The following is a 115343-nucleotide window of genomic DNA, read 5'->3' as shown; positions in this document are numbered from 1 at the left end:
TTCTCGGCGCTCTGCTTGTGGCGTGCATGCATGCGATGATTGAATTTTTTCTGACCGCCTATTCCATCCGCCCGGCGCTCCGGCATTCGCACGATCTTGCCCGGCGCCTGCACGGCGCGGAGGTGTCTCTGGACGGCAGAGTGTTGTTTTCGATCCGGAAAAAGTTCCAGTGGAGCGCGTTTCTGATCGGTGCCTTCCCGCTTTTTCTGTATTATTTGACCGTTCAGCTTCGTCTGGTCCGGGAGGATACGTCTTTGCTGAAGGATTACTGGAATTGGGATGCCGCGATTATTCTGCTCGGCATTCTGTTCGCTTCGCTGGGCGCCTGGCTGCTTTCCCGGGATATCGAGCATCCCATCGGCCAAATCCACAAAGTCATGGGAGAAGTCCGGGCCGGAAATCTGGCTATCTATGCGCCGGATCTTTATCCCGACGAGTTTTCGCGCCTGGTGGCGGGCTTTAATCACATGGTGGAAGGACTCCGGGAGCGGGACCGGATCAACCACGAGTTGATTTCGGGCTATTTTGCCGCGCTGGCCGCCGCGCTGGATGCCAGAGACGCGTACACGGCCGGACACTCCGAAAGGGTCGCGGGCTATTCCGTCCGGATCGGCAGCCTAGCCGGGTTCTCCGAGCACGACCTGGAGGAACTGCGCAAAACGGCGCTGCTGCATGACATCGGCAAAATCGGAATCAGCGACACCGTGCTGTTAAAAGAGGGGAGGCTCACGGACGACGAGTTTGCCCAAATTCAGATGCACCCCGCGCTGGGAGAACGAATCCTGCGGCAGATCGAGCCGCAGAGCGTGATGGCTCCGTTCCTGCCGGGAGTCCGTTCCCATCACGAGCGGTTTGACGGCCGGGGTTATCCGGACGGTCTCAAAGGCCTGGATATTCCGCTTTTCGGCCGAGTAATTGCCATTGCCGACGCTTATGACGCAATGACCTCGGACCGCCCCTACCGCAAAGGCATGTCCGCGGAGAAGGCGCTGTCCATTTTGAAAGAAGGAAGGGGCGCGCAGTGGGACCCGCACTTCGCCACCTTGTTTATCGGCTGGCTGGAAGAAGGCGGGCCGGATAAATCCGCCGGAGCCGAAAGAACGCGCGAACATGCAGGCTGATTTGCGGGAAAGCGGAAGCCGGAAGGCAGAAAGCGGAAAACGGAAAACGGAAAACGAGGCTTCCGCACGGATGCCGAAAGAACGAAAAGACACATGCACTTTCCGCCCGGCGGATGGGATGTGTCTTTTTGATACACGAGTACCTGCCGGACACGACAGATTGTTGTTTCTAATGAAAGAGATGCCCAGAATTTGGTCCCCGCGGCCGTTTCGCTTTTTATTTGAATTCAACCCGCCGTTGTATTAGGCTGTACATAACTTGTATGAATAAGGAGGAAATGTCCATGTGCGGACGGTATACGATCACGGTAACGGTGGAGGAGCTTATGGCCCGCTTCGGCCTTTTCGATGCGCCGGGCATTCCTTATCATAGACCGAAATATAACGTAGCTCCCGGCCAGATGGTGCTTGCCGTCGTGAACGACGGCCGGAATAACCGGATCGGCGAGCTGAAATGGGGATTGGTTCCCGAGTGGGCCAAGGAAGAAAGCGTCGGCGCTAAAATGCTGAACGCCCGCGCGGAAACGGCGGCCGACAAACCCGCTTACCGCATCCCGCTGCGCCGCAAGCGGTGCCTTATCCCGGCTGACGGTTTTTACGAATGGAAGCGGGAGGGGGGACTTAAGCAGCCGATGCGAATCCGGTTGAAAGACGGCGGTTTGTTTGCGATGGCCGGCCTCTACGACACCTGGCTTTCGCCAGACGGCCGGCGCGTCAGCACCTGCACGGTGCTGACGACGGCGCCTAACCCGCTCGTGGCGGATATTCATGACCGGATGCCGGTCATTCTGCGGCGGGAAGACGAGCCTTTCTGGCTGGACCGGCAAGTTCAGGACCCCGCCGATCTGCTGTCATTGCTCCAGGCCTATCCAGCCTCAGAGATGGAGGCGTACCCGGTTTCGCAGCTGGTCGGGAACGTGCGCAATGACAGTCCGCAGCTGATCGAACCGATCGTGCCGCCGGACAGCCCCGTACAGGAAGGGTGGCTGCTGTAAGAAGCGGCCCGGGCAGGCCGGAAGAACCGCCGCAAACAAGCCGGAGCAAGTGCGGCAAATTTGAATCGGTCTGAACGGGCCCGCACAAGTCCGAACCGTGTAAATACCGTGCGGCGCAGCCGCTGTACAGTATCGGTCCTTGCGAAGAGCATGACTTTATACGGGAGCGCTCAGCTTGCCCGTTAAACAGCGAAAAAGCCGGGATCCTCATGTGAAGGATCCCGGCTTTTTCGATTGATTTTACTCCGCGGCGGGTTCGGATTTTCCGGCCGGCTCGGCTTTTTTCCGTTCGGTCAGTTTGATTGTCGGTACGGCAACCGTCAGCACGGCTCCCAGTACGATGAAAATCAGCGCGAACAAGTAGACGGAATGCAGAGAGGAGACGAGCGAATTTTTCAGAATCGGAGCAATGATCTTCAAGAACTCCGCGGGCATCTCCTTCATGGCTTCCGGGCTGAACAGGAACGTATACAGCCCTTGCGGATTCGTATGAATCATTTCCGTAAATTTGGCCACCAGTTCCTTCGCCTGTTCGGGAAGCTTTTGCAGCACGGGGACAAGCGTATCCGTCAACTGGTTGGTCGATTTATGGTTCATAATCGCCCCGAGGATGGTCATCCCGAACGTTCCGCCGATGGAACGGAAGAACTGGCTTGACGAGGTGACGACCCCTAGTTCCGATTTCGGGAACGATTCCTGGAGAACGAGGGTAAGGATCGGCATCACAAGCCCCATGCCAAGACCGATTACGAACATAATCAAGGTAGCGGTAAGCTTCGTCGTATCCATGCTCATCGTTGTCAGCAGAAGGAATCCCGCAGCCATCACGATCATGCCGATGCTGATCTGGACTTTCGGCCCGATTTTGTAGACGATCTGTCCGCCGATGATACTCGCGATGATCATGGTAATCATCATCGGGGTCATGATGGTGCCGGATGCCGAGGCGCTGACACCGACAACCCCCTGCATGAAGAGAGGCACGAAAATAATGGCGCCGAACATGCCGATGCTCATCAGAAAGCCGATGCCGTTGAGCACGGTGAACGTACGGTTTTTAAACAATCGCACCGGAAGGATCGCTTCCTCCGTGCGGGATTCGATTATAATGAAAGCAGTGATGGCGATAACGGCGAGAACGAACAGGCCGATAATCTGCCAGGACAGCCACGGGTACTCGCTGCCCCCGAAGCTGAGACCGAGCAGGAGACTGACGACCCCGACAATCATGGTGAACATGCCGGCTACGTCGAACTTGACGGGCCCTTGTGCTTTGTGCTTGTTGAGGCCCATGGCGATAAAGATAACGGCGATAATCCCGACGGGCAGATTGATGTAGAACACCCATCTCCAGTTGAGGCCGTCCACGATCCAGCCGCCGATTTGCGGGCCGATTACGGAAGCTAGCCCGTAGAGGCCGCCGAAAACGCCCTGCCATTTGGCGCGCTCCTTGCCCGTGAACAAGTCTCCGATAATAATCATCGCCATCGGCATCATAATACCGCCGCCGATACCTTGGATGCCGCGGTACACGATAAGCTGGGTCATGCTGTCCGTCGTTCCGCAAAGCGCCGAGCTCGCCATGAATATGACAAGTCCCGTCACATAAATGACGCGGCGGCCCAGAAGGTCGGCCAGTTTACCGGCGATCGGCACAACCGCGGTGGAAGTCAGCATATAGGCGGTAGTCAGCCATGTCATATAACCGAGACCGCCGAGTTCTCCGACGATCCGCGGCATAGCCGTGCCTACGATCGTTCCTTCCAGGGCTCCGAAAAGCATGGCGATAATCAGACCCGCTATCAGCATGCCCCGGTGTTTGGTCATTTCTTGCCCGTGTTGCTCCAGTTTAAGTGGTTCTCCCATTGTTTAAACTCCGTTTCTTTATGGTTTGCAGCATTTTCCGTTGTTATCATCTTCGTTTCCGGCGATATTTTGCAGCTTCTCGGAAATTTTCATCAGCGACTCCAGCTCGTCCGGGTCAAGCCGTGAATAATACTGTTTAATGACTTCGAAGGATTTAAGCTTCGCTTCTTTGAGCACGCCCTGTCCGTGTTCCGTAAGGGATACCATTACGACACGGCGGTCGTTCTCATCGTGATGCCGGACGACAAGCTTGTTCTGTTCCATCCGGTCGATCATGACGGTAATGGCGCTGGGCTTCACTTCCATCATTTCAGCCAACTGGGTGATTTTACCCGGCCCGGTCTCCGAGATCCAGTTCAGTACGTGAAATTGCGGGCCGGTCAGTCCCATTTCTTTAAAATGAGAAATCTGAGGCCCGATCCGTCGGTAAAAGGACATCGTAGCCCGCAAAATCCGGGCTACGTAATCTTCGTTATCAAGCACGGAAGATAGTCTCCTCCTTTCAGCTTCGTAAAATTATTTTCACTAGTCATTATTTAAACTATATAAATATTAAGCTGTGTATATAAAAAAGTCAACAATCATGCTGTTAGCAAAAAACGGAGCGCTCTCCCGGAAAAGAAGCAAAACGCTATCCCGATGTGATACAATGAAAAGAGCAGGTATAGTTGCGGAGGGTGTAGATGAGAACGACGATAAACCAACACAGAAAACCGGTATGGATCGGCTCCCTGCTGGGCCTGTTGACCGCCTGCATCCTAATCGGACAAGCGTACGCTTTTCTTTGGACGGAGCAGCAGAAGGCAAACAGCCGGAACCATCTGTTCTGGGATTCGTATTTAAACGCCATGTATGGTGTCGATAAAAATTGGTCTTCCGTAATTAAACAGTTAAAAGAAGATTCAGACCCGCAGCGCTTGGCCGGAGAAGCCGGTCTTCGCTTGTACAATGCCGATCAGAAGCTGCTCTTCGACGCGGCTGCTTCGTCTTCTTCCGATAAGGAAGACCCTGCAGCCGGCCGCATTGACCTGCGAACCGTTAAGGACGGCAGCCGGACTCTGGGTTATTATAGTTTGCCCGCCTCGCCATTTCATCATCCGGAGCCGCCGTTTTGGGCGGCCGTTGTGGCGGGCTCCCTGCTCGTCGGAGCTGCATCCGGTCTCTATCTGAAGCGGCGGGACAACCGGCTTCAAGCGGTGCTCGACCGTATCCTCTTCCGGCTTGCCGTTCTGGCGAGGGAAGACGGACCCGTGCTCTCCTTCAGGCGGGCCAAAGAAAACGGGGGCACGGACCTACACGCCAGAACGGCGGAAGCCGATGCCCTGCTTACGGGCATCGAGGACAAGCTGAGGCAGATGGAAACCGTGAGGCCGCGCATGGTCGCCGATCTGACCCAGGAGCTCAGGCGCCCGCTTACGGTGCTCCGCTCCAGCCTGGAGCAGGCGCAGATCGAAGAGAAGAGACTGACGACCGACAAGGCGGCGGTACTCTTCGAGGAAGTCAGCCGCATGTCGGCGCTCGTGAACGACATGCAGCAGCTCATGCTCGCCGAATCCGGCCATCTGGAGCTGGAGCGGCAGTGGTTCTCGCTGCGGGCGAGCCTCGATCCGCTGATCGCCCGCCTGGAGGCGGAAGCGCGCGCTTCCGGCATCGAGCTGCGTTACTCGCCGTCCAGAGAGGTCAGCCTTTACGGCGACCGCCACAAGCTGGAGCAGGCGTTCGGCCATCTGCTCGGGAACGCCGTACGGCTGGCTCGTTCGTCGGCCTCCGCATCGGTTACCGTCAACGATCTGGAAGTGACCGTCACCGTCCGTTACGACGGAGCAGGCCTTACGCACGACGAGATTCCACATCTGTTCGAGCGTTTTTACCGAACCGCTTATCCGTCGGCCGCCGCGGCTTCCGAACCGGGGCTGGGCTTCGGGATGGCGCTGGTCAAACAGTATGTGGAGGCCCACAACGGAAGTGTCCGGGTCACAAGCGAAGCGGGTCAGGGAACGTCTTTTACCGTTCGTCTGCCTATATTTACCGGAACTTAACCGGATAGAATAAGGGCTGCGGGCATACCTTCAAATGAGGAGGGACGACGATGAGCTACCTTAAATTGCTTCAAATTTACGAAAATGACGGGATGACGCCTAAACGCGCCACCTCATTCCGATACGATCAAATGCTCGGAACCATCCTGCAAGAAATGAAGCCCACGGAAGTGGGAAGCTCCATGGTACTCTGCCGGGTGGACGATTTCCGTTCCTTTCAGACAACCCGGGTTCAAGCCATCGACCGGGACGGATCGGAGTTCCGGGTGCTCACCCGGAACACGATCTACCACTTCGAGATCGTGGAAAGCCGGAACGTTTCCCCGGCTTCACGCCGCGCGTTATGCGAGACTTCGTGAAGCGAAGGGACGATCACGGGCATTCGCCCAAACGCATGCGGGTGCTCGGTGATTCGACGCTGAGCCGCATGAGCGGAAACTTACGAGCGGTGTGCAAAAACGCCTCCCAGCCGATTCTATCGGGCTGAGAGGCGTTTTTTTTGTCAGACGCAGGTTACTCGGCGGAATGGTGTGCCTCGGCAGGGGCGCTCTTTTCGCTGAAAAAGAGCTTCATCATCGGCGGGGTGACGATAGTGGTCACGAGAACGACCACGACGATAACCGCGAACATTTCTGCGGAAAGCAGCCCGGACTCCTGACCGATGGCGGCAATGATCAAGGCGACTTCGCCGCGGGATACCATGGCAGCGCCGATGGCCAGTGAACTGCGCCACTTGAATCCGGCGAGTCTGGCGCCGATTGCGGAACCGGCCAGTTTCGTCGCGATGGCAAGAAGACTGAGGATCACGATAAGCCCGATCGAAGAGGAGATTCCTTGAAATTGCACGGTAACCCCGATGGACGTAAAGAAAACGGGAACGAAGATGGAGTAGCCGATCGTCTCCACTTTTTCGAACACTTCGTGCTTGTAGTTCGTCAGGCTGATGGCAACTCCGGCGATATAAGCGCCGATAATGGCCGCAACTCCGGTGTATTCCGCCAAATAAGCGTAACCGAAGCAGATGATGAGAGCGGCGGTGATTACCGTCTCCGTAACGCGCAGAGGAGCGAATTTTTTCAGAATCCAAGGGACTGCCTTCCAGGCGAGCAGAAGAGCCACCGCGAAGAAAGCGACCTTTTTCACGACAATCATGCCCAGATTTACGTCTCCGCCCGCCATGCTCATCAGAAAAGCAAGCGCGATAATGACCAGCACATCGTCGATGACGGCCGCTCCGAGGATCGTCGTTCCTTCTCTGGATTTCAGTTTGCCCATCTCCTTGAGCGCTTGGACCGAAATACTGACGCTGGTAGCGGACAGGAGAAGGCCGAGAAACGAAGCTTCCAGCGGAGATTGATTCAGCAGAATGCCGGCGAAATAACCGAGGCCGAACGGGACGATAATGCCGGCAACCCCGACGTAACCGGAGGCTTTGCCCGTACGTTTAAACTCCTCCGTATCGGTTTCGAGACCTGCGATGAACATTAGCAGAATGACCCCGATTTGACTGATTTCCTGCAGCACATCCGTATTCGTCACAACTCCGAGAAGATTCGGTCCCAGCACAATCCCGACAAGAAGCTTTCCCAGAACCGAAGGCTGCCCCAGCCTTACACTGATATCCCCGGCCAGTTTCGATGCGAGCAGAATAATAGCCAGTTGAAAAATTAGCACGTGCCGCCTCACACTCCTTGTTGTTCTTATTGTAGTCCCGGAATCCGTAAAAGCATGCAAAAAGAGCCCGCTACCAAAACCCGCTATGTAGACATAGCAAGGCCTTGGTGACAGGCTCCTCCGGGAACTGCAATTTTAAGTTGCTACAATTATACATCGGGGGGCGGGCGAAATCAATGGAAACAGATGGGGCGGACAGTGGACGTTTACAGAAGCCTTTTTTCGCAAGTCGCATCAAGTCGTGGTATAATTTAGGAAATAAGGTGTGGAAAGGAAGATGTTTGGGTGAAAATAGTCAGGGAAGTATTGGGTTGGGCCGGTTCTATCGGCATTTCGTTCGCTCTCGTTCTGTTTATCGGTATTTTCGTTTTTCAGCCTTACAAAGTCGACGGACATTCCATGGATCCCACGCTTCAGGATGAACAGCGCATTTACATCTCGAAGCTGACGCATACCTTCGCCCAGGAACCGGCATACGGGGACATCGTCGTGATCGACAGCCGGGTGGACCGTCCCCGCACGTTTAAGGACAGCTTTATGGAGCAGCCGGTCATACAATGGATTGCAGGCAGCGCGAAAGAGAAGACTTTTTTCGTCAAAAGGGTGATCGGTAAAGCGGGGGACGTCCTGGAATTCAAAGATCATCAGGTATATCGGAACGGCCAGGTGCTGTCCGAACCGTATTTGAAAGAAACGATGCAGTTCGTTTCGGATAAGAAATGGACGGTGCCCGAAGGTCATGTTTTCGTGATGGGAGATAACCGCAACGACAGTTGGGACAGCCGCAACATCGGATTTATCCCGCTGGATCATGTGATGGGTGTCCAAAAACTGCCGTAACCGCTTGCGGAAGCATCGGCAAAGATCTGCTTGCAAGCGGCGGCTGATACCGGAAAGGGGCTTAGTATGAGAACACCTACGGATGATACGGCCTGGTACAGTTATCCCGGAATGGTGGCCGTCGTGACTTCACGCTATGGAGGCCGGCAAAATGTGATGGCTTCCGGGTGGCACACCTATATAGGCTCCTCTCCCGGCATATACGGAATTTCTTTGAGAAAAGAGACGCATACCTACTCGCTGATAGAGAAGAGCGGCGTATTCGGTGTTCATTTTCTTCCGGGTTCGAAGTCGGAGCTCATACAGGCGGTGGGAACGTTCAGCGGAAGAGACATGGACAAGTACAAGGAACTGGGCATTGCTTATGACAACGGACTTGCGGCGGATATTCCTGTTTTGAGGGATGCGTATTATGCCTACGAGTGCAGAGTCATGGATATCCGGACTTACGGGGACCATGAATGGATTGCCGGAGAAATTCTTCAGCGGTATAAGGATGAAGAATTGTTTTTGGACAACGGGCTGCCTGATTTGGGCAAGCTTCAAATTCCTTTGTGCATGGGAAGGTCGACCTACCGTATCGTGCAGGAAAACACGAAAGAAGCGCGGCATCTGTTCGGATAGGCCCGTTCGTACATAGGAGAAAAAACAAACCGCCCCGCTTAGCGAGGCGGTTGTTCTGTTTGCGGTTTGCGGTTGCTGCAGGAGCGTAAAGGCCGGTCCGGGACGTCCGGAAAAGATTCAACGGACCGCCTTTTGGAAGAGGCTAATATAAAAATTCGGCGCGACTTCAAGATCCCGGTCATGCTTGTACCCGTTTTTGGCATAAAGATTTTTCGCCGGAACGTTGTCCTTTCCCGTCGCTACTGTAAATAGGGAGACGTGGCCCATGTCGGACTCCAATGTGTTTAAGAGCTGCTGGGCGATGCCTTTTTTGAAATGATCCGGGTGGACGACCATCCGGCAAATCGTAACCGTTTCTTCTTCGACCGTGCAGGAAACGGCTCCGACAAGCTGATTATCGAGGAAATAGCCTCTAAATTGTTCGCCGCATGCCAGAAACTCCTCGAACGTTTCTTTTAACGGCGGAATCTCATAGAAATTAATAAGTTTAGCTTCAATTAAATAAGATTCCCGTTGTAATTCGTACAGGCTGCGTACGAGCCCGGTGTCGTTAAAATCAATGGTTCGAATGATGCCTTCGCTCAAAATGGTCACCTCATAAGATTGTTTTAATGATTCTTATCATACGGAGCGGGGATTTTAATTTACATGGAGGCTTTAACTATAACCAATTTTTCCGGTTTACTTTACAGTCTGAATGAAAGTAAAACCCCCGTGCCATTAGGCCGGGGGGGATTTTTAGATAGAAGTATCAACTTGGAACTCAACTTTTTTATAACCGTCCAGCTTATCCATAGATACGAACTGAACCGTTTTACTTTCACCTTTTTTCATCCCTTCAACGCCGCCTTGTGCGATCCCTAGACGTTTTTCGTCCTTATCATAAAGTACCGCACTCAGAATGGCCGCTTGAATATCTTTATCTCCGGTATTTTGTACTTTAGCCGTTACCATCCACATTCCGGCCGATTCTTTTACGGATACTCCCGTAATTTTAAAGTCTCCAGCCGTATACTCGCCCTCTTTGGCTTTAGGAGCTTCGGTAGGTTTTGTTGTAGCTTCCGGAGTCGCTTTAGGATTTTCGCTAGGAGCGGTACTAGCAGTCGGTGCCGTTGTCTGTGATGAGGTATTAGCCGGTTGTTCTGAACTGCAGCCAGCGGCTAAAACCAGGGCGGCGACGGATACAAAAAGAATCTTCTTCATTTTCTCCCCCTATGAACGTAAACCATATTTAAAATACAACTGCCAGTTTACCAGATGCAGGGAACTATATCCATATGATTTGAGACTTTCTGTATTATACGAAAATGCCCCCGCGCCTATTGGCCGGGAGCTTTTTTTCATCACTTTCGAGGGACGAATCGAAAGATTGAATATTTCTCGGGTTCACCGGTTTTCCTTATATATTCTTGTGCTTCAAGTTCGGTGAGACATTCGGCTACTACTCGATTTGATCGAATAATAATGTATGGCAAGTGACACACCTCTATCTAATTTATTCGTTCCACCCCTGTAACAATAAGAGCAGGATACCAAACGCGTAACATAGCAGGCCCAAGGCGATCATATGGCCGCCGAGTTCGCCTTCGTCGAACCTCTTTCTCATTTTCAACCGCCCTAATTCGTTTGCAGTAATTGTAAACCATTTGACCTTATTGGGTCAAAACATCCGTATGGAGAGAGAGCATAAATCGCTCTACCACCACTTACCTTGTTCGTCCACCCATTCATAAAGGTCATCAATACTGCAATCGAGGATTATCGCGGCTTCCTTTGATTTGGTCAAAGACAAATGTCGATCTCCTTTTACGACCTTATGGATAAAGGCATCCGAAACATCGAGTCGTCGGGCTAGTTGAGTTTGTGTCATTCCGGCTTGCGCCAGGAGTTCGGGTAAGCGGCTCCTCTCAATCCGGAGCGCCAAAGAAACGTACCTCCTTCGCGAACAAATTCATGGTGTCTGGTAAATTGTATCATGCTTATTTCAAACAGGTAAACGACCCTGTCAAATAGGTGCATATCTATAGAAGAAACGGTAAATTTTTTTATATGAACAAAAGCGCATGGCACAGCAGAAAACAAATGACTTGCCGCCTTTTTTGCCGTTTTTGACGTTTAGAGTGAAATAAAATCAGCCTAGATTATTTGAAATATCCTTGATTTACTTGTGTTTTAAAATAAAAATCGGCCCCCGTATCACTACGAGGGCCTTTCATGGGAGAGGAGAAACCGGACGAAGAGCTTATGGGGAAACGTAAGTCTTCTCCGCGGTTGTCTACGACACTTTTGATGTCGATAATTCAAGGATATCCGAAAAAAAGACAGGCTATACCCGGACAGGAAATTTTTTTCAAGCCTTTTTGTGCAACGAACAAAGATTGTGGTACGATAACAGAAAACCGACAAGAACATGACAGTGGGGAATTCAGCGCATGAGAGTAATTTCTGGAAGTGCCCGGGGCCGTTCTTTAAAAGCCGTACCCGGGATGAGCACGCGTCCGACGACCGACAAGGTCAAGGAGGCGATCTTTTCGATGATCGGGCCTTACTTTGACGGGGGCGCGGGGCTGGATCTGTTCGCCGGCACCGGCGGCCTCGGGATAGAGGCTTTGAGCCGGGGGCTGGACACATGCATATTTATCGACCTGGAGAAAAAAAGTCTGGATACCGTGCGCCACAATCTGGAGGTTACCGGATTTACGGATCGTGCGGAAATATACCGCACTGATGCGGGACGGGCACTGAAAGCTCTGGAAAAACGGGGGAAGCAGTTCGGGCTTGTTTTCCTGGACCCGCCTTACCGGTTTAAAATTACCGGAGAACTTATGCTAAAGATGAAGGGATCGGGACTGCTCGAGCAGGGGGCGACGATCGTGGTGGAACATGACGCCGCGGATAAGCTTCCTGAGGTTTTCGAGGGTTTTGTCATGCAGCGGCGAGCCGATTACGGGGATACGGCCGTGACCTTGTACACTTTTGAAAACACCGGGCTGAACTGAACCGAACATGAAGAAGGAGCTGACACAGCTGTGCATCAGGAAAAACCACGCTTGAAAATAGCGGTTTATCCGGGAAGCTTCGATCCCGTGACGAACGGCCATTTGGACATTATCCGCCGGGCGGCAAAAGTTTTTGACAAATTAATCGTAGCCGTACTGAATAACACGTCGAAAAATCCTTTGTTTTCGCTGGAAGAACGGATTGAGCTTTTAACAAAAGTAACAAGGGACATTCCGAACGTCGAGGTGGACGGGTTCCGGGATCTTTTGATCAACTACATGGAATCCAAAGATGTACATATTATTGTCCGGGGACTTCGGGCGGTCTCCGATTTCGAGTACGAGCTGCAGTTGTCGACGATGAACAATAAATTAAATGAAGAAGTCGAAACGTTCTTTATGACCTCTTCGCCGCAGTATTCGTTCCTCAGCTCCAGCATTGTAAAAGAAATTGCCCGTTTTCACGGTCCGGTTTCCCATTTTGTTCCCCGGGAAGTGGAAGAAGAGCTGAAATTGAAATTTGCCGCAAGCACACGGCAACCGTAGGACCAGGAAGGCTGCCGGGCGCAGGCTTCCTCCTCCTTTTATGGGCTTGTCAGGCTTTAGGTCCCGCATGGAGTCTTCGCTGCGCAAATGCATGCAGTGCGTAGGACAGAATGCAGCCCGCAGCCAGCACGAGCAGAAGAAGGCCAAGCTGCGCGAAGGCAGGCATCCAAACGCTTAAGGAAGAAAACAAAAACCTTTCTCCTGTTTCAGCTATAGGGGGGAGTGTTCCCGAGACTTCGAGCGTTTGCCGCCCGGAAGATACAGTTGGAAACAACCCGCTTGTGAAACGCCATAACAGAAGAACAAGCAGGTATGAAAAGCAGGCATGAAGCAGGCGCGCCATCAGAAAAGGGAGATACCGCAGACCGGCGCCGTAGGCGGCGCTAAGGGCCTGGGCGTGGGAAGATAACCCGCCGAACCCGAGAAAAGCCGCGATTAAGGCGAGTTTGATGCTCTGTGGCAGTGCCTGTTCTCCGGCCGCGGCATGAGCGCCCAAGTGAAGCTCGAACAAGCCGGAGGCCAGATGATGCAGCAGGTCAGGCCCTACGGGCAGTCCGAGGAGTCCGCCGGCGGCTTGGAGCATATCGGGCATTGTCAGCATGTGAATGATGACCGAAAAAATCATAATATAGCCGCCGATGACCATCAGCGACTGCACCGAAGCCGTGACGGCCTCGCCGAGCAGTTGGCCGAACGCGCGGCCGTCCTCGCTGCGGGCGCGGGCCAGGCTGCCTGCGGCCTGCCGCCACAGGGGAGCGCCGGAAGCCCGGCTCCCGGCCTCGCGGCGCTTAACGGGCGCCGCCTCGCCGCGGCCGGGCGCAGGCGAGTCCGCCCGCACGGCACGCCCCGGCGCGTCGCCCGGCCCCGCGTGCGTGCGGGCAGGCTCCCCGGCGCCCCCGGCGGCGGCTCCCCCCGAATCCCCGGCTCCGTCCGCGGATTCGGGCTGTCCCGGCGCGGGCGCACCCGCCGGCTTCTTCTGCCGCGGCAGCACGAAGCCGAGCAGCAGCGCGCCGCCGTAATGCACGCCGGCCAGCAGCAGCCCCAGGCGCGGGCTGTGCAGGAACCCGGTGCCGATCACAGTGACGATCAGCACCGGGCTTGCCAGATGCGACAGCGCCAGCAGGCGCTCGCCTTCGCCGCGCGTAAGCAGCTTCCGGCCGCGGAGCTTGGCCGTGAAGAGGGCGCCGCTCGGAAAGCCGCCCAAGGCTCCCGCGGCGAGCGCCAGGCCGCCCGTGCCCGGCAGACGGAGCAGGAGCCGTGCGAGCGGCTCCAGCAGGGTGCCGAGGGCGTGCACGACACCGAAACCGAGCAGCAGCTCGGTAAGAATCATAAACGGCAGCAGCGCCGGGAATACGATGTTCCACCAGATCGTGATGCCCTCCAGGGATGCCTGGAGCGCCTTGTCCGGAAAAGCGATAATCGACGCGACCAGGGCGGCCGCAAGACTGCCGAGCAGGAGCGTGGTACGATACCCGCTTCCGCGGTGCGTTAGGGATTTCGGCATGTAAACACCTCGATTCGTTTGCTACATGTGTACGCCGGACCGAAGATGTTTAGACCAAGCCCGCCCCGCATACACTAACAAACATCCATTCTCCGATTTTCGGAAACGGAACGGGAGGGAACCCTTGAAATGAACGACAAAGATCATGAAAACCAGCGTTACACCGAAGATAGGGAACAAGAAGAACGCGAACGGGAAGCCGGCTTCGAGAACGGGGACGAAGTCCGGGAGAGCCCCGTCATCCGCAGGGCGCGTCCGCAGAGGGGTTCCAGACGTTTTTTTACGTCGCTTCTTGTCGGATTTCTCTGTTTTGTTATCCTGTTTTACGTTCCCCTGCCCTTTTTTATTTATATGCCCGGTTCGGCTGAGGCCGTTCACCCGATGGTCAGCGTTCCCAAGAGCGACAATACCGATGAGAAAGGCTCGCTTATGCTCGTTACGGTCCGCGTGGCCAATGCGAACGTGGTGACGTATCTGTGGTCCCTGGCCAACAAATATGACGAACTTCAGCTTAAGAAAGACGTCCTCCGGGGGATGTCCGAGAAAGATTACAGCCAGCAGCAGCAGTTCGTCATGCTGACTTCCCAAAGCGACGCAATCCAGACCGCTTACAAGAAGGCGGGCGTTCCTTTCCATATAAGAGGGGAGGGCGTCATGGTTACGGGCCTCTCGCCAGGTCTTCCCGCGGAAAAAGTCATGCAGGCCGGAGACAAGGTCACCAAAGCGGACGAGAAGGACATCAAAACTTCTCAGGACCTTTTCGCCTTTTTGGAAAATAAGAAAGAAGGAGACACCGTTACGCTGACCTTCATCCGTGGGGATAAAGAGATGACGGCTCCGCTCACGCTGGCCAAGCTGCCACCCGATAAAGACACGGGCAAGAGCCGCGTGGGAATCGGGATTACGATGGCCGAAATGCAAAGTGTCCAGGCGGACGATCCCTCCAAGCAAGTGACCATTAAAGCGGGCGAAATAGGCGGGCCTTCGGCAGGTCTGATGTTTTCCCTGGAGATTTATAACCAGCTGCTTCCCGAGGACATCACGAAGGGGCACAAAATCGCGGGAACCGGAACGATCGACACGGATGGCAAAGTAGGCGTTATCGGCGGAATCAAGCATAAAGTCATCGCGGCCGACCGCGAAGGAGCCGAGATCTTTTTTGCTCCCCAGGATCTCAAAACAGACAAAGGCACGATCTACAATTATACGGATGCTTTGGCCCGCGCCAAGGAAATCGGAACGAAGATGAAGATCGTTCCCGTCGAGACGATGGACGACGCCCTAAAGTATTTGGCGGAGCTTCCTCCGAAATGATTGACAAACCGGAAGAATAATAGCTATAATTATCTTTGTTTGTTTGAGGTGATAAAAACATGTGGATTCAACTGAAAGACATCATGGTCAAAGGACAGCCTGTTGCCATCCGCGAATTGCTTAACAGTGAAACGCTGCTGAAGGGCCGCAAGGATATTTTGTCCGCAGGACCGATCGTTACGGATCTGGAGGCGAAAGCGGCGTCCGACGTCGTGGAAGTAACCGGCCGTGTTTCCGTCGAGCTTGAGTTTGGCTGTTCCCGTTGTTTGACTCCGTTCAAGCAGACGTTGAACATTCCCTTTCGGGAAATTTTTACTTCGAAGCCGGAAGTGGAAGCGCAGGCTTCCGAGGATGAGGACGAGATCGTCCATCTGGTTCGCGAAGATAAAGTGGAATTGAACCCTTACATTGAAGAGAATATACAGCTTGAGCTGCCGCTGGCGCCGGTTTGCCGGGAAGACTGCAAAGGGCTTTGTCCCGAATGCGGAACGAACCGCAACGAACGCGACTGCGGCTGCAAGAACGAACGGATCGACCCGAGACTGGCCGGTCTGGCTGATTTTTTCAACTCGTAGGGATATGGGGATTACGTTAAGGAGGTGGAATTCATGGCAGTACCGTTCAGAAAAACATCCAAAACCCGCCGCGACAAGCGCCGTACCCACTTCAAATTGGAAGTTCCGGGCATGGTTAAGTGCGAGCAGTGCGGAGAACTGAAGCTTTCTCACCGCGTTTGCAAAAACTGCGGCACATACAAAGGCAGAGAAATCGTACAAGCTTAATTTTATTAAGCTGACAAATAGTACTTCATCTTAGGTGAGGTGCTATTTTTTTTGCCCAAAAGCTGGGAGCGAAACTCCGGTAAAGGGAGGAGCGGGGCGGATTTACCCGCAAGGCTTCCCTTTTGTACGCAAATTATATATACTACTTTTAGTACTAGGTAATAAGAGGAGGCCATATTACCGGCCGTCTCCACAAGCAGGGTGGTGCTTGTCATCGAACGTCTTCCGAAACGCACTCGTCAGCAGCAGCTGCTGCAGGCAATTGAAGATAATCCGTTTCTGACGGATGAAGAATTAATGCGCAAGTTTCAGGTTAGCATTCAAACCGTTCGACTGGACCGTCTCGAGCTGGGGATACCCGAGCTGCGCGAACGGATCAAGCATATGGCGGAGCGTTCCTACGACCAGGTGCGTTCCTTGCCCATTGATGAAGTGATCGGGGAGATCATCGATCTGCAGCTTGACAAGAGCGGCATTTCCATGTTTGAACTGACCGAAGACCATGTTTTTTCCCGTACGAAAATCGCGCGTGGGCATCATATTTTCGCTCAGGCCAATTCGCTCGCCGTTGCGGTCATCAACGATCCGATCGCGCTTACCGCTTCGGCCGACATCCGGTTTATCCGCTCTGCCATGCTTGGCGAGAAATGTATCGCGAAAGCGTACGTCAAGTCCCTGTCGAAGGGAAAAGCCAAAGTGGAGGTGCAGACGTTTATCGGAGACGAGGTTGTTTTCGAAGGCAGCTTCGTCATCTTTCACTCCAAGAAAGAACAACTACGAACAGAAGGTGGGCAAGCCAATGCGGATCGCAATTGACGCAATGGGCGGCGACCACGCCCCGGCAGTCGTCGTGGAAGGGGCTCTGGCGGCAGCCAAGGAATGGGCCGATGTCGAGCTTCTGCTCGTCGGCGATTCGGCGAAGATCGAGGCGCTGCTTACCGAGCGCCCCTCGAATCTTCGCGTTATCCACGCCTCCGAGATCATCGAAGCCGAGGACGAGCCCGTCCGGGCCGTCCGCCGCAAGAAGGACGCCTCGATGGTCGTCGCGGGCCGGCTGGTCAAGGAAGGCGAAGCCGACGCGATGATTTCGGCCGGTAACACCGGCGCCCTTATGACGACGGGGCTTCTCGTCGTCGGCCGGGTACCCGGCATCGAGCGACCGGCTCTCGCGCCGATGATCCCGACGCTGGACGGCAGAGGTGTTCTCGCGCTTGACCTGGGAGCAAACATGGACTCCAGTCCGGAAAATCTGCTCCAATACGCCATTATGGGCAGTATTTACAGAAGCAAGGTTCACGGCATTGACCGTCCGCGCGTAGGTCTGCTGAACATCGGCACGGAAGCGAAGAAAGGGAATGAGCTTACGAAGGCGGCGTATCCGCTGCTGGAGCAAGCTCCCGTACATTTCGTGGGCAACGTCGAGTCCCGCGACATTCTCCACGCCACATGCGACGTTATCGTGTGCGACGGATTTGCCGGCAACATTATGCTGAAAACGATGGAGGGGACGGCACTAGCCATTTTCTCCGCTTTGAAAACCGAACTTACCCGTACGACGCTGACCAAACTGGCCGCGGCCGTGCTGAAACCGGGCTTGTCCGCTTTCAAGGAAATGTTCGATTACACGGAGCACGGAGCGGCTCCGCTGCTCGGATTAACCGGGCTCGTGCTAAAAAGCCACGGCTCGTCCGACGAGAAGGCGATCAAGAACGCCGTGCGCCAGGCGAGAACGGCGCTGCAGAACGACTTGGTCGGCGCAATCGCTACTGAAATCAAGAACGGGAAGTGAGTGGTCCTAATGAATGGCATTCCTGTAGGCATTCTGGGCACGGGTAAATATGTGCCTGATCGGGTTTTGACGAATCAGGAACTGGAAACTATGGTGGAGACGAACGATGAATGGATCGTGACGCGCACCGGAATCCGGGAACGGAGAATGGCGGCTCCCGAGCAGGCAACCTCCGATTTGGCGCTTGAGGCTTCACGTATTGCGCTTGAAAAGGCCGGAATTACGGCGGATCAGCTGGATTTGATCATTGTGGCTACCGTTACGCCCGATATGGCGTTCCCATCGGCTTCGTGCATTCTGCAGGAGAAGCTGGGCGCCAAGAACGCGGCGGCCTTCGATTTGGCCGCAGCCTGCGCCGGCTTTATCTACGGCTTGGCCAACGCGTCCAATTTTATCGCGAACGGTATTTACAAGTATGCCCTGGTCATTGGAGCGGATACCTTGTCGCGGATCACGGATTACACGGACCGCAACACGTGCATTCTGTTCGGCGACGGAGCCGGGGCGGTCGTGATCGGCGCGGTGCCGGAAGGACGCGGCTTCAAGTCCTTTGAACTCGGAGCGGACGGCTCCGGAGCGGAGCTTCTGAAGATCGCCGGCGGCGGTTCCCGCAACCCGGCGACTCCCGAAAGCATTGATCAGCGTCTTCATTACATTTATATGGCCGGCAGCGAAGTGTTCAAATTCGCGGTCCGCATCATGGGCTCGGCCGCGGAAGAAGCGCTCCGCAAAGCGGGACTTCACAAGAACGATATCGATCTTCTGATTCCGCACCAGGCGAACATCCGGATTATCCAATCCGCGCTCAACCGTCTGGAGCTGACCGAGGACAAATGCATGATCAACCTGGACCGCTACGGCAACATGTCGGCCGCTTCCATTCCGGTAGCGCTGGCGGAGGCTGCCGAGCAGGGCCGTCTTAAAGAAGGCGACACGACGGTACTGGTCGGCTTCGGCGGCGGACTGACTTGGGGAGCGTCCGTACTGGTCTGGTAAAACGAGGAAGGGGAATACTGTCGTTTATGGGCAAGATAGCTTTTGTATTTCCGGGACAGGGGGCCCAGTCCGTCGGCATGGGGAAGGATGCTTATGCCGCTCATGAAGGGGCGAAGCGTGTCTTCGACGAGGCTGACAAGGCGCTTGGATACTCCTTATCCTCTCTTATATTCGAGGGACCCGAGGATGAACTGAAAATCACGTATCATACACAACCCGCTCTGCTTACCGCGAGTGTGGCTTATCTGGAAGTGTTCCGCCAAAAAGGCATCGTGCCGGACTTTACGGCCGGTCACAGCTTGGGCGAGTATTCCGCGCTGGTAGCTTCCGGCGTGCTCGGCTTCGAGGATGCCGTGCGCACCGTGCGGGCGCGCGGCGAGTTCATGGAGCAGGCCGTACCGGGCGGGCTAGGCGCGATGGCTGCCGTACTGGGAGCCGAGCGCGGAGCGCTTGACGAGCTTTGCCGCTCCGTCAGCGCCGAAACCGGCGCAGTCGAGCTGGCCAATATCAACTGCCCGGGCCAAATCGTCGTTTCCGGCACCCGCGAAGGCGTGCAGGCGGTCGTGGACCGCGCCAAGGAAATCGGCGCGAAACGGGCGATTCCGCTCGAAGTGAGCGGGCCGTTCCACTCCTCGCTGATGAAACCGGCATCGGAGAAGCTGGCGGACGTGCTTGCGGACGTCAGCCTGCAGGAAGCTATCGTGCCCGTCGTGGCTAACGTGACGGCGCGTCCGGTCACTTCGCCGGATGAGATCAAGGGCCTTCTGGTCCGCCAGGTGTATTCTCCGGTGCTGTGGGAAGACACCGTCGCGTGGCTGATCGAGCAGGGTGTGGACACCTTCGTCGAGATCGGCTCGGGAACGGTGCTTGCCGGCCTGATCAAGAAAGTCAGCCGGAGCGTGAAAGTCGTTTCCGTCAACAGCCTGGAAGCGGCGCTTCAAGCCGAGATTTAAGCGTCACACAAATTCATGATGTAGTGGGAGGACAAGCCATGCTGAGTGGTAAAGCGGCGCTCGTTACCGGAGCTTCCCGCGGAATCGGCCGTGCGATTGCCCTGGAGCTTGCCGCAAGCGGGGCCGATGTGGCAGTCAACTATGCGGGCAGCGAGCAAGCTGCGGAAGAAGTCGTTAAAGAGATCGAGGGGATGGGAAGACGCGCGGTTAAGCTGCGCGGCGATGTCAGCAATTCCCAGGAAGCCGAAGATCTTGTCAAGCAGACGATTGAAGCCTTGGGCAGTCTGGACATACTGGTGAATAATGCCGGAATTACCCGGGATAATCTCATTATGCGGATGAAAGAGGAAGACTTTGACATCGTCATCGCGACCAATCTCAAAGGCGTTTTCAACTGCACCAAAGCGGCGACCCGCCCCATGATGAAACAGCGTTCGGGCCGCATTATCAATATCTCGTCCGTCGTGGGCGTGCTCGGCAACCCCGGGCAGGCCAATTACGTGGCGGCCAAAGCGGGCGTTATCGGTCTCACGAAGGCGTCCGCCAAGGAGCTTGCATCCCGCGGGATTACCGTTAATGCGGTAGCGCCGGGCTTCATCTCCACCGATATGACCGACAAGCTGCCGGAAGAGCAGAAGGCATCCCTTCTGCAGCAAATTCCGCTCGGCAAGCTCGGCAAGCCTGAGGATATCGCGAAAATCGTCCGTTTCCTCGCTTCGGACGAAGGTTCCTACATGACCGGCCAGACGCTTCACGTCGACGGCGGCATGTACATGTAAAACGCCCTACGGGGCCTGTGCCGCAGTCGGCGGTTGTCCCGCTTAGACAAGTATGGCATTTTGATTCGTATTCTCGTATAATACCAAGGAGGAGGTGAGCCGGATGTCCGACGTACTAGATCGCGTAAAGAAAATTATCATCGACCGTTTAGGGGTAGAAGAGTCTGAAGTTACCCTTGAAGCGTCTTTCAAAGAAGATTTAGGTGCTGATTCTCTCGATGTTGTAGAATTGGTTATGGAACTTGAAGATGAATTTGATCTGGAGATTTCCGACGAAGATGCTGAGAAGATTACGACTGTGGGAGAAGTAGTGAATTACATAAAATCTCATACGTAAAAATCTTTGGAGTCCCGTTCTAAAAAGAGTCCCGTTCTCATAAAGGCGGGACTTCTCCTCATTTTCTGAACGTAGAAAAAGCGAGAGAAAACACCCTTAATTCAGAGGTGGTACACGTGAATAGAGTTGTTATTACAGGACTTGGAGTTATGAGCTCCCTGGGTCAAGAAGTGAATACTTTCTGGGGCAATCTGCTTGCGGGCAAATCCGGTGTCAGCGCTATCGAGAGCTTCGACGTAAGCGAGTATCCGACGCGCATCGCCGCATCCGTCAAAGATTTCAACCCCGAAGATTATATAGATAAACGTGAAGCAAGAAAAATGGACCGCTTCGTGCAGTTTGCGGTTGCGGCCAGCATCAACGCCTTGAAGAGCTCCGGCTTGAACATACAGGAAGATACGGATCCCGAGCGGGTCGGCGTTTATGTCGGTTCCGGAATCGGCGGCCTGTCGACTTGGGAAGAACAGCATAAGATTTTGCTTGAAAAAGGACCGAAGAGGGTCAGCCCGTTCTTCATTCCGATGATGATCGCGAATATGGCTTCAGGCCAAATCTCGATGATTACCGGAGCGAAGGGTCCGAACAGCACGGCGGTTACCGCTTGCGCGACCGGAACGCACTCCATCGGAGATTCGTTCAAACTCATTCAGCGCGGAGACGCCGATGTCATGATCTGCGGCGGAGCCGAAGCGACCATCAGCCCGACGGGCGTGGCCGGCTTCTGCGCGCTCCGTGCAATGTCCACCCGCAACGACGAGCCTGAGAAGGCGAGCCGTCCTTTCGACACGGGCCGTGACGGCTTCGTGATGGGCGAGGGCGCGGGTATCCTCGTCTTGGAGTCGCTTGAGCACGCACAGAAGCGCGGTGCCCACATCTACGCCGAAGTCATCGGCTACGGAATGAGCGGCGACGCGCATCATATGACGGAGCCCGATCCGGACGGAGCGGCCCGCTGCATGGTCAAAGCGATCAAGGACGCTGGCATCGCGCCGGAAGACATCGACTACATCAATGCGCACGGTACGAGTACGCCGGTCGGGGACAAGTCCGAAACGTCTGCCATCAAGAAAGCGCTGGGCGAACATGCTTACAAAGTCGCTGTCAGCTCGACGAAATCCATGACCGGTCATCTTCTGGGTGCGGCCGGAGGCGTTGAAGCCGTTATTTGCGGGCTTACGCTCGAAAACGGTATCATTCCACCTACGATTAACCTGGACGACCAGGATCCGGAATGCGACCTGGATTACGTGCCGAACGTTCCCCGCAAGAGCGACGTTCAGGTGGCCATGTCCAACTCCTTCGGGTTCGGCGGACATAACGCAACGATTATTTTGAAAAAATATCAAGCCTAACAACCGGCCGGTGGTGAGAACATGAACCGAGACGTCAATCAGCTTCTAGCCGACATGGAGATCCGCTTTCAAGACCTCGATTTGCTTAGGCAGGCTTTTACGCACTCTTCCTATGTGAATGAACACCGGATGGCGAATTATCAGGACAATGAGCGTCTTGAGTTTTTGGGTGATGCCGTTTTGGAACTAACGGTGTCGGAATACTTGTATTTCAAGTATCCGCACCGCACAGAGGGAGAGCTGACGAAGCTTCGGGCGTCGATCGTTTGTGAACCTTCGCTAGTGAACTTTGCGGAGAAGCTCAATTTCGGGAGTTACGTACAGCTCGGCAAAGGCGAAGAAATGACGGGAGGCCGTTCGCGTCCCGCGCTTCTTGCCGATGTTTTCGAATCTTTTATCGGAGCGCTGTACCTGGACCAGGGGCTTGAAGCGGTTAAGCTCTTTTTGGAGCAGCATGTGTTTCCCTATGTATCGGCGGAGGGCAAGCTGCTCGTGATCGATTATAAGACGCAGCTGCAGGAACATACCCAGCACCACAATATGGGAGCGCTCGAATACCGTATCGTGGAAGAGCGGGGTCCGGCTCACGAGAGAGAGTTTGTGGCTGAGGTTTACATGGATGCCAAACAGCTCGGCAAAGGGGCCGGACGTTCCAAGAAAGAAGCGGAACAGCAGGCGGCTTCCCAGGCATTGACGAAGCTGAATGTGCCCATGGAGCGTTAGAAGCGCAGCAAGCAGGCTGACGCGGCGGAGTATCGTCTCCGGGCGCGCCGTCCTATAAAGCAGAGAAAGAGCAGCCCAGGAGCTGCTCTTTTCTTTTGCGCTCTATTTTGAACGCGGGATATGGTACAATAGAGGCTGGGTTAGCGCCGGGCCGCAGTCTTTTATGGGGATAAATTCCCCGGTTTGAAAAATAATTGAACAGAGACCGGATAGTCTGTCAGAGGGGTTGTTAAGCCTGACGACTCCAAGGCGCCCTGCCTGACCGTAAGCTTAGGCAGTCAGGAGGGTTGTGAACGCAGCCCGCCCATTTTTACAAAGCGGCTCTTCTTGCGAAAAAGCCGGCGTCGCATATAAAGTAACTTTGCTCCACTCAAAGTTTAGCAGTCCTTACGAAGTAACTTTGCTGACCGCAAAGTTTTGAGGTGAAAAGAATCTATGTTTTTGAAGCGGATTGAATTATCCGGATTTAAGTCGTTCGCGGATCGCACGGAGCTGGAGTTCGTCAAAGGAATTACGGCTGTAGTCGGCCCGAACGGCAGCGGGAAGAGCAACATTTCAGACGGCATCCGCTGGGTGCTGGGGGAAACGAGCGCGAAGAGTTTGCGCGGCGGCAAGATGGAAGATGTTATTTTTGCCGGCAGCGACGCGCGCAGAGCCGTTAATTACGGCGAAGTGTCACTCACGCTCGACAATACGTCCCAGTCGCTGCCTCTCGATTACAACGAGGTGACGGTCAGCCGGCGTGTGCACCGGAGCGGAGACAGCGAATATTTTATCAACAAGCAGTCCTGCAGGCTGAAAGACATTACCGAACTGTTTATGGACACGGGAATCGGCAAAGAGGCGTATTCGATTATCGGCCAAGGCCGGATCGAAGAAATTTTGAGCAATAAATCGGAAGAGCGCCGCAGTATTTTTGAGGAAGCATCCGGAATCGTCAAATATAAATCGCGCAAGAAAGAGTCGGAGAAGAAGCTTCAGGAAACCGAACAGAATCTTCTGCGCATTCATGACCTCGTTACGGAGCTGGAAGATCAGATCAATCCCTTGCGGGAGCAGGCCGAGAAAGCGATCCGCTACAAAGAGCTGAAGGAAGAACTGAAGCACAGCGAAATCGCCGTATACGTTCACCAGATCGATCAGATCTATGTCTCCTGGTCGGAGACAAACGAGAAGCTTACCGCTTTGAAAAAGGAGCAGCTCAGCTTATCCACATTTGTCAGCCAGCACGATGCCCAATTGGAGAAACACCGCTGGGAAACGAAACGGCTGGAGGAAGAACTGGAGAAGCTTCAGGAAACCCTGCTGCAAATTTCCGAGGATTTCGAAAAATGCGAAGGCCATGGCGAGGTGCTCAAGGAACGGAAGAAAAATTTCGCTTCCAACGAACAGCAGCTGGAGCAGACCATCGTTTTTCAGGAAACGAGATTTTCGGAGAAAGAAGCGGAGCTGGCCGGGCACCGTGAGAAAATCGTACATATCGGCGCGCAGCTGTTCGAGTATCAAGCCAAGCTGTCCGAAGAGGAGAATCGTCTCCAGGGGGTAAGCGGCGGCTTGAATTCGGGCGTGGAGGATCAGCTGAAATCCGAGCTTCTCGATAAAATGAATGCGATGGCGCAGTGCCGCAACGAAATCCGTTATGCGGAGCAGCAGCTCGAATCGTTGGCGCGGCGGCTTCAAAAGCTGGAAGAAGAAGGGCAGAAGAGGACGGCTCTGCAGTCCGATATCGCCGCCCGCAAGAAGCAGCTTGAAACAAAACTGGAGCAGACCCGTAAAGAAGTCGAGAAGATCCGCTCCGCTTATCTCGATTTGAGCGAAAGCCTCAAGAAGAAGCAGACTTTGCTGGAAGAATCGTCCGGCATGCTGCGCAAATGGGAACAGCGGATCGACGCGCTCACATCCAGGCGCGACACGATGAAGGAAATGCAGAACGATTACGACGGCTTTATGCACGGCGTTAAGGAAGTGTTAAAAGCAAAGAACCGTCCCGACGGGCTCAAAGGGATCCACGGAGCCGTCGCAGAGCTTGTCAGCGTGCCGGCGGAAATCGAGCTGGCCGTGGAAACGGCTCTCGGCGGAGCCCTGCAGAATATCGTCGTGGCGACGGAAGCTTACGGCCGCGAAGCGATTGCTTTCCTGAAGCGCAGGCAGATGGGGCGCGCGACGTTTCTGCCCATGGATGTCATCCGGGGACGTTCGATCGGCGAAAGTGAGCGAGGTGCGCTGACGTCTTCGAACGGGTTCGTCGGCATCGGGGTTGACTTGATTAAATTCGATGCGCAGTATCACAATATTTTTTCCAGTTTACTGGGTACGGTTATTATTGCGGAAACGCTGGAAGATGCGAACCGGATTGCCGCCAAAGCGCATTACCGGTACCGTGTCGTCACGCTTGAAGGAGACATCGTTAACCCGGGCGGTTCCATGACGGGCGGCAGTCTGCAGAAAAAAAGCTCCAATCTGCTCGGCCGCCAGCGGCAGATCGAAGAGCTTGACGGCGAAATCAAAGCTTCGGAGACGCAGCTTCAGCAGCTCAAGACAAGAGCTTCCCAGGCCCGCAAAGAGATTGTCGACGACAATGCGAATTTGGAAGAGCTGCGAGGGCGCGGTGAGCAGAAGCGGATCGAAGAACAGCAAATCCGCGCGGATCTGGCTCCGCTTGAAGCGGAAGTGCGCCGCATGGAGGAGCAGCTGACGCTGGAGCGCGACGACCGTTCGACGCTGCTTGAGGAACGCGGTCAGCAGGAGCGCAGCATCGAAGAAAACCGCCGGCAGCTCGAAGAACTGCAGCAGGAAGAGGAGGCGCTCCAGCAGGCCATCCGGGACGCCGAGTCTTCACGCAAAGCGAACGAATCGGCGAAGGAGGAACTGCAGAACCAACTGACGGATCTCAAGGTTCGCGTCGCTTCCGCTTCGCAGGAGAAGCAGTCGCTTCAAGATCAGCAGCGGAGGCTCCAGCAGGATCTCGCGGAAGCGAAGCAGGAGCTGGAGATGAACCGCCGCCAGCTGTGGCAGCTTCGCGCGGAGATGGAGTTCCATGCGGAAGAAAGCGTCAAGCAGGTGGAACTGCTCAATACGCTGAAACTCCGCAAGCAGAAATGCATGGAAGACATCGACTTCAAGCGTTCCGAACGCTCGGGTTGGGTGGACAAGCTCCAACAGGCCGAGAACGAGACCCGCGAACAGCGTACGCAGCTCAAGCAGGTGGAGGAGCAGTGCCTGCAGCACGAGGTACGTGTGAACCGGCTGGACGTGGAGCTGGAGAACCTGCTCAAAAAGCTCGGCGAAGAGTACGAGATGAGCTATGAGCTTGCCAAAGAGCGCTACCCGGTGCCCGAAGATATCACCGGAGCCCAGAACAAGGTGCGCGATCTGAAGCGCTCCATCTCTTCGCTGGGCGATGTCAACCTGGGCGCGATCGAGGAATACGCCCGCGTATCCGAGCGTTACGATTTTCTCTCGGTCCAGAAGGACGACCTGGTGGAGGCGAAAACAACGCTCTACACTGTGATCCGGGAGATGGACCAGGAAATGTCGAAGCGCTTCAAAACGACCTTCGATGCGATACGCTCCCATTTCGTGGTCGTATTCGTGAAGCTGTTCGGCGGAGGCCGGGCGGATCTGATTTTGTCCGATCCGGAAAACTTGCTGGAGACGGGCATCGAGATCGTAGCCCAGCCTCCGGGTAAAAAACTGCAGAACCTGCAGCTTCTCTCCGGCGGGGAAAGAGCGCTCACGGCGCTTGCGCTGCTGTTCTCGATTCTGCGCGTCAAACCCGTTCCGTTCTGCGTGCTCGACGAAGTCGAGGCGGCGCTGGACGAAGCGAACGTGACCCGTTTTGCCGAGTATTTGCGCGAATTCTCCGAAACGACCCAGTTTATCGTGGTCACGCACCGCAAGGGAACGATGGAGGAAGCGGATGTGCTGTATGGGGTTACGATGGAAGAAGGCGGCGTTTCCAAGCTTGTATCGGTACGGCTTGAAGACGAGGAAGCGATGATTTCCGCCTCTTGACGAGAAACGGCGATTCCGGAAACAAGTGCCGTCCGGGAATTTGATTTCACGGGCGGTAAATCCGGTTATATAAACGTGTATGTTCACCAGCCACTTTTCAGGCTCTTTAAGAGCCATTTCAGAAAGCGAGGAACAGCTTCAGATGAGTTTTTTTAAACGGCTAAAAGAGAGCATTTCGAGCAAAACCGAGGCGGTAACGAATAAATTTAAAGAAGGTCTCACCAAAACGCGCAATGTCTTCGTGGACCGTGTGGACGATCTGTTCAGCCGCCGCAAAAAAATCGACGAGGAATTTTACGAAGAGCTGGAAGAAATCCTGATCGGCGCCGACGTCGGGGTAAGCACGGTCATGGAGCTGATCGAGCAGCTGCGCGGCGAAGTGCGCAAACGTAAGATCGAAGATCCGAACGACCTTCAACCGGTGCTATCCGAGAAGCTGACGGAGCTCCTGAAGGGCAGCGAAGACAGCAGCATTAAGCTGGCTCCGGGCGGGCTGAGCATTATTTTGTTCGTCGGCGTCAACGGCGTGGGTAAAACGACCACAATCGGTAAAATGGCGCATATGTACAAATCGCAGGGTAAAAAAGTCATCCTGGCCGCAGGCGATACGTTCCGGGCCGGCGCGATCGAGCAGCTTGAAACGTGGGGGCAGCGTGTAGGCGTGGACGTCATCAAGCAGCAGGCGGGTTCCGACCCGGCGGCTGTTATGTTTGACGCCGTGCAGGCCGCGAAAAACCGCGGAGCGGACATTCTGCTTTGCGATACGGCGGGACGTCTGCAGAACAAGGTGAACCTGATGGAGGAGCTCAACAAGATTTACCGGGTAATCCGCAGGGAAGTTCCCGACGCTCCGCATGAAGTGCTGCTCGTATTGGACGCCACGACGGGTCAGAACGCTCTTCAGCAGGCTAAAATGTTCGGCGACAAAACCGGTCTGACCGGTCTCGTATTAACGAAGCTGGACGGTACGGCGAAAGGCGGCATCGTGGTTGCGATCCGGCAGGAGCTGAACATTCCCGTCAAATTCGTGGGACTGGGCGAGAAAATGGACGATTTGCAGCCGTTTGATTCCGAGCAGTTCGTTCATGCGCTGTTCGGCAAATGGATCGCCGAGGAAAAAGAGGAGGCTTAACAGGCCTCCGATCCGGGCTGAAACCCGTACGGTTGGCATTGTTTGTTTGCTTGAAGGTGCTTGCGCACGAGTCTTTTCGAAGGTCTTAATTCGCGGCACCGCGAATTTTTTGGCTGACAAGGTGTAGGGCTTGACATCCCATCCGACATCCTTTAATATAAGGACTGTTGCTGGTGTAAAGTGCATAACCTTGACGGAGGCGGGCCCTATGACGGAAGATCGTATTCTGGAGAAAACGAACCGAATTAATCTTCTGTTTGATTTCTACGAGCCCATGCTGACGGACAAACAGCAGGCTGTGCTTAAACTGTACTTTCACGACGATTACTCTCTCGGAGAAATCGCCGAGCAATTCAAGATCAGCCGCCAGGCTGTTTACGAACATGTGAAACGTGCGGAGCAGATGCTCGAAGATTACGAGAGCAAACTTCTGCTGCTGACCAAACACGAACGCCGCTTGAAGCTTCTGAGCGAAGCGGAGGAGCTACTCCTCCAGTCGCCGGGCGACCTTGCGGACCGGGCCGCGGATTATATGCGCCGGATCGTTCATATGGAATAGAACGAATAACTCTGCCGAGGCAGAGAACCTATACAAGAAGCAAGACGAAGTTCAGAGCAATTGAAAGAAGCAGGAAGGAGGCGGTTTAGATGGCATTCGAAGGATTAACCGGCAGGCTGCAGGGCGTATTCGACAAACTCCGGGGCAAAGGCAAGCTGACGGAAGAAGACGTGAGCGAGGCGCTTCGCGAAGTGCGTCTGGCTCTTCTGGAAGCCGACGTTAACTTCAAAGTAGTCAAAGACTTCATCGCCAAGGTGAAAGAGCGCGCGGTCGGACAAGACGTGATGAAAAGCTTCACCCCCGGCATGGTCGTCATCGACATCGTAAACAAAGAGCTTACCGACCTTATGGGCGGAACGCACACGAAGCTGGCCAAAGCGAACAAACCGCCTACCGTTATTATGATGGTCGGTTTGCAGGGTGCGGGTAAAACGACAACGTCCGGCAAGCTGGCTAAAATGCTGCAGAAGCAAAATCACAAGCCGCTGCTGGTTGCCGGCGATATTTACCGGCCCGCTGCCATCAAGCAGCTGCAGGTACTGGGCGAGCAGCTGAAGGTTCCCGTGTTTTCGATGGGCGATCAGGTTAGCCCCGTCGAGATCGCAAAGAACGGGCTTCAGTTCGCCAAGGACAACAACAACGACTACGTGATCGTCGATACGGCCGGACGGCTGCACATTGACGAAACGCTTATGGATGAGCTGAAAAATGTGCGCGAAGCCGTCGGCCCGCACGAAACGCTGCTGGTCGTCGACGCGATGACGGGGCAGGATGCCGTCAACGTGGCCGAAAGCTTCCACAAGCAGCTGGAACTGACGGGTGTCGTTCTGACGAAGCTCGACGGCGATACGCGCGGCGGTGCCGCACTTTCCGTCAAAGCCGTTACCGGCTGTCCCATCAAGTTCGCCGCAATGGGCGAGAAAATGGACGCCCTGGAGCCTTTCTATCCGGAGCGTATGGCTTCGAGGATTCTCGGCATGGGCGATATGCTCACCTTGATCGAGAAGGCGCAGGCGGGCATCGATGCGGATAAAGCCAAGGAAATGGAACGCAAGATGCGTAATGCCGAGTTCACGTTCGACGATTTCCTCGAACAAATGGAACAGGTGAAGAAGCTTGGTCCGCTGGACCAGCTGCTGGATATGCTCCCCGGAGCCGGCAAAATGAAAGGCATGAAAGATCTGAAAGTCGACGATAAGCAGATGGGCCGTGTCGAGGCCATCGTTAAATCGATGACGAAGGAAGAGAAACGCAAGCCTGAAATCATTAATGCCAACCGGCGCAAACGCATCGCGCTCGGCAGCGGCAATTCCGTTCAGGATGTCAACCGGCTGCTGAAGCAGTTTGAAGATATGCGCAAAATGATGAAGCAGTTCTCGGGCATGATGAATCCCAAAGCCATGAAGAACATGAAGAAGCTGGGCAAAGGGTTCAAGTTTCCGTTCGGTTAACGACCGGCGGTCTCGATACAATGCGTTTATTCTATGTGGGAGGTGATATTCAATGGCAGTTCGCATTCGTTTGAAGCGTATGGGTGCTCACAAAGCTCCTTTTTATCGTGTAGTTGTTTCCGATTCCCGCTCTCCGCGTGACGGACGTTTTATCGAGGAGATCGGTTACTATAACCCGGTAGCTCAACCTGCAGTCGTTAAAATCGACGAGGAGAAAGCACTGAAATGGCTCCAAGACGGCGCGCAAGCGTCCGATACGGTTCGTTCCCTGTTCAGCAAAGCAGGTCTTATGACCAAGTTCCACGAGTCTAAGCTGAAGAAGTAATCCTACCCAGGCATTTCGGAGGTCTTTATGAAAGAGGTCATTACCGTTATCGCGAAGGCACTCGTGGATCATCCGGAAGACGTGCGTGTGAATGCGGTGGAAGGCGAGAACAGTGTCATTTATGAACTGTCCGTACACCCGGGTGATGTCGGTAAAGTTATCGGCAAACAGGGGCGTATCGCCAAAGCTCTTCGCACTGTCGTCACGTCAGCTGCAGTTAAGGAAAACAAACGGGTTACCGTTGAAATTATGTCATAGAGGAAAAGGTTAGGATCATTCCTAGCCTTTTTCTTGCATCTGAACACGAGAAACCGTTTCCTGCCGGAAGGGCGTGCGCGGAACAAGACCGGACAGGCGGACGGAAACCGGTTTTGATCATTTTCGGCGTCCGGGATCGGACAAGTATGGAAACGGGACAGAGGTGGAAAAATACGCATATGAGCGATAAATTATATACGGTCGGGACCATCGTCAATACGCACGGTCTGCGAGGAGAACTGAAAATTGTGCCGCACACGGATTTTGCCGAGCAGCGCTTTGCAAACGGCAGCAAGCTGGTCATCGAGGATGCCAAAGGTAAACTTACACCGGTAACCATTAAAAGCACACGACTGCACAAAAATATGTACATCGCTCAGTTCAAGGAGTTTTCTCACATCAACGAGGTTGAAGGTTTCAAGAGCTCCCTGCTGCGGGTCGAAGAAAAATATCTGGAAAGTCTGGATGAGGACGAGTACTATTATCACGAGATTTTAGGCTGCAGGGTCTTGACTGAAGAAGGCGAAGAACTCGGCACGATTCAGGAAATTTTGACGCCGGGCGCGAACCATGTCTGGGTAGTAGGCAGGCCGAATAAAAAACAGCTGCTCCTCCCTGTGATCGACGACGTGGTGCTGGATGTGAACGTGGAAGAGAAGATCGTAACGGTTCATCTTCTGGAGGGGCTGCTCGATTTATGAACATAGACGTGCTGACTTTGTTTCCCGCCATGTTTGAAGGCGTATTTACGTCGAGCATTTTAGGCAAAGCCCGGGAAAAAGGCATTGTAAATTTGTCCACCGTTAATTTCAGGGATTTTGCAGGCAACAAGCACAACACGGTGGATGATTATCCTTATGGCGGCGGCGGGGGAATGGTGCTTAAACCGGATCCGATCTTTGCGGCGGTAGAGTCCCTGCTTGATGTGACTTCGAGCGGCCCGGAAACGGCCGGGGAGCCGGTTTCGACTGGAGCCAAGCCTCGTGTCATTCTGATGTGTCCCCAAGGGGAGACGTTTACCCAGCGCAAGGCGGAAGAGTTGTCCCGGGAAGAACATCTTATTTTTATTTGCGGGCACTATGAGGGCTACGACGAACGGATAAGGGAGCATCTCGTGACGGACGAGCTGTCTATCGGCGACTATGTGCTCACGGGCGGAGAGCTTCCGGCCATGGTGGTGATCGACAGTGTCGTGCGTCTGCTTCCCGGCGTACTGGGTAACGAGCAGTCGGCGGTGACGGATTCCTTCAGCACAGGCCTCCTGGAGTACCCTCACTACACGCGTCCCGTTGAATTCAGGGGATGGACCGTACCGGATGTACTGATTTCGGGCCACCACGCGAATATTACCGAATGGCGCCGGCTGCAGTCGCTTTACCGCACGTTCAAACGCAGACCCGAACTGCTTGAGAATGCCGAGCTGACGGACAAAGAGAAACGCTGGCTGCGTGAAAAAATGGCCGAGGAAGAGGGACGGCAGGGCTGAAAATCAACCGAAAATTCGGTTCTTTTTGCAGCCGTTCCGAATCTTTTCTACCAAAACAGAAAATACGAACGATTATGGTTGTTTTTCTGTTGAACGTATGATAGAATATCCAATGTTGTGTTGTTCGAATCGGGTGGTCCTCTACGCATACAAACATGGTTTGACAGCTAAGAGATGGCGGAATGAACACCTATTGTGGAAGGAGGGAATCTTAAATGAATCTCATTCAGGAAATTACGAAAGAACAATTGCGTTCTGATATCCCGAGCTTTCGTCCCGGCGATACTTTGAAAGTATTTGTAAAAGTAATCGAGGGATCCCGCGAGCGCGTTCAGCTGTTCGAAGGTGTCGTGATCAAGCGTCGCGGCGGCGGAATCAGCGAAACGTTTACAGTTCGTAAAATTTCTTACGGCGTTGGCGTGGAAAGAACACTTCCGCTTCATTCTCCGAAGATTGAAAAGATTGAAGTAGCTCGTCGTGGTAAAGTTCGTCGTGCGAAACTTTACTACCTGCGCGGTCTTCGCGGTAAAGCGGCTAGAATTAAAGAAATTCGATAATAAAGACCGAGGGGGCTTGTTTTCAAGTCCCCTTTTAGTTTCATAAAAGCTCATGTTCATTTGATCAAGAAATGGGGTTTGGATGATGGAGAGAAGAGAGCAGGAAGTTTCGGCCGAAACCGAAAATGTGGCAGCCCCGGCGAAAAATCCCGTAAAAAAGGAAGCATGGGAATGGATCAAAGCCCTGCTTATCGCTGCCGTTCTTGTATTTTTGATTCGTTGGCTGCTGTTTGCCCCCTTCATCGTCGAAGGTCCCTCCATGGAACCGAACTTTCATACGGGTGAACGCTTAATCGTAAATAAGATCAAGTATAAATTCAGTGAACCGAAACGGGGCGAAGTCATCGTACTTCATGCGCCGGAAGGCATCGATTATATCAAACGTGTCGTGGCTCTGCCAGGAGAAACGATCAAGGTGGACGGCGACAAGGTATATGTCAACGATAAGGTCATTGAAGAGCCTTACATAAAAGAAGCCATAGATAATGCGGTAAAAGAAGGGCATGCTTATAACAGGCGCAATTTCCCTGAACCGGGCAGCGAGGGCACGACGGAAATCAAAGTGCCGGACAAGTCTGTTTTCGTGATGGGGGATAACCGCTCCAACAGCAAAGACAGCCGCTTTGCGGAAGTCGGGTTCGTAGCCTACGACAAAATAGTCGGGCGTGCGGATCTGGTGTTCTGGCCCCTAAATAAAGCAGGTTTCGTGCACTTCTGATGAAGAAGTGCACGTTTTGTATGCAGAGGTGATAGAATGACGATTCAATGGTTTCCCGGTCATATGACCCGGGCAAGAAGACAAATCGAAGATAAGCTCAAGCTCATTGACGTTACGATCGAGCTGCTTGACGCACGAATCCCGATGTCAAGCCGCAATCCCATGGTCGATGATATTCTGAAGGGAAAGCCGCGTCTCGTTCTTCTGAACAAGACGGATTTGGCGGACCCGGCCATTACGGCGGAATGGGTGAGGTTTTTTACGGAACGGGGCTTGAAAACGCTGGCGATTGATGCCAGCACCGGTACCGGCGTGAAAGAGATTTTGCCGAAATGCAAAGAACTCATGAGCGCCAAAATCGAAACCCAGCTTCGTAAAGGCATCAACCCTCGGGCCATACGGGGACTCATTGTGGGGATTCCGAACGTGGGGAAATCCACTCTGATTAACCAATTGGCAGGACGGAAAATTGCGAACACCGGCGATAAACCGGGTGTTACGAAAGGCCAGCAGTGGATTAAATTCGGAACGGATATGGACCTTCTCGATACACCGGGAATTTTGTGGCCCAAATTCGATGACCAGAACGTGGGTATGAAGCTGGCGGCAACGGGTGCGATTAAGGAAGAAATTCTGCATCTTGACGATATCGCCTTTCATACGATCCGATACATGTCCGAGTATTACGGTGAACGTCTTAAGGAACGCTACGGAATCGAGGAGCTTCCCGAGGACAGCGAGAATCCTAACGAAGTCATTGAGGTAATGGAGGCTATCGGCCGAAAGCGCGGAGCTATAATCAGCGGCGGACGCGTCGATCTCGAGAAGACCTCCTTGCTGTTTTTGCGTGAACTTCGTTCCGGCAAGTTAGGACGGGTTTCGCTGGAAGTGCCGGCAGAGTATCTTTAAGGTGCCGGCTGTCTTTTTACAGCCAAGTAGTAGGACAAAGCAGCTAAACGTGCACAGTCTTCTTCGAAAACGGAGAGGATTGGTCGCACGTTTTTTGTTGTTTATGTGGGACAATGTGTCGTTATTTCCGGTATAATGGAGAATGGGAGGGGATTGCAGCCATGCTTCATGAAGAAACAGGATTATGGGAGAAAGGCTACTCCCTTATTGCGGGTGTGGATGAAGTCGGACGCGGTTGTTTATTCGGAGATGTCGTTGCGGCCGCCGTTATTATGCCCCAGGGTTTAATTCTGGAAGGCGTGGATGATTCCAAAAAGCTTTCCGAGAAAAAACGCGAAGAATTGTATGATGTGATCATGAAAGAAGCGATTGCCGTAGGCATCGGTACGATAGATGTAAAAACGATTGACGAAATCAACATTAAACAAGCTTCCAGGCTGGCCATGAAACGGACGGTGGAGAAGCTGAACCCTGCGCCTGATTTTTTGCTCGTCGACGCGGAACAAGTGGATCTGAATACCCGGCAGATGGCGATCATTCACGGGGATGCGACGAGCCAGTCGATTGCGGCTGCCTCGATTATCGCCAAAGTTACCCGGGACCGGATGTGCCGGGAATGGGATAAGCTGCATCCGGAATACGGCATTGCCAAGCATAAGGGGTACGCGACCCGGCAGCATAGGGAAATGCTGATCGAATACGGGCCGACGCCTCTGCACCGGAAGCTTTTTATCCGTAATGTCATGGTTATGCAGCAGGAGTTATTTTAATCGGGGTTCCGGCCGATATATACATAAAGAACGCGAAACGAAAGGCGGGTCGGCGTGAACATAAGCGGATTGATTCGTGGTTTGGCCGGCGGCATGCAGGCGGCGGAGCCCAAAACATTGGAGTTGAAGCCCGGACAGGTTGTCAAGGGTGTGGTTTTGCAGGTTTACGATAATCAGGAAGCCCAGATGTCTATCGACGGCGTACAAGTGAGGGCCAAGCTGGAAACGCCTCTGGCGCCGGGGCAGACCGCATGGCTGCAGGTGCAGCCGGAAAGTACGGGCGGACAGGTCGTCCTTAAACCCGCAGCGGGACCTGCTGTGCCGGCGACACAAGAAGAGATCGGACAAATGCTGAAGCAGACGGGGTTAAAAGATACGGCGGTGAACCGCGAGCTTGTCCAGATGATGAAGCAGCAGGGTATCCCGCTGACGAAGGAAGCGGCAGCGCCGCTCCAGGAGGTCATGAGCAGGATTCCGGCTTCCGTGAAGCCCGAGCAGTGGGTGCAGGCGGTGGGCGTGGCCGTAAGCAAGGGTCTTCCCTTGACAGCGGATACGGTAGGAGCCATTCACCAAGCTTTATTTGGCAAGCCTTTCGGAGAAACGCTGCAAAATCTGGCTCAGACTTTAAGCGGGCTGCTGCAAAACGGCGGCCTGGCCGAAGGAACGAACGGCAGCGGAGAAAAATTACTCCGGCAGTTAGCCGATGTTTTGCGGACGATGCAGGATACGGCAGCGGAGGTGGGGGGGAAACCGGTCTCGAACGGAACAGGGTCCCCTTTGGAAAACGGAACCGGCAAGCCGGGACTTGCAGCGGGAACGCCTGCGGCAAATTCCGGAGGCGGTACGGGAACCGCAGCGCAGGCGGATACACGCCAGCCGGGAGGAATTCGTCCCGATGGAGGCGGCGGTACTGCGCAGGCCGCGGGTCAAGGCCGCCAGGTGCTGCCGGGGACATCGGGCTTGCCGCAGACCGCGGCAGGAGCACCAACTGATGGCAGCGTAAGGCTGACGCCGTCTGCCGCGGGTATGCAGGCTGGCGCTGCCGCAGAGCTGCCGCAAGGAACGGGCCGGCCTGCTGCGGGTACATCCGCGCCAGGCACGCAGGCGCAGCCTGCCGGCGGCACGTCCGCCGGACAGACAGCGGTGCAAGCGGGCGGCGGCGCTCCGGCCGCGGCTCCGGGCACGCCTGCCGGCGGTCCGGCAGGGCTGACGCCTGCAGCGGGCGGGGAGCCGCCTGCACAGGCGTCGCCCGGCACGGCTGCCAGCGGCGTCGCGCGGTCTGACGCCCCGGCAGCCCAGCCGCAGCCCGGGCTGCCGGCAAGCGCGCCGCGTTCGGCGGCCGATGCCCGCGCGGCGCAGGCAGCCGCCAGCCCGAACGGCGCAACCGAGGCGGACGCCGCACGTGCGTCCGCTGCGGGCGAACAGCGCCCGGCGGCCGACAGCGGCTGGGTGCGCGAGCTGCTGCGGGCGGTGGGCGTCGACCACGAGAGCCGGCTCCTGAGGCAGCCGGGCACCCCCGCACACGCAGGCGGGGCACACCTGGCCGCCGCCGGTGAAGGGCAGGCTGCGGCGCTCAAGGCGGACAGCGCCGAGACGCTCAAGAGCCTGCTGCTTCAGCTGACGGCGGCCGATGATCTTCCGGCTCCGATCCGGGAATCGGCCCAGCAGGCTTTACAGCAGATTACCGGGCAGCAGCTGCTGCTTTCGCCGGACCGCAACGGGGTGTTTACGCACGTGACGCTGTTTGTCCCGCTTCTCGGCGCGGACGGGCAGCCCACGGCAGCCGTTCACATCCAATCCCGCAAGGGCAAACGCGGAGAACTGGATGCCGAGAACTGCCGTCTTTTGTTCGACCTGCAAATGAAATCGATGGGCCACACACTAGTGGACGTCGGTGTGATGAATAAAATGGTCAGTCTGCAAGTGTTTAATGACGAACCGATAATCGGCGAGCTGCTGAACGGCTCCAAAGAAGAGATTGCAGCCGCCTTGGATAAACTGGGTTATCAGTTTCTCTCTATGAAAACAGCGGAATATCCGAAGGCGTCGGGAAGTTTCACGGGCGGGGATTCCGGCTCTTCCCTAAGTGCGGTTATGATGGATACCATCGTGCCTGGAGAAGCCTACCGGGGAGTGGATCTGCGCATATGAATTTTTCTGCCAAGCAAGGCCAGACTCCGCCAAACTCAGGTCCCTCTAAGGAAACGGCTGACGGAGAAGGTGCGGGGACCCATGCGATCCGCAAAGCGGTTGCCCTGAAATACGCGCCCGGGGAGCAGAAAGCGCCTACGGTCATTGCAAAAGGGAAAGGCAAAGTCGCCGAGGCGATTGTCGAGAAGGCAAGAGAGAGCGGAGTTCCCGTACAGGAAGACGCTTCACTTGTGGAAGTACTCTCGAAGCTGGAGCTTGATCAAGAAATTCCGGGGGAGCTCTATCAGCTTGTCGCCGAGGTGCTCAGTTACATTTACCGGTCGGACAACCGGATTAAGGAAATGAGAGACAGTCAGCGGAAGGGGCTGTAACATGGCGTTTTCGCCTTTATCCAGAAAAGATCTGGGCCGTTACGGCGAGCAGAGGGCGGAAGAGCATATAGCCGCTTTAGGGTATAAGGTTGTCGCCCGGAATTGGCGCTGCCGATCCGGCGAGATCGATCTCATAGCCGAGACGGAAGATCGGCTTGTTTTTATCGAAGTGCGTACGCGCAGACTTACGGGACGGTTCGGTACGGCGAAAGAATCCGTAGACGCCCGGAAACAGCTGAAAGTGCGTCAGATCGCACAAATGTACCTGTATGCCGCCAAGCAGAGCGACCGCAGGACGAGGTTTGACGTGATCACGGTCGAGCTGACGCCTGAAGGAGAGTTTAACCGTTTGGAGCACCTGACGGGAGCGTTTTGAATAAACGGTTTGAAGTTCATAAGTTCTGTTCGAAACTGAAGGCCGGTTAAACAGGATAATCGTGAAAAAAGGCGCCCGTCGCTTGAACGGGCGCCTTTTCATGTTCGTACCGCATGGAATCTCTGCGGGCCGGATGAAACGCCGCATTGACGATGATCAATCGCAAGTTGCTTGGCATGCGGATAAGGTTGCAGCGAATTTTAGTCACGTGTATGGGCTTCGTTTTTGCGGGTATTTTGCGTGATTTTGTAAGGACGGCTGTATCGCGTTAGAGTCTCTAAAAAGCCCCACCGCTTCCGGGACGATCTCTAGCATCTCCCCGTTAGAGGGAATAAGATTTGTCCAGATTTCTATATTGGATCGCTTCGGCAATGTGTCCGTAAGTAATTCCGTCGCTTGTTTCCAGATCCGCGATCGTCCGCGCGATTTTCAAAATCCGGTCATGTGCCCGGGCGCTTAAGCGGAGCCGGTCGAATGTCTGCCGGAGAAGGTCTTCGGCTTCGGGCGGCAGTACACAGTATTTACGGAGCCATTTGCCGCCAAGCTCCGCGTTAAAGCGCATAAAACTGCCTTCATAACGAAGCTGCTGCCTTCGGTGAGCGGCAAGTACCTGCCGGCGCATGTCTTCAGAGGAAAGCGAAGGGCGCTTGTCGGTCATGGCGGTATAATCCAGCCGGGGAACTTCTACATGCAGATCAATCCGATCAAGGAGAGGTCCCGAAATGCGCGCTTTGTACTGTCTGATTTTAAGCGGGGAACAGATGCAGCTTTGTTCGGCAGTTTCGGTTCCGTAAAATCCGCACTGGCAGGGATTCATGGATGCGGCAAGCAGGAAGCCGGACGGAAAGGTGAAGGAGGCGCGTGCCCGCCCTATGGTTACCTTACGGTCTTCCAACGGCTGGCGCAGCACTTCCAGCACGCTCCGCGAAAACTCGGGAAGCTCATCCAGAAAAAGGACACCTTGGTGAGCCAGGCTTACCTCGCCGGGCTTCGGTATGGAGCCGCCGCCAATGAGACCGGCCGCCGAAACGGTGTGATGAGGCGAACGATAGGGCCTTTGCCGCATAAACCGGGTGATCGTGCCCAATTTTCCCGATACGCTGTAAATTTTCGTCACCTCAAGCGCTTCTTCGTCGGACAGAGGCGGAAGTATACCGGGAATCCGGCGGGCCAGCATCGTTTTGCCCGTGCCGGGGGGACCGATAAATAAAAGATTGTGCATACCGGCCGCAGCAATCATGATGGCTCTCTTGGCATGATGCTGCCCAATCACATCGGCATAATCATCGGACGCTGCCACGGGGCCGTGCATCTCGGCAGGGACATCGGGACGGGCGGGGAGAACTTCGCAGGAGAAGGATTTTGAAGCGGCTTCGGCTTCCGAGAGGGATGCGTCGTCGGCTTTCAGGCCGCGCTTGCAAGGAGTCCCCAGCTCGCTCAGACTGCTTATCCCCTGGACTTCAGTCCCTGAAATCAGGCGGGCTTCATCCACATTGGACAAGGGCAGCAGAACGCGCTGGATTCCTCTCCGCCGGGCGGCATCGACCATGGACAGCACCCCCGGTACGGGGCGGAGACCGCCGTCAAGCGCCAGTTCTCCGACCAGCAGACAATCGCCTATGCCGGGAAGCTCAATCTGACCGCTTGTCAGCAGGATGCCGGCCGCAATGGCCAGGTCGAAGGAGGCGCCTTCTTTTCTCAGATCGGCCGGGGCCAGATTGACCGTAATGCGCTCAAGAGGAAACTGAAATCCGCAGTTTTTGATGGCGGAGCGTACACGGTCGATCGATTCTCTGACGGCGGTGTCGGGAAGTCCGACCACGTTGATTTGCGGGAGCCCGTTTGCGATATCGATTTCGACTTCGATGCAGATTCCGTCGATTCCGTGCAGGCATGCCCCGGTTACTTTACCATACATGTAAAAACACCTTCTCCCTTTGCATTGGTCAGGTCAAAGGTGCTTCCTTATGATCCGTTTCGTTGTTATTTCATGGTTATTTGGATAGTATACCAAAAATACCCAAACATGAAAATGATCTTTTAGCTGCGGATAATTGGTCATACTAACTCCGAGGTGATTGATATGCAGGATAAACCGTATTTCTGTCCGAACTGCCGTTCCAACCGGATCAAGTTCAGTCTGATGACCAGCTATTCGCAGCCTTTTGTGAAAGATGCTCTCACGGGAGTCGTTACGGAATCCAGTGAAGCGAACGAGATTGCCCAGAGCGAGCCGACGATACAGTGCCAAGTATGCAGCTTTGTCGGTAACGAGATGCGATTTGTCAAGCAGGCGGAGCGCGAGCCCCGTACTGTGACCCAGGTCAACCCGACGTACGTATAGGCAGGTGTGGATTCAAGCGCTTCCGGAACCGGTCGGGGATGGAAGTGCTTTTTTCATGAAGAGGGTGGAAGAGGAGTTAAGGATTTCCTGAGCAATTAGAAAAAACGATTTCTTTTTTAAAAAGAGAGGAAACTGTCGACAAAAAGTGATACAATTATCGATGGCAAATGTTTGTCCGGACCCAAAAAGAGCCGGGCAGGATTTCCCCTGTCAAACGGCGAATACCCTACGTTGATTATGCGGATAGATTCGAAGCTTGATTGAGGTTTCGTGCATACAGGGAGAAACAATACGTTTAGGAGGATTTGCAAATGAATATCCATGAGTATCAAGGCAAAGAAGTCCTGAAGCAGTACGGCGTTGTCGTACCCCAGGGCAAAGTGGCGTTTTCCGTGGATGAAGCGGTCGAAGCAGCTAAAGAGCTGGGCACTCAGGTCGTAGTTGTCAAAGCGCAAATTCACGCAGGCGGCCGCGGTAAAGCGGGCGGCGTGAAAGTAGCTAAAAATCTGGACGAAGTCCGGACTTATGCGGAGCAAATCCTGGGCAAGGTGCTGGTTACTCACCAAACAGGTCCTGAAGGCAAGGAAGTTAAACGCCTGCTCATCGAGCAAGGCTGCGATATCAAGAAAGAGTACTACATAGGCGTAGTTGTCGACCGTGGAACGGGCCGCGTTACGATGATGGCTTCCGAAGAAGGCGGTATGGACATCGAGGAAGTTGCGGCTAACACTCCGGAGAAAATTTTCAAAGAAATCGTAGATCCGGCAATCGGCCTGCAAGCTTTCCAAGCTCGCAAACTGGCTTATGCCATTAAAATTCCTCAAGAACTCGTGAATAAAGCGGTTAAGTTCATGCTTGCCCTTTACACCGCGTTCGTTGAGAAAGATTGCTCCATTGCCGAAATCAATCCGCTCGTCGTAACCGGCGACGGCAACGTAATGGCGCTTGACGCGAAACTTAACTTCGATTCCAACGCACTTTTCCGTCACAAAGACATTCTGGAACTGCGCGATCTCGAAGAAGAAGACGAGAAGGAAATCGAAGCTTCCAAATATGACCTCAGCTACATCGCCCTTGACGGCAATATCGGCTGTATGGTTAACGGGGCAGGACTTGCCATGGCTACGATGGATATCATCAAGCACTACGGCGGAGACCCGGCTAACTTCCTTGACGTAGGGGGCGGTGCTACGAAAGAGAAAGTTACCGAAGCGTTCAAAATCATTCTTTCCGACTCGAAAGTAAAAGGTATTTTCGTCAATATTTTCGGTGGAATCATGAGATGCGACATTATTGCCGAAGGCGTTGTCGCTGCAGCCAAGGAATTGGGTCTGGACCGTCCGCTTGTCGTTCGTCTGGAAGGCACCAACGTGGATCTCGGCAAGAAAATCCTGAATGAATCCGGACTGAACATCGTTTCCGCGGATTCGATGGCTGACGGCGCACAGAAAATCGTTGCGCTTGTTAAGTAATTCCGGTCAGTGAGTACAAGCTTTCTTTTCTTCAAAAAATTCAGGGGATGTGAATAATTACCATGTCTATTTTGATCGATAAAAACACAAAAGTCATTACCCAAAACATGACGGGTAAGACCGGTATGTTCCATACACTCGGCGGTCTTGAATATGGTACGCAAATGGTAGCCGGCGCGGTTCCGGGAAAAGGCGGCACGAAAGTCGATTTCACGCTTGAAAACGGCTCTACCGTTACTCTTCCGGTTTATAACACCGTACAAGAAGCGAAGGACGCGACAGGTGCCACGGCATCCGTTATTTACGTTCCTCCGGCTTTCGCGGCCGATTCCATCATGGAAGCCGTTGATGCGGATCTTGATCTTGTCATCTGTATCACGGAAGGTATTCCGGTTCTTGACATGGTGAAAGTTGCCCGTTATATGGAAGGCAAACGCACTCGTCTAATCGGACCGAACTGTCCGGGCGTTATTACACCGGGCGAATGCAAAATCGGCATTATGCCGGGTTACATTCATACTCCGGGCCATGTGGGCGTAGTATCCCGCTCCGGTACCCTGACGTATGAAGCGGTTCACCAGCTTACAACTCGCGGCATCGGCCAGTCTTCCGCAGTAGGTATCGGCGGCGACCCGGTTAAAGGTTCCGAGTTTATCGACATTCTTCGACTGTTCAACGAAGATCCGGACACCTATGCAGTTATCATGATCGGTGAAATCGGCGGTTCCGCTGAAGAAGAAGCGGCCGAGTGGATTAAAGCGAACATGACGAAGCCGGTTGTCGGCTTCATCGGCGGTAAAACAGCGCCTCCGGGAAAACGTATGGGCCACGCGGGCGCCATCATTTCCGGCGGTAAAGGTACGGCGGCTGAGAAAGTGGCGACACTCGAAGCTTGCGGTATCCGCGTAGCGGCGACTCCTTCCGAAATGGGCTCGACTCTCGTGAGCGTCCTGGAAGAAAAAGGCCTGCTGGAAAAATGCATCACTAAAAAATAATAGAGCTGCCGGTTTCGGCGCTTTTATGGATGGTAAGCAACCTTCCAGTTCCCTTTGGGAATTGGAAGGTTTTTTTGTTTAGGTCTGTAAAATTTGTGAATGACAAGGGAGTGTTTTATACTATGGAGAATCGCTCTGTACTTATCGGGCTTCACGGCATAACCGGAGTGGGATGGAAGACCATTGATCTGCTGGTCCGCTCCTGTTCCGATTTGAAGGATTTGCTGCTCTGGTCAGCCGGCGACTACGCCAGGCTTGGCATTCCGGCAGCTAGAATCCAGCGGTTAATAGATGAATTGACTCCATTTAAAATTGAAGCTTCATTAGAAAAGTACGAATCGATTGGCATCGGAATTTTGACCCGCTTCGATCCCGGTTACCCGCGGCTTCTAGAAGAAACCGCTCAGCCTCCGTGGGTCCTTTACTGCAGAGGCCGGCAGGAGGTTCTGCAAAGACCGGCCCTTGGGGTCGTCGGCACGCGGACACCGACCGCCTACGGGCGGAAAGCCGCGCGGGAACTCAGCCTGGCGTTGTCGGCCTCGGGTTTTGTTGTTGTAAGCGGTTTGGCGCGGGGCATTGATGCGGAGGCTCACCACGGGGCCAAAGACGGAGCGGGCGGAACGATTGCCGTTCTCGGTGTGCCGCCGGACCGGATTTATCCACCGGAGCATACGAGACTGCATGAAGAAATCATCGCCTCCGGAGGTCTCGCCGTGTCCGAATACCCGCTCGGTACGGTTCCGCACCCGGGATTATTTCCGCTGCGCAACCGCGTGATTGCCGGTCTCAGTCTCGGCGTAATCGTGGTGGAGGCGGCGGAGAGAAGCGGCTCCCTAATTACGGCGGATCTTGCCCTGGAGGAATCAAGGGATGTGTTTGCCGTCCCGGGTCCCATCCATTCCCCCAAGAGCAGAGGAGCGCTATCGCTTATTAAGCAGGGGGCCAAAATGGTGACGGATCCCCGGGACATTTATGAAGAATATACGCATTTGTTGTCCACTCAGAGTGGACAGATGGGAGTTTCCGTTCAACAGGGTACACTACCTTCACCGGAACAACAGTTGACAGAAGACGAGGTTATCCTTTATCGATTGTTGTCGAGCGTGCCTGTCCCCATTGACGTCCTCCTGGAGCAGACTCAATTTACGTTTGGACATTTGCATTCAGTTCTGCTATCCTTGCTATTGAAAAAGGTGATAGCGGAGCTTCCAGGCTCTTCTTACGTTTCCATATGAAATTTCTATTAAAAACGATGATGTTATACATGCAGCAGCAGATGACACTGAGGGGAGGAGCATTCGACCGATGGCAGACTCATTAGTGATTGTGGAATCACCGGCTAAGGCCAAAACGATCGGTAAATATTTGGGAAGCAAATATATTGTAAAAGCGTCGATGGGTCATATTCGGGACCTGCCGAAAAGCCAGATCGGTGTAGAGGTTGAACGCGACTTCGAACCGAAATACATTACGATCCGCGGTAAAGGCTCCGTTTTGAAAGAATTGAAGGATGCCAGCAAAAAAGTGAAAAAAGTTTATCTCGCAGCTGACCCGGATCGCGAAGGGGAGGCTATCGCCTGGCATCTGGCGCACTATCTGGAGTTAAACGATACCGATAGCTGCCGCGTCGTATTCAATGAGATTACGAAGCAGGCGGTCAAAGACGCATTCAAAACACCGCGGCCGATCAACATCGATCTGGTGAACGCGCAGCAAGCCCGGCGTATACTCGACAGGCTTGTGGGATATAAGATTAGTCCTCTTCTATGGAAGAAAGTCAAAAAGGGCTTATCCGCCGGACGCGTCCAATCCGTAGCCGTCAAACTCATTATGGACCGGGAAAACGAAATCAAGGCTTTCGTTCCCGAAGAGTACTGGACCATTACCGCCATGCTCGAGGCAGGCAAAGCCAACTTCGAAGCGAAATTTCACGGCATGGACGGCGCCAAGAAAGAGCTTGGTTCCGAGGAAGAAGTTCAAGCGGTTCTGAAAGCGATTGAAGGAGCCCCTTTTGTCGTAAAGGAAGTGAAAGAGAAAGAACGGCTTCGCAATCCTTCGCCGCCATTCATTACAAGTTCGCTTCAACAGGAAGCGGCCCGGAAACTAAATTTCCGTGCGGCCAAAACCATGTCCGTAGCGCAGCAGTTATATGAAGGGATTGATTTGGGCAAGGAAGGTACGGTCGGTTTAATTACTTATATGCGTACCGATTCCACCCGGATTTCTCCAGTAGCCCAGGAAGAAGCCAAGGAATATATCTTGGGTAAATACGGGGAGAGCTTTTACCCGGAAACACCGCGCGTCTATACGAAGAAGGGCTCCAACACTCAGGATGCGCACGAAGGGATTCGTCCTTCTTCCGTAACGAGGGATCCCGATTCCGTTAAGGAATTTTTGTCTAGGGATCAGTTCCGCTTATACAAGCTGGTATGGGAACGTTTCGTTGCGAGCCAGATGTCGTCCGCCGTGCTGGACACGATGACCATCGACCTGAACGTCGGAAACGCGGTTTTCCGGGCGGTCGGCTCCAAACTCAAGTTTCCGGGTTTCATGAAAGTATACGTGGAAGGCAACGATGACGGTACGACGGAAGAAGACAAATTGCTTCCTCCGCTTAAATCCGGAGATCAGGTCGTTTCCAACGAAATTCAACCGAAACAGCACTTCACCCAACCGCCTCCGCGATATACGGAAGCCCGTCTCGTACGCGCTCTCGAGGAACTGGGCATCGGCAGGCCGAGTACATACGCTCCGACGCTTGAAACGATCCAGAAGCGGGGATATGTGGCCATCGAGGAGAAGAAGTTCGTGCCCACCGAGCTGGGAGAACTGGTCATTCAACTGATGAGCGAGTTTTTTCCCGAAATTCTGGATGTGGAATTTACCGCGCAGATGGAAGAAGAGCTTGATCACGTAGGCGAAGGCAAAGAAAACTGGGTCAAAGTTCTCGACGAATTTTACAGTTCTTTCGAAAAACGGCTGGAATTCGCCGAGGAAGAAATGAAGGAAATCGAAATCCAGGATGAAGTTTCGGATGAAATTTGTGAGAAGTGCGGTAAGCATCTTGTTTATAAAATGGGACGCTTCGGCAAGTTTCTTGCCTGCTCCGGTTTTCCGGACTGCCGCAACACCAAACCGATCGTCAAGGATATCGGCGTCACGTGTCCGAAATGCAAGGAAGGTAAAGTCGTGGAACGCCGGAGCAAAAAGGGCCGTATTTTTTACGGCTGCGACCATTATCCCGAGTGTGACTTCGTGTCTTGGGACAAACCGGTTGCCCAGCCTTGCCCGAACTGCGGCTCTATGATGATCGAGAAGCGGACGAAAACATCCGTCAATCACCAGTGTGTAGAGTGCGGATTTAAAGAAGAAGTAAAAGATGAAGCAAACGACGAAGGCTGATCGGATTGCTAACGATTGAACTAGAGGTGTAAACATTGACAGCAGGACAAAAAGAAAAAGTAACCGTAATCGGTGCCGGTCTGGCAGGAAGTGAAGCGGCTTTTCAAATCGCCAGTCAGGGCGTGCCCGTTGTATTGTACGAAATGCGTCCGGTGCGGAAGACACCGGCACACATTACCGATAAATTCGCCGAGCTTGTGTGCAGCAACTCGCTGCGTGCGAACGGCCTGACGAACGCGGTAGGCGTTCTGAAGCAGGAGATGAGGGAGCTGAACTCACTCATCCTCTCCAGTGCCGACAAGCATGCAGTGCCCGCTGGAGGCGCTCTGGCGGTGGATCGCGACGGCTTCTCCGGGGAGATCACGGATACCCTCCGTAATCATCCTCTCATTGAAGTGCGCACCGAGGAGCTTAAGGAACTTCCGGACGGGATTACTGTTGTGGCTTCCGGTCCGCTTACATCCCCGGACTTGTCTGCAAGCCTGCAGGCGCTTATGGGGGAAGAATATTTGTATTTCTATGATGCGGCCGCGCCGATTGTTGAGAAAGACTCTATTGATATGAGCAAAGTGTACCTGGCTTCCCGGTACGACAAAGGAGAAGCCGCTTATCTGAACTGCCCGATGACGGAGGCGGAATTCGATGCTTTCTACGAAGCGTTGATCACGGCCGAAACGGCGCCAGTAAAGGAGTTCGAGAAAGAGATCTATTTCGAGGGCTGTATGCCGATCGAAGTGATGGCCAAACGCGGCAAACAAACCGCTCTGTACGGCCCGATGAAGCCGGTAGGTCTTATCAACCCGCATACGGGCGAGCTTCCTTACGCGGTCGTTCAACTTCGTCAGGATAACGCGGCGGGCACGCTGTACAATCTTGTCGGGTTTCAAACGCATCTGAAATGGGGCGAACAGAAGCGGGTTCTGCAAATGATCCCGGGTCTGGAGAACGCCGAATTCGTACGCTACGGGGTTATGCACCGCAATACCTTCATCAACTCCCCGCGCCTTCTGAAACCGACTTATCAGTTCAAAAACCGGGATAATTTGTTCTTTGCCGGACAGATGACCGGAGTAGAAGGATATGTCGAATCGGCCGCATCCGGCCTGATCGCCGGTATCAACGCTGGAAGATTGGCTCAGGGGCTGGACTGCCTGGAGTTTCCGCTGGAAACCGCACTTGGCAGCATGGCGCAGTATATTACCACTGCGGACACTAAACATTTTCAGCCGATGAATGCCAACTTCGGTCTTTTCCCGCCGCTGGGCGAAAAAATCCGCAATAAAAAAATGAAGTACGAAAAGCTTGCGGAACGGGCAATTGAGACTATTCAGAATTTTTCGCAAAATACAGTCCAGTCAACTTGTAAGTGAAAGTGCGGCTGTGTTACGATTAAGTTGTTTTGAACGACGCTGTACACAACCACTTTAAATCAAACTCCGGAAGCAGCATCAAAACAACCTTTTGCTGCTGCTTCTTATTTTCCGTTCTCTCGCAGCAAGCAGCTTCGGAAAAGAATCGAGAGGTGAACTATGGATCCGACAAATGCGACTTTTCATGCCACCACGATATTCGCCATCCGTAAAGACGGCCGCGGGGCGATAGCCGGAGACGGCCAAGTGACTTTCGGCAACAGCATGATTATGAAGAACACAGCGAAGAAAGTGCGGCGCTTGTACCGGGGAAAAGTGATTTCCGGGTTTGCGGGGTCTGTCGCGGATGCGATTACCTTGTTTGAGAAGTTCGAAGGCAAGCTGGAGGAGCATCACGGAAATCTTCAGCGGGCGGCCGTAGAACTGGCGAAGGAATGGAGATCCGACCGTGTACTGCGCAAACTGGAGGCCATGATGATCGTGATGGACGAACACGGGCTTCTGCTCATTTCGGGCAACGGGGAAATTATCGAGCCTGATGACGGCATCGTTGCAATCGGTTCGGGAGGCAGTTTTGCCCTGGCGGCAGGCCGCGCCCTCTCCCGTTACGCAACCGACATGAGCGCAGCCGACATTGCGAAAGCATCGCTTGAAATGGCCGCGGATATTTGCGTGTTTACGAATCACAATATTATTGTGGAAGAAATATAACGCCGACCGACGAGCAATAGGCAGGTAAGCTTGTAACCAAGTCTTACCCGGCACTATATGAAGGAGGGGTTCCTTTTGAGCACAAGCTCCCTTACACCCAGACAAATCGTGCAAGAGCTGGACCGGTATATTGTCGGTCAGAAGCAGGCCAAGAAGTCCGTAGCCGTCGCCCTGCGCAACCGTTTTCGCCGCAGCAGACTGGAAGAATCCATGCGTGACGAGATTGTGCCCAAAAATATCCTGATGATCGGGCCCACAGGTGTGGGCAAGACGGAGATAGCAAGACGACTCGCTAAACTGGTCGGAGCCCCCTTTGTGAAGCTGGAAGCTACAAAATTTACCGAGGTCGGCTATGTGGGCAGGGATGTGGAGTCCATGGTCCGGGATCTCGTTGAAACGTCGATACGCATGGTTAAGAGCGAACGTACCGAAAGCGTGAAGGAACGGGCGGAAGAGCTTGCCAACGAGCGTCTGGTGTCTATTCTGGCGCCGAGCGCGAGCCGTCCCAAATTTCAGCGCAACCCGCTGGAGATGATTTTCGGCAATCAGCAGGGCAGCCAGGAACCGGAAGAGGATGATAAGGATCCTCAGCTGGCAACGAAGCGCGCGCAGATTAAAGAACAGCTTAAGCGCGGTGAACTCGAAAATTACATCGTTGAAGTCGATGTGGAAGATAATTCTCCCTCCATGCTGGATATGCTGGCTGGCCAGGGACAGGATCAAGCCGGCATGAACATGCAGGAAATGTTCGGCAGTCTCCTGCCGAAACGCACGAAGAAGCGGAAGCTTCCCGTTAAAGAAGCCAGAAAAGTGCTTACCCAGGATGAAGCGCAGAAGCTGATCGATATGGATGAGGTTATTCAGGAATCCATCCGGCGTGCCGAACAAAGCGGAATCATCTTTCTGGATGAAATCGATAAAATCGCGGGTAACGGCCGTGGAAGCGGCGGACCGGATGTTTCCCGCGAAGGCGTCCAGCGCGATATTCTCCCGATCGTGGAAGGCTCTACGGTCGTGACGAAGTATGGGCCTGTCAAGACGGATTATATTCTGTTTATTGCGGCCGGGGCTTTTCATGTTTCCAAGCCTTCCGATCTGATACCGGAGCTTCAGGGTCGTTTTCCGATCCGGGTAGAGCTCAGCAATTTAACGCTTGAAGATTTTGTTTCCATTCTCAAGGAACCCAAAAACGCGTTAACCAAGCAGTATACGGCTTTGCTTGAAACCGAAGGAATCCGAATCGAGTTCAGCCAGTCCGCGATCGAAGAGATTGCGCGCATTGCGGTTGAAGTCAATCAGAGTACGGAAAACATCGGTGCGCGGCGGCTGCACACCATTTTGGAGAAGCTGCTGGAAGATTTATCGTTCGAAGCTCCGGATTTAAATCTGGAGGAAATGGTCATCACGCCTGAATACGTCCGCGAGAAGCTGGGCGATATCGTTCAGAACCGGGATTTGAGCCAATATATTTTGTAAACCGGAAGGCCTACCTGCCTTCGGTTTTCTATTCTTGGGTATAAGATTGTGGGAGGCAAGCCAATGACCTTGTTGAACAAAACGAGAAGGCTTAACCGTCTGCTCCAGAAGGAGGCGGTGAGTGCTGTCAGTTTTATGGATATGGCCGAGGTTTTGCGGGACACCATTCACTCTAATGTGTATGTGGTCAGCAGACGAGGCAAACTGTTAGGATACGCGACGACGAATGAACTGCCGACTTCCGCGATCAATCGAATCGTGGCGGAGGAGAAAAGATTCTCGCCGGAATTTAATCATTTTCTTCTAAAGGTGGATGAAACCACTTCGAATTCGGATGCACTTGAAATGTTTCCGACTTTTGTGGAAGAAATGAAGAACTTAAGAGAATATACCTACTTCACCATTGTGCCGATTTTAGGAGGCGGTGACAGACTTGGGACTTTGGTCCTATGTAGAACGCACTCTGCCTTTACGGATGATGATTATATATTAGCAGAGTATGGGTCGACAGTCGTAGCCATGGAAATCCTCCATATGCGGGCGGAAGAGGTTGAGCAGGAGGCAAGAAGCAAGGCAGTGGTTCAAGTGGCCATCGGTTCTTTGTCGTTCAGCGAACTGGAGGCAGTGGAGCATATTTTCGAAGAATTAGAAGGAAAAGAAGGACTTCTCGTTGCAAGCAAGATTGCAGATCGTGTCGGAATAACTCGATCCGTGATCGTAAATGCACTCCGTAAACTGGAAAGCGCGGGTGTCATTGAGACGCGTTCTCTTGGTATGAAAGGAACGTACATTCGCATATTAAATGATCAATTGATTCAGGCGATTGACCAAGTTAAGTCTAAAATGTAACAAAAATTTCATACTTATGTATGAACCAAACGAAGGCCCATCTTCCTAAAGATAGGGCTTTTTTCTCATTGTCTATTTCCAGACTTTTCTTCATGATAATTTTAGCAACATTATTCTACATAATGTACACACTTTGAATAATCCTTGTGTCGAAGTTAGGAGGAATGTAAAACTTCATTATGGAATTTAGTTTCATAAAGACATAAAAGGTGGGGTAACCATGTTCTTGCTAAACCAAGCCGGATTTCAGTGGATGGAGAAATCGCTGGATGCATCAGCTCTCCGGCAGCGGGTGATTTCCAACAATGTGGCCAACGCCGACACTCCTCATTTTAAAAGGTCAGACGTTCTGTTCGAGGAACTGCTTCAAGAGAAAATGACCGGAAACCAGCCGGTGTTGGAAGGCAGACGCACGAATTCAAGACACTTGCAGATTCCGTCTAATACCCACTTACCCGGCCAAGCGGTTGTTGAATCAGATCCGAACAGTTTGATGAACAACAATTTGAACAACGTCGACATGGATTACGAGATGTCATTGATGGCCAAAAATCAGCTTAAATACAACACGATGGTACAAGAGATGAATAACGAATTCCGTAAACTGAAGATTGCGATGGATGGGAGAAGATAAGAGATGAGAATCACGAATAGCTTTGACATCAGCGCATCGGCACTAACGACGCAGCGTTTAAGAATGGATGTCATCTCTTCGAATATCGCGAATGCGGATACGACCCGGGCGTCATTTGTGAACGGGCAGTGGACACCTTACCAGCGCAAAATCGTTTCGGTGGAACCGAAAAACCAGCCAACGTTCGCTCAAATGCTAAACTCGGCAATGACGGACGGTACGGGACAGGGGGTTCGGGTATCCAGCATTTCCGGAGATACGACTCCGTTCAAGCAGGTTTACAATCCTTCGCACCCGGACGCCAATCAGCAGGGGTACGTCATGATGCCGAACGTCGATGTCGCCAAGGAAATGGTGGATATGATTTCCGCCACAAGGTCTTATGAAGCAAACGTAACGGCTCTTAATGCAAGCAAAGGCATGATTAGCAAAGCGCTTGAAATCGGCAGATGATAAAAGATAAAAAAGGAGAATGAGTGTGGTAAACCCGACTTATCTAAATGCATTTTCTCCGGTGCAGACAATAAAGCAGCCGGTGGGGAGCGAGCCTGCAAGTGCCTCCCAATTTACAAAGCAGTTTTCCTCTTTTCTCAGCGAGGCCATGAACGGGTTGAATTCGGACCAGCATACGGTAGACGGACTCAACCAGCAATTCGCCAAAGGGGAATTATCGGACGTCCATCAATTGATGATTGCTTCCGAAAAAGCATCGCTCGGTTTAGAGTTCACCGTCCAGGTGCGCAATAAAGTCGTGGAAGCTTATCAGGAAGTCATGAGGATGCAGCTCTAACGGCGGCTGAACCATGATCGACATTGATTGAATCGGATGGGGTGACATTGTGAACGAAAGATTGCTCCAATATTGGGAGAAAGCCAAACAGTATTGGAATCAATATAGCAAAACGACCAAGCTTACTTTTGTAGCTGCATTGTTCGTTCTCCTATTGACTATTGGAATCATTAGCTACAATCTTGCGAAAACCGAGTATTCACTGGCATATACGAATCTTCAACCGGCGGATGCCGCTGCGATTAAAGGGTACCTGGATACAGCGAAAATCCCTTATAACCTCAGTTCCGACGGAAAAAGCATTGAAGTGCCGAAGAACGAAGTCGCCAATGTCAAGCTGGGTATTGAATCGCAAGGCTTGAACAAAGGAAGTTCGATCGGTTACGACGCGTTCGCTTCGGACAGTGCTTTCGGAATGACGGACAACGAGTTTAAAGTGAAATATTTAAGCGCGGTGCAGGGAGAGCTTCAACAACTTATCAATTCCAACGAAGCGGTGGATAAATCGAAGGTTCTGATCTCGATGCCGGATGAGACGGTATTCCTCGCCAACCAGAAGCAAGAAGCTACGGCGTCGGTTGTACTGAACGTGAAGCAGGGCTATTCGCTGGATCAGGGGCAAGTAGACACGATTTATAACCTCGTTTCACACAGCGTCAAAAATTTGCCGCTGCAGAACATAACGATTTCCGATCAGTACGGTCAGTTCCTGGCTTTCTCGAAAGAAACGAACGGCAGTCAAAGCACTTCAGGTCTGGTTCAGAACCAATTCGACATCAGACGGAAGTTTGAAACAAGCGTACAGGGAAATATTACAAATCTGCTCAACAAAATGCTCGGTCCCGACAAAGTGGTTGTCAGTGTTTTCTCGACGATGAACTTCGACCAGAAGAAAACGACGGAAAATCTGGTGACGCCTCCTAATGTGGAAGACAAGAAGGGCCTTGAAATTTCTACCCAGGAATCTTCTAAAACATCTACGAGCACGGGAGGAAATCCGGGGGGAGTGGCCGGAACCGGTCAGACGGACGTGCCTGGTTATCCGGGAGGAGCATCATCCGGTAATGCCAACTCCGAAGAAAGCAGCAAAACGGTCAATTACGAAATTAACCGTATCACGAACGACATTATCCAGACGCCTTATGTCGTCAAGGATATCAGCATCAATATCGGATTTGATTCAACCGGGAAAGACCAGGCCGCGGTAGCGGAATTGAAAGGTCTTATCGAAGGGCAGATGGCGAACATTGTTCGTGCGTCGCTTGCCGACAACAAGGTGGAATACACGCCGGCTCAAATTCAGGACAAAGTGAAAGTAGTTCCTCAAACATTCGTAACACCATCCGGAATTGCGGGTACGAATTGGCAGCAATATCTTCTGTACGGCGGAATCGGTTTGGCTGCTCTGCTGCTCGGTGCGCTCGGAATGTACGCCATCAGAAGAAAGAAAAAAGCTGGAGAAGAAGAGGATGAGCTTGACCTTCCACCGGCAAAAGTGGAATATCCTACGATCGATATCGAGAATGTCTCCAACGAAAATCAAGTACGCAAGCAATTAGAGACGCTAGCCAAGAAAAAGCCGGACGAATTTGTCAATTTGCTTAGAACCTGGCTGGTGGATGAATAGAGGTGTGGGTGTTTGGCAAGAGGAGCAATACAGCAGGGGTTAACGGGAAGGCAAAAAGCGGCGATTCTGCTTATCAGCCTCGGACCGGAAGTTTCTGCTCAAATTTTCAAGCATTTGCGTGAAGATGAAATTGAGCAGCTTACCCTCGAAATCGCAAATGTACGCAAGGTAGACGCATTAGAAAAAGAATCGATTTTATCGGAGTTTCACCAAATTTGCCGGGCTCAGGAATACATCTCCCAAGGCGGTATTGCCTATGCGAAAGAAATTCTTGAAAAAGCACTCGGTTCCAACAAAGCCGTTGATATTATTAACCGGCTGACGGCTAATCTGCAGGTAAGGCCATTCGATTTTGCCCGAAAAGCGGATCCTGCACAGATTTTAAACTTTATCCAAAACGAGAATTCGCAAACGATTGCGCTCGTCCTGTCTTATCTTCAGGCGGAACAAGCCTCGATCATTTTGTCTTCTCTGCCGCAAGAGAAGCAGGCGGACGTTGCGAAACGGATCGCTCTGATGGACAGCACGTCACCGGAAGTGATTTCTCAAGTGGAGAGAGTGCTCGAACAGAAACTCTCGGCCACCGTTACACAGGACTACACATCGGCCGGCGGTATTTCTTCGATCGTTCAAATCTTGAACGGCGTAGACAGAGGTACGGAGCGTACCATTCTGGATTCGCTCGAAATTCAAGATCCCGAACTCGCCGAAGAAATCAAGAAGCGGATGTTCGTTTTCGAAGACATCGTCAATGTGGACAACCGTTCCATTCAGCGCATCGTCCGCGATATCGAAAATGCCGACCTTCAGCTTGCGCTCAAAGTGGCGAGCGAGGAAGTCCGCGAAGCTATTTTCCGCAACATGTCCAAACGGATGGCGGAGACGTTCAAAGAAGAAATGGAATTTATGGGCCCGGTTCGGCTTCGCGATGTGGAAGAAGCGCAAACCCGGATCGTATCCACAATTCGCCGCCTAGAAGAATCCGGAGAAATCATCATCGCACGCGGTGGAGGAGACGATATTATTGTCTAACATCCTAAAGCCTTTCCATTATGCTCCTGCGGATGAGACAAACGCTTACCGGGTACCAGTCAAACCGATTTATACGCCGCAAGCTGAGCTTCCGGAAGATGAACCGCGGTTCACTCCAGAAGAAGAAGCGCAGCTGAGCGAAGCGGAAAGCTTAAAACGGCATATTCTCGAGGACGCTGAATCTTTCGCGCAATCCCATATGCAGCAGGCGATCCAGGAAGCATCCGAACTGAAAGAACAGACGGAAGCCGAGATCGAAGCTTGGTGGACGCAGCGGCGCGAAGAAGATGAGCAGCATCAGGAGCAGGCCCGGACAACCGGCTACGAAACGGGTTATCAAGAAGGTTTGGATCAGGCCCGGCAGGATGTCAGCCAGCAGTACGATGAGATGCTATCGGAAGCGCGGCAGGTTCTCGAACAGGCTTACCGGGTGAAACAGCAAGTCATTCAGGAAGCGGAACCTTTTCTCATCGAATTGAGCTGCTCCATTGCGGAGAAGATCATTTCCAAGCAGCTTACCGTATCGCCTGAATGGATGATCGAAACGATTCGCAGCGTACTGGCTCGTCGAAAAGAGAGCGGAACGATCACGCTTTGCGTAGCACCCCGCCACTTCGCTTACATTCAGGATGCCCGCGAAGAACTGCTGTCGGCAATCGACTCGCAGGCCGAGTTGGAAATTATTCCGGATGCGAGTGTTCAGGACGAAGGCTGTGTAGTCCGTTCCACGTTCGGAAGCATTGACGCCCGTATCGATACGCAGCTTCACGAGATCAAGCTGGCCTTGCAGCGAATTGCCCTTCACGGTGAAGGTGATGAATCATGAGTCAAGGTAGCCCGAATGCAGGCAAATATGTAGAGTTTCTAAGGCAGTTGGATCCTGTCCGGGTAAACGGCAAAGTGACGCAAGTGATCGGCTTGACCGTTGAATCGGAAGGTCCGGATGTAAGTATCGGCGAGCTCTGCCACATCTATCCTCATAAATCCAATCAACCGTTGATGGCGGAAGTGGTCGGATTCAGAGGCAATAAGGTCATTCTGATGCCGCTTGGCGAACTTGAAGCGATCGGTCCCGGATGCGATGTGGTGGGAACCGGTAAGCCGCTGACGGTGCAGGTCGGACACGAGCTGCTCGGTAAAGTATTGAACGGTCTCGGTCAACCTTTGGACGGTTCGTTCTTACCGTCAAGAATGGCTCATGTTTCTACGAACAATGTCCCCAGCAATCCTTTGTCAAGACCGCGGGTTCAAGAGCCGCTTGGCGTCGGTGTCCGGGCAATTGACGGGCTGCTTACCGTAGGCAAGGGACAACGGGTCGGTATTTTCGCCGGTTCCGGGGTTGGCAAAAGCACTCTGCTCGGCATGGTCGCGAGAAACACGTCAGCGGACGTTAACGTGATCGCGCTTATCGGAGAACGGGGCCGTGAGGTTCTCGAATTCGTCGAGAAAGATCTCGGGCCGGAAGGCTTGGCGCGTTCTGTCGTCATTGTCGCTACGTCGGATCAACCGGCGATGGTCCGGATCAAGGGAGCTTTCATCGCAACGAGCATTGCCGAATATTTTCGGGACCGCGGGATGAACGTCATGCTCATGATGGACTCCGTAACCCGCTTTGCGATGGCTCAGCGCGAGGTCGGTCTGGCGGTCGGAGAGCCTCCGGCGACGAGAGGCTACACGCCTTCGGTTTTCGCCCTGCTGCCCAAGCTGCTTGAACGGTCCGGAACCGGATTGAAAGGCTCGATTACGGCTTTTTATACGGTGCTGGTGGACGGTGACGATATGAACGAGCCCATCGCGGATGCGGTTCGTGGTATTCTTGACGGTCATATCGTCTTGGACCGGAATATCGCCAACAAAGGCCAGTATCCCGCCATTAACGTTCTTGCCAGCGTAAGCCGGGTGATGAAAGAAATCGTTACCCAGGAGCAGCTTGACGCTGCGGCTCATCTCAAACGAATGCTTTCTGTTTATAAGGATTCGGAAGACTTGATAAATTTGGGGGCGTACCAGAGGGGATCAAATCAAGAAATTGATATTTCACTTCAGTATATGGATGAGATCCTTGATTTTGTTAAACAAAAAACCAATGAAAAAGTGACGTTGGAAGAAGCCCAACAGCGCTTGATCGATCATTTTTCGTTAGGATGAGGCTAATATGAAATTCCAGTATGCGTTTCAGCAGATCGTAAATTTGAAAAATAATGAGCGTTCGCAGGCGGAGTGGAATCTCTCTACTGCCATCGGCAACCTGAATCACGAAGAAAGCTCTCTTCAGGAGCTGATTCGTCTCAAAAACGAAGCTCAGGAGAAAATGTTGGAAACTTCCATGCGTCCGGTTTCCATGCTGGAGATTCGTCAGCTGCAGTCTTATGTGGATCACATCGAGCATCTGATTGCGCGCAAACGTCACGACGTCTCTAAGGCCCAGCGCCATGTGAACCACAACAGGGACCTCCTGAACGACAAAATGGTCGATGAGAAAGTCTGGACGAAAGCGCGGGATAAAGCGTTGGAGCAGTTTACCGGTTTTGTTCTGAAAAAGGAACAAGAGGCGCTGGACGAAATTGCATCCAACCGGCATATCCGGTTGTCCTATCAGTAAACCCGCACGAAAGGAGGAGGCGTCATGGAAGAAGCAGGCACAGAGTCGTCCTCGGGCGGTAAATTGGAACGTTTTCTGGTCTGGTTTCTGATCCCGTTCGTGTTTACGGCCGTTCTTCTTGGTGTTCTTCTATCCGTTTTTGATTACGATGTGATGAAAACTGTCCAGCGGACGCTGAACAAAATCCCGGTCGTGGGGGAAATGATTCCCCTGCCGAAAGAGGATGCGCAGAGCACTCCCGCAGCTAAAGGGACGGAAGAAGATGCAGTAAAGACGAAAACCAAGGAAATCGAGCAGTTGAACAGCAAGGTGCAGGAGCTTAAAACAGAGCTGGATAAAGCGGACCAGACGAGTGCCCAGAAGGACAAAACGATTCTGGACCTCAAGCAGCAAAAGGCGGAGCTGGAAGATAAAGAGCTGGCCAAACAGGATGAAGAGTACGACAAGAAAGTGCGGGAGCTCGCTTCGGTTTATGCGAAGATGATGCCGAGTAAGGCCGCTCAAATCATTCAAAACCTGAGTCCGCAGGAAACGATTCTCGTTCTGAATGCGATGAAAACAGACGAACGGGTAAAAGTGCTTGAAAAAATGGATCCGAAGAAGGCGGCGGACGCTTCAATCGCACTCAAGGATCTGACAACTTCCCAGGATCAAAAAATCGCGGCACTCCAGGATCGTCTCGTTCTCCAGCAAAAGCCGGATTCCGCGCAAAAGAAAATGACTTCGGCTGAGCTGAGCCAGACGTTCGCATCGATGGATGCTTCCAAAGCCGCGAAAGTGTTAACCGATATGTACGGGAAAAACTCGGCTCAGGTATTAACCATCCTAAGGGAAATGGACACGAGCAAGCGTGCCGCATTGATGGGCGAAATCGCGGGCATCAGCAAGGAAACCGCGGCTTCCATTACCGGGAATCTAGTTCCATAAATCATCCATGAAAGGAGGTGAAAATAAACAATGGAAATGCCAGTAGCAAGTACGACTCCGTCCGCGCCCTCAGCAGGATCTACGGCGGTTAAAGCGGGAACGGCAAAGACTGCGGCAGCAGCCGCAACAGCGGGAAACGGCAAGGGCGATGCGGGAACTTTCCAACAGGTGATGAACGGCCAGCTTCAGAAGGAAGCGGGTGAGGAGAATGCCAGCCCCGTCGATTCCATCCTGGCCGGTCTGCTTCAAGTGATTCCTTTCCTCCCGGCGCCTGTCCAGGAAGCTCTGAGCGATATGGAAGGACAAACGGGAACGGACGGAATGGCGGATCTTTTGCTCAGCAGTATTCAGAGCAGTCCGGAGCTATTCAGCCAGTTGAGCCAGTCCGATGCCATGCAGCAGTGGGCAAACGATGCTTCAGCTTTGCTTCAACTGTTAAGCGGGACGCAGCAAACCGGATTGCAGGTCATTCAGCTTGACGGCGGCGACGCTTCGCTGAAACTTCAGAAGACGATTTTGGATTTGACGGCCATGCTTAAGCAGCAGCCGGATCATCCGCTTTTGCAGCAGTTGTCGGCCGAATTTAAACACCTTGTAGAAACGGCGCTGCCGTCGCTTGTAAACCAACAGCAAGCGGATGCAGCCGGTAAAGCAGCGGCTAAAGCGGCCGAAACGGAAATGACGCTGCCTGCTAGTGCAGCTGACAGCAACCCTGACGACGCGGCGCCGGTTATGACCGTCACAAAGACAGGAAGCATCAAAGCTTCATTGGAAATGTTGGCTGCAAGAACCGGAGTCTGGAACTCGGTAAGACAAGCGGCTCATGAAACCGTTGAGGCGGTACAGACCTCCACTACCTCGGCATCCGAAAACGAGCCGACAGCGAATGGTTTGACAGGTCTTCAAGAAGGAATGAAAACAGCTCTTCCGGAGCAGGCGGCCAAAGCGGCAGCTCCAACGATTTCAGCTCAAAACTTCGCTCAAGAACTAAGTCAGTTCATGGTGAAGCGCATGAGCCTGAAAATGGGGAACGGTTTCTCGGAAGCAAAACTTTCGCTCCGTCCGCAGCATTTGGGAACCATTGATGTGGTCCTTACGATGCAAAACGGGCAGCTGGTTGCCCAGTTTACAGCGGATACGGCACTGGGAAAAGAGCTTCTCGAAAGCCAACTCGCACATTTGAGACAATCTCTACACAGTCAAGGCGTTCAGGTAGACAAGATGGAAGTCGGCCAAAACACCATGTCCTCCTCCATGTTCCAAGATTCCAGACAGCAGCAGTCTTCGCAGCAGTTTCTTCAGCAGCGCGGCGGCGGAAGCAATCAAAGCAATTCGGAAGAGCTTACGGAATGGAACGAAGAGCTGAAAATTTTGGAGGAAACCAGAAAAGCGGCTTTAGGAAATTCCTTCGAAACCTCGGCTTGATCAAGACTGAAATGACAGACTCAGCTTAGATAGGAGGTGCAGCAATGGCAGAACTTTGGGGAGATTTGACCAAAACGGGCTCTACGACCAAAACGGGCTCTACGACGAACACGGCAAGCGCAGCTTCGAAAGCCAAAGACAAGAAGGACGGCTCGATTCTCGGCAAAGATGACTTTCTTAAAATTCTGATCACCCAGCTTCAAAATCAGGATCCTATGCAGCCTATGCAGGATAAAGAGTTTGTGGCGCAAATGGCCCAATTCACTTCGGTCGAGCAGTTATCAAACATGGCTTCCGAAATGAAATTGCTCCGGTCTTCGCTCGGATTCACTTCGAGTCTGATCGGGAAGGACATCAGTTGGATGGGCAAAACGGACAGCGGAGAAACGGTGATGTCGAATGGAGTCGTCGAATCCATAATCGTCCGGGACGGTGTGCAGTACGCGACGGTCGGTGGAAAAGAGGTCAAGCTGGAGGACGTCCTCAAGATTGAGAATCAGAAGCCGGCGGTTCCTGCACCATGACCGAACGTATAACGGTAGGAAGACTATATCCCACTCCTCCGGCACCTCTTCAGCGAAACGGCGGAGCCAGACCGGCTGCCGGACGCTCCGAATTCGATCAGCTCCTGCAAAGCGAACTGGTCAAGTTCAGTCATCATGCGGAAACCCGGTTGAAACAACGGGGGATTCAAATCGACAACGAGCAGTTGGCTAAGCTTGAAAACGCCATCGACAAAGCGGCCGCCAAAGGTGCCAAAGATACATTGATGGTGCTGGGTGGAACGGCCCTTATCGTGAACGTCCCGAACCGGACGGTGATCACGGCTTTGGACGGAGCCAAGCTGCAGGATCAGGTTTTTACGCAAATAGACAGTGCAGTCATCATTTCATAGGAACATTACCCAACAAAACGGGCTGGACCCAACAGGAGGCCCTGATAGCTGCGGACCGATAGAAGCGGCTTTAAAGGAAGATGCCCACCCAGGCGGGCGACATAAGAGGAGGAACGACAAATGTTAAGATCCATGTACTCCGGTATTTCGGGCATGCGCGGTTTTCAGACGAAGCTCGATGTGATCGGCAATAACATTTCCAACGTAAATACGGTAGGCTTCAAAAAAGGCCGCGTCATGTTCCAGGACATTCTGAGCCAGACGGTAGCTGGTGTGACGGCACCGGATGGTGCCGGAACGCAGGGCGGCGTCAACGCCAAACAGATTGGTCTGGGTGTTGGAACTGCGGCTATAGACACGATTCATACAGGCGGCAGCGCGATGACTACCAACGTTCCTACCGATTTGCGTATTGACGGGAACGGATTCTTCGCGGTTGGAGCAACTGAAGTGAGTGGTGACTCACCGACGTATTTTACCCGTGCCGGAAACTTTACGGTAGATGCGGATAATTTTATTGTAAATCCTGATGGGTTGTATCTGTTCTCGACGGAGGGTCAGCCGATCCAATTAGACGAAAACGCTACTAAGTTTTCTATCTCACAGGATGGGAAAGTAGTACAAGTAATTAACGGGGTTCCTGTAGTATCCGATTACAGTATCGCTGTCGTTAAGTTCTCCAATCCCGGCGGTCTTACGAAAGCGGGCGGCAACCTGTACGAATATTCACCGAATGCTTCTATGGATCCTATTGATGATTTGACTGAATGGACAGCAGCTGATCCAGTTAAAGGCACAGGCTCCATTATCGCCGGACAGCTTGAAATGTCTAACGTGGACTTGACGGAAGAGTTTTCCGAGATGATCGTTTCCCAGCGTGGTTTCCAGGCGAACTCCCGGATTATCACCACGTCGGATGAAATCTTGCAAGAGATCGTTAACCTGAAACGCTAATAATAGGCAAAGGTAAAAGGTAAGGGGGCCTGGTCCCCCTCCTGGAACCTATGGAGGGAACCATGGTACGTTTGACCCGGATGAACGGCAAACCGCTAGTGATCAACGCGCTTATGATTGAAATGATGGAAGAAACACCGGACACCGTGATTACATTGATTAATGGGAAAAAAATTATGGTCCTTGAACAAGAGGCAGTGGTCACAGAGATGGTGGAACAATTCTTGAAACGGATCGGTGCGGTTCAAGCAACGATCAAGTCGGCGAATACGGAGGGCTTGTAGTGCTTAAAAATCGATTTTTTCTGATGCTGGTTTCCATTCTTGTCGCCATCACATTGGTTCTGACGGCTGCATTTGTGTTATGGACGGTTATGGACAATAAATCGGAGGCCGGTGCGGAAAAGACGCAGACTTCGGCAGAGATCAAAGAAAACACCGTCATTATGAAAGACATTACGACAAACCTGGCCAGTCAGGGCAGCTTCGTTAAAATCAGTCTGGCTTTTGAGCTGGAAAACAAAAAAGCAAAAACGGATTTCGAAAATCTGATTGATTCCCGAATCAAAGGGACAATCATCCGGACTCTTTCTGACATGAATTCCGATCAGATTTCAGGCAGCAAAGGGCAGGATAACTTGACCAACACGCTGATCAGCAAGCTTAATCCGCTTCTTAATGAAGGAAAAATAAGGCGCATAAATATTACCGACATTGTACTTGAGTAGCCTTTTACATAGATCGGATACGCACAAAGGGGGTGACTCTTATGGTTGATGTTATGTCACAGAATGAAATCGACGCTCTTCTGGCAGCTCTCTCTTCCGGTGAAATGGACGCAGAGGAACTCAAGAAAGAAGATACGCAGCGAAAAGTTCGATTGTATGATTTCAAACGGGCCGTACGCTTTTCCAAAGATCATATCCGGAGCTTAACGCGGATTCATGAGAACTTTGCCCGGTACTTGACGACTTATTTCTCGGCACAACTAAGAACGTTTGTCCAGATTAATGTCGTTCAGGTCGAACAGCTTCCTTACGATGAGTTTATCCGCTCGATTCCCAAAATGACGATCTTGAACATTTTTGAAGCAGAGCCATTAGAGGGAAGAATGGTTTTGGAAGTTCATCCGAACGTGGCGTACGCGATGCTGGACAGGCTTCTGGGCGGTGTCGGCGTGTCTCCGCAGAAAATCTCGGCTTTGACCGAGATCGAGACGATCGTCATGGAGCGGATTTTCAGCCGGGCGTTTGAGAGCCTTCAGGAAGCATGGAAAACGATCATTGATCTGTCTCCACGGCTCGAAGCTCTGGAAACAAATCCGCAATTTATGCAGATCGTTTCTCCCAATGAAACCATTGCCCTGATTTCGTTAAGCACCAAAATCGGCGACACGACCGGGATGATCAACCTTTGTATCCCGCATGTCGTTATCGAGCCGATTATGCCCCGTCTGTCGGTGCACCACTGGTTTGTATCCCAGAAAAAAAGCCGGGCTCCGGAGGAAGTCGAGATTTTGCAGGATAGGCTGACTCAGGCCAAACTTCCCATTATCGCGGAGCTGGGAGAATCGCAAATCACGATTCACGAGTTTCTGAATCTGCAGCCCGGGGATGTCATTACACTCAACAAGCCGGTAAACGAGCCTCTGAACATCAAAGTCGGAGAGAAGCTTAAATTTACTGGCAGCGCAGGTACAACCAAGAGTAAAATGGCCGTTCAGATCGGCGAAATTGTAAACGAAGGAGCAGAAGTACATGACGAGTAAAGATTATTTGTCGCAGGAGGAAATAGACGCGCTGTTGAAGCAGGCGGTTGATGAGCATTCTGACGATAATCCATCTTCTTCTCTTTCTTCGAATATCGATGATTACTTATCCTCGCTGGAGCAGGATGCTCTGGGGGAGATCGGCAACATCACGTTCGGAAGCGCAGCGACCGCATTATCCACTCTGCTCGGCAAGAAAGTGGACATTACGACACCTAAAGTATCGTGCATTCCGCGCGTACAATTGGTCAACGAGTTTCCCCAACCGCACGTTGCCGTTCATGTCAATTATGTAGACGGCTTTGACGGCATCAACCTGCTCGTGATCAAGACTCGCGACGCTCAAGTCATTGCCGACCTGATGATGGGTGGAGACGGCCATGTGGAGGGCGACGAGCTGTCCGAAATTCACGTCAGCGCCGTTCAGGAAGCGATGAATCAGATGATGGGTTCGTCCGCGACTTCGATGTCCACGATATTCAACCGGTTCGTGAATATCTCTCCTCCGGGAATAGATATTTTGAATCTGTCGAATGGAGAAGGAAAACTGCCGAACGAAGACGTATTTATAAAGATATCCTTTAGACTGACAATCGGGGACCTAATCGATTCGACCATCATGCAGCTTCTTCCCGTCGATTTCTCCAAAGAAATGGTACACATCCTGATGGGCGGGGGTTCCGAAGAGGTTTACGAAGAAGCGGCGGCCGCAGTCAGCGAAGAAGTTCCGCCTGCTGTCACCAACCAGGTGCAAGCGGACTCGAACGCTCACGCTTATCAGCAGCCGGTTCCGGAACCGCCTTATACAAACCCGGCAGAAGCGCCGTACACGAATCCTTCGATGGGGGGCAACCCGATGCCTATGAATCAACCGCCTGCACAACAGTCATACGCGCAGCAGCCGATGAATCATGCACCACAGGGAGGAAATTACGGAGGAATGAACAGGAATGTAAACGTACAACCGGTACAGTTCTCCAATCTTCAGCAGGGAGGATACAACCAGGCAGACGACACGAACCTGAATCTTCTGCTGGATATTCCTTTGAAAGTAACGGTCGAGCTAGGAAGAACGCAGAAAGTGATCAAGGATATCCTGGAGCTTTCGCAAGGTTCGATCATCGAGCTGGATAAATTGGCCGGCGAACCGGTAGATATTCTGGTTAACAACAAACTGATCGCCAAGGGAGAAGTTGTCGTTATTGATGAGAACTTCGGCGTTCGCGTCACCGATATCGTCAGTCAGTGGGATCGCATTCAAAAAATACAATAACTATCTTTTGGGAGGATTATTTTATCATGGGGAACAGAATTTTGATCGTAGACGATGCAGCATTTATGAGAATGATGATTCGCGATATTTTGACGAAGAACGGGTATGAGGTTGTCGGCGAAGGAAACGACGGCGTGCAAGCCGTAGAGAAGTTCAAAGAGCTGCGTCCCGACCTCGTAACGATGGATATCACCATGCCGGAAATGGATGGAATCAATGCATTGAAAGAGATCAAAAAGATTGATCCTAATGCCAAGGTTATCATGTGCTCGGCGATGGGACAGCAGGCGATGGTCATCGATGCGATCCAAGCCGGCGCCAAAGACTTTATCGTGAAACCTTTCCAAGCGGACCGTGTTATCGAAGCTATTAAGAAAACAATGGGCTAAGCGTAAGCTTTAATAAGGAAAGGAATGTGAAGCTTGAAAAAACAGGCAGGAAAGCTGCTTCTGGCAACGGCAGGACTGATCGTTCAGCTGCCGTTCTGGACTTCCGTTTGTTTTGGGGCACCTGAGCCGGGCGAGAACATAGGGCCCGGTTCGGGAGAGACGGGGAGTATCGATTCGATCGTAATGATCGGAAAGGTGATTTTCTTTCTCCTTCTTATCATCGGTCTTTTTTACGGCATTATGAAGATGTTGTCGAAAAAAAGCGGATTCCGCTTCGGACGTGCCATGCAGTCGCTGGGTGGGGTGCCGCTCGGCCAAAACAAGTCGATCCAAGTCGTTGAAATCGGCGATTCGCTATACATCGTAGGAGTTGGGGATAACATCCAGCTTCTCGAAAAAATAGCCGATGCGGACGAGGCGGCGAGGCTGAAAGAGCAGATCACGGCACAAACCCGGGCGGCAACGGAATTTATTACAGTCGGTAAATGGCTCGAAAAAATACGCAAGAAGCCGGGTGAAAACAATGTGGTGGAAGAAGAAGAGCTTTCGCCGAATTTTCACCAGGTCTTTCAGGACAAGCTGCAGAATGTCGCCCAGCGCAACAAAAGCGTAGAAGAATGGCTGCAGGAAGAAAACGAACAAGATCGGTTGAAGTCAAATGAGCAAAAATAAAGGAACTCTTATTATTCTGCTTGCTTTACTTATGTTCATCGGATGGGCAGGGAATACGGCTTATGCCGCCCCGGACCCGCAAAATCCGATTCCCGGCATTAGCTTCAACGTGGATTCGGGAAGCGGGGCTTCCGGAGCCTCAAGCACGGTCAGCGTCATTTTGCTGTTAACGGTTCTGAGTCTGGCGCCTTCGTTCCTGATTCTGATGACCAGCTTTACGAGAATCGTCATTGTGCTCGGGTTCGTGCGCACGTCTCTAGGGACGCAGCAGATGCCGCCCAATCAGGTATTGATCGGACTGGCCCTGTTTCTCACCCTGTTTATCATGGCCCCGACCCTTGGGCAGATCAACGATACGGCCGTTCAGCCCTACATGAAGGGGGAATTGAATCAGACGCAGGCTCTTCAAAAGGCGTCCGTTCCCATCAAGCAGTTCATGTGGAATCATACCCGGCCTAAAGATTTGAAGCTTTTCCTGGATTACACGAAAGCGGAGGCTCCCAAAGGAGTCGAGGATACACCGCTGACAGCCCTGGTTCCGGCTTATGCCATCAGCGAGCTGAAAACGGCGTTTCAAATGGGATTTATGATTTTTATCCCTTTCCTGGTTATCGATATGGTTATCGCCAGTACGTTGATGGCTATGGGGATGATGATGCTGCCGCCCGTTATGATATCGCTGCCGTTCAAAATCCTGCTGTTTATTCTGGTGGACGGTTGGTATTTGGTCGTTAAATCGCTGCTCCTCAGTTACAGTACATGAACGCGGAAGCTGGAGGTCACCTAACATGAGTTCGCAATTTATCATTAAGCTGGCCGGCGAAGCGGTCTATACGGTACTGAAAGCCAGCGCTCCGATGCTGGTGATCGCCCTGGCGGTGGGTCTTATCATCAGTATCTTTCAGGCTACGACTCAAATTCAGGAGCAGACGCTTGCGTTCGTGCCGAAAATCGTGGCGGTTCTGCTGTCGGTCTTGATTTTCGGACCCTGGATTTTGAACACGCTGGTCGACTTTACCTTCAATCTGTTCAACAATCTTCATCAATATATCGGGTAGGCGGCCATGGAGCTTTGGTTTCAACTTTTACCCAACGCTATGCTAATTTTTTGTCGAATGACCTCGTTCCTTGTCGTCGTACCGCTGTTTTCGTCCCGAAATGTGCCTAGTATGTTCAAAATCGGACTCGCTTTATTTCTGACTCTGATCGTGACGGCGGCTCAAGGGACGTCCCAGTTGGTTCCGATGGACGCGCAGTATGTGCTGCTGGTCATTCGGGAAATAATCGTTGGCCTGCTGCTCGGTTTTATCGCCTATCTATTTTTTACGGCCGTACAAATCGCGGGTTCCTTTATCGATATGCAGATCGGACTCGGGATGGCCAACGTCATCGATCCGATGTCGGGAACTACCGTACCCTTGATGGGTAATCTAAAGTATATGCTTGCCATGCTGCTGCTGCTGAGCTTCAACGGTCATCATTTTATGCTGCAGGGCATTATGAACAGCTATGAATGGATACCGCTGTCCAACAATTTGTTTGCCCAGCTCTACGGGGGACAGATTACCGAATTTCTGGTGAAAACCTTCTCGAGTGTTTTTTCTCTGGCGATGCAGTTGGCGGCTCCCGTTGTCGCAGCGATGTTTTTGACGGACTTGGGCTTGGGCTTACTGACACGCGTCGCTCCCCAGTTTAACATTTTCGTAGTCGGGGTGCCGCTCAAGATTATCGTCGGGTTTTTCCTGATCGCCCTTTTAATGCCTGAGTTGATCGGTCTGTTTCACCAATTGTTCGACCGGATGTTCGAAGCGATGCAAAAGCTGCTTAATATAGTGGCCGGCAAAGCGCTGGAAGCACCGTAGCACTTGTACGGGAAAGGAAAGGATACGTATGGAACCGCTCCGTTTGAAGCTGGACCTGCAGTTGTTCTCGCAAGAGAAGACGGAACCGGCGACACCGAAAAAGAGGCAGGACGCCCGTAAAAAAGGCCAAGTGGCGAAAAGTATGGAGCTGCCTGCTGCTTTTATCCTGTTTTTTTCGTTTCTATCGTTTTACATGATCGGTGGATTTATGAAGGAGCGTCTGATCGACCTGTTTTCGGGTACGCTGAGGCACGATTTGCTTATGGATGTAACCATGGCGAATATCCGGATGTTATTTTACCGGTTGTTAATTCATTTTCTGATTATGCTGGCTCCCATTTTGATCTTGACAATGGTCATTGCGCTGGCGGGAAACTATCTCCAGATCGGAATACTTTTTACAGGCGACCCGCTCAAAATCAAATTAAGCAAATTGAATCCCATCGAGGGGTTCAAAAAAATATTTTCGATGCGTTCGGCCGTTGACTTTTTAAAGTCCATGCTGAAAATGAGCGTGATCGGAATCGTTGTTTATACGACGCTGTGGGACGAGAAAGCGCAGCTTCTCAGTCTTAGTCATGTACCGCTGGAAAAATCGCTTCATTATATATGGTCGCTGACGCTGACGTTGGGCCTCAAAATCGCTTTAATTCTGGTCGTGCTTGCCCTGTTCGATTACTTATACCAGAAGTATGAATTCGAGAAAAGCATACGGATGTCCAAGCAGGACATCAAAGACGAATATAAGAAAATGGAAGGCGATCCCCTTATTAAAGGGAAGATTCGCGAAAAACAACGCCGGATGGCCATGCAAAGAATGATGCAGGAGATTCCGACGGCGGATGTCATTATTACAAACCCGACGCATTTCGCGGTTGCCATCCGGTATGATTCGGCCAATATGCAGGCTCCTAAGGTGGTTGCGAAAGGGACGGATCACGTGGCTTTGAAAATACGTGAAATCGCGAAGGAACACGGCATTATGATTATGGAAAACAAGCCGCTTGCACGGGCGCTCTACGCTCAGGTCGATCTGGAAGAGTCGATTCCGGGCGATCTGTTCCAGGCCGTAGCCGAAGTGCTGGCTTATGTATACAAAATTAAGGGCAAAGTGAAGAACGCGTAGAAAGGGGGGCCGTACATGAAACCAAAAGATTTAGTCGTACTGATCGGGGTAATCGGGATTATCTTGATGATGGTGGTGCCGATTCCAACCGCCCTCCTCGATTTTTTGCTCATCATAAACATTACGATCTCGCTGATGATTATTCTGGTCGGGATGAACACGCAGGAAGCTCTGCAGTTTTCCATTTTCCCGGCCCTGCTGCTTGTGACGACCTTGTTCCGCTTGGCTCTTAACGTTTCCACGGCCAGAAATATTCTGGCTCATGCCGAAGCGGGGGCCGTGGTCGAGACGTTCGGTAACTTCGTGGCGGCGGGTAACATCGTAGTCGGATTTATCGTGTTTCTTATTCTGGTTATCGTGCAGTTTATCGTGATCACGAAAGGTTCGGAGCGCGTAGCCGAAGTGGCGGCTCGCTTTACCCTGGATGCGATGCCCGGTAAGCAGATGAGTATCGACGCCGATTTGAACGCCGGCATGATCAATGAGCAGCAGGCGCGCGAGCGCCGCAGGAAAGTAGAGCGCGAAGCCGACTTCTACGGAGCCATGGACGGTGCGAGTAAATTCGTCAAAGGGGACGCGATTGCCGGAATTATCATCCTGCTGATCAATTTGATCGGCGGATTGATCATCGGGATTTCGATGAAAGGCATGTCGTTCGGAGAAGCCGGACATACGTATTCGATTCTTACCATCGGTGACGGACTGGTCAGTCAGATCCCGGCCCTGCTCATTTCAACCGCTTCCGGCATTATCGTAACGCGCGCCTCTTCGGAAGGAACGTTCAGTAACGATATCGTCGGTCAATTGACCGCTTATCCGAAGCTATTGTATATCGTGGCGGGAACGATTGCTTTTCTAGGTATTTTCACCCCAATCCATTGGTATACGACCATTCCAATCTCCGTTATTCTCGTTTTCGCGGCACGGAAGATGCAGCAGAACTTGAACCGGAAACAGGTCGAGGAAGAACAAATGGTGGAGGAACAGCAGATCGAAGAGGTACGGAGTCCGGAAAGCGTGATCAGCCTGCTTCAGGTGGATCCGATCGAATTCGAATTCGGTTACGGGCTCATTCCGCTGGCCGATGCCCAGCAGGGAGGAGATTTGCTCGACCGGATTATTCTGATCCGCAGACAATGTGCGCTGGAACTCGGCATCGTGGTTCCGGTTATCCGGATTCGCGATAATATTCAGCTTCGGCCTAACGAGTATATCATCAAAATTAAAGGCAATACGGTCGCAGGCGGCGAATTGCTGCTTAATCACTATCTGGCCATGAGCCCCGGATTCGAAGACGAATCCGTCACGGGAATCGAAACAACCGAACCTGCGTTCGGACTGCCGGCTCTGTGGATCGATGAGATGACCAAAGAGCGGGCGGAACTGTCCGGATATACGGTGGTAGATCCTCCTTCCGTAGTCGCTACGCATCTCACGGAAATCATCAAGAAGCACGCTCACGAGTTGCTGGGACGTCAAGAAACCAAGACGCTCATCGATAATGTCAGAGAAGCGTACCCGGCTCTTGTGGACGACTTGATTCCGAATGTTCTGGCCATCGGCGACGTGCAGAAAGTACTTGTGAAACTACTCCGGGAAAAAATTTCCGTACGCGATCTGGTTACCATCCTGGAAACGCTGGCGGATTACGGACCTTACTCCAAAGATCCGGATATTTTAACGGAGTATGTGAGGCAGTCTCTTTCGAGACAGATCACGCTGCAGTACTCGTCTCCGCAGGATTCGCTCCGCGTCATTACCGTAGGACCGGGGCTGGAGAAAAAAATCGCGGATTCCGTTCAGCAGACGGATCAGGGATCTTATCTGGCTATCGACCCGTCTTCCTCGCAGGTGATTTATCACAAGCTGGGTGAACAGGTGAGTAAAATGGTTCAGTCCGGTCACCAGCCGGTTATCCTGGCTTCACCGACGATCCGTATGTATTTGCGCCAGCTATTGGAGCGCACCATGCAGGACATTCCGGTTTTGTCTTACAGCGAGCTTGAACCGAGTGTAGAAATTCAGAGCATGGGAGTTGTCAACTTGTGAGAGTGAAACGTTACATTGTCGATTCAATGCCGGACGCTCTTCATAAAATCCGAACCGATCTCGGCAAGGATGCCGTTATTTTAAGTACGAAAGAAGTGAAGACCGGAGGTTTCTTGGGACTCTTCGGAAAAAAACGCATCGAAGTGATTGCAGCGCTGGAGGAAGGCCAGACCGGTTCAAGTAAAAGCGGTCCGGAAGGCGGCGCTCAGGCCCGCCCGTCCTCTAAAGCGGCGGCTGCCGCAGCGGTAACCGCCGTTGCCAAAGCGCGGCAGGAAGAAGCGGAGAAGGCGGCCGATCAGCCCCGGCCCAATAAAGAGCAGGAGCTAAGGCAGAGAGAATTTGCGGAACTTCTGCTCAGACAATCCGCCTTGCAAAATGAAGCGGTTCCGACTTACGGAACCGGCGGCGCCGAGAAGTTGGCTGCAAGAGAGACAAGTTTTCTCAAAAAAGAAGAGACCTTGGACGTTAACTCCGGTTCGGAGCCTTCCGGGGCTTCGACCAACGGACAGTCGGTAAGCGGAGCGAGGGAAACAGGCTCGGACCAGCAGCGTCAGGCCCCGAACCAGCAGTTCCCGCAGCCATCTCCCGCGGTCGCCGACCGTCCGGACGCGGAGGAAGCGCTGCCCGTCATTCCGCAGCGCCCTCCGGCGGCTGCCGCAGCCGCTTACGCGCAGGCAAAGCCGGCCGCCGCCGAACAGCGGCAGAGCCAGCCGGCCCAAGCGGCGCCGCCCGTTCCGCCGCCGGCCGAGCCGGCCGCCGAAGCGCCGCAGAGCGGCGGCTTCGCCGACGAGCAGGCCGAGGCGCTGCGCGCCGCACTGGCCGCCTCCCGAGCGGAAGCGGCGGCAGAAGCGGCCGCTGCGCAGAGCGCGGCCCGCGAGGACCTGATGCTGGCTGAACTCCAGCATCTCAAGACCATGATGGCCGGCCTAGCCCGGCCATCCGTGCAGCCCCAGCTGCCCCCCGTATGGGGGCGGCTGGAGGAGCATCTGCTGGCGCAGGAAGTGCAGCCGGACCTGGTCCGGCAGCTGATCGAAAGCGCCAGAAGAGATCTTGCCGCCTCGGCCGACGAGGCGGGGGCGCGGCAGGCGGCGGAAGCGGTCCGCAAGCGGATGCTTGCGCTGTTCCCGCCGCCGCAGGGCAAGCCGGTCTCGGCGGACTCCAAGATCGTTCATGTCGTCGGACCGACCGGTGTCGGCAAGACGACGACGATCGCAAAGCTGGCCGCCGATCAGGTGTTGAAGCAGCGCCGCAAAGTCGGGCTGATCACTTCCGACACTTACCGGATTGCCGCAATCGAGCAGCTTCGCACGTATGCGAATATTTTGGACGTTCCGGTGGAAGTGGTGTTTTCTCCGGCCGATCTGACGAGGGCTCTGCACAATTTGAGAGAGGCCGACGTCATCTTCATGGATACGGCCGGGCGTAATTTCCGCAACGAGATGTACGTATCCGAACTCAATACGCTGATAAGGCACCAGGGACCGAGCGAAACCATTCTGGTACTGAGCCTTACGTCCAAGTACAGCGACATGAAAGCCATTACCGCTAACTTTTCCAAGTTTAAAGTAGATAAAGTTCTTTTTACCAAGATGGATGAAACGTATTCTTACGGCGCCATGCTGAATTTGCTGGACGAATTCCCAATCCGGCTATCCTACGTGACGGACGGACAGAACGTACCCGACGACATCATGGTAGCGGACGAGAACCGGATTGTGGATGCGGTGCTGGAGGGTTACTCGTATGAGTGATCAGGCCCAGGAACTGCGTAAACTGATCCGGCTGAGGCATGAGAAGGATACGCCGTCCCCGGGATCCGCGTTAACCGGACAACCGGAGCGAAAGACGCGGATTATTACCGTCACAAGCGGCAAGGGCGGGGTAGGCAAATCGAATTTCACGTTGAATTTTGCTCTTTGCCTTCAGGCCCGGGGATACAAGACACTCATTTTCGATGCCGACATCGGGTTTGCCAACATTGATGTGCTCATGGGGATTTCCTCCAAAGCCAACCTGCTTCATTTAATTAAAGGAGAAAAAACGATCGGGGAGCTCGTACAGACAGGACCTAAAGGCCTGCAGTTCATCGCAGGGGGATCGGGGCTCTACGATCTGGTGAGGCTGTCGGACTCCGAAGCGGATTCTTTTACCGACCAGATTCAAGAGCTTGGCGGAATGGCCGATTTTATCCTGTTCGATACGGGAGCCGGGCTTTCCAAAGAAACCCAGCGGTTCATAGCCGCTGCCCAGGAAACGCTCGTGGTGACTACGCCGGAGCCCACGTCCATTACGGATGCGTATGCGCTCATTAAAATGGTTCGCAGCGAAGATCCCGACGTAACCTTCAAACTCGTGGTCAACCGGGCCGCTCACAGCCGGGAGGCAAAGGAAACCGCGGAGAAGATCGCCATCGTGGCCCGCCGCTTTCTGTCCGTCGAACTCCAGACACTCGGATTCGTGGAAGACGATCAGCACGTATCCCGGGCCGTGAAGGAACAGACTCCTTTTACGATTGCTTATCCGAATTCTCCTGCAGCCAAAAGCATGAACGTCCTTGTCGACCAATTTCTGGGCCAGCAGCCCAAAGCAGATTCAACCGGCGGGTTTAAAGGTTTCCTCAGCCGGCTGATCGGCCGCTAATTTATTCACATCTAGAGCCAATTCAGGAGGGACCCTATGGAGCCGTACCGTATTCTGGTAGTCGACGATTCGGTGTTCATGAGGAAGATCATTACGGATCTGATCGAAGAAGACCCCAATTTCCGTGTTATAGCCGTCGCAAAGAACGGTGCGGAAGCCGTAGTCAAGACAAAAGAGCTGAAACCGCACGCGGTTACGATGGATATTGAAATGCCTGAAATGAACGGGCTGGAAGCGCTGGAACGCATTATGGCCGCCACTCCGACTCCCGTTATTATGCTGAGCTCGCTGACGATGTCGGGAGCGGTTGAAACGATTCGGGCCCTTGAACTCGGCGCGATCGATTTTATCCGGAAGCCGTCCGGTTCGATTTCGCTGGATTTATTCAAGGTCAAGCAGCTTTTGCATGAGAAGCTGAGGATTGCGGTCAAAACACGCATGCAGCCGCAGCTTCCGTTAGAACCGGCCAAAAGGCCCGAACGCTTCGTTCAGCCGTCCGCTCCGTTCGTGAAGCCGCCTTCGACAGCGGAGACTCCCAAGAGAACCGCTGCGGCGGTGCAAGAAACGGGGAAGCCCTCAAACGGTGTCGGCATCGGCAGTTCGAAGGGCTTTCGGGATCTCGTGGCGATCGGTACATCGACCGGGGGCCCCAGAGCGCTGCAAAAAGTACTGAGCGGCCTGCCGGCGGATTTTCCGGCCCCTGTCCTCATCGTCCAGCATATGCCCCCGAATTTCACTAAATCGCTGTCTCAGCGCCTTAACGATCAATGTGCCGTTCGGGTAGTGGAAGCGGAGGAAGCCCAGGTGCTCGAACCCGGTACGGCCTATGTCGCTCCCGGCGGACTGCACATGACCGTCGTCAGGGCCGACGACAAGAAATACCGGATTTCTTTGAGCAAAAGCGAGCCGGTATCCGGACATCGTCCTTCCGTAGACAAGCTTTTCCAATCCCTGCTTCCCTTAAAAGAGCTGACCCGGCACGCCGTCATTATGACGGGGATGGGCAGCGACGGAGCGAGAACGATCGGAGAACTCCGAAAGGACGGAGCGGCGACCACGATTGCCGAATCCGAAGAGACATGCGTCGTATACGGCATGCCGCGAGTCGCGGTGGAGAACGGAGCCGCCATGTTTGTCCTTCCTTTGGGGGATATCGCTCCGAAGCTTGTCGAACGGGTGACGGATAAAAACGGCAGCCGCTAAAGAAAGTACTCGTTAAATTGACGGAGGTGCAGTTCTGTGGAGTTGAATCAATATTTATCAATGTTCATCGACGAATCGAAAGAACATCTGCAAGCTCTTAATGACAACATGCTCAGCCTGGAAAACAGTCCCGACAATATAGATATCGTTCATAATATTTTCCGCTCGGCCCATACGCTGAAAGGCATGTCCGCGACGATGGGATTCGAAGATCTCGCTTCGTTGACTCACGAAATGGAAAACGTTCTGGACCTGGTCCGTAACTTGAAGCTGAAAATGGACCCGTTCATTTTCGACAGCCTGTTCCAAAGTCTGGACGCTCTCGATTCGATGGTCGAGGATATCGTTCAGGGCGGAACGGGCAAGGCAGATGTTACGGCTATTGTCACTGCTTTGAAATCCATTGTAAGCGGGGATTATCTCAAATCCGCTCCATCCGCCGGAAGCGTTGGAACGGAAAGCGGGGAAGAAAGCGTTATTGCTTTGGACCAATTCCAGCTCTCGGTTCTCCAGCAATCGATTGACGCCAACATGCAGGTGTTTTATATCGAGGTTACCGTCCGGGAAGATTGCGTACTGAAAGCGGCCCGTGCTTACATGGTCTTCGAAATTCTGGAGCGTTCCGGCGAAGTTATCAAAGCGACGCCTTCCGTACAGGAGATCGAACAGGAGAAATTCGACCGCACCTTCTCCGTGTATTACATAGCTAACGTCGGGAAAGCCGATCTGGAGAAAGAAATTTCGAATGTCTCCGAAATCGAACATGTCCAAATCATCGTACTCGACCGCGAAACGCTGGACGAGATGACGGGAAGCGGCGCAGCCAAGGCGGAGGTCAAGGCGGGTGAAGCCCAGGCGGCTGCCGCATCCGCTCCGGCAGCCAAACCGGCACAGGCGAAGGAAACCGGCGGAGCTGCCAAACCGGCAGCGGCTGCAGGCGGCGGGCCTGTCGGAACCCGTACGATCCGGGTAGATATCGAGCGCCTCGATTCTCTCATGAATCTCTTCAGCGAACTGCTCATCGACCGGGTCCGCCTGGAGCAGCTGGCAAGCGAGATCAAGCGCAATGAGCTGACGGAGACGGTCGAGCATATGGCCCGCGTCAGCAGTGATCTGCAGAATATCGTTCTCAAGCTGCGGATGGTGCCGGTCGATACGGTCTTTAACCGGTTCCCGCGGATGATCCGGGATATCGCCAAATCGCTGGACAAAAAAGTCGATCTCGTCATAACCGGCGCGGAAACTGAGCTGGACCGCACGGTAATCGACGAAATCGGCGATCCGCTCGTGCATCTGCTTCGCAACGCGGTAGACCATGGACTCGAAACCGTGAGCCAGCGTGTGGCGAAGGGCAAAAGCGAGAGCGGAACCGTTCATCTCCGCGCTTATCACAGCGGTAACAATGTCTTCATCGAGATCGAAGACAACGGTAACGGCATTAACCGGGAGAAAGTGCTTGCGACCGCTGTGAAGAAAGGGATTGTCGCGCCTGAGATGGCGGACAAAATGAGCAATTCCGATATCGATCAACTGCTGTTCGCATCCGGCTTCAGTACCGCGGACGTAATCTCGGACATTTCCGGCCGCGGGGTAGGCTTGGACGTTGTAAAAACGAAAATCCACTCGCTCGGGGGACATATTCATGTCGAATCCAATCCGGGCAGCGGTTCGATCTTCTCGATCAAGCTTCCGCTTACGCTCTCGATCATCTCGGCCATGCTGGTCAAGATCGGCAGCGAGAAATATGCGATCCCGCTTTCTTCGATCGTGGAGACGGCCCTTATCCAGCAGGCGCAAATCCGTTCCGTCCAAGGAAACCGGATGATCGATTTCAGAGGCAGCATGATTCCGCTCGTTTCGCTCAGCTCCGTGCTGGATATTCCCGACTACAGCGAAGCCGACGAGACTGAAACCGAAGTTGTGGTTGTGCGCAAAGGCGAGAAAATGGCGGCGCTCATGGTGGAGGAGTTTATCGGTCAACAGGAGATCGTCCTGAAAACATTGGGTAAATACTTTACGAAGCTGTTCGCGATTTCGGGAGCGACCATTCTCGGCGACGGTCAAGTCGCATTGATTCTCGATACGAATGAACTCATTAAATAATTCAGGCAGGGGAGGCCGTTCAAATGGCTGAAGATAAAAAAATTATCGTATTTGCGCTGGCGCATGAGGAATACGGAGTAGAAGTGGATAAGGTCAAAACGATCGAACGGATGCAGCCGATGACCCGCGTTCCGAAAACGCCCGCTTTCGTCAAAGGCGTCATTAACCTCAGAGGCGTGGTCGTGCCGGTTATCGACCTGCGCTCCCGCTTCGGGCTTCCGGAAACCGAGTATTCCGATAATACCCGTGTGATCATTGTAGCGGTTAACGAACTCGAAGTAGGACTGATTGTAGATTCCGCTAACGACGTTATTGACTTGAACGAAGACAACATCGAGAATCCTCCCGAAGTTGTCGGCGGCATCAAGGCGAAATATCTGCATGGCATCGCCAAAATCGGAGAAGAGCGTCTCCTGGTCCTGATGAACCTGGAACAGGTTCTGAACAGGGACGAAATCATCCAGCTGGAAAAGATCGAGGCCTAAGCAAGTGGATACGTTCAGGCAGTTGGCGGATTATCAATTGGATGTGCTCAAGGAAATCGGCAACATCGGTGCCGGTCATGCGGCCACTGCTCTGTCCACCCTGCTGGACAAGCCTGTGGATATGCTCGTTCCGAAAGTCATGGTTCTTCCTTTCGAGGAGATTCCCGAAATCGTGGGCGGAGCGGAGGAAGTCGTACTCGCTATTTTTCTGCGGGTGATCGGGGATGCTCCCGGCAATATGTTTTTTATACTGAATCTCGAATCCGCCAAACGGATGCTGTTTTCCCTGATCGGGATGGAGCTTTCCGAGAGCGGTGATTATACGGAACTGGAGATTTCGGCCTTAAACGAAATCGGGAACATTTTGGCGGGATCGTACTTGTCCTCGCTGGCGGATTTTACTCGGCTGTCTATGTTCCCCACCGTACCTTCCCTGGCCATTGATATGGCGGGAGCCATTTTAAGCTACGGATTGCTGCAGTTCGGGGAGATGGGCGATCAGGCACTGCTGATTGACACGAAGTTCTTGGAAGGAAACGAAGAAGTGCAAGGTAACTTCTTCCTTATTCCGGACCCGGAATCGTTTGGGAAATTATTTGCGGCACTAGGGGTAGAGGCACATGAATCAACAGACGATCATTAAAGTCGGTATGGCGGATCTTAATGTCGGAATGCCGGGGGGCGTGCTTAAAACGACGGGACTCGGTTCCTGCGTCGGGCTTACCTTGTTCGACGACTTTGCCAAAGTCGGCGGAATGGCGCACGTCATGCTGCCGACATCCGAAATCGCCCGAGAAGGCACCGTCAACATTGCCAAATATGCGGATACCGCCATTCCCGAATTGATCGACCGGATGACCCGTCTTGGTGCCTCAATCAATCGGATGGAAGCGAAACTGGCAGGGGGAGCTCAAATGTTCGCTTTTGCCGGAGGGGGCGATACGATGCGAATTGGACCTCGCAATGTAGAGGCATGCAAAGAAATGTTGATCAAATACAAGATTCGAGTCAAAGGTGAAGATACGGGCCAGAACTATGGAAGAACGATTGAACTGAACTGCGATACGGGCGTGCTGACGATTCGAAGCGTACAGCACGGCTTGAAGGATTTGTAGAGATGGCGGGAACGATTCGTTGGAACTTCATAGTCGGTGCCGTCTCCTTCGTCCTCACCTTTCTCCTGTCGTTCAGCAGCAACGTCTGGCTGACTACACTGCTGCGAAGTGTTTACAGTTTTGTCATTTTATTCGTTGTCACATTCGGCTTTCGGTTTATTATGGGCCTGCTCCTATCCGCTAACCGCACGGCCGTAAATGAAACGGCAGCGGCCGCCGCAGAAGGGCCGTCTCCGAACAAGAATCTCGGCCAGCATCTCGATCTGACTACTCCCGATGAAACCTCGCAGAAAGCGGCGGACGGAGTGGACAGGGAGGAAGCGGAGTTTGCGCCGCTGTTACCCACGAAGCTAGTTACCCGGAAGCAACCTGACACCGAGCAATCGGTCAGAGCCCTTCGTCAAATGTCTGAAGAATAAGGACGGTGTACAGCCATGATTGATAAAAAACCTAATCTGGCGCATTTCGATACGTGGAGACAGTGGAAGCAGGGCGGTTCCAGAGAAGCCAAGCAAACGCTGATTGAAACGTACCTGCCTCTTGTCGAATACGTATCGGGCCGTTTGGCGATTGGTCTCCCCAAAAACGTTTCCAAGGAAGACCTCGGAAGCTTCGGAATCATGGGTCTGATCGACGCCGTAGAGAAGTTTGACTACGAACGCGGTCTGCAGTTCGAAACTTACGCGTCCTGGCGCATACGCGGGGCTATTATCGACGGTCTCAGACAAGGGGACTGGGTTCCCCGTTCCGTACGCGAGAAGGCCAAAAAAATCGAGGAAGCGTATCAGAAGCTGGAGCAAAAGTATCTTCGGACCGTGACGGATGAAGAGATCAGCGATTATCTCCAGGTTACGGAGGACGAGTTTCAGCATATGCTTCAGGAAATCGCCGTAACCTCCATTTGTTCCATAGACGAACCGATTCGTGAAGAAGAATCCGAAACCCGGCTTTCGCTTCTGGTGGACGAGCGTGCTAAAAACCCGGAATTTACCGTTAACGAATTTTACCTCAAAGAAACTCTTGCGCGGGCGATAGAGAAATTGACGGAGAAAGAACGGATCGTCGTTTCCCTGTTTTATTTCGAAGAACTTTCCTTGAGCGAGATTGCGGAAGTGATGAGTTTGTCGCCTTCCCGCATTTCTCAGCTTCACTCCAAAGCCATGCTGCGATTAAGAGGAGTTTTGAGTCGATATAAAGTTCAGTTGTTTGAAAAATAGAAGCTGCCGGGAAAGGTTGTCGATACAGGATGGACCGGATTTTGGAGTTGGACCAAATCATTAGGATTTCCGTCACGGACGATAAGTTGACATCCTTATTGAAGTTTGCCGATGTCGGGGAAGATTTTACGGTCACGTTTGACGAGCTGCAAGGATTGGCCAGAGCGAACGGCATCGTTCATGGACTCGATACGGAGGCGCTGCTCCGCATAGCGATAGATCCGCAGCCTTATCTGCTCGCCGAAACCGTGATCGCCCAAGGCACCCGCCCTGTTAACGGAAAGGACGGATACGTCGATTATTTGTACGGGCGCAACAACGATACGCATAAGCCTGTCGAGACGGAAGACGGACGCGTTGATCTCAAAGAAGTATCCACCTTGAACAATATCAGAAAGGGCCAGATCATCGGCAAAAAGGTTCCACCGACCGAAGGAACACCCGGCAAAGCCGTAACCGGAGAGCCGCTGCCGGCGCGCGAAGGCAAGGAAGCCAGGTTTAAACTGGGCAAAAACGTCGTAACGGATAACGAAGAGAAAGCCATTTATGCCGCCATTGACGGGCTCGTCACTTACACGGACCGGAACAAAGTAAACGTGTTCCCCGTATACGAAGTGAACGGAGACGTGGATTACCGGACGGGTAACATCGATTTCGTCGGGACTGTCGTCATTCGCGGAAACGTGAGCCCCGGTTTTAAGATCAAAGCTTCCGGGGATATCCGCATAGTCGGCGGTGTGGAAGCGGCCGAACTCGAAGCGAGCGGTTCCGTTGAAATAACCGCGGGTATCGTGGGCAGGAACAAAGCCGTAATCCGGGCCGGGCAGAATGTGAAATCTTCCTTTATCCAGGATGCGACAGTAGAAGCGGCGGATACGGTTACCGTTTCCCAAAGCATTCTTCATTCGACAATACGTGCGGGTAAAACCGTCGCTTGCAACGGCCCCAAAGGGCTGATCGTGGGCGGAACCGTTCAGGCCGGCGAGAAGGTGATCGCCAGAACGATCGGAAATTCCCTCTCCAACGCGACTGCAATCGAGGTGGGGGTGCTGCCTGAGCTTCGCAATGAATTGATTCAGCTTCGTTCCCAGCTCAAAGCGCTTGCGGATAATCAGTCCAAGACGGACAAAGCCCTTATTTTGCTGGACCAGTTGGCGGCGTCCGGCCAGCTCGGACCGGACAAAGTAGCGCTGCGAATTAAGCTGAATCATACAAAACGCCAGTCCGGAGAAGAACAGCGTGAGCTCCGTGAACGGATTTTTGAAATGGAGAAATCGCTTGAAGACAGCGAACGCTCCAGCGTAGAAGTGATCTCTACCGTATACGGAGGAGCCAAAATCGTGATCGGCCGATACACGAAGTTCATCAAAGATCCGATGAGCCATGTCGTGTTCCAGCTTGTTGCAGGCGATATCGGACACAGCGCCTATATACCTAAGTAAAAGCTCCCTAGTCAAGCCAATAACGAGCGAAAATGACGAGGTGGAACTTGTATGGATATGAAACCGGTCGATTTGCAGTTCGCGGTTCATAAGAACGATCAGGCAGGCATCCGGCAGCAGCAGTTGAACCACAAACCCGAGATGGATCAGGTTCTCTTGGGCGCGGAAAATGAGAAGAACGCCGAACATAACCGGAAAGCCAGCGAGAAAATCGGGGAGAGCGAGGAGGCTCAAATCCGCAAAGAAGGCCGGCAGAATGACGGTCAAGGCGGACGGGGCCGACAGCAGAGGAAGGCCCCTCCTTCTCAAGAAGCGGAGCCGCCAAAGGCGGTTCACCCTTTTAAAGGCTCGCATATCGACTTGAGTCTATAAAGGAAGATTGGAAAGTACAGGTGATGTTAAAATGGAACCTTGGCAGATGATTGTTCTTCTCGGCCTCGTAATTGTGGTGTTTGCGGGAGTGATTCCCCGCTCGGCTGCAAAAAAAGGCGGGCAGGCGCCTTCGGCCCAGCTCGTAAAAGAGCTGGAAGAGAGCATGGCTCACTTTGCGTCCGACCTTGAGCAGCAGAACCAGGCGCTCATCGACCTGTTCAAAGAGACGCAGAGGGAGCACAAGCTCGAGGTCGCCAAATTGACCGTCAGGCTTGAAGTGCTGGAGCGCCGCAGCGCGGACGGAAACGGGGCGGGGGGGCATGGCGGCGGCGAGTCAGCGCCGGAGCTTTCCCGGCACGGGTCCCGGGGCACGGAGACTCATGTCTACGTGGAACCCGCCGTTCAGACGCACGGGTCCGCACTATCAACGCCCCGTCCTTCGCAGACGGAGGAGTTCCCGGCAGAAGCTGCCGCCGCATCTGTACAGCCGCAGGAAACTCCTCGAATGGAGCCGGACCTCTCCGTGCGCTCCCGGTATGCCGCCCTTTTTGAGCTGCATGACCAGGGAAGATCGACGGAGCAGATCGCCAAACAGCTCGGGATGAACAAAGGGGAAGTCATGCTGATCATGCAGCTGGCCAAACGGGAGGGGCATTCCGATGAAAGTAAATAAAACGCTGCTGGCCGGAATCGGCATCGGCATGATCGTGGGCTCGGCTCTCCTTCAGTTGATGATAACGGCCGCCCGGCCCGTCCAGCCGTTATCGCAGAATTCGGCCGTTTCCATAGAACAGATGGACATGAACAAGCTGAAAACCGAAGCCGGGAAGTATTATCAGGTTTTTGACAAAAACCAGCCCGTCTTCACGAAAGAGCAGCATGAACAGGAACTGCAAAAGCAGTTGGAGGCGGAGAAAGCGAAAACGCCTTCCGCCCAGCCCGCTCCTTCGGCGCCGCCTCAAATAACAGCCCTCTACATCTCACCGGGGATGAGGTCCAGCCAGGTGGCTAAGATCGTTTCCGTGAGCGGGTTAGTCGAAAGTCAGGAGCAATTTGAGCAGGCGATGGCGGCTAAGGCGGCAACGGGAAAGATCAAGTCGGGCGTTCATAAATTTACAGGCAAACCGACGCTGGACGAGATCATTCAGAATCTCACCAGTAAGCCGGAATAATAATAAGGCTCTTGCATCGCGCGAGGGTCTTATTTTGCGTGCGGCCGGGAATAATGATACCGTCTGAAGATAAGCTTTCACGGATTGAAAATCTTGCCGAAAGTTGTCTCTGAACGCTGTTGCATCCCGCATGCTACTTGTGGTATAGTTATTGACGGTGTTAAAAACACACGATGGTTAATTCGTATAACGGTGCTTGTCCGGGCTTTGCGCGCGGCGAGTTTTATACGGAGATGCGGCCATCGGAGGAGCATTACACTAAAACCATTTTATTGAGGAGGTGTGTGAGGATGGCAGTAATTTCCATGAAGCAGCTTCTAGAAGCTGGGGTACACTTCGGTCACCAAACCCGTCGTTGGAACCCGAAAATGGACAAATACATCTTCACTGAAAGAAACGGCATTTACATTATCGATCTACAAAAAACGGTTAAAAAGGTTGAGGAAGCTTACAACTTCGTTAAATCGGTCTCTGCTGAGAACGGTACGATCATGTTCGTAGGTACCAAAAAACAAGCTCAAGACTCCGTTAAAGAAGAAGCGGAACGTTGCGGCATGTTCTACATCAACCAACGCTGGCTCGGCGGCACGCTGACCAACTTCCAAACGATTCAAAAGCGTATCAACCGTCTTAAAGAGCTTGAAAAAATGGAGCAGGACGGCACGTTCGAACTTCTTCCTAAGAAAGAAGTTATCATCCTGAACAAGGAAAAAGATCGCCTCGATAAATTCCTCGGCGGCATCAAAGGCATGAAAGGCCTGCCTAGCGCCCTGTTCATCATTGATCCACGCAAAGAGCGTATTGCGGTTGCAGAAGCTCGCAAACTTGGTATCCCAATCGTAGGTATCGTTGATACGAACTGCGATCCGGACGAAATCGACTATGTTATCCCAGGTAATGACGACGCGATCCGCGCTGTTAAATTGCTGACTGGTAAAATGGCCGATGCTGTGATCGAAGCTAACCAAGGCGAACAAACAACGGCTTAATCGACATAAACGAACGTAACAGGAAAAGGGTGGTCTGAAGGCACTTGAGCCTATCACCGCCCTTTTTTTAAAATACTTATAATCTTAGGGAGGTCCCTATTTATGGCAGTAACAGCTGCAATGGTAAAAGAACTGCGTGAAAAAACAGGCGCAGGCATGCTTGATTGCAAAAAAGCGTTGGACGAAGCAAACGGCGATCTGACGAAAGCAAGCGAAATCCTTCGCGAGAAAGGTCTTGCCGCTGCCGCTAACAAAGCAGGCCGCGCAGCTACCGAAGGCATTGTAGAATCTTACATTCATGCCGGCGGACGCATCGGCGTTCTAGTCGAAGTTAACTGTGAAACCGACTTCGTTGCCAAAACGGACAACTTCCGTGATTTCGTAAAAGGTATCGCCATGCAAATCGCTGCTGCGAACCCTTCCTATGTTCGTCGTGAAGAAGTTCCGACAGAAGAGCTTGATAAAGAAAAAGAAATTCTTCGCAACCAAGCGCTGAACGAAGGCAAACCTGCTCACATCGTGGACAAAATGGTTGAAGGCCGCATCAGCAAATACTACGAAGAAATTTGTCTGATGGAACAATCCTACATCAAAGATCCGGACAAAACGGTATCCGTCCTGCTGAACGAAATGATCAGCACGATCGGCGAGAACATCTCCATCCGCCGCTTTGCTCGTTTTGAGCTTGGTGAAGGTCTGGAAAAGAAAGTCGACAACTTCGTTGAAGAAGTAATGGCACAAGCTAAAGGCAACGCCTAATACCGAACGGACCAAAAGCGGGAACACATTGTGTTCCTTCTTTTATAAACAGAAACGGTACAAGAAAGACAGAAGCACGCTGATTTGTCAGAACGGAGGGTACCAAAGTTGGAGCGACCTTTGTATAAAAGAGTAATCTTAAAGCTGAGCGGTGAGGCTCTTGCCGGACAGCAAGGATTCGGGATCGAATCGGACATCATTTCTTCTATCGCCCTGCAGGTGAAAGATGTGGTCGATCTCGGGGTGGAAGTTGCTATCGTTGTGGGCGGAGGCAACATCTGGCGCGGGATTGCAGGCAGTGCCAAAGGCATTGACCGGGCTACGGCAGACTACATGGGCATGCTTGCAACGGTCATGAATTCCCTGGCTATGCAGGACGCGCTGGAGAATATTGGCGTGCCGACCCGTGTGCAAAGCTCCATTTCCATGCAGCAGGTAGCGGAACCGTACATCCGCAGAAGAGCGATTCGTCATCTGGAGAAGGGCCGAGTCGTCATCTTTGCTGCCGGAACAGGTAACCCTTATTTTTCCACGGATACGACGGCTGCGCTTAGAGCGGCCGAGATTGAAGCGGAAGTTATCTTGATGGCTAAGAACAAAGTAGACGGAGTTTACTCCGCGGATCCTTTCAAAGACGAAACGGCTGAGAAATACGAGACCCTCACTTATCTTGAGGTGCTTAACAAAAATCTCGGCGTGATGGATTCAACCGCTTCCTCGCTGTGCATGGACAACAATATCCCGCTTATCGTATTTTCGATCACAGAAAATGGCAACATTAAACGGGTAGTCCTCGGCGAAAAAATCGGTACCATTGTCAAAGGGAGTGTATAATCGTATGCCGCAATCGATTAAAAAGAATGCAGAAGAGCGGATGAGCAAGGCTATCGACGCACTCAAGCGCGATCTGGCCACTCTGCGTGCAGGCCGCGCAAACCCTGCGCTGCTCGATAAAATCCAAGTGGAATACTATGGCGCGATGACTCCGGTTAACCAACTGGCTAACATCTCCACGCCGGACTCCCGCACGCTGATCATTCAGCCATGGGATAAGAGCTCCATGGGAGCTATTGAGAAAGCTATTCTCAAGTCCGAACTGGGCCTGACTCCGGCTAACGACGGTACGGTGATCCGACTTGTCATTCCGCCGCTTACGGAAGAACGCCGCAGCGATCTGGTTAAACTGACCCGTAAATACGGGGAAGAGGCCAAAGTCGCGATCCGTAATATCCGCCGCGATGCCAATGATGACATCAAGAAGCAGGAGAAAAACGGTATTTCCGAAGACGAGTCCCGTCGTCACCAGGACGATATTCAGAAATTTACGGACAAATTCACGGCAGAAGTCGAGAAAGTCCTGACAGGTAAAGAAAAAGAAATTATGGAAGTGTAAACGGCTATCGTCGCCCCCTGAAATACCGGGGGCTTTTCATCTTTCCATAGTGGGGGAAAAAAGATGTTCAATCAACTGAAAAAATGGCTTGGAAACGAGTCTGCACAGGACGAGAAGTCTCCCCATTTGGAGTTGGACAACGTTCCGTCTCATATTGCCATTATCATGGACGGAAACGGACGCTGGGCGAAACAGCGCGGACTTCCCCGTGTGGCCGGGCACCATTCCGGTATGAAGAATGTGAAGAAAATCACCATTGCAGCCGACAGCATCGGAGTCAAGGTGTTGACGATGTATGCCTTTTCCACGGAAAACTGGAAGCGCCCTAAAGAGGAAGTCGAATTCCTCATGAAGCTGCCCCAGGAGTTCTTTCCGCTGGAAATTGAGGAACTGATCGAGCGTAACGTGCGGATCCGCATGACCGGCTGGAAAGAAAGTCTGCCGGATTACACCCTGAATGCCATTGAAGATGCAATCGAGCGTACAAAGAATAACACAGGCCTCATTCTAAACTTTGCTCTGAATTACGGTGGCCGCAAGGAACTGCTCGCCGGCGTTCAGGATGTACTGAGGGATGTTCAGGAAGGCAAACTTCGTCCGGAAGAATTGACGGAGGAAACCTTTTCTTCGTATATGCTCACTTCCGGGCTTCCTGACCCCGATTTGCTGATCCGGACGAGCGGAGAGCTGAGGCTTAGCAATTTTCTGCTGTGGCAGCTCGCCTATACCGAATTATGGTTTACGGAAGCTTACTGGCCTGAATTCTCGGAAGAGCATTTTTACCGGGCCGTTGCCGAATACCAACGACGGGCAAGACGATACGGAGGCTTGTAAGCATCGGTTTGGAGGAATGAAGCATTGAAGCAGAGGATTCTGACGGGAGCGATAGCCGGAGCCGCATTTCTGGGCCTGTTGGCTGTCGGCGGCAACTGGTTTGCCGCCTTGATCGTACTAATGGCCATAATCGGCTTTGATGAGTATGTGCGCATGAACAAGTTGAAAGACCACCGGATCACATGGCTGGTCGGCATGATCGCCTTGATTCTGCTTACCCTTCCATGGGAAATGCACCGGTTTACCTATGAGCTCAATGAGGTCGGCCTGATCTGGGGAGCCGCTTTCGTGCTGATGGCCGCTACGGTCTTGTCCAAAAACAAAATTACCATCGACATGGTGTCGCTTCTTTTTCTCGGAGTCGTGTACATAGGTGTCGGATTTCATTATATGATCATGACGCGGTGGATACCCGAGCATGGTTTGTTTTGGACGCTTCTTATTTTTGTCAGCATTTGGGCGACGGATTCCGGCGCGTATTTTGTCGGATCGAAATTCGGCAAACACTTGCTGTGGCCGGTAATCAGCCCTAAGAAATCGGTCGAGGGAGCCCTCGGTGGAGTATTGATTGCTATTGTAGCCGCACTTTGTTTTTCCCTGGCCCGTCCCGAACTTCTGTCTCCGGCCCGCGCGGTGCTGATCGGTGTCGTTATTGCCGTGTCGGGACAGCTCGGCGATCTTATGCAATCCGCCTACAAGCGGGTGAAGGGAATTAAGGATACGGGGACCATTCTGCCGGGTCATGGTGGAATTCTCGACCGCGTGGACAGCTGGCTTATCGTTTTTCCGCTCGTCCACTGGCTTGCGCTGATTCCTTCCTGAATCCGTATACCCGTCCAATAGACAGAATCGGCTCAGGCTCATTCAACGGGGGAGAATATGAATAAACGAATAGCGATACTTGGCTCGACCGGATCGATCGGTACGCAAACGCTTGATGTCATTGCCCATCATCCGGATCAATTTACCGTAGAGGCACTTGCCGGCGGACGGAACGTGGAGCTTCTAGCTGAGCAAATCCGCCGGTTCAAGCCGAAACTGGCTTCTGTGGCTACCCGGGAACTGGCGGATCGGTTGTCCGCTTTAATACCCGCAGGTACACGTATTCTTCATGGTGAAGAAGGTCTCCTGGAGACGGCGGCCGGAACCGATGCGGATTTTGTCGTAACGGCCGTAGTCGGCAACCAGGGGCTGGAACCGACGATCGCCGCGATTGAAGCGGGGAAAACGATCGGCCTTGCGAATAAAGAGCCGCTTGTGAGCGCGGGGCATCTGGTAACGGAAGCCGCGAACCGCAAAGGTGTGAGGCTGCTGCCCATCGACAGCGAGCATTCCGCGATTTTCCAGTGTCTGAACGGCGAACGCCGTGAGGAGATCAGGAAAATTACCATTACGGCTTCCGGCGGTTCTTTCCGGGACCGTACCCGGGCGGAGCTGGAAGGCGTTACGGTCGAGCAGGCGTTGAACCATCCGAACTGGTCCATGGGCGCCAAGATTACGATCGACTCGGCCACGATGGTCAACAAAGGGCTCGAAGTTATTGAAGCCCACTGGCTTTTTGACCTGCCCTACGATCAAATCGGGGTGATTTTGCATCCGGAAAGCATCATCCACTCCTACGTGGAGTTCAACGATAGCAGCATTATTGCCCAGCTCGGAAACCCGGACATGCGCGTGCCGATCCAATATGCGCTGTCCTACCCGAACCGGCTGCATTCACCTGCGAAATCCCTGGATTTGGCGGAAATCGCTACACTGAATTTCCGGCCCATGGATTTTGACCGGTTCCCCTGCCTTCGGATGGCTTACGAAAGCGGCCGAACCGGGGGCACGGCGCCAACCGTATTCAACGCGGCTAATGAACAAGCCGTGGCGAGGTTTTTGCAGGGAGAGATTCCTTTTCTCCGCATTGAAACCATCATAGAAGAATGTCTGCAAAGACACTCGGTCATGAGCAGTCCGCAGATCGGTGATATTTTGGAAGCCGACCGGTGGGCGCGTGAAACTGCGTCTTTGCTCGGCTGAGCCTCGATGAAGGATAAACCGACCGCTCTGGAAATTTTCCGGACGGCCGGTTTTTTAGTCTATGAGCTCCATGTTCCTGCGTATACTGACATAGGCTATTGCTTGTATTAGGCCGTTCAATAATGGTACATTAGGAACATACGTAAGCATAAACGAGACGGCTTTCAGGAGAGAAAGCGCCGGAGGAGGCAGATGCGGGTTGGGAAGCATTGAAACAGGACTGAAAATTGTCCTTATGTTCTTCGTCCTCGTTACGATTCACGAGTGGGGACATTTTTATTTTGCGAAACGGGCCGGAATTTTGGTGCGTGAATTCGCTATCGGGTTCGGACCAAAATTGTTCTCATATAAAAAGGGCGAAACTCGTTACACCTTGAGATTGCTCCCGTTCGGCGGATATGTCCGCATGGCCGGTGAGGATCCGGAAATCGTACAAATCCAGGATGGCCAGACGATTGCCGTGAAGTTAAACAAGGACAATAAAGTAACCAAGCTTTATTTAGACCAGCTTGATCAGCGGGCGAACGTCATCCAAGGCTCCGTGCAGCAGATCGATCTGGAAAAAGACCTTTTTGTAAAGCTTGAAGTGGGAGACGAGCAGGTCCGCTACGCCGTTCAGCCGGATGCCCTCATGGTTACCCGCGGCGTGGAAACACAGATCGCACCGCTGGACCGGCAGTTTGGCAGCAAGACGGTGGGCCAGCGTTTCCTGTCCATCCTGATGGGGCCGGTTATGAACTTTTTGCTGGCCGCGGTACTGTTTCTTACCCTCGTCATTATGCAGGGAGTTCCCACGAACGTTAAAGTCGACAAGCTGGAGCCAGGTCGTCCGTCCGAGAAAGCCGGGCTAATGGCCGGAGACGTCATCGTCTCGGTCAACCAGGAAACGATCGGGGACAATCGCGAGAAGTTTATGAAAGTGGTCGGTTCCTCTCCCAACGAGAAAATGAACTGGGTGATCCAGCGGGGCGGCGTGGAGAAGAAAATCGAAATTACTCCGGACGAGAACGGCAAGGTCGGGGTTTATATCACGGGAGACAAGCGCTCGGCTTCCTTCGGCGAAACGTTGAAGGGCACCTACAACTACGTTTCGACCTCGACGGTAGGTATTCTCGACGGATTCAAGAAGCTCGTGCTGGGGCAGTTCAAAATGGACGACCTGGGCGGTCCGGTGCGTATCGTACAGGTAACCGGTGAATTCGCGAGCCACGGCAGTGAATCGTACATCTACTGGGTCGCGCTGCTCAGCCTTTATTTAGGGCTGTTTAACCTGCTTCCGTTTCCTGCGCTGGACGGAAGCCGGCTCGTATTCCTCGCCATCGAAGCGGTTCGCGGCAAGCCGGTCGATCCCAACCGCGAAAGCATGGTTCACTTTATCGGCTTTGCCATGCTCATGCTATTGATGGTCGCCGTAACCTATAACGATATTTTACGTTTAATTAAAAGCTAATCTGTATTATGATAGATAGATGTAACCGTTAGGTGAAACGATGCCTGTCCGTCCGACCGGTCGAACCTTGCGTTTGCCCCGCCGGATGGACTTCCGTAGGAGGATCCGTATGTCCAAAGATAAACAATTTGTCCGGGAAATCACGCCGCAGGGTGAAGATTTCTCCCAGTGGTACATTGATGTCATCAAAAAAGCCGATCTTATGAGCTATTCCCCGGTTCGCGGGTGTATGGTCTTCAAGCCGGACGGCTACGAAATTTGGGAAAACATCCAGCGCGAGCTGGACAAGCGTTTCAAGGAAACGGGGCACCGCAACGCCTATTTCCCGCTTTTCATCCCGGAGAGCTTTTTCCAGAAAGAGAAGGAGCACGTGGAAGGCTTCAATCCGGAGCTTCCCTGGGTGACCGAAGCGGGGGGAGAGAAGCTCGAAGAGCGTCTGGCCATCCGTCCGACTTCCGAGACGATGATCGGCCATATGTATGCGGAATGGATCAATTCCTACCGTGATCTGCCGCTCCTTATCAATCAGTGGGCGAACGTGGTCCGCTGGGAGAAACGTACCCTGCCATTCCTTCGTACGACGGAGTTTTTGTGGCAGGAAGGGCATACCGCTCACGAAGACGAAGAAGATGCTCGCCGCGAAACGATGCAAATGCTGGAAATTTACAGAGATTTCGCAGAGAATTTCCTTGCCATGCCGGTCATTATCGGGCAGAAAACACCTTCCGAGAAGTTTGCCGGAGCGGTAGATACCTTCTCGATCGAAGCCATGATGAAAGACGGCAAAGCGGTACAAGCGGGGACTTCGCATTACCTCGGCACCAACTTTGCGGTTGCTTTCGATATTAAATATTTGAACCGGGAAAATCAGCACCAGTTCGTGCACACCACCTCCTGGGGGGTAAGCACACGTCTGATCGGCGCGACGATCATGGCACACGGGGACGACCGCGGGTTGGCTCTGCCGCCTAAAGTAGCTCCTACACAAGTGATCATGATCCCGATTGGTCCTCCTAAAACGAGGGAGCAGGTCGTGGCACGCACGGACGAGCTGTTTGCCGAATTGAAGCAGGCGGGTGTCCGGGTAAGAGTGGACGACCGTGCGGACCTGAGCCCGGGCTGGAAATTCAACGAGTACGAAATGCGCGGCGTTCCGATCCGTGTCGAGCTGGGACCGCGCGATATGGAGAACGGTCAGATCGTTCTCGTTTCCCGGATAACCGGGGAGAAGAAAATCGTTCAGCAGGTCAACTTTGTTCAGGAAGTTCAGCAGCTCTTGGAAGAGATACACCAGGAGATGTTCAACCGTGCGAAACAGCACCTCGAAGAGCATTTGATCACGGTAGACACGCTGGATGAGTTCAAACAATACTTGGAAACGAACCGCGGATTTGCGCTTGCAGGCTGGTGCGGTTCGGAAGCTTGTGAAGCCCAGGTCAAAGAAGAGGCGGGAGCAACGAGCCGCAACATTCCGTTTTCGCCGCGGGAATCGAAAGAAACCTGTCTGGTTTGCGGGGATAAAGCGAAGCACACCGTCGTTTTCGGTAAATCTTATTAAGCACGATTACAATGAAGGGCAAACGAGATTACTTTCTCTCTTTGTCCTTTTCTTTTTCCGGCCGGGTAAGAGCAAGGCGGCAATCGGAGCAAGCCGGAAGCTTGGGGGAGGGAAGACATGAGTCAGACACCGGATAAAAGGCAGCGGTTCGAGCTTTTGATGAAGCAGGCGGACATATCGCACGAGATGTCGACGGTCCATTTTGCGGACGGGTATATCGACAAAGTAGAAATCAGCCGGAAAAACCGGGAGTGGACCTTCCACCTGGTAAAGCAGGAGTTAGTTCCACAGGACGTGTACCGGTCTTTCTGCCGGAACGTTCAAGAAAAATTCGCTCATATCGCCAAGACGCGATTTGTCATACACATGGAAAATGCCGAGCCGGGCAGGCTCGTGGAAGAATATTGGAGCCTTTTTCTGGAGTGGGTACAGCGCGAAGCCGTTACGGTAAACGGATGGCTGAGCAAAGCCAAAACCGAAGTGCAGGGGAATCAGCTGACTTTGATTTTGCTGGATCAAATCGGTTTTGAACTCGCGAAGAAAAAGAACATGGATAACTGGGTAAAGTCGTTCTTCCAGGATTATTTTAAAACCGAATTTACCGTGAAATATGCGCTCAACGAGAAAAGCACCGAGGAATTCGAACGGTTTGCCCAGCAGATCGTCGAAGAGGAGAAGCTTGTTACACAGGAGATTATGCAGTCCATCGAGCAGGAGCTGCAGGCTTCGGCCATTCCGGATGCGGATGTCCGGCTGATGGTCGGCTACGATATCAAAGATGCGCCTGTGCCGATCCAGGATATTGTGGAAGAGGAGAAGAAAGTCACCATTCAAGGGGCTGTCTTCAATCTGGAAGTGAAAGAGCTGCGGAACGGCAGCACCCTTTATTCGTTTAACGTCACCGACTACACCGATTCCATTATGCTGAAGTCGTTCGGGAAAACGAAGGAAGACGTGCGCATTCTCAATTTGCTCTCCAACGGCTGCTGGATCCGGGCGCGCGGACGCGTGGAATACGACCGTTTCATGATGGTGCCCGAGCTTGTCATGATCCCGTCGGATATCAACGAAGTGCTGCCGCCTAAGGGAAGAATGGATGATGCCGAAGAAAAACGCGTGGAATTCCACCTTCACACGACGATGAGTACGATGGACGGAATCACTCCGGTCGACCAGTACATCAAGACGGCTGCAAAATGGGGCCACAAAGCGATCGCCATCACGGATCACAGCGGGGTGCAAAGCTACCCGGATGCGAACAAGGCGGGCAAGAAAAACGGCATCAAGGTCATTTACGGCGTTGAAGCGAATGTGGTGAACGATTCCGTTCCGATCGTCTTAAACCCGATTGATGCGGATTTGAAGCAGGCCACTTACGTTGTTTTTGACATCGAGACCACGGGGTTGTCCGTTCTGAACAATAAAATTATCGAGATTGCCGGTGTGAAGGTACAGGATGGCAAAGAAATCGGCCGTTATTCTACATTTATCCAGCCGCATGAAAAAATTCCTTATCACATCCAGCAGCTTACCAATATCACCGACGAGATGGTAAAAGACGCACCGGAGCTCGCGGACGAGCTTCCCAAGTTCATCGATTTTATCGGCGATTCCGTGCTCGTCGCTCATAACGCGCGGTTCGATATCGGTTTTATCCAGGCCAACTTGAAAAGACTGGGCCACCCGCAGATGACGAATGCGGTTCTCGATACGCTGGAAATGGCCAGACTGCTGTTCCCTTCCATGAAAAACCATAGGCTAAACACCTTGTCAGATAAATTTAAAGTAAATCTGGAAAACCATCACAGGGCGATTGACGATACGATTGCCTTGGGACATGTTCTCCAGCATTTAATTAACGAAGCCTACGACCGGAATATCACGAATCTTGGACGTATGAACGATTTTGTGGGAAAAGATTTGTCGAACCAGCGTCCGTTCCACTGCTGCATTTATGCGACGAATGCGGTCGGAAAGAAAAATCTGTTCAAACTGATTTCCATTTCCCATACGGAATACTTCAATAAAGTGGCGACGATTCCGAAAAGTAAGCTCATTGAGCTTAGGGAAGGGCTGCTTATCGCATCGGGCTGCGAGAAAGGCGAGTTTTTCGAGACGGTTCTTAACAAATCGCAGGAAGAAGCCGAACAGGTTGCCGAGTTTTACGATGTGCTGGAGATCCAGCCCGTCAGTTACAACATGCATCTGGTGGATAAAGGGCTGGTCGGCAGCCGCGCGGATTTGGAAGACGCGGTGAAGCGGATTGTCGCCATCGGCGCAAAACAGGGGAAACCCGTTATTGCGACGGGGAACGTCCATTACCTGGAGCCCCGGGACAAAGTCGCGCGGGATATTACGATCAATGGCATCACCGGCTTTAGTCCCCTCAAAGACATGAAGAAGCCGGACGCTCATTTCCGCACGACGCGCGAGATGCTGGAAGAATTCCGTTTCCTCGGTCAGGAGAAAGCCCATGAAGTCGTGGTGCGTAACACAAACGATCTGGCCGACCGTTTTGAAGAAATCGAGCTGTTTCCGACTAAGCTGTTCACACCGATCATTGAAGGAGCCGACGAAGAAATCCGTAACAAATGCTATGACACGGCCCGTCAAATTTACGGGGATGAAATTCCTGAAATTGTCGTGCAGCGGCTTGAAAAAGAACTGGTGCCGATCATCAAATACGGGTTCTCGGCCAACTATCTCATTTCGGAACGGCTCGTTAAAAAATCCAACGAGGACGGCTATCTCGTCGGTTCCCGGGGATCGGTCGGCTCCTCCGTAGTCGCCACATTCCTGGGCATTTCGGAGGTGAACCCTCTCCCGCCGCATTATATTTGCCGCTCGTGCAAATTCAGCGAATGGTTTACGGACGGCAGCATTCCGAGCGGATTCGACCTGCCGGATAAGACCTGCCCGAACTGCGGCGACAAGCTCAAAGGCGAGGGCCAGGACATTCCGTTCGAAACGTTCCTCGGATTTAAAGGGGACAAAGTTCCCGATATCGACTTGAACTTTTCCGGGGAGTACCAACCGGTCGCTCATAACTACACCAAGGTTCTTTTCGGCGAAAAAAGCGTGTTCCGCGCAGGCACCATCGGTACCATTGCGGAAAAAACAGCCTTCGGTTATGTGAAAAAGTATGAGGAAGGCCAGGGCAAAAAGTGGCGGAACGCCGAAATTGTAAGACTGGCTTCAGGATGTACCGGCGTTAAGCGAAGCACCGGACAGCATCCCGGCGGTATTGTCGTCGTGCCGGATTATATGGAAGTGGACGATATCACTCCCGTTCAATTCCCGGCCGACGATAAGAATTCCGAGTGGAAAACGACGCATTTCGACTATCACGCGTTTGACGCTAACCTGCTCAAGCTCGATATCCTGGGGCACGACGATCCGACCATGATGCGTATGCTTCAGGATTTGACCGGCGTTGATCCGACGACGATTCCGATGAACGATCCTAAAGTGATGAGCATTTTTCATTCGACGGATGCGCTTGGAGTTCCGCCTGAAAAAATCCGGACGCCCGTAGCCACCTATGGCGTTCCCGAGATGGGAACGAAGTTTGTCCGTCAGATGCTTCAGGAAACTCATCCGAGCAGCTTTGCCGATCTGCTGCAAATTTCGGGGCTTTCCCACGGAACCGGTGTATGGCTGGGGAACGCGCAGGAACTGATCAAGAAAGGCATTTGCAACATTAAGACCGTAATCGGCTGCCGGGACGATATTATGCTCTATCTCATTTATAAAGCCGGCATGGATGCGGGCTTGGCCTTCAAAATCACGGAGAGCGTACGTAAAGGAAAAGGCCTCACCGATGAGTGGAAGGAAGACATGAAGAAGCACAATGTGCCTGCCTGGTACATTGAATCCTGCGAGCGGATCGAATATATGTTCCCGAAAGCCCACGCCGCCGCTTACGTTATTTCCGCGGTGCGTACGGCTTACTTCAAGGTTTACCACCCGATCGCGTACTATGCGACCTACTTTACGGTCCGTGCGGAGGACTTTGATCTGGAACTGCTCTGCCAGGGCTACGATGCGATCATGAAAAAGCTGATTGAAATCGAGGAAAAAGGGTTCCAGGCTCTTCCGAAGGAAAAAGCGATGATTTCCATTCTCGAAATGGCGCTGGAAATGACCGCGCGCGGATTCAGTTTCAAGCCCATCGACTTATACCGCTCGGACGCCACGAAGTTTATTATTGACGGCGATTCGCTTATTCCGCCGTTCTCGGCCGTACCGGGAATCGGGGAAAATGCGGCCCGTAACATTGCCGCTTCCAAGGAAAGCGGGGACTTTCTTTCGATCGAAGATTTCCAAAACCGTTCGAAGGCGTCGAAGACGGTCGTCGAACTGTTGAACGGCATGGGCTGTTTCCGGGGACTGCCGGAATCCAATCAACTGTCCTTGTTTTAGCGGGCATGAAGCGCAGGGCTGACAAGGTGAGTAACTTTTTCTTACTATTGTCAACCTTTAGACGGTTATGGTATAATTTTTCTTGGCAATAATGAGGATATCGACTGTGAACCGGAGAGTGGGGAAACCCACTCTTTACATTTTGCTAAGACTTTTTGGCAGGTTCACCGGGAAGGTCATACAGGAGGGTAGAGAGAAAACTTATGAATTCACCAATTAAATCCGTCGTGGAAGATATGCTGCTGGATTATTTGAACGAGCAAGGCTTTGAGCTGGTCGACATCGAATATGTCAAGGAAGGAAGCAACTGGTTTCTCCGTGTATTCGTAGACAAAGAAGGCGGCATCGACATCGACGATTGCGGCCGCATCAGCGAATTCTTAAGCTCGAAGCTTGATGAGAACGATCCGATTCCGACGGCTTATTTCCTGGAAGTCTCTTCACCGGGTGCCGAGAGGCCGCTTAAGAAACCGGAAGACATTAAGAAGGCTGTTGGCAAACATGTATTTGTAACTACATACGAGCCAATTGACAATAGCAAGGAATTCGAAGGTGAGCTTCTGTCGTTTGACGGCGAGGAGCTTGTTGTGCAAACCCCGAAGAAACGCAGCGCCATTCCATACAGCAAAGTGGCCAGCGCGAGGCTTGCCATCGTATTCTGACGCGGTTATCCGCGTCTGCGAACCATTGAAAGGGGGAACTCGGTTCAAATGAACATGGATTTTATCGAAGCGTTGGCTGAAATCGAAAGAGAGAAAGGCATTTCCAAGGACTTGCTGATTGATGCGATTGAAGCCGCGATGATTTCCAGCTATAAACGCAACTTTAACACAGCGCAGAATGTGCGCGTGGATATTAATCGGCAAACCGGCACGATCCGCGTCTATGCACGCAAAACCGTCGTGGAGGATGTGCTGGACCCGAGGCTGGAAATCACGCTGCATGCCGCGCGGGAAATCAACCAGAATTATACGATGGATGATATTGTAGAGATTGAGGTTACACCGCGAGACTTCGGACGCATTGCGGCTCAGACCGCCAAGCAGGTTGTGACGCAGCGTATCCGCGAAGCCGAGCGTGGACTTATTTACAATGCTTTTATCGAGAAAGAAGAAGATATCGTTACGGGTATCGTACAGCGTCAGGATCAGCGTCACTATTATATCGATCTTGGCAAGGTGGAAGCGGTTCTGCCTCTCACCGAGGTTATGCCCAACGAGAAATTCAAGCAGGGCGAGCGTGTTAAAGCGTATATTACCAAAGTGGAAAACACGACAAAAGGTCCTCAAATCATTTTGTCCCGTACACATCCGGGGCTTCTCAAACGCCTTTTCGAGCTGGAAGTTCCAGAAATCTACGAAGGCGTCGTAGAAATCAAGTCCGTTGCCAGGGAAGCCGGCTTCCGTTCCAAGATCGCCGTGCATTCCCGCAATACCGAGGTGGACCCTGTCGGTTCCTGCGTAGGTCCCAAAGGTCTGCGTGTCCAGACGATCGTCGGCGAACTCCGCGGCGAGAAGATCGACATCGTACGCTGGATGGAGAGCGTGGAAGAGTACGTCGCAAATGCGCTCAGCCCTTCGAAGGTGCTTGAAGTCAACGTGTTCGAGAACGAGAAAATGGCCCGCGTCATCGTTCCGGATTATCAGCTTTCGCTGGCAATCGGGATCAAGGGTCAGAACGCGCGTTTGGCCGCCAAGCTTACCGGCTGGAAAATCGACATCAAGAGCGAGGCGCAGGCGGAGCAGGAATACGGCCGTCCGAGATCGCAGATCGAGGAAATGCATCAAGATTCCGTCAGCTTTGACTGACGCCGGCGGGGCGAGGTGAGGATGACGTGAAACAGCGGAAAATACCTCTGCGCAAATGTGTGGCCTGTCAGGAAATGATGCCGAAGAAAGAATTGATTCGGGTCGTTCGTACCCCCGAAGGGGAGATCCAAATCGATCTGAAAGGCAAAAAATCGGGCAGAGGCGCTTATTTGTGCGGCAAAGTGGCTTGCTTCAGGCTTGCCAAAAAATCCAAAGCGCTGGACCGTGCGCTGAAGCAACCGGTGGGCGCTCCCATTTATGATCAGCTTGAACAGGATTTTATCCAGGTGGAAGAAGAATTCCACGCGGGCAAAGATGGGATGGACGATGACGAATAAAAATTATTTTTCAAACTTAGGTCTCGCCATGAGGGCCGGCAAGCTTGTCACCGGAGAAGAGAGCGTGCTGAAGGCTATCCGATCGGGTGAAGCAAAGCTGGTCATTCTGGCGGAAGATGCGGCTGACAATACAAGCAAGAAGTTTCAGGACAAATGCCGTTCATACGACGTACCTTTGCTGGTCCTGGGCAACCGTGAGGAACTTGGTTCCAGCATAGGGAAGGAAGCTCGAGTCACGATTGCCGTCGTTGACGACGGCTTCGCCAGGATGCTGAAAAAGTATCGGGTATAACCTCCGGAGGTGAATGGGTTTGACAAATAAACAAGATCCTAAGGATAAACTTCGGGTTTATGAATATGCCAAATCTTTGAATATGAGCAGCAAGGAAATTATAACGATCCTGAAACGTTTGAATATACCCGTCAACAACCACATGAGCGTTATGGAAAACAATGCGGTCAGCAGCGTAGAAAATTTTTTCCGTGACATTAAAGCGAATGCGGCTGCCAAACGGGCAGGGTCAGATGGAGGTAACGTGAGTCCAAATTCAAATCAACCCAAACCAGACAAACAGTCCAACCCTAAAGCAGAGGTAAGCGCTAAGCAGCCTGTGCAGCAAGCGGGGTCCGAGCAAGCGAAGAAAGAGGAGCGTCCGGCTGCGGAAGCACGTCCGCAAGGCTCCCAAGACAATCGTGCACCGCGTCCGAGCGGAGACGGAAGAACGGGCGCGCCGCGCGGCGATCGTCCGCAAGGCCAAGGCTCACCGCGCAGCGGCGGTCAAGGCGGCGGACAGCGTCCGCAAGGCGGCCAGGGCGGATACAACCGCGGGCCGCAAAGCGGCGGTCAAGGCCGTCCGCAGGGCGGTCAGCGTCCGCAAGGCCAAGGCGGCGCTCCACGGAGCGGCGGTCAAGGCGGCGGACCACGTCCGCAAGGCGGCCAGGGCGGCGGCTTCAACCGCGGACCTCAAGGCGGCAGCGGCGGCCAGCGTCCGGGCGGCGGTCAAGGCGGCCAGAACCGCGGCGGATCGGCCGGTGCCGGTGCCGGTGCAAGACCGGGCCAAGCTCCGCGCAGAACGGACGGACGTCCGGCTGGAGGCACGGATGCAGGCCGCGGCGGTCAGCGTACGGGCGACAACAGACAGGCGAGCCGCGACGACCGCAGCAAATCGAACCGTTTCGACGACGGACGCGGCGGACGCGGCGGCGCAGGCAACCGTGGCGGCAACAACCGCGGCGGGCGCAATAACGGACGCGGACGCGGCCAAGAGCCGATGGTTAAGAAAGAAAAGATCGACAACACACCGAAGAAGATTATTGTGCGTGGTGCAATGACGGTCGGTGAACTTGCGAAACTTCTCCACAAAGACGTTTCCGAAGTTATTAAGAAGCTTCTGTTCCTCGGCGTGATGGCTACCATCAACCAGGAACTCGATCTCGATACGATTCAACTCGTAGCAGGGGAGTACAATGTCGAAGTGGATCTGAAAATCCGCGTCGAAGACGACCGTTTCGAGCTGGAGGAAGAAGTGGACGATCCGGCGGATCTGAAAGAACGTCCTCCTGTCGTTACCATTATGGGTCACGTTGACCATGGTAAAACAACCCTTCTTGACGCAATCCGCCATACTAGCGTGACGGAAGGCGAAGCGGGCGGTATTACCCAGCATATCGGGGCCTACCAGGTTGAAGCGAACGGCAAGAAAATTACGTTCCTTGATACCCCTGGCCACGAAGCCTTTACGACTATGCGTGCACGCGGCGCTCAGGTGACCGACATCACGATTATCGTCGTAGCGGCGGATGACGGCGTCATGCCGCAAACCGTCGAGGCGATTGCCCATGCGAAAGCGGCAGGCGTGCCGATTATCGTGGCGGTCAACAAAATCGATAAGCCGGAAGCCAATGTGGAAAAAATCAAACAAGCTCTTACCGAGTATGAACTCGTACCGGAAGAATGGGGCGGCGACACGATCTTCTGCGAAGTTTCGGCGAAACAGCGGATGGGCCTGGAAAACCTGCTTGAAATGATTCTTCTCGTGGCTGAGGTCCAGGAATATAAAGCAAATCCGGATAAGCGCGCCAGAGGTACGGTAATCGAAGCGGAGCTGGATAAAGGACGCGGTCCTGTAGCCCGTATTCTCGTACAGCACGGTACGCTCAAAGTCGGCGACAGTTTTGTTGCAGGCGTATGTTTCGGCCGTGTCCGCGCAATGGTAAATGATAAAGGCAAACGTCTTAAAGAAGCGGGCCCTTCGACTCCGGTTGAAATCACCGGTCTCACGGAGGTTCCGCAAGCGGGAGATCCGCTGCTTGCCTTCGAAGACGAGCGCAAAGCGCGCGATATTGCCGATAAGCGCGCGATCACGCTCCGCCAGTCCGAGCTTACGGCGAATTCCCGCGTTACGCTGGATGATCTGTATAAGCACATCAAAGACGGTGAAATTAAAGATCTGAACGTCATTATCAAAGCGGACGTTCAAGGTTCTCTCGAAGCGCTGCGCGGTTCCCTAGAGAAAATCGAAGTGGAAGGCGTACGCGTGAAGATGATTCACACGGGCGTAGGTGCGATCACCGAGTCCGACATTATTCTGGCATCGGCTTCCAATGCCATTATTATCGGCTTCAACGTTCGTCCGGAGCCTGCCGCTCAAGTAACGGCGGATCAGGAGAAAGTAGACATTCGTCTGCACCGGATCATCTACAATGTGATTGAAGAAATTGAACAAGCCATGAAGGGTATGCTCGATCCGATTTTCAAAGAAAACATTATCGGGCATGCGGAAGTCCGCAACACCTTCAAAATTACGGGCGTGGGCACCATTGCGGGTTGCATGGTTACCTCCGGTAAAATCGCGCGTAATGCGGAAGTTCGTCTGCTTCGCAGCAACATCGTAGTCTACGAAGGCAAAGTGGACGCGCTGAAACGCTTCAAAGACGACGCCAAAGAAGTGGCGCAAGGCTACGAGTGCGGGATTTCCCTGGAAAAATACAATGATATTAAAGAAGGGGACATCATCGAAGCCTTCGTCATGGAAACAGTAGAGAGGTGATCAGCTATGGCTAGAGTTCGTGTGGGCAGAGTGGGGGAGCAGGTCAAGAAAGAGATCAGCCAAATTTTGCAGAGCGAAATTAAAGACCCCCGCATCGGATTTCTTACGGTAACCGGGGTTGACGTAACGAATGATCTGTCTCAGGCCAAAGTTTATCTCAGTGTGCTTGGTACGGACGAGCAAAAGGAAGGAACTTTGAAAGCCTTAAGCAGTGCGAGCGGATATATCCGTTCCGAGCTGGGCAAAAGAATCCGATTGCGCAAAGTACCCGAGCTTATCTTTAAATTCGACACATCGATTGATTACGGAAGCCGGATCGAAAGTCTGCTTCATGATCTTAACGATGGGAAATCCGCTGAATGACGGCGGGCCAGTTTATAGGCGGCGACGCCTCCGGCAGCTATTTGGAGCAGTTGGAGGCGGCAAAGCAATTCATGCACGATCATAATGATTTCCTGGTGGTATCCCATGTCCAGCCGGACGGGGATGCCATTTCCTCTACTTTAGCCATTGCTTGGCTGCTTGACCGGATGGGAAAGCGCTATACGCTTGCTAACGAGGGGGACATACCGGAGAAATTCAGCAGACTCTGGGGATTTGAGGGTATTCGGACTTTGTCCCAACTGCCCGATCACCAGTCCTATGACACGGTTATAAGTGTGGATTGCGCCGATTTTTCAAGAATCGGACGGGTCAGCGAGAAATTTACCAAAGGTGCCAAGCTGCTCAATATCGATCATCATGCGACTAACGACCGCTTTGGGGAATGTTCCGTCATACAGGCTTCCGCCGCGGCAACCGTTGAAATTATTTATGATTTATCCAAGCATCTTCAAATGGAAGCGGACATCGATTTCGGGACCTGTATTTATACGGGACTGCTGACCGATACGGGAGGATTCCGGTATTCCAGCACGACACCCAAAGTGATGAAGACAGCGGCAGACCTTTTGGAATGGGGAGTAAAAGGATCGGAACTCGCCGAAGCTTTTCTGGAGAGGATGACCTTCCAGCAGATTCGTATTCTTCAGCAGGGGCTTGCCACGCTTGATTTTCATAACAATGGGCGGATAGCGACAATTGCGGTATCCACCGAAGTGATTGAAGCGACGGGAGCCACCAACGAAGATATGGACGGGCTGGTCAACTACGCCCGCAATGTCGAGGGAGTCGAAGTCGGGCTCTTGTTTAAACAAAGAAATGAATCGGCGGTTAAAGTGAGTCTGCGCTCCGCAGGTGCGGTAGATGTGGCTCAGATCGCACAGTCGTTCGGAGGCGGGGGTCATGTCCGCGCCGCCGGCTGTACGATTAACGGTTCCATTGAGGAAGCCCTCCGACGCGTTGTAGAGGAAGTAGGGAATAAACTGTCATGACGATAGAAGGAATACTTCCAATCCTCAAGCCAAAGGGAATGACTTCCCACGATGTCGTAGCGAAAGCGCGCCGTTTTCTTGGGATTAAGCGGATCGGTCATACCGGTACGCTTGATCCTGAGGTAACCGGCGTGCTGCCGCTTTGTATCGGCCGCGCAACCCGCATGGTCGAATACATCCAGGAGCTGCCGAAACAGTATGAGGCAGCCATGGTTTTTGGATTGGCCACCGACACGGAAGACCTGAGCGGGAACGTTCTGGAAGAAATTCCGCACGTTCAGCTTGCGGAGGACAAAGTCCGTTCCGTTATCCAGTCGTTCGTCGGAGAGATCAGCCAGGTTCCCCCGATGTATTCCGCCGTAAAAGTTGACGGAAAGCGGCTCTATGAACTGGCGAGAGCGGGCGTGGAAGTCGAGCGTAAAGCCCGGAACGTAACCATTTACGAGATCGAGCTGCTCGAATTGGACCTGAACCGGGATCACCCGGAAGTCCGTTTCCGCGTACTCTGCTCGAAGGGCACCTATATCCGTACCTTGTGTGTGGATATAGGAAGAGCTCTGGGCGTTCCTGCGGCGATGAAAGAGCTGGTCCGTTCTTCCACCGGACGAATCGGACTGGAGCAATGCGTGGCACTGGAAGACCTCCCTCGTTTGCGCGAGGAGGGCCTTCTGGATACAAAGATCATTCAGGCGGACCAGGCTGTCGATTATTTGCCTTCTCTTGTGCTGAATGAGCAGCTGTCCGTTTTTGCCCTGCAGGGACGCAAAGTCAGGCTCCATGAGACGCCGGCTCTGCAAGGCAGTCACGTTGGCGAAACGGGAGTAGAGCAGACGGGAATTATCCGTGTTTATGATCCTCATAAACGGTTTATCGGTCTTTTTTCCTGGAATGAGACCGAAGGACATCTTGCTCCCGTCAAAGTTTTTAATTAGGATGTAAGTAAGCCGGCCCTCGGCCGGAATCTTCTAACCCTGTCGGTATAAAGCGGTTCAAGGAATAGTAGGTGAACTCGTACCCATGCAAACCATTCATTTGTCTTATCCCATCGAAAATGCGGAACTTCTTCCGCTGGCCGGTAAAAAGGTCATCGCCATCGGCGATTTCGACGGTGTGCATCTCGGCCACCGTGAAGTGATCCAACGGGCTGTCGAGAATGCCCGCGAGCTGGGAATCCCGGCCGCGATTATGACGTTCGACCCGCATCCGCGGGAGCTGCTCGGCCAGGAGAAGTATGCGCGGCTTCTGACGCCGACCTCCTATAAGATGGAGCTCTTCGAGAAGCTGGGCGTCGACTGCACGTACGTGCTCAAGTTTGATACGGCGCTTATGCAGGCTTCTCCGCAGCAGTTTGTCGATCGTGTCTTGGAGGCGCTTGGCGTTGAAACCGTCGTAGTCGGCTTCGACTTTACGTTCGGCTACAAAGGCCGGGGCACTCCGGATACGCTTTGCGAGCTGGGGCACGGCCGTTTTGCGGTGGAGGTGATCCGCCCGTACCGGATGAACGGCGCCAAGGTTAGCTCTACGGCGATCCGCGAGGCTCTGCTCACAGGACATCCGCCGGGAGCTTCCGAACTGCTCGGCAGAGGCTACGGAATTCGCGGTGTCGTCATATCGGGCGATAAGCGCGGGCGTCAGCTCGGATTCCCTACGGCGAATCTGCAGATGTCCGAGAACTTTCTCGTGCCCGCTTCCGGCGTTTACGCCGTCCGTGCGTTTGTGGGAGGAAGCTGGTACCGGGCTGTGATGAACATCGGAACGAAGCCGACCTTCCACAGCGGTGAAGTCATGTCGCTCGAAGTGCATTTGCTTGACTTCGACCAGGACATTTACGGCAGCACCGTGTTTGTCGAATTTGTCGATTATTTGCGCCCCGAGCGCAAGTTTAACGGCATCGATGAGCTGATTACCCAGCTCAAGAGAGATGTAGCAACGGCTGAAGCGAAGTTTGCGCAGATTCTGTAGGCGTTGGCATTTACTTCTGTCCATCATGTATGCTATACTGATTTACGTTGCTTCGGCATTGCCGTAAGCTTCAATTACGAACCTTGGCGCGGAGCCGCGCTTCACCGACGCACTCTGGGCCATAGGCGATTATATGAATAGGAGGTGATTGGGATGGCATTAACTCAAGAGCGTAAACAGGAACTGATTCAAACGCACAAAACGCATGAAAGCGATACGGGATCTCCCGAAGTGCAAATTGCTATCCTGACGGAAAACATCGTAAACCTTACGAGCCATTTCCGTACACACAAGAAAGACCATCATTCCCGTCGCGGACTTCTTAAAATGGTTGGTCAACGCCGTAAGCTGTTGGCATACCTTAAGAACAAAGACGTTAAACGCTACAGTGCTTTGATTGAAAAGCTCGGTCTGCGTAGATAAAATCCGCATTCAGAAAGCAACCCTGCTGTTCTCTGTGGTGGGCTCCGAGCCGAGCTTCCGCAGCGGCTTCGGGTTGCTTTTTGTGTATTTTAAATCGTTGCAAAGAAGGAAATACTGTACATACGCAGAAGTATTAGGTGATGCAGGAGGCAAGAGCTTCCGCAGATCCTGCCGTTTTTACCGAATCGGAAACATTTTGCGCGGTATAGTTCGTTTCCCGCGTGTTTTGAGATAAAATTAGGAGGTTTAGTATGGAAAAACGTGTGCAAATGGATTTGGCCGGACGTCCGCTTATTCTTGAAACCGGTCGTTTAGCCAAGCAAGCCAACGGCGCGGTACTTGCCCGCTATGGCGATACAGTTGTGCTCTGTACCGTGACCGCTTCCAGCGAGCCGAAAGATCTTGATTTCTTCCCGCTGACGGTTAACTATGAAGAGCGCTTATATGCGGCAGGTAAAATTCCGGGCGGGTTTATCAAAAGAGAAGGACGTCCGAGCGAGAAAGCGATTCTCTCCAGTCGTCTGACCGACCGTCCGATCCGCCCTCTGTTCCCGGAAGGATTCCGTAACGACGTACAGATCGTCGCGGTGGTTATGAGCGTGGATCAGGAGTGTCCGCCGGAAATTACGGCCATGATCGGTGTTTCTGCCGCACTGTCGATCTCCGATGTACCGTTCAGCGGTCCGGTCGGCGGCGTCATTGTAGGCCGCATCGACGGTAACTTCGTCGTGAACCCGACGCCGGCGCAGGAAGACAAGAGCGACATTCATCTTGTTGTCGCAGGTACCAAGGATGCCATCATGATGGTAGAAGCAGGCGCTGCCGAAGTTCCGGAAGACGTTATGCTGGAAGCGATCATGTTCGGTCATGACGAGATCAAGAAAGTGATCGCTCTTCAGGAGCAGCTCGTGGCCGAAGCCGGCGTTCCTAAAATGGAAGTGAAGCTTCATTCGGTAGACGGCGAAATCAGCACAGCCGTGCGTGAGTTTGCCGAAGCCCGTCTCGTTGAAGCGATTAAAGTTCAAGAGAAGCATGCGCGCCAAGAAGCGATCGACGCGGTCAACGCGGATGCCGTTGCGCATTTTACGGCGCTCTATGAAGAAACGCCGGAGAAGCTGAAAGACGTCAAGGAAGTGCTTCACGATATCGTGAAAGACGAAGTCCGCCGCCTTATCACGCATGACAAGGTAAGACCGGATGGACGTGCACTCGATGAAATCCGTCCGATCGACGTGGACATTAATCTGCTGCCGCGCACGCACGGCTCCGGACTGTTTACACGCGGACAAACGCAAGCGCTAAGCGTATGTACGCTCGGAGCGCTCGGCGACGTACAGATCCTCGACGGTTTGGATCTCGAAGAGACCAAACGCTTTATGCACCATTACAACTTCCCGCCGTTCAGCGTAGGGGAAGCAAGACCGCTTCGTCCGCCGGGACGCCGCGAAATCGGACATGGCGCTCTCGGAGAACGCGCGCTTTCGTACGTGATTCCGAGCGAAGCCGAGTTCCCGTATACAATTCGTCTCGTTTCGGAAGTTCTGGAATCCAACGGTTCGAGCTCTCAAGCAAGCATTTGCGCTTCCACGCTGGCTATGATGGACGCGGGCGTTCCGATCAAGGCTCCGGTTGCCGGTATCGCGATGGGACTGATTAAAGAAGGCGAGCATTTCTCCATTTTGACGGATATTCAAGGGATGGAAGACCATCTCGGGGATATGGACTTTAAAGTGGCAGGTACGTCCAAAGGGGTTACCGCTCTTCAAATGGACATCAAGATTGACGGAATCAATCGCGATATTTTGAAGCAGGCTCTGGATCAAGCTAAAGCAGGCCGTACGTTTATCATGAACAAAATGCTGGAGCGCATCTCGGAACCTAAGAAAGAACTTTCCGCATACGCGCCTAAGATTGTCGTGATGCAGATCAACCCGGATAAGATCCGTGACGTGATCGGAGCAGGCGGCAAAATCATCAATAAAATTATCGAAGAAACCGGCGTTAAGATTGACATCGAGCAGGACGGCAAAGTCTTTATCGCTTCGTCCAACGCGGAGATGAACGAACGTGCCAAGCAGATTATCGAAGGTATCGTACGCGACGTCGTTGTCGGCGAAACTTACCTCGGTACGGTAAAACGCGTGGAGAAGTTCGGAGCTTTCGTAGAAGTGCTGCCGGGCAAAGAAGGACTCGTCCACATTTCCCAGCTGTCTACCGAACGGGTTGCCAAAGTGGAGGATGTCGTTAAAGTCGGCGATACGATTACCGTTAAAGTCACGGAAATCGACAATCAAGGACGCGTTAACCTGTCCCGCAAAGCAACGCTCGTGAACAACGAAGTTTCCGCTCAATCCTAATAACCGAATCGCACCAAACATACAAAGAGCCAGATCTATCTGTCTCTTTTTTGCATGTTTAAACCGAATTTTCACGTGTGCGGTTGTATCGTCCAAGTCATAACCCTGTCCGGCTTTGCATAAACTCTGACATAATCTTCACGGAGGAGTCGGAATCTCATGCAAAAAAAGAAGCTGGTACTGCTTGGCGGTATAACGGCCGGATGTATATGGGCACTGCTGCAAAGCGAAACGGTACATACCTTTGTGGGAGCGATCCAGCAGGGAAAGCAGCCTTCCATGCAGACGCAGACGATGCTTTCCAATGTTGCGGGAGGGCCGGAGAGTAACGGAGAGACCGCACAGCCGGCAGAGGACGCTTTGCTCAGTCGGATCCGGGAAGAAGCGAAAGGCCTGTACATCGCCCCCATTGATGCAAAAGTGGACAGAATATGGAAAGCGGTGCCGGGTTATAACGGGCTGGAAGTGGATATCGACAAGACTTACGAGGCGGCCAAAAAGAATGGGGCGGGAGACAAACTCCCTTTCGTCATGAAGCAAGTTTCGCCTAAGGTTCACTTAAACGACCTTCCGCCGGAGCCTATTTACAAAGGGAACTCCAAAAAACCGATGGTTTCCTTCATGATCAATGTGGCGTGGGGAGAGGAGTTTCTTCCGTCCATACTGGAGACACTCCGCAAAGAAAATGTAAAAGCCACCTTCTTCTTCGATGGAAGCTGGTTGAAGAAGCATGTGGACATTGCCAAAGAAATTCAGAAACAGGGACACGAGCTGTCCAATCATGCGTATTCACACAAAAATATGAGCACGCTCAGCCGCTCCAAAGCGTATGAGGAGATTGTGAAAACCGAGGATCTGCTGAAAAAGGAGCTTGGTGTCACCAATGTTCTATTTGCTCCCCCCTCGGGAGACTTTGATGCCGAAACGGTGAAAATAGCTGCGGAGCTTAAGTTAAAGACCGTCATGTGGACGCTCGATACAGTCGATTGGAAAAACCCCGGCGCCCCCGCGATTCTGGCCAAGGTCCGCAAAAATATAGAGCCGGGATCGCTCATCCTGATGCATCCGACCCAGTCTTCCAGCAGCGCGCTGCCCGAAATGATTTCGATTATCAAAGGCAAGGGGCTGCATCTCGGAACGGTAAGCGAAACGCTGTCTCCGCAGCGGATATCGGCACCTGCTCCGGGAGCGGGCCAAGTGGGTGACGAGCGGTCAGGTTGAGTCACTCCGACATTTTTGTTAAAATCAAAGTTGAACTTAAGGGCTCCTAAGCGGACCCCATTGTGCGTACATTTGAGGAGGAACAGCTTGGTGAATAAAACCCATTTAAATAACGGGCTCAGAGTCGTGACCGAGAAAATTCCGACCTGCCGTTCGGTAGCGATCGGAATCTGGGTAAAAACCGGTTCACGAAACGAAACTCAGCTGAATAACGGAATTTCCCATTTTATCGAACATATGCTCTTTAAAGGCACAGAGCGTCACAGCGCGAAAGACATCGCGGAAGTGTTCGACGGAATCGGGGGGAATGTGAATGCTTTCACATCCAAAGAATATACATGTTATTACGCCAAGGTGCTTGACGAGCATCTCGGCATTGCGGTAGATATTTTATCCGATATGTTTTTCAATTCCGTCTTTAATGAAGAAGAGCTGGAGAAAGAAAAGAACGTCATTTTCGAAGAAATCGCCATGTATGAAGATACTCCCGATGATCTGGTCCACGATCTCGTTGCAAAAGCGGCGTACGGCAGCCATCCGCTGGGGTACACGATTTTGGGCACCCAGGCGCATTTGTCCGGCATGAAGCCAAACGATCTGCGGGCTTATATGAAAGAATGCTACACCATTGAGAATACCGTCATTGCCGTGGCGGGGAACATCGACGATAGCGTGTTCGAACTGCTGGAGAAGCATTTCGGTCATTTCAACGTTTCGGGTACGCAGCAGAACCAGGAAGAGCCGGCGTTTATGAGCGAGCGGGTTTTCCAGGCCAAGACGACGGAACAGAATCATATTTGTCTTTCGCTCCCGGGTCTTTCTCTGCGTGAAGAAAACCTCTACCCGATGGTGCTGCTCAATAACGCGATCGGCGGGGGCATGAGCTCCAGACTGTTCCAGGAAATCCGCGAGAAGCGGGGACTGGCCTATTCGGTGTATTCCTATCATTCTTCTCACATTGACAACGGGGTATTTACGATCTATACGGGAACGGCTCCGAAACAAACGGAGGAAGTTCTGAAAGTGACGATCGAAATGCTGAACGATATCGCGGAGAAAGGCATGACGGACGCGGAACTGAGAAAAGGCAAGGAACAGCTGAAAGGCAGCCTGATTCTTAGTCTGGAAAGCACCAACAGCCGGATGAACCGGATCGGCAAAAACGAGCTGATGACCGGAAGGCATTACACGCTCGACGAAATGATCAACCGCATCGAAAGCGTTGAAATGGAGCATATTCATGCCTTGACCCGCAAGCTGTTCTCCAAGCCATTCGCCATCGCGATGGTCGGCAGCCGCGACGAGGCATTGCAGTCAATCAGAGGAGATGAGCTTCTTGGAAAATAACACATCTGCATTCCCCATCCGCATTAAACGTCTGCCCGGCAGCGAAGGTCTTCCGCTGCCGGAGAAAATGTCCGCCGCGGCAAGCGGCTTCGATCTACATGCGGCGAATATCGAACCCCTGGACCTGGCGCCCGGCGAGCGGGCGCTCGTTCCGACGGGGTTCGCGCTGGCGATGCCCGTGGAGCTTGAAGCCCAGATCCGCCCTCGGAGCGGACTGGCCTACAAGCACGGCATCACCACGCTGAATTCGCCGGGCACGATCGATGCGGACTACCGCGGCGAAGTCAAAGTACTCCTGATCAATCATGGCCAGGAGACATTCACGATCCGCCGCGGCGAAAGAATCGCGCAGATGGTGTTCCAGCTTGTGCCGGCCGTCTTATTGACGGAAGTGGACGAGCTGGATGATACCACGCGCGGCGCCGGCGGCTTCGGTCATACCGGGCTGACCACCGAAGCGCGGAAATAACCCGCGTTCCTGCCGGATTACAGGCGGGAACCGGGAACGGTCCGGGCTTGCAGCCACAGTTGGCGGACCGCGCATGCTCCAATCCGTCATATGGCTGACCTTGCAAGGTGAAGTTTTAATGAAGAAGGGCCTCTATCAGTTTTTGAAGCTGATATGAGGCCTTTTTTATGTCCGTTTGCCGGAGTCCGTATTAAAAAAGGGGTATGCCTTAATGTGCGGACGCCCGGCATGCGAATGTCACCCTTCGGTAGGCGGCGGCATACTGTATGTTATCGAGACGGATGCACGTAAGGGAGGAACGGAAACAGTATGCTCACCGGAGCGGAAGTAATTTTTATCGGCGGCGATGCCCGTCAGCTTGAAGTCATCGATAAGCTGATCGAGCTCGATGCGTCCGTGACTTTAATCGGATTCGACAATCTGCAGAAGCCATTCGCGGGAGCGGCGGGCAAGCGGCTTTCACCCGAAGCGCTCGAGAAAGCCGACGCGCTCGTTTTGCCGGTTGTGGGAACGGATGAACAAGGGCGTGTGGAAAGTATTTTTTCGGGCAATGAACTGACACTTACGGCGGATTTGCTGGGTGCACTTCCAAAGCATGCCGTGATCTATACGGGTATGGCGAAACCTTATTTGAAGCAGCTTTGCGAATCGCAGGGCCTTAAACTGGTTGAGCTTCTCGAGCGGGATGACGTGGCGATCTATAATTCGATTCCGACGGCGGAAGGCGCTTTGATGATTGCCATTCAGAATACGGACATTACGATTCACGGCTCGCAATCAATGGTTTTGGGGTTCGGAAGAACCGGTTTAACGATGGCTCGCACCCTTCAGGGATTGGGAGCAAAAGTGAAGGTCGGAGTGCGAAAACCGGAGCATTTTGCCAGAGCTTTGGAGATGGGTTTTACGCCGTTTTATACCCGCGAACTCTATCAGGAAGTGGCGAATATTGACTTGCTTTTTAACACAATTCCGACTATGATAGTCACAGCGCAAATAATAACGAATATCCCGCATCGCGCGGTATTAATCGACTTAGCTTCCAAGCCGGGCGGAATGGACTTCCGCTTTGCCGAGAAGAGAGGGATTAAGGCGATGCTCGCTCCAGGCCTACCCGGGATCGTCGCACCGAAAACAGCTGGTCGGATTTTGGCGAATACGCTGAGTCAGTTGATGGTGGAAGACATCAGGAATGGGAGTGGTCCGGAATGAACTGGAACGGGGTAACGGTAGGGTTTGCGTTGACAGGTTCTCACTGCACCTTGGAAGAGATTATGCCGCAGATTAAAAGATTCATAGACGCAGGCGCCACGGTTGTACCGATCGTGTCCCAATCCGTTTTGACGACGGATACGAGATTCGGCAAGGCCGTCGATTGGCAGCAGCAGCTCAGAGACATGACGGGCAGCGATCCCATTACGACGATTGTCGAAGCGGAACCGCTCGGGCCATCCAAGAAGCTCGACGTCATGGTAATCGCCCCCTGCACAGGCAATACGACAAGCAAGCTCGCGAATGCAATGACGGAAAGCCCAGTCCTAATGGCCGCTAAAGCACAGATGCGTAATCAGCGTCCGCTTGTACTGGCCATTTCTACTAATGACGGGCTCGGACTGAATTCCGCGAATATTGCGAAATTGCTCGTTGCGAAGAACATTTATTTTGTCCCGTTCGGCCAGGATGCGCCGGAAGCGAAGCCGAATTCACTTGTCGCCCGAATGGATTTGATCTCGGAGACATGCGAAGCGGCTCTGAACGGCAAACAGCTCCAGCCGATGATTATTGAGCGATTTCAATATTCTTAATTATAGATCATTTAAATAATGGGGGAGCAAACGACATGTCAAATGAAAAAACTTTTAACGTAGCAGTAGTCGGCGCAACCGGCGCCGTCGGAGAACAAATTATCCGCTTACTCGATGAACGCAATTTCCCCATTAAGGAATTAAAATTTCTTTCGTCCCCGCGTTCCGCGGGTACGAAAATTCGTTTCAAAGACAGAGACATCACGGTTGAAGCGGCAACGCCGGACAGCTTTAAAGGGGTAGACATCGCCTTGTTCAGCGCAGGCGGCGACGTGAGTAAAGAACTCGCTCCGATTGCGGCTGCCGGCGGTACGATCTGTATCGACAACACGAATGCCTTCCGCATGGATCCGCAAACACCGCTTGTCGTGCCGGAAGTTAACATTGAAGAGGTTCACAAGCATAAAGGCATTATCGCCAATCCTAACTGCTCCACGATTCAAATGGTGGCTGCACTGAAACCTTTGTATGATCGTTTCGGTATCTCCAAAATCATCGTATCTACATACCAAGCCGTATCCGGAGCAGGCAGCAAAGCGATTGATGAGATGCTTCGCCAATCCCGTGAAGCGTTGGCGGGCAATCCGGTGAATCCGGACATTCTGCCGGTCGGTTCCCTTCCCGTTAAACATCAGATTGCGTTCAATGCGATCCCGCAGATTGATAAGTTTCTGGATAACGGGTTTACAAACGAAGAAATGAAAATGATTAACGAAACGAAGAAGATCATGAATGACGAATCCCTTGAGGTTACGGCCACCTGCGTACGGATTCCCGTCGTATACGGTCACTCCGAATCGGTTTACGTGGAATTGAAAGAAGACTTCGAGCTTGAGGAAGTGCGCAGCCTTCTTGCGGGCGCGCCGGGTATCGTACTCGTTGACAACCCGCAGGAGCAGCAGTACCCGCTTGCAACCGAAGCGGCCGGTAAACTGGAAACGTTCGTAGGGCGTGTACGCCGTGATCTCCACAACAAACGCGCGCTTAACCTGTGGATCGTATCCGATAACCTGCTGAAGGGCGCTGCCTGGAATGCGGTACAGATCGCAGAATATTTTGCACAGAACAAGTAAACTCACACAATCGGCATCGTCATAAGACGGTGCCGATTGCTCGCATCATGATTAAACATCGACAAGAAAAAGCGAATAGGAAAAGAGGGAAGGACATGCGTATTCGAGTTCAAAAATTTGGCGGCACTTCCCTGTCCACGCCTGAAGCCAGAAAACATGTGCTGGAACATATCCAAGCTGCGCGCAGTGAGGATTGTCAGCTTGTCGTGGTTGTATCTGCGATGGGGCGGCAGGGAGAGCCTTATGCTACCGATACTCTGCTCGGTTTGATCCGGCAGAACGGAGACCAGCTTCCTGCAAGGGAGAGGGATTTGTTGATGTGCTGCGGAGAATGGATTTCCGCAGCCAATTTGTGCAATTTGATTCAAGCGGAAGGCATTCCGGCGGTCGTTCTGACAGGCGGCCAGGCGGGAATCGAAACGAATGACGCCTACGGCAATGCACAGATTGTTTCGGTTCAGCCGAAGCGGATTCTGGAGCATCTGGACCGGGGCGAGGTCGTGATAGTCGCCGGGTTCCAGGGGCAGACGGCCGATCATGAGTTTACGACGCTCGGACGCGGAGGAAGCGACACGTCCGCTACGGCGATCGGCGGGGCGCTTAAGGCCGAAGTCGTCGATATTTTTACCGACGTCAACGGAATTCTGACAGCGGATCCGCGCATCGTGGAAGACGCTAGGCCTTTAACGCGCGTAAGTTATGCGGAAATTTGCAATATGGCCCATAACGGCGCTAAAGTGATTCATCCGCGTGCGGTGGAAGTGGCGATGCAGGCGAATGTCCCGGTCCGGGTACGTTCGACTTTCTCCAAAGAGGAAGGCACGCTCGTGACCAATCCCGATTCTTTGTACGGTGCGGAGAAACGGGTCGAAGACCGCCACGTGACGGGGATTGCCCATTTCGGGAATATTACACAAATTCAAGTGCCCGCGGCCGAAGGCCAATACGACCTTCAGCTTCAAGTGTTTAAAACGATGGCGCAGCACAGTATCAGCGTCGACTTTATTAACGTAAATCCTTCGGGGGTTGTTTATACGGTATTTGATCACGTGGCGGAAAAAGCGCTTGACCTGCTGCGCGGGCTCGGCTATAAACCCACTTCACTGAGTGGATGCGCTAAAGTGTCCGTAATCGGAGGCGGCATGAACGGTGTTCCGGGCGTTATGGCTAAGATCGTCGAAGCGCTTACGGAAGAGAACATCCGAATTCTGCAATCCGCGGACTCCAACACCACCATCTGGTGCCTGGTACACGGGGAAGATATGGTTAGCGCGGTAAGAGCACTTCATAAATCATTCCAACTGCATAAATAGTCAAAAAGCACACGTAGGAGGCGGGAATTTTGGACTTCGGAAGAGTAATTACAGCAATGGTGACTCCCTTAAACGAACAGCTGGAAATCGATTGGGAACAGGTGGGTCCTCTGGTCGATTATCTGATTAACGAGCAGGGCAGCGAAGGGCTGGTCGTTTGCGGAACGACCGGCGAATCGCCGACCCTTACCGACGAAGAGAAGCTGAAGATGATTGAAGCCGTCCTGAAGCATGCGAACGGACGGTGCAAGGTCATTGCGGGAACCGGCAGCAACAACACGCATCACACGATCGAGTTATCGCGGGAAGCGGCAAAACTGGGCGTCGATGCGATTCTGCTCGTCGCTCCTTACTATAACAAGCCCAGCCAGGAAGGCTTGTATCAGCATTTCAAAGCCGTCGCCGAAGCCGTCGATGTGCCGATTATCTTGTACAACGTTCCGGGACGCTCCATTGTCAACATTAATGCGGATACGACCATCAGGCTCTCCCACATACCGAACATCGTAGCTACCAAAGACTGTTCCGGTACCGACCAGCTGACGATCGTAGCCGCCGGAGCGGCCGAAGGTTTTACGGTATACAGCGGTGACGACAGTATGACACTTCCCGCGCTGGCCGTCGGCTGTCATGGCATAATCAGCGTAGCGAGCCATGTTGTCGGCAAAGAGATGC

At 52.9% G+C, this 115343-nt stretch carries 118 protein-coding genes (2 of these 118 running past the window's edge); 109 read left to right on the top strand and 9 right to left on the bottom strand.

Annotation, left to right across the window (positions count from 1 at the left end; all coding sequences use genetic code 11):
* Positions 1 to 1121 carry the 3' portion of an HD domain-containing phosphohydrolase gene (locus KVT34_RS06320; protein WP_217557642.1) on the top strand. The gene continues 421 nt to the left of window position 1, outside the view, so only the last 1121 of its 1542 coding nucleotides appear in the window; its start codon lies beyond the left edge, outside the window; the stop codon is at positions 1119 to 1121.
* A 284-nt stretch (positions 1122 to 1405) separates the two neighbouring features.
* Positions 1406 to 2116 (top strand): SOS response-associated peptidase, encoded by a 711-nt coding sequence (locus KVT34_RS06315; RefSeq protein ID WP_217557640.1) that lies wholly within the window; start codon positions 1406 to 1408, stop codon positions 2114 to 2116.
* A gap of 240 nt (positions 2117 to 2356) precedes the next feature.
* Here KVT34_RS06315 and KVT34_RS06310 read toward each other — a convergent pair whose 3' ends face one another.
* Positions 2357 to 3982, bottom strand: coding sequence for an MDR family MFS transporter (locus tag KVT34_RS06310; RefSeq protein ID WP_217557637.1), 1626 nt, complete (start codon positions 3980 to 3982; stop codon positions 2357 to 2359).
* An 18-nt stretch (positions 3983 to 4000) separates the two neighbouring features.
* Positions 4001 to 4465: a MarR family winged helix-turn-helix transcriptional regulator gene (locus tag KVT34_RS06305; RefSeq protein ID WP_217557635.1), complete on the bottom strand. Its 465-nt coding sequence runs from the start codon at positions 4463 to 4465 to the stop codon at positions 4001 to 4003.
* A 200-nt stretch (positions 4466 to 4665) separates the two neighbouring features.
* Between KVT34_RS06305 and KVT34_RS06300 the strand changes: the two genes are divergently transcribed.
* Together KVT34_RS06300 and KVT34_RS06295 are read left to right on the top strand one after the other, a co-directional pair.
* Positions 4666 to 6021 (top strand): sensor histidine kinase, encoded by a 1356-nt coding sequence (locus tag KVT34_RS06300; protein WP_217557633.1) that lies wholly within the window; start codon positions 4666 to 4668, stop codon positions 6019 to 6021.
* Between the two features lie 50 nt (positions 6022 to 6071).
* Positions 6072 to 6380: a hypothetical protein gene (locus KVT34_RS06295; RefSeq protein WP_217557631.1), complete on the top strand. Its 309-nt coding sequence runs from the start codon at positions 6072 to 6074 to the stop codon at positions 6378 to 6380.
* A gap of 154 nt (positions 6381 to 6534) precedes the next feature.
* Here the strand turns inward: KVT34_RS06295 and KVT34_RS06290 are convergent, their stop codons facing one another.
* Complete coding sequence (locus KVT34_RS06290) at positions 6535 to 7695, bottom strand: cation:proton antiporter (protein ID WP_217557629.1); 1161 nt, start codon at positions 7693 to 7695, stop codon at positions 6535 to 6537.
* A gap of 285 nt (positions 7696 to 7980) precedes the next feature.
* Here KVT34_RS06290 and lepB (KVT34_RS06285) point away from each other — a divergent pair, with 285 nt between their 5' ends.
* Positions 7981 to 8535: a signal peptidase I gene (gene lepB / locus KVT34_RS06285; RefSeq protein ID WP_217557627.1), complete on the top strand. Its 555-nt coding sequence runs from the start codon at positions 7981 to 7983 to the stop codon at positions 8533 to 8535.
* 66 nt (positions 8536 to 8601) lie between these two features.
* Positions 8602 to 9159, top strand: a complete 558-nt coding sequence (locus KVT34_RS06280; protein ID WP_217557625.1) for a flavin reductase family protein — start codon at positions 8602 to 8604, stop codon at positions 9157 to 9159.
* A 117-nt stretch (positions 9160 to 9276) separates the two neighbouring features.
* Here KVT34_RS06280 and KVT34_RS06275 read toward each other — a convergent pair whose 3' ends face one another.
* The 3 genes from KVT34_RS06275 to KVT34_RS06265 all read right to left on the bottom strand — a co-directional run bounded on the left by KVT34_RS06275 (position 9277) and on the right by KVT34_RS06265 (position 11083).
* Positions 9277 to 9744: a GNAT family N-acetyltransferase gene (locus KVT34_RS06275; RefSeq protein ID WP_217557623.1), complete on the bottom strand. Its 468-nt coding sequence runs from the start codon at positions 9742 to 9744 to the stop codon at positions 9277 to 9279.
* A gap of 153 nt (positions 9745 to 9897) precedes the next feature.
* Positions 9898 to 10362, bottom strand: a complete 465-nt coding sequence (locus KVT34_RS06270) for an FxLYD domain-containing protein (protein ID WP_217557621.1) — start codon at positions 10360 to 10362, stop codon at positions 9898 to 9900.
* A gap of 493 nt (positions 10363 to 10855) precedes the next feature.
* Entirely contained in the window at positions 10856 to 11083 is a 228-nt protein-coding gene (locus KVT34_RS06265) for a helix-turn-helix transcriptional regulator (protein ID WP_217557619.1), read from the bottom strand.
* A gap of 508 nt (positions 11084 to 11591) precedes the next feature.
* Here KVT34_RS06265 and rsmD point away from each other — a divergent pair.
* Together rsmD and coaD are read left to right on the top strand one after the other, a co-directional pair.
* Complete coding sequence (gene rsmD / locus KVT34_RS06260; RefSeq protein WP_217557617.1) at positions 11592 to 12158, top strand: 16S rRNA (guanine(966)-N(2))-methyltransferase RsmD; 567 nt, start codon at positions 11592 to 11594, stop codon at positions 12156 to 12158.
* Between the two features lie 30 nt (positions 12159 to 12188).
* A complete protein-coding gene (coaD, locus tag KVT34_RS06255; RefSeq protein ID WP_217557615.1) occupies positions 12189 to 12704 on the top strand; it encodes a pantetheine-phosphate adenylyltransferase in 516 nt (171 codons plus the stop codon).
* A gap of 49 nt (positions 12705 to 12753) precedes the next feature.
* Here the strand turns inward: coaD and KVT34_RS06250 are convergent, their stop codons facing one another.
* Positions 12754 to 14208 (bottom strand): sporulation protein, encoded by a 1455-nt coding sequence (locus tag KVT34_RS06250; RefSeq protein WP_217557613.1) that lies wholly within the window; start codon positions 14206 to 14208, stop codon positions 12754 to 12756.
* Between the two features lie 129 nt (positions 14209 to 14337).
* Between KVT34_RS06250 and KVT34_RS06245 the strand changes: the two genes are divergently transcribed.
* The 26 genes from KVT34_RS06245 to KVT34_RS06120 all read left to right on the top strand — a co-directional run bounded on the left by KVT34_RS06245 (position 14338) and on the right by KVT34_RS06120 (position 38310).
* Complete coding sequence (locus KVT34_RS06245; RefSeq protein ID WP_217557611.1) at positions 14338 to 15522, top strand: SepM family pheromone-processing serine protease; 1185 nt, start codon at positions 14338 to 14340, stop codon at positions 15520 to 15522.
* 59 nt (positions 15523 to 15581) lie between these two features.
* Entirely contained in the window at positions 15582 to 16097 is a 516-nt protein-coding gene (locus KVT34_RS06240) for a YceD family protein (protein ID WP_217557608.1), read from the top strand.
* Positions 16098 to 16130: 33 nt separating this feature from the next.
* Positions 16131 to 16304, top strand: a complete 174-nt coding sequence (gene rpmF / locus KVT34_RS06235) for a 50S ribosomal protein L32 (protein WP_009673368.1) — start codon at positions 16131 to 16133, stop codon at positions 16302 to 16304.
* 201 nt (positions 16305 to 16505) lie between these two features.
* On the top strand, positions 16506 to 17120 hold the full coding sequence (gene fapR / locus KVT34_RS06230) for a transcription factor FapR (protein WP_217557606.1): 615 nt from the start codon (positions 16506 to 16508) through the stop codon (positions 17118 to 17120).
* Positions 17104 to 18093 (top strand): phosphate acyltransferase PlsX, encoded by a 990-nt coding sequence (gene plsX, locus KVT34_RS06225; protein ID WP_217557604.1) that lies wholly within the window; start codon positions 17104 to 17106, stop codon positions 18091 to 18093. Before fapR ends, plsX begins: the two co-directional genes overlap by 17 nt.
* A gap of 9 nt (positions 18094 to 18102) precedes the next feature.
* The gene (locus tag KVT34_RS06220; RefSeq protein WP_254634631.1) at positions 18103 to 19089 is read left to right on the top strand and encodes a beta-ketoacyl-ACP synthase III; all 987 of its coding nucleotides are present in this window, start codon (positions 18103 to 18105) and stop codon (positions 19087 to 19089) included.
* Between the two features lie 26 nt (positions 19090 to 19115).
* Positions 19116 to 20042, top strand: coding sequence for an ACP S-malonyltransferase (gene fabD / locus KVT34_RS06215; RefSeq protein WP_217557602.1), 927 nt, complete (start codon positions 19116 to 19118; stop codon positions 20040 to 20042).
* A gap of 38 nt (positions 20043 to 20080) precedes the next feature.
* Entirely contained in the window at positions 20081 to 20821 is a 741-nt protein-coding gene (fabG, locus tag KVT34_RS06210; RefSeq protein WP_217557600.1) for a 3-oxoacyl-[acyl-carrier-protein] reductase, read from the top strand.
* A 103-nt stretch (positions 20822 to 20924) separates the two neighbouring features.
* On the top strand, positions 20925 to 21158 hold the full coding sequence (gene acpP, locus KVT34_RS06205) for an acyl carrier protein (RefSeq protein ID WP_042232799.1): 234 nt from the start codon (positions 20925 to 20927) through the stop codon (positions 21156 to 21158).
* 116 nt (positions 21159 to 21274) lie between these two features.
* On the top strand, positions 21275 to 22510 hold the full coding sequence (gene fabF, locus KVT34_RS06200; RefSeq protein ID WP_217557598.1) for a beta-ketoacyl-ACP synthase II: 1236 nt from the start codon (positions 21275 to 21277) through the stop codon (positions 22508 to 22510).
* A 21-nt stretch (positions 22511 to 22531) separates the two neighbouring features.
* On the top strand, positions 22532 to 23233 hold the full coding sequence (gene rnc / locus KVT34_RS06195) for a ribonuclease III (RefSeq protein WP_042232802.1): 702 nt from the start codon (positions 22532 to 22534) through the stop codon (positions 23231 to 23233).
* Between the two features lie 435 nt (positions 23234 to 23668).
* Positions 23669 to 27247: a chromosome segregation protein SMC gene (gene smc / locus KVT34_RS06190; RefSeq protein ID WP_217557596.1), complete on the top strand. Its 3579-nt coding sequence runs from the start codon at positions 23669 to 23671 to the stop codon at positions 27245 to 27247.
* A 142-nt stretch (positions 27248 to 27389) separates the two neighbouring features.
* Positions 27390 to 28379 (top strand): signal recognition particle-docking protein FtsY, encoded by a 990-nt coding sequence (gene ftsY / locus KVT34_RS06185; protein ID WP_217557594.1) that lies wholly within the window; start codon positions 27390 to 27392, stop codon positions 28377 to 28379.
* A 208-nt stretch (positions 28380 to 28587) separates the two neighbouring features.
* Positions 28588 to 28938: a putative DNA-binding protein gene (locus KVT34_RS06180; RefSeq protein ID WP_217557592.1), complete on the top strand. Its 351-nt coding sequence runs from the start codon at positions 28588 to 28590 to the stop codon at positions 28936 to 28938.
* 89 nt (positions 28939 to 29027) lie between these two features.
* Positions 29028 to 30389, top strand: coding sequence for a signal recognition particle protein (gene ffh / locus KVT34_RS06175; RefSeq protein WP_042232808.1), 1362 nt, complete (start codon positions 29028 to 29030; stop codon positions 30387 to 30389).
* Positions 30390 to 30441: 52 nt separating this feature from the next.
* Positions 30442 to 30714: a 30S ribosomal protein S16 gene (rpsP, locus tag KVT34_RS06170; protein WP_042232810.1), complete on the top strand. Its 273-nt coding sequence runs from the start codon at positions 30442 to 30444 to the stop codon at positions 30712 to 30714.
* 27 nt (positions 30715 to 30741) lie between these two features.
* Positions 30742 to 30972: a KH domain-containing protein gene (locus KVT34_RS06165; protein WP_042232812.1), complete on the top strand. Its 231-nt coding sequence runs from the start codon at positions 30742 to 30744 to the stop codon at positions 30970 to 30972.
* Between the two features lie 179 nt (positions 30973 to 31151).
* Positions 31152 to 31673, top strand: coding sequence for a ribosome maturation factor RimM (gene rimM, locus KVT34_RS06160; protein ID WP_217557590.1), 522 nt, complete (start codon positions 31152 to 31154; stop codon positions 31671 to 31673).
* Positions 31670 to 32458: a tRNA (guanosine(37)-N1)-methyltransferase TrmD gene (gene trmD, locus KVT34_RS06155; RefSeq protein WP_217557588.1), complete on the top strand. Its 789-nt coding sequence runs from the start codon at positions 31670 to 31672 to the stop codon at positions 32456 to 32458. The genes rimM and trmD overlap by 4 nt, the downstream gene beginning before the upstream one ends.
* A 215-nt stretch (positions 32459 to 32673) precedes the next feature.
* Positions 32674 to 33015: a 50S ribosomal protein L19 gene (rplS, locus tag KVT34_RS06150; RefSeq protein WP_009673374.1), complete on the top strand. Its 342-nt coding sequence runs from the start codon at positions 32674 to 32676 to the stop codon at positions 33013 to 33015.
* 82 nt (positions 33016 to 33097) lie between these two features.
* A complete protein-coding gene (gene lepB, locus KVT34_RS06145; RefSeq protein WP_217557586.1) occupies positions 33098 to 33733 on the top strand; it encodes a signal peptidase I in 636 nt (211 codons plus the stop codon).
* A gap of 36 nt (positions 33734 to 33769) precedes the next feature.
* On the top strand, positions 33770 to 34642 hold the full coding sequence (ylqF, locus tag KVT34_RS06140) for a ribosome biogenesis GTPase YlqF (RefSeq protein WP_217557585.1): 873 nt from the start codon (positions 33770 to 33772) through the stop codon (positions 34640 to 34642).
* A gap of 113 nt (positions 34643 to 34755) precedes the next feature.
* Complete coding sequence (locus tag KVT34_RS06135) at positions 34756 to 35412, top strand: ribonuclease HII (RefSeq protein WP_217557583.1); 657 nt, start codon at positions 34756 to 34758, stop codon at positions 35410 to 35412.
* 54 nt (positions 35413 to 35466) lie between these two features.
* Positions 35467 to 37563 carry a hypothetical protein gene (locus KVT34_RS06130; RefSeq protein ID WP_217557582.1) on the top strand — a complete coding sequence of 699 codons (2097 nt, stop codon included), beginning with the start codon at positions 35467 to 35469 and terminating at the stop codon, positions 37561 to 37563.
* Positions 37560 to 37934: an EscU/YscU/HrcU family type III secretion system export apparatus switch protein gene (locus tag KVT34_RS06125; protein ID WP_254634629.1), complete on the top strand. Its 375-nt coding sequence runs from the start codon at positions 37560 to 37562 to the stop codon at positions 37932 to 37934. Before KVT34_RS06130 ends, KVT34_RS06125 begins: the two co-directional genes overlap by 4 nt.
* Position 37935: 1 nt before the next feature.
* Complete coding sequence (locus tag KVT34_RS06120; RefSeq protein WP_217557580.1) at positions 37936 to 38310, top strand: YraN family protein; 375 nt, start codon at positions 37936 to 37938, stop codon at positions 38308 to 38310.
* A 46-nt stretch (positions 38311 to 38356) separates the two neighbouring features.
* Here the strand turns inward: KVT34_RS06120 and KVT34_RS06115 are convergent, their stop codons facing one another.
* Positions 38357 to 38518 carry a hypothetical protein gene (locus KVT34_RS06115; RefSeq protein ID WP_217557578.1) on the bottom strand — a complete coding sequence of 54 codons (162 nt, stop codon included), beginning with the start codon at positions 38516 to 38518 and terminating at the stop codon, positions 38357 to 38359.
* 114 nt (positions 38519 to 38632) lie between these two features.
* The gene (locus tag KVT34_RS06110) at positions 38633 to 40228 is read right to left on the bottom strand and encodes a YifB family Mg chelatase-like AAA ATPase (protein WP_217557576.1); all 1596 of its coding nucleotides are present in this window, start codon (positions 40226 to 40228) and stop codon (positions 38633 to 38635) included.
* Positions 40229 to 40393: 165 nt separating this feature from the next.
* Here KVT34_RS06110 and KVT34_RS06105 point away from each other — a divergent pair, with 165 nt between their 5' ends.
* The 75 genes from KVT34_RS06105 to dapA all read left to right on the top strand — a co-directional run.
* Positions 40394 to 40654: a hypothetical protein gene (locus tag KVT34_RS06105; RefSeq protein ID WP_217557574.1), complete on the top strand. Its 261-nt coding sequence runs from the start codon at positions 40394 to 40396 to the stop codon at positions 40652 to 40654.
* Positions 40655 to 40965: 311 nt separating this feature from the next.
* Positions 40966 to 42126 carry an ADP-forming succinate--CoA ligase subunit beta gene (gene sucC / locus KVT34_RS06100; protein ID WP_042232873.1) on the top strand — a complete coding sequence of 387 codons (1161 nt, stop codon included), beginning with the start codon at positions 40966 to 40968 and terminating at the stop codon, positions 42124 to 42126.
* A 62-nt stretch (positions 42127 to 42188) separates the two neighbouring features.
* On the top strand, positions 42189 to 43121 hold the full coding sequence (gene sucD, locus KVT34_RS06095; RefSeq protein WP_217557572.1) for a succinate--CoA ligase subunit alpha: 933 nt from the start codon (positions 42189 to 42191) through the stop codon (positions 43119 to 43121).
* A gap of 122 nt (positions 43122 to 43243) precedes the next feature.
* Positions 43244 to 44356 (top strand): DNA-processing protein DprA, encoded by a 1113-nt coding sequence (dprA, locus tag KVT34_RS06090; protein WP_217557569.1) that lies wholly within the window; start codon positions 43244 to 43246, stop codon positions 44354 to 44356.
* A gap of 70 nt (positions 44357 to 44426) precedes the next feature.
* Positions 44427 to 46523 (top strand): type I DNA topoisomerase, encoded by a 2097-nt coding sequence (topA, locus tag KVT34_RS06085; RefSeq protein ID WP_217557568.1) that lies wholly within the window; start codon positions 44427 to 44429, stop codon positions 46521 to 46523.
* Between the two features lie 35 nt (positions 46524 to 46558).
* A complete protein-coding gene (trmFO, locus tag KVT34_RS06080) occupies positions 46559 to 47893 on the top strand; it encodes an FADH(2)-oxidizing methylenetetrahydrofolate--tRNA-(uracil(54)-C(5))-methyltransferase TrmFO (protein ID WP_217557566.1) in 1335 nt (444 codons plus the stop codon).
* 159 nt (positions 47894 to 48052) lie between these two features.
* On the top strand, positions 48053 to 48604 hold the full coding sequence (gene hslV, locus KVT34_RS06075; protein ID WP_009674471.1) for an ATP-dependent protease subunit HslV: 552 nt from the start codon (positions 48053 to 48055) through the stop codon (positions 48602 to 48604).
* 75 nt (positions 48605 to 48679) lie between these two features.
* Positions 48680 to 50080, top strand: a complete 1401-nt coding sequence (hslU, locus tag KVT34_RS06070) for an ATP-dependent protease ATPase subunit HslU (RefSeq protein ID WP_042232969.1) — start codon at positions 48680 to 48682, stop codon at positions 50078 to 50080.
* A gap of 63 nt (positions 50081 to 50143) precedes the next feature.
* Positions 50144 to 50929: a GTP-sensing pleiotropic transcriptional regulator CodY gene (gene codY / locus KVT34_RS06065; RefSeq protein WP_217557564.1), complete on the top strand. Its 786-nt coding sequence runs from the start codon at positions 50144 to 50146 to the stop codon at positions 50927 to 50929.
* Between the two features lie 220 nt (positions 50930 to 51149).
* Positions 51150 to 51563 carry a flagellar basal body rod protein FlgB gene (gene flgB, locus KVT34_RS06060; protein ID WP_217557562.1) on the top strand — a complete coding sequence of 138 codons (414 nt, stop codon included), beginning with the start codon at positions 51150 to 51152 and terminating at the stop codon, positions 51561 to 51563.
* 3 nt (positions 51564 to 51566) lie between these two features.
* On the top strand, positions 51567 to 52016 hold the full coding sequence (gene flgC, locus KVT34_RS06055; RefSeq protein ID WP_042232974.1) for a flagellar basal body rod protein FlgC: 450 nt from the start codon (positions 51567 to 51569) through the stop codon (positions 52014 to 52016).
* A 25-nt stretch (positions 52017 to 52041) separates the two neighbouring features.
* Positions 52042 to 52353: a flagellar hook-basal body complex protein FliE gene (gene fliE, locus KVT34_RS06050; protein WP_009674468.1), complete on the top strand. Its 312-nt coding sequence runs from the start codon at positions 52042 to 52044 to the stop codon at positions 52351 to 52353.
* Positions 52354 to 52402: 49 nt separating this feature from the next.
* Positions 52403 to 53980: a flagellar basal-body MS-ring/collar protein FliF gene (gene fliF, locus KVT34_RS06045; RefSeq protein WP_217557560.1), complete on the top strand. Its 1578-nt coding sequence runs from the start codon at positions 52403 to 52405 to the stop codon at positions 53978 to 53980.
* Positions 53981 to 53992: 12 nt separating this feature from the next.
* The gene (fliG, locus tag KVT34_RS06040) at positions 53993 to 55012 is read left to right on the top strand and encodes a flagellar motor switch protein FliG (RefSeq protein WP_042232979.1); all 1020 of its coding nucleotides are present in this window, start codon (positions 53993 to 53995) and stop codon (positions 55010 to 55012) included.
* On the top strand, positions 55005 to 55838 hold the full coding sequence (fliH, locus tag KVT34_RS06035) for a flagellar assembly protein FliH (protein WP_217557558.1): 834 nt from the start codon (positions 55005 to 55007) through the stop codon (positions 55836 to 55838). The genes fliG and fliH overlap by 8 nt, the downstream gene beginning before the upstream one ends.
* Positions 55835 to 57160 (top strand): flagellar protein export ATPase FliI, encoded by a 1326-nt coding sequence (gene fliI / locus KVT34_RS06030; RefSeq protein ID WP_217557556.1) that lies wholly within the window; start codon positions 55835 to 55837, stop codon positions 57158 to 57160. The genes fliH and fliI overlap by 4 nt, the downstream gene beginning before the upstream one ends.
* A 7-nt stretch (positions 57161 to 57167) precedes the next feature.
* Positions 57168 to 57614 (top strand): flagellar export protein FliJ, encoded by a 447-nt coding sequence (gene fliJ, locus KVT34_RS06025; RefSeq protein WP_009676776.1) that lies wholly within the window; start codon positions 57168 to 57170, stop codon positions 57612 to 57614.
* 24 nt (positions 57615 to 57638) lie between these two features.
* Positions 57639 to 58541, top strand: coding sequence for a MotE family protein (locus KVT34_RS06020; protein WP_217557554.1), 903 nt, complete (start codon positions 57639 to 57641; stop codon positions 58539 to 58541).
* A 30-nt stretch (positions 58542 to 58571) separates the two neighbouring features.
* Positions 58572 to 59966, top strand: coding sequence for a flagellar hook-length control protein FliK (locus tag KVT34_RS06015; RefSeq protein WP_217557552.1), 1395 nt, complete (start codon positions 58572 to 58574; stop codon positions 59964 to 59966).
* A 44-nt stretch (positions 59967 to 60010) separates the two neighbouring features.
* Positions 60011 to 60490: a flagellar hook capping FlgD N-terminal domain-containing protein gene (locus tag KVT34_RS06010; protein ID WP_217557551.1), complete on the top strand. Its 480-nt coding sequence runs from the start codon at positions 60011 to 60013 to the stop codon at positions 60488 to 60490.
* A complete protein-coding gene (locus KVT34_RS06005) occupies positions 60487 to 60861 on the top strand; it encodes a TIGR02530 family flagellar biosynthesis protein (RefSeq protein ID WP_009676749.1) in 375 nt (124 codons plus the stop codon). The genes KVT34_RS06010 and KVT34_RS06005 overlap by 4 nt, the downstream gene beginning before the upstream one ends.
* 120 nt (positions 60862 to 60981) lie before the next feature.
* Positions 60982 to 61815, top strand: coding sequence for a flagellar basal body rod protein FlgG (gene flgG / locus KVT34_RS06000; RefSeq protein WP_217557549.1), 834 nt, complete (start codon positions 60982 to 60984; stop codon positions 61813 to 61815).
* Positions 61816 to 61877: 62 nt separating this feature from the next.
* The gene (locus KVT34_RS05995) at positions 61878 to 62099 is read left to right on the top strand and encodes a flagellar FlbD family protein (protein WP_009676773.1); all 222 of its coding nucleotides are present in this window, start codon (positions 61878 to 61880) and stop codon (positions 62097 to 62099) included.
* Positions 62099 to 62542: a flagellar basal body-associated FliL family protein gene (locus KVT34_RS05990; RefSeq protein ID WP_217557547.1), complete on the top strand. Its 444-nt coding sequence runs from the start codon at positions 62099 to 62101 to the stop codon at positions 62540 to 62542. The genes KVT34_RS05995 and KVT34_RS05990 overlap by 1 nt, the downstream gene beginning before the upstream one ends.
* Before the next feature lie 41 nt (positions 62543 to 62583).
* On the top strand, positions 62584 to 63582 hold the full coding sequence (gene fliM / locus KVT34_RS05985) for a flagellar motor switch protein FliM (RefSeq protein ID WP_217557544.1): 999 nt from the start codon (positions 62584 to 62586) through the stop codon (positions 63580 to 63582).
* The gene (gene fliY, locus KVT34_RS05980; protein ID WP_217557543.1) at positions 63572 to 64855 is read left to right on the top strand and encodes a flagellar motor switch phosphatase FliY; all 1284 of its coding nucleotides are present in this window, start codon (positions 63572 to 63574) and stop codon (positions 64853 to 64855) included. Before fliM ends, fliY begins: the two co-directional genes overlap by 11 nt.
* Before the next feature lie 26 nt (positions 64856 to 64881).
* Positions 64882 to 65244, top strand: coding sequence for a response regulator (locus KVT34_RS05975; RefSeq protein WP_009676759.1), 363 nt, complete (start codon positions 64882 to 64884; stop codon positions 65242 to 65244).
* 33 nt (positions 65245 to 65277) lie between these two features.
* Positions 65278 to 65916 (top strand): flagellar biosynthetic protein FliO, encoded by a 639-nt coding sequence (gene fliO, locus KVT34_RS05970; protein ID WP_217557541.1) that lies wholly within the window; start codon positions 65278 to 65280, stop codon positions 65914 to 65916.
* On the top strand, positions 65903 to 66679 hold the full coding sequence (fliP, locus tag KVT34_RS05965) for a flagellar type III secretion system pore protein FliP (RefSeq protein WP_042233007.1): 777 nt from the start codon (positions 65903 to 65905) through the stop codon (positions 66677 to 66679). The genes fliO and fliP overlap by 14 nt, the downstream gene beginning before the upstream one ends.
* Positions 66680 to 66704: 25 nt before the next feature.
* The gene (fliQ, locus tag KVT34_RS05960; RefSeq protein ID WP_009676755.1) at positions 66705 to 66974 is read left to right on the top strand and encodes a flagellar biosynthesis protein FliQ; all 270 of its coding nucleotides are present in this window, start codon (positions 66705 to 66707) and stop codon (positions 66972 to 66974) included.
* Between the two features lie 6 nt (positions 66975 to 66980).
* A complete protein-coding gene (fliR, locus tag KVT34_RS05955) occupies positions 66981 to 67778 on the top strand; it encodes a flagellar biosynthetic protein FliR (RefSeq protein ID WP_217557539.1) in 798 nt (265 codons plus the stop codon).
* Between the two features lie 28 nt (positions 67779 to 67806).
* Entirely contained in the window at positions 67807 to 68904 is a 1098-nt protein-coding gene (flhB, locus tag KVT34_RS05950) for a flagellar biosynthesis protein FlhB (RefSeq protein WP_217557537.1), read from the top strand.
* A gap of 15 nt (positions 68905 to 68919) precedes the next feature.
* On the top strand, positions 68920 to 70953 hold the full coding sequence (gene flhA / locus KVT34_RS05945) for a flagellar biosynthesis protein FlhA (RefSeq protein ID WP_217557535.1): 2034 nt from the start codon (positions 68920 to 68922) through the stop codon (positions 70951 to 70953).
* On the top strand, positions 70950 to 72704 hold the full coding sequence (flhF, locus tag KVT34_RS05940) for a flagellar biosynthesis GTPase FlhF (RefSeq protein ID WP_217557533.1): 1755 nt from the start codon (positions 70950 to 70952) through the stop codon (positions 72702 to 72704). Before flhA ends, flhF begins: the two co-directional genes overlap by 4 nt.
* Positions 72697 to 73593, top strand: coding sequence for a MinD/ParA family protein (locus tag KVT34_RS05935; protein ID WP_217557530.1), 897 nt, complete (start codon positions 72697 to 72699; stop codon positions 73591 to 73593). The genes flhF and KVT34_RS05935 overlap by 8 nt, the downstream gene beginning before the upstream one ends.
* Positions 73594 to 73629: 36 nt before the next feature.
* Complete coding sequence (locus KVT34_RS05930; RefSeq protein WP_217557527.1) at positions 73630 to 74796, top strand: protein-glutamate methylesterase/protein-glutamine glutaminase; 1167 nt, start codon at positions 73630 to 73632, stop codon at positions 74794 to 74796.
* Positions 74797 to 74832: 36 nt separating this feature from the next.
* A complete protein-coding gene (locus KVT34_RS05925; protein ID WP_217557525.1) occupies positions 74833 to 76899 on the top strand; it encodes a chemotaxis protein CheA in 2067 nt (688 codons plus the stop codon).
* Positions 76900 to 76922: 23 nt separating this feature from the next.
* Entirely contained in the window at positions 76923 to 77384 is a 462-nt protein-coding gene (locus KVT34_RS05920) for a chemotaxis protein CheW (RefSeq protein ID WP_217557523.1), read from the top strand.
* Positions 77385 to 77388: 4 nt separating this feature from the next.
* Positions 77389 to 78027, top strand: a complete 639-nt coding sequence (locus KVT34_RS05915) for a chemotaxis protein CheC (protein ID WP_217557521.1) — start codon at positions 77389 to 77391, stop codon at positions 78025 to 78027.
* Positions 78005 to 78499, top strand: a complete 495-nt coding sequence (locus KVT34_RS05910) for a chemotaxis protein CheD (RefSeq protein WP_217557520.1) — start codon at positions 78005 to 78007, stop codon at positions 78497 to 78499. Before KVT34_RS05915 ends, KVT34_RS05910 begins: the two co-directional genes overlap by 23 nt.
* Before the next feature lie 2 nt (positions 78500 to 78501).
* Positions 78502 to 78918 (top strand): hypothetical protein, encoded by a 417-nt coding sequence (locus tag KVT34_RS05905; protein ID WP_217557518.1) that lies wholly within the window; start codon positions 78502 to 78504, stop codon positions 78916 to 78918.
* Positions 78919 to 78933: 15 nt separating this feature from the next.
* Complete coding sequence (locus tag KVT34_RS05900; RefSeq protein ID WP_009676771.1) at positions 78934 to 79716, top strand: FliA/WhiG family RNA polymerase sigma factor; 783 nt, start codon at positions 78934 to 78936, stop codon at positions 79714 to 79716.
* A gap of 29 nt (positions 79717 to 79745) precedes the next feature.
* The gene (locus KVT34_RS05895) at positions 79746 to 81158 is read left to right on the top strand and encodes a flagellar assembly protein A (RefSeq protein ID WP_217557516.1); all 1413 of its coding nucleotides are present in this window, start codon (positions 79746 to 79748) and stop codon (positions 81156 to 81158) included.
* 51 nt (positions 81159 to 81209) lie between these two features.
* Positions 81210 to 81530: a hypothetical protein gene (locus KVT34_RS05890; RefSeq protein ID WP_042233033.1), complete on the top strand. Its 321-nt coding sequence runs from the start codon at positions 81210 to 81212 to the stop codon at positions 81528 to 81530.
* Between the two features lie 31 nt (positions 81531 to 81561).
* On the top strand, positions 81562 to 82203 hold the full coding sequence (locus KVT34_RS05885; RefSeq protein WP_217557514.1) for a DUF6115 domain-containing protein: 642 nt from the start codon (positions 81562 to 81564) through the stop codon (positions 82201 to 82203).
* The gene (locus tag KVT34_RS05880) at positions 82190 to 82702 is read left to right on the top strand and encodes a hypothetical protein (protein ID WP_217557512.1); all 513 of its coding nucleotides are present in this window, start codon (positions 82190 to 82192) and stop codon (positions 82700 to 82702) included. The genes KVT34_RS05885 and KVT34_RS05880 overlap by 14 nt, the downstream gene beginning before the upstream one ends.
* Before the next feature lie 290 nt (positions 82703 to 82992).
* Positions 82993 to 83691 carry a 30S ribosomal protein S2 gene (gene rpsB / locus KVT34_RS05875; RefSeq protein ID WP_009676777.1) on the top strand — a complete coding sequence of 233 codons (699 nt, stop codon included), beginning with the start codon at positions 82993 to 82995 and terminating at the stop codon, positions 83689 to 83691.
* A gap of 102 nt (positions 83692 to 83793) precedes the next feature.
* Positions 83794 to 84450 carry a translation elongation factor Ts gene (gene tsf / locus KVT34_RS05870; RefSeq protein ID WP_217557509.1) on the top strand — a complete coding sequence of 219 codons (657 nt, stop codon included), beginning with the start codon at positions 83794 to 83796 and terminating at the stop codon, positions 84448 to 84450.
* Between the two features lie 108 nt (positions 84451 to 84558).
* A complete protein-coding gene (gene pyrH, locus KVT34_RS05865) occupies positions 84559 to 85284 on the top strand; it encodes a UMP kinase (RefSeq protein ID WP_009676779.1) in 726 nt (241 codons plus the stop codon).
* 4 nt (positions 85285 to 85288) lie between these two features.
* On the top strand, positions 85289 to 85843 hold the full coding sequence (gene frr, locus KVT34_RS05860; protein WP_042233043.1) for a ribosome recycling factor: 555 nt from the start codon (positions 85289 to 85291) through the stop codon (positions 85841 to 85843).
* Between the two features lie 63 nt (positions 85844 to 85906).
* Complete coding sequence (locus KVT34_RS05855) at positions 85907 to 86677, top strand: undecaprenyl pyrophosphate synthase (RefSeq protein ID WP_217557507.1); 771 nt, start codon at positions 85907 to 85909, stop codon at positions 86675 to 86677.
* A 24-nt stretch (positions 86678 to 86701) separates the two neighbouring features.
* Positions 86702 to 87499, top strand: coding sequence for a phosphatidate cytidylyltransferase (locus KVT34_RS05850; RefSeq protein ID WP_217557505.1), 798 nt, complete (start codon positions 86702 to 86704; stop codon positions 87497 to 87499).
* A 57-nt stretch (positions 87500 to 87556) separates the two neighbouring features.
* On the top strand, positions 87557 to 88702 hold the full coding sequence (locus KVT34_RS05845) for a 1-deoxy-D-xylulose-5-phosphate reductoisomerase (RefSeq protein WP_217557503.1): 1146 nt from the start codon (positions 87557 to 87559) through the stop codon (positions 88700 to 88702).
* Positions 88703 to 88901: 199 nt separating this feature from the next.
* The gene (gene rseP, locus KVT34_RS05840; RefSeq protein ID WP_217557501.1) at positions 88902 to 90152 is read left to right on the top strand and encodes an RIP metalloprotease RseP; all 1251 of its coding nucleotides are present in this window, start codon (positions 88902 to 88904) and stop codon (positions 90150 to 90152) included.
* 109 nt (positions 90153 to 90261) lie between these two features.
* A complete protein-coding gene (proS, locus tag KVT34_RS05835) occupies positions 90262 to 91710 on the top strand; it encodes a proline--tRNA ligase (protein WP_042233052.1) in 1449 nt (482 codons plus the stop codon).
* A 117-nt stretch (positions 91711 to 91827) separates the two neighbouring features.
* Positions 91828 to 96132: a PolC-type DNA polymerase III gene (locus KVT34_RS05830; RefSeq protein ID WP_217557499.1), complete on the top strand. Its 4305-nt coding sequence runs from the start codon at positions 91828 to 91830 to the stop codon at positions 96130 to 96132.
* Between the two features lie 203 nt (positions 96133 to 96335).
* The gene (gene rimP, locus KVT34_RS05825; protein ID WP_042233055.1) at positions 96336 to 96794 is read left to right on the top strand and encodes a ribosome maturation factor RimP; all 459 of its coding nucleotides are present in this window, start codon (positions 96336 to 96338) and stop codon (positions 96792 to 96794) included.
* A 48-nt stretch (positions 96795 to 96842) separates the two neighbouring features.
* Entirely contained in the window at positions 96843 to 97940 is a 1098-nt protein-coding gene (gene nusA / locus KVT34_RS05820; RefSeq protein WP_009672008.1) for a transcription termination factor NusA, read from the top strand.
* Between the two features lie 26 nt (positions 97941 to 97966).
* Entirely contained in the window at positions 97967 to 98278 is a 312-nt protein-coding gene (rnpM, locus tag KVT34_RS05815; RefSeq protein WP_042233058.1) for an RNase P modulator RnpM, read from the top strand.
* Complete coding sequence (locus KVT34_RS05810; RefSeq protein WP_042233061.1) at positions 98268 to 98570, top strand: YlxQ family RNA-binding protein; 303 nt, start codon at positions 98268 to 98270, stop codon at positions 98568 to 98570. Before rnpM ends, KVT34_RS05810 begins: the two co-directional genes overlap by 11 nt.
* 82 nt (positions 98571 to 98652) lie before the next feature.
* Positions 98653 to 101328 carry a translation initiation factor IF-2 gene (infB, locus tag KVT34_RS05805; RefSeq protein WP_483311432.1) on the top strand — a complete coding sequence of 892 codons (2676 nt, stop codon included), beginning with the start codon at positions 98653 to 98655 and terminating at the stop codon, positions 101326 to 101328.
* Positions 101329 to 101334: 6 nt separating this feature from the next.
* Positions 101335 to 101691: a 30S ribosome-binding factor RbfA gene (rbfA, locus tag KVT34_RS05800; RefSeq protein ID WP_009672009.1), complete on the top strand. Its 357-nt coding sequence runs from the start codon at positions 101335 to 101337 to the stop codon at positions 101689 to 101691.
* Positions 101688 to 102701 (top strand): DHH family phosphoesterase, encoded by a 1014-nt coding sequence (locus KVT34_RS05795; protein ID WP_217557487.1) that lies wholly within the window; start codon positions 101688 to 101690, stop codon positions 102699 to 102701. The genes rbfA and KVT34_RS05795 overlap by 4 nt, the downstream gene beginning before the upstream one ends.
* A complete protein-coding gene (gene truB / locus KVT34_RS05790; RefSeq protein ID WP_217557485.1) occupies positions 102698 to 103633 on the top strand; it encodes a tRNA pseudouridine(55) synthase TruB in 936 nt (311 codons plus the stop codon). The genes KVT34_RS05795 and truB overlap by 4 nt, the downstream gene beginning before the upstream one ends.
* Before the next feature lie 85 nt (positions 103634 to 103718).
* Positions 103719 to 104663 carry a bifunctional riboflavin kinase/FAD synthetase gene (locus KVT34_RS05785; protein WP_217557483.1) on the top strand — a complete coding sequence of 315 codons (945 nt, stop codon included), beginning with the start codon at positions 103719 to 103721 and terminating at the stop codon, positions 104661 to 104663.
* A 153-nt stretch (positions 104664 to 104816) separates the two neighbouring features.
* Positions 104817 to 105086 (top strand): 30S ribosomal protein S15, encoded by a 270-nt coding sequence (gene rpsO / locus KVT34_RS05780; RefSeq protein WP_009674959.1) that lies wholly within the window; start codon positions 104817 to 104819, stop codon positions 105084 to 105086.
* A gap of 251 nt (positions 105087 to 105337) precedes the next feature.
* A complete protein-coding gene (gene pnp / locus KVT34_RS05775) occupies positions 105338 to 107443 on the top strand; it encodes a polyribonucleotide nucleotidyltransferase (protein ID WP_217557480.1) in 2106 nt (701 codons plus the stop codon).
* Positions 107444 to 107602: 159 nt separating this feature from the next.
* A complete protein-coding gene (locus KVT34_RS05770; RefSeq protein WP_217557478.1) occupies positions 107603 to 108664 on the top strand; it encodes a polysaccharide deacetylase family protein in 1062 nt (353 codons plus the stop codon).
* A gap of 90 nt (positions 108665 to 108754) precedes the next feature.
* Complete coding sequence (locus tag KVT34_RS05765; protein ID WP_042233291.1) at positions 108755 to 110011, top strand: M16 family metallopeptidase; 1257 nt, start codon at positions 108755 to 108757, stop codon at positions 110009 to 110011.
* Positions 110001 to 110480, top strand: coding sequence for a dUTP diphosphatase (gene dut, locus KVT34_RS05760; protein WP_302695069.1), 480 nt, complete (start codon positions 110001 to 110003; stop codon positions 110478 to 110480). The genes KVT34_RS05765 and dut overlap by 11 nt, the downstream gene beginning before the upstream one ends.
* Positions 110481 to 110789: 309 nt before the next feature.
* Positions 110790 to 111689, top strand: a complete 900-nt coding sequence (gene dpsA / locus KVT34_RS05755) for a dipicolinate synthase subunit DpsA (protein WP_042233080.1) — start codon at positions 110790 to 110792, stop codon at positions 111687 to 111689.
* Positions 111686 to 112282: a dipicolinate synthase subunit B gene (locus tag KVT34_RS05750; protein WP_217557474.1), complete on the top strand. Its 597-nt coding sequence runs from the start codon at positions 111686 to 111688 to the stop codon at positions 112280 to 112282. The genes dpsA and KVT34_RS05750 overlap by 4 nt, the downstream gene beginning before the upstream one ends.
* Positions 112283 to 112317: 35 nt before the next feature.
* Positions 112318 to 113355: an aspartate-semialdehyde dehydrogenase gene (locus tag KVT34_RS05745; RefSeq protein WP_217557473.1), complete on the top strand. Its 1038-nt coding sequence runs from the start codon at positions 112318 to 112320 to the stop codon at positions 113353 to 113355.
* Positions 113356 to 113450: 95 nt separating this feature from the next.
* A complete protein-coding gene (dapG, locus tag KVT34_RS05740) occupies positions 113451 to 114668 on the top strand; it encodes an aspartate kinase (protein ID WP_042233085.1) in 1218 nt (405 codons plus the stop codon).
* Positions 114669 to 114697: 29 nt separating this feature from the next.
* A protein-coding gene (dapA, locus tag KVT34_RS05735) for a 4-hydroxy-tetrahydrodipicolinate synthase (RefSeq protein ID WP_217557472.1) crosses the window boundary here: on the top strand, positions 114698 to 115343 show its 5' portion. 215 nt of this gene lie beyond the right edge of the window; only the first 646 of its 861 coding nucleotides appear in the window; it begins with the start codon at positions 114698 to 114700; its stop codon lies beyond the right edge, outside the window.

Origin of the sequence: Paenibacillus sp. GbtcB18 (assembly GCF_019091125.1) — a bacterium.
GTDB lineage: Bacteria > Bacillota > Bacilli > Paenibacillales > NBRC-103111 > Paenibacillus_F > Paenibacillus_F chitinolyticus.
The sequence above is the reverse complement of the archived record's forward strand: the minus strand, read 5'-3'. Positions and strand labels throughout refer to the sequence as shown.

Excerpts from the sequence above, each read along its gene's own strand:
- KVT34_RS06245 (WP_217557611.1), top strand. The coding sequence starts at position 14,338 with ATGAACGACAAAGATCATGAAAACCAGCGTTACACCGAAGATAGGGAA.
- KVT34_RS05885 (WP_217557514.1), top strand. The coding sequence starts at position 81,562 with ATGGAACCTTGGCAGATGATTGTTCTTCTCGGCCTCGTAATTGTGGTG.
- KVT34_RS06015 (WP_217557552.1), top strand. The coding sequence starts at position 58,572 with ATGGAAATGCCAGTAGCAAGTACGACTCCGTCCGCGCCCTCAGCAGGA.
- topA (WP_217557568.1), top strand. The coding sequence starts at position 44,427 with ATGGCAGACTCATTAGTGATTGTGGAATCACCGGCTAAGGCCAAAACG.
- pnp (WP_217557480.1), top strand. The coding sequence starts at position 105,338 with ATGGAAAAACGTGTGCAAATGGATTTGGCCGGACGTCCGCTTATTCTT.
- KVT34_RS05995 (WP_009676773.1), top strand. The coding sequence starts at position 61,878 with ATGGTACGTTTGACCCGGATGAACGGCAAACCGCTAGTGATCAACGCG.
- proS (WP_042233052.1), top strand. The coding sequence starts at position 90,262 with ATGTCCAAAGATAAACAATTTGTCCGGGAAATCACGCCGCAGGGTGAA.
- KVT34_RS06220 (WP_254634631.1), top strand. The coding sequence starts at position 18,103 with ATGAATGGCATTCCTGTAGGCATTCTGGGCACGGGTAAATATGTGCCT.
- fliI (WP_217557556.1), top strand. The coding sequence starts at position 55,835 with ATGAGTCAAGGTAGCCCGAATGCAGGCAAATATGTAGAGTTTCTAAGG.
- KVT34_RS05830 (WP_217557499.1), top strand. The coding sequence starts at position 91,828 with ATGAGTCAGACACCGGATAAAAGGCAGCGGTTCGAGCTTTTGATGAAG.
- fabG (WP_217557600.1), top strand. The coding sequence starts at position 20,081 with ATGCTGAGTGGTAAAGCGGCGCTCGTTACCGGAGCTTCCCGCGGAATC.
- KVT34_RS05750 (WP_217557474.1), top strand. The coding sequence starts at position 111,686 with ATGAACTGGAACGGGGTAACGGTAGGGTTTGCGTTGACAGGTTCTCAC.
- KVT34_RS06120 (WP_217557580.1), top strand. The coding sequence starts at position 37,936 with ATGGCGTTTTCGCCTTTATCCAGAAAAGATCTGGGCCGTTACGGCGAG.
- rpsP (WP_042232810.1), top strand. The coding sequence starts at position 30,442 with ATGGCAGTTCGCATTCGTTTGAAGCGTATGGGTGCTCACAAAGCTCCT.
- KVT34_RS05975 (WP_009676759.1), top strand. The coding sequence starts at position 64,882 with ATGGGGAACAGAATTTTGATCGTAGACGATGCAGCATTTATGAGAATG.
- rpsO (WP_009674959.1), top strand. The coding sequence starts at position 104,817 with ATGGCATTAACTCAAGAGCGTAAACAGGAACTGATTCAAACGCACAAA.
- infB (WP_483311432.1), top strand. The coding sequence starts at position 98,653 with ATGAGCAGCAAGGAAATTATAACGATCCTGAAACGTTTGAATATACCC.
- KVT34_RS05880 (WP_217557512.1), top strand. The coding sequence starts at position 82,190 with ATGAAAGTAAATAAAACGCTGCTGGCCGGAATCGGCATCGGCATGATC.
- rimM (WP_217557590.1), top strand. The coding sequence starts at position 31,152 with ATGAGCGATAAATTATATACGGTCGGGACCATCGTCAATACGCACGGT.
- KVT34_RS05895 (WP_217557516.1), top strand. The coding sequence starts at position 79,746 with ATGGACCGGATTTTGGAGTTGGACCAAATCATTAGGATTTCCGTCACG.
- rimP (WP_042233055.1), top strand. The coding sequence starts at position 96,336 with ATGAATTCACCAATTAAATCCGTCGTGGAAGATATGCTGCTGGATTAT.
- ylqF (WP_217557585.1), top strand. The coding sequence starts at position 33,770 with ATGACGATTCAATGGTTTCCCGGTCATATGACCCGGGCAAGAAGACAA.
- rbfA (WP_009672009.1), top strand. The coding sequence starts at position 101,335 with ATGGCTAGAGTTCGTGTGGGCAGAGTGGGGGAGCAGGTCAAGAAAGAG.
- KVT34_RS06300 (WP_217557633.1), top strand. The coding sequence starts at position 4,666 with ATGAGAACGACGATAAACCAACACAGAAAACCGGTATGGATCGGCTCC.
- fliR (WP_217557539.1), top strand. The coding sequence starts at position 66,981 with ATGGAGCTTTGGTTTCAACTTTTACCCAACGCTATGCTAATTTTTTGT.
- sucC (WP_042232873.1), top strand. The coding sequence starts at position 40,966 with ATGAATATCCATGAGTATCAAGGCAAAGAAGTCCTGAAGCAGTACGGC.
- KVT34_RS05785 (WP_217557483.1), top strand. The coding sequence starts at position 103,719 with ATGCAAACCATTCATTTGTCTTATCCCATCGAAAATGCGGAACTTCTT.
- flhB (WP_217557537.1), top strand. The coding sequence starts at position 67,807 with ATGGAACCGCTCCGTTTGAAGCTGGACCTGCAGTTGTTCTCGCAAGAG.
- rpsB (WP_009676777.1), top strand. The coding sequence starts at position 82,993 with ATGGCAGTAATTTCCATGAAGCAGCTTCTAGAAGCTGGGGTACACTTC.
- KVT34_RS05930 (WP_217557527.1), top strand. The coding sequence starts at position 73,630 with ATGGAGCCGTACCGTATTCTGGTAGTCGACGATTCGGTGTTCATGAGG.
- KVT34_RS06020 (WP_217557554.1), top strand. The coding sequence starts at position 57,639 with ATGGAAGAAGCAGGCACAGAGTCGTCCTCGGGCGGTAAATTGGAACGT.
- smc (WP_217557596.1), top strand. The coding sequence starts at position 23,669 with ATGTTTTTGAAGCGGATTGAATTATCCGGATTTAAGTCGTTCGCGGAT.
- KVT34_RS05910 (WP_217557520.1), top strand. The coding sequence starts at position 78,005 with ATGAATCAACAGACGATCATTAAAGTCGGTATGGCGGATCTTAATGTC.
- KVT34_RS05745 (WP_217557473.1), top strand. The coding sequence starts at position 112,318 with ATGTCAAATGAAAAAACTTTTAACGTAGCAGTAGTCGGCGCAACCGGC.
- rnc (WP_042232802.1), top strand. The coding sequence starts at position 22,532 with ATGAACCGAGACGTCAATCAGCTTCTAGCCGACATGGAGATCCGCTTT.
- fliP (WP_042233007.1), top strand. The coding sequence starts at position 65,903 with ATGAGCAAAAATAAAGGAACTCTTATTATTCTGCTTGCTTTACTTATG.
- KVT34_RS05855 (WP_217557507.1), top strand. The coding sequence starts at position 85,907 with ATGTTCAATCAACTGAAAAAATGGCTTGGAAACGAGTCTGCACAGGAC.
- KVT34_RS05795 (WP_217557487.1), top strand. The coding sequence starts at position 101,688 with ATGACGGCGGGCCAGTTTATAGGCGGCGACGCCTCCGGCAGCTATTTG.
- flgB (WP_217557562.1), top strand. The coding sequence starts at position 51,150 with ATGTTCTTGCTAAACCAAGCCGGATTTCAGTGGATGGAGAAATCGCTG.
- frr (WP_042233043.1), top strand. The coding sequence starts at position 85,289 with ATGCCGCAATCGATTAAAAAGAATGCAGAAGAGCGGATGAGCAAGGCT.
- fabD (WP_217557602.1), top strand. The coding sequence starts at position 19,116 with ATGGGCAAGATAGCTTTTGTATTTCCGGGACAGGGGGCCCAGTCCGTC.
- dprA (WP_217557569.1), top strand. The coding sequence starts at position 43,244 with ATGGAGAATCGCTCTGTACTTATCGGGCTTCACGGCATAACCGGAGTG.
- KVT34_RS05905 (WP_217557518.1), top strand. The coding sequence starts at position 78,502 with ATGGCGGGAACGATTCGTTGGAACTTCATAGTCGGTGCCGTCTCCTTC.
- plsX (WP_217557604.1), top strand. The coding sequence starts at position 17,104 with ATGCGGATCGCAATTGACGCAATGGGCGGCGACCACGCCCCGGCAGTC.
- KVT34_RS06180 (WP_217557592.1), top strand. The coding sequence starts at position 28,588 with ATGACGGAAGATCGTATTCTGGAGAAAACGAACCGAATTAATCTTCTG.
- acpP (WP_042232799.1), top strand. The coding sequence starts at position 20,925 with ATGTCCGACGTACTAGATCGCGTAAAGAAAATTATCATCGACCGTTTA.
- KVT34_RS06280 (WP_217557625.1), top strand. The coding sequence starts at position 8,602 with ATGAGAACACCTACGGATGATACGGCCTGGTACAGTTATCCCGGAATG.
- ffh (WP_042232808.1), top strand. The coding sequence starts at position 29,028 with ATGGCATTCGAAGGATTAACCGGCAGGCTGCAGGGCGTATTCGACAAA.
- KVT34_RS06310 (WP_217557637.1), bottom strand. The coding sequence starts at position 3,982 with ATGGGAGAACCACTTAAACTGGAGCAACACGGGCAAGAAATGACCAAA.
- KVT34_RS06250 (WP_217557613.1), bottom strand. The coding sequence starts at position 14,208 with ATGCCGAAATCCCTAACGCACCGCGGAAGCGGGTATCGTACCACGCTC.
- KVT34_RS06240 (WP_217557608.1), top strand. The coding sequence starts at position 15,582 with ATGTGGATTCAACTGAAAGACATCATGGTCAAAGGACAGCCTGTTGCC.
- flgG (WP_217557549.1), top strand. The coding sequence starts at position 60,982 with ATGTTAAGATCCATGTACTCCGGTATTTCGGGCATGCGCGGTTTTCAG.
- flgC (WP_042232974.1), top strand. The coding sequence starts at position 51,567 with ATGAGAATCACGAATAGCTTTGACATCAGCGCATCGGCACTAACGACG.
- KVT34_RS05890 (WP_042233033.1), top strand. The coding sequence starts at position 81,210 with ATGGATATGAAACCGGTCGATTTGCAGTTCGCGGTTCATAAGAACGAT.
- dpsA (WP_042233080.1), top strand. The coding sequence starts at position 110,790 with ATGCTCACCGGAGCGGAAGTAATTTTTATCGGCGGCGATGCCCGTCAG.
- KVT34_RS06135 (WP_217557583.1), top strand. The coding sequence starts at position 34,756 with ATGTGTCGTTATTTCCGGTATAATGGAGAATGGGAGGGGATTGCAGCC.
- fliY (WP_217557543.1), top strand. The coding sequence starts at position 63,572 with ATGACGAGTAAAGATTATTTGTCGCAGGAGGAAATAGACGCGCTGTTG.
- hslV (WP_009674471.1), top strand. The coding sequence starts at position 48,053 with ATGGATCCGACAAATGCGACTTTTCATGCCACCACGATATTCGCCATC.
- KVT34_RS06005 (WP_009676749.1), top strand. The coding sequence starts at position 60,487 with ATGACCGAACGTATAACGGTAGGAAGACTATATCCCACTCCTCCGGCA.
- KVT34_RS06125 (WP_254634629.1), top strand. The coding sequence starts at position 37,560 with ATGAATTTTTCTGCCAAGCAAGGCCAGACTCCGCCAAACTCAGGTCCC.
- KVT34_RS05900 (WP_009676771.1), top strand. The coding sequence starts at position 78,934 with ATGATTGATAAAAAACCTAATCTGGCGCATTTCGATACGTGGAGACAG.
- fliQ (WP_009676755.1), top strand. The coding sequence starts at position 66,705 with ATGAGTTCGCAATTTATCATTAAGCTGGCCGGCGAAGCGGTCTATACG.
- KVT34_RS06165 (WP_042232812.1), top strand. The coding sequence starts at position 30,742 with ATGAAAGAGGTCATTACCGTTATCGCGAAGGCACTCGTGGATCATCCG.
- codY (WP_217557564.1), top strand. The coding sequence starts at position 50,144 with ATGACCTTGTTGAACAAAACGAGAAGGCTTAACCGTCTGCTCCAGAAG.
- truB (WP_217557485.1), top strand. The coding sequence starts at position 102,698 with ATGACGATAGAAGGAATACTTCCAATCCTCAAGCCAAAGGGAATGACT.
- trmD (WP_217557588.1), top strand. The coding sequence starts at position 31,670 with ATGAACATAGACGTGCTGACTTTGTTTCCCGCCATGTTTGAAGGCGTA.
- KVT34_RS06110 (WP_217557576.1), bottom strand. The coding sequence starts at position 40,228 with ATGTATGGTAAAGTAACCGGGGCATGCCTGCACGGAATCGACGGAATC.
- KVT34_RS06010 (WP_217557551.1), top strand. The coding sequence starts at position 60,011 with ATGGCAGAACTTTGGGGAGATTTGACCAAAACGGGCTCTACGACCAAA.
- KVT34_RS05935 (WP_217557530.1), top strand. The coding sequence starts at position 72,697 with ATGAGTGATCAGGCCCAGGAACTGCGTAAACTGATCCGGCTGAGGCAT.
- rsmD (WP_217557617.1), top strand. The coding sequence starts at position 11,592 with ATGAGAGTAATTTCTGGAAGTGCCCGGGGCCGTTCTTTAAAAGCCGTA.
- fliM (WP_217557544.1), top strand. The coding sequence starts at position 62,584 with ATGGTTGATGTTATGTCACAGAATGAAATCGACGCTCTTCTGGCAGCT.
- KVT34_RS05770 (WP_217557478.1), top strand. The coding sequence starts at position 107,603 with ATGCAAAAAAAGAAGCTGGTACTGCTTGGCGGTATAACGGCCGGATGT.
- fliJ (WP_009676776.1), top strand. The coding sequence starts at position 57,168 with ATGAAATTCCAGTATGCGTTTCAGCAGATCGTAAATTTGAAAAATAAT.
- KVT34_RS05920 (WP_217557523.1), top strand. The coding sequence starts at position 76,923 with ATGGCTGAAGATAAAAAAATTATCGTATTTGCGCTGGCGCATGAGGAA.
- KVT34_RS06315 (WP_217557640.1), top strand. The coding sequence starts at position 1,406 with ATGTGCGGACGGTATACGATCACGGTAACGGTGGAGGAGCTTATGGCC.
- KVT34_RS06270 (WP_217557621.1), bottom strand. The coding sequence starts at position 10,362 with ATGAAGAAGATTCTTTTTGTATCCGTCGCCGCCCTGGTTTTAGCCGCT.
- KVT34_RS06105 (WP_217557574.1), top strand. The coding sequence starts at position 40,394 with ATGCAGGATAAACCGTATTTCTGTCCGAACTGCCGTTCCAACCGGATC.
- rpmF (WP_009673368.1), top strand. The coding sequence starts at position 16,131 with ATGGCAGTACCGTTCAGAAAAACATCCAAAACCCGCCGCGACAAGCGC.
- ftsY (WP_217557594.1), top strand. The coding sequence starts at position 27,390 with ATGAGTTTTTTTAAACGGCTAAAAGAGAGCATTTCGAGCAAAACCGAG.
- flhA (WP_217557535.1), top strand. The coding sequence starts at position 68,920 with ATGAAACCAAAAGATTTAGTCGTACTGATCGGGGTAATCGGGATTATC.
- KVT34_RS05810 (WP_042233061.1), top strand. The coding sequence starts at position 98,268 with ATGACGAATAAAAATTATTTTTCAAACTTAGGTCTCGCCATGAGGGCC.
- tsf (WP_217557509.1), top strand. The coding sequence starts at position 83,794 with ATGGCAGTAACAGCTGCAATGGTAAAAGAACTGCGTGAAAAAACAGGC.
- KVT34_RS06295 (WP_217557631.1), top strand. The coding sequence starts at position 6,072 with ATGAGCTACCTTAAATTGCTTCAAATTTACGAAAATGACGGGATGACG.
- rplS (WP_009673374.1), top strand. The coding sequence starts at position 32,674 with ATGAATCTCATTCAGGAAATTACGAAAGAACAATTGCGTTCTGATATC.
- dapG (WP_042233085.1), top strand. The coding sequence starts at position 113,451 with ATGCGTATTCGAGTTCAAAAATTTGGCGGCACTTCCCTGTCCACGCCT.
- nusA (WP_009672008.1), top strand. The coding sequence starts at position 96,843 with ATGAACATGGATTTTATCGAAGCGTTGGCTGAAATCGAAAGAGAGAAA.
- sucD (WP_217557572.1), top strand. The coding sequence starts at position 42,189 with ATGTCTATTTTGATCGATAAAAACACAAAAGTCATTACCCAAAACATG.
- lepB (WP_217557586.1), top strand. The coding sequence starts at position 33,098 with ATGATGGAGAGAAGAGAGCAGGAAGTTTCGGCCGAAACCGAAAATGTG.
- KVT34_RS05845 (WP_217557503.1), top strand. The coding sequence starts at position 87,557 with ATGAATAAACGAATAGCGATACTTGGCTCGACCGGATCGATCGGTACG.